At 71.1% G+C, this 114,619-nt stretch carries 96 protein-coding genes and 4 pseudogenes (1 of these 100 only partly in view); 39 read left to right on the plus strand and 61 right to left on the minus strand.

What is annotated here, in order from left to right:
- The 4 genes from ACFVGW_RS00415 to ACFVGW_RS00430 form a co-directional block, all read right to left on the minus strand.
- On the minus strand, positions 1-903 hold a 903-nt coding region (locus ACFVGW_RS00415; RefSeq protein ID WP_385850102.1), incomplete at its 3' end, for a hypothetical protein.
- A gap of 887 nt (positions 904-1,790) precedes the next feature.
- Positions 1,791-2,837: an ABC transporter ATP-binding protein gene (locus ACFVGW_RS00420; protein WP_385850103.1), complete on the minus strand. Its 1,047-nt coding sequence runs from the start codon at positions 2,835-2,837 to the stop codon at positions 1,791-1,793.
- Positions 2,834-4,441, minus strand: coding sequence for an ABC transporter permease (locus ACFVGW_RS00425; RefSeq protein WP_385850104.1), 1,608 nt, complete (start codon positions 4,439-4,441; stop codon positions 2,834-2,836). Before ACFVGW_RS00425 ends, ACFVGW_RS00420 begins: the two co-directional genes overlap by 4 nt.
- 1 nt (position 4,442) lies before the next feature.
- Complete coding sequence (locus ACFVGW_RS00430; RefSeq protein ID WP_385850105.1) at positions 4,443-5,462, minus strand: iron ABC transporter substrate-binding protein; 1,020 nt, start codon at positions 5,460-5,462, stop codon at positions 4,443-4,445.
- Between the two features lie 225 nt (positions 5,463-5,687).
- Here ACFVGW_RS00430 and ACFVGW_RS00435 point away from each other — a divergent pair, with 225 nt between their 5' ends.
- Positions 5,688-8,270 (plus strand): AMP-binding protein, encoded by a 2,583-nt coding sequence (locus ACFVGW_RS00435; protein ID WP_385850106.1) that lies wholly within the window; start codon positions 5,688-5,690, stop codon positions 8,268-8,270.
- Positions 8,271-8,543: 273 nt separating this feature from the next.
- Here the strand turns inward: ACFVGW_RS00435 and ACFVGW_RS00440 are convergent, their stop codons facing one another.
- Both ACFVGW_RS00440 and ACFVGW_RS00445 read right to left on the minus strand, forming a co-directional pair.
- Entirely contained in the window at positions 8,544-9,263 is a 720-nt protein-coding gene (locus ACFVGW_RS00440) for a cation transporter (RefSeq protein WP_385850107.1), read from the minus strand.
- Positions 9,264-9,265: 2 nt separating this feature from the next.
- On the minus strand, positions 9,266-9,601 hold the full coding sequence (locus ACFVGW_RS00445) for an ArsR/SmtB family transcription factor (protein ID WP_385850108.1): 336 nt from the start codon (positions 9,599-9,601) through the stop codon (positions 9,266-9,268).
- Between the two features lie 80 nt (positions 9,602-9,681).
- Here ACFVGW_RS00445 and ACFVGW_RS00450 point away from each other — a divergent pair, with 80 nt between their 5' ends.
- The 4 genes and pseudogenes from ACFVGW_RS00450 (at position 9,682) to ACFVGW_RS00465 (ending at position 15,375) form a co-directional block, all read left to right on the plus strand.
- A complete protein-coding gene (locus ACFVGW_RS00450; protein ID WP_385850109.1) occupies positions 9,682-10,254 on the plus strand; it encodes a Chromate resistance protein ChrB in 573 nt (190 codons plus the stop codon).
- Positions 10,251-11,438: an MFS transporter gene (locus tag ACFVGW_RS00455; protein ID WP_385850110.1), complete on the plus strand. Its 1,188-nt coding sequence runs from the start codon at positions 10,251-10,253 to the stop codon at positions 11,436-11,438. The genes ACFVGW_RS00450 and ACFVGW_RS00455 overlap by 4 nt, the downstream gene beginning before the upstream one ends.
- A 262-nt stretch (positions 11,439-11,700) precedes the next feature.
- A pseudogene (locus tag ACFVGW_RS00460) lies at positions 11,701-12,177 on the plus strand (sensor histidine kinase); the annotation flags it as partial.
- 150 nt (positions 12,178-12,327) lie between these two features.
- Entirely contained in the window at positions 12,328-15,375 is a 3,048-nt protein-coding gene (locus ACFVGW_RS00465) for a Tn3 family transposase (RefSeq protein WP_385850111.1), read from the plus strand.
- 54 nt (positions 15,376-15,429) lie between these two features.
- Here the strand turns inward: ACFVGW_RS00465 and ACFVGW_RS00470 are convergent, their stop codons facing one another.
- Positions 15,430-16,059: a type III effector protein gene (locus ACFVGW_RS00470; RefSeq protein ID WP_385850112.1), complete on the minus strand. Its 630-nt coding sequence runs from the start codon at positions 16,057-16,059 to the stop codon at positions 15,430-15,432.
- Between the two features lie 128 nt (positions 16,060-16,187).
- Between ACFVGW_RS00470 and ACFVGW_RS00475 the strand changes: the two genes are divergently transcribed.
- From ACFVGW_RS00475 to ACFVGW_RS00485, 3 genes are all read left to right on the plus strand, one after another.
- Positions 16,188-16,619 (plus strand): Hsp20/alpha crystallin family protein, encoded by a 432-nt coding sequence (locus tag ACFVGW_RS00475; protein WP_385850113.1) that lies wholly within the window; start codon positions 16,188-16,190, stop codon positions 16,617-16,619.
- 103 nt (positions 16,620-16,722) lie between these two features.
- The gene (locus ACFVGW_RS00480) at positions 16,723-17,118 is read left to right on the plus strand and encodes a DUF2267 domain-containing protein (RefSeq protein WP_385850114.1); all 396 of its coding nucleotides are present in this window, start codon (positions 16,723-16,725) and stop codon (positions 17,116-17,118) included.
- 53 nt (positions 17,119-17,171) lie between these two features.
- Positions 17,172-17,615: a DUF2267 domain-containing protein gene (locus tag ACFVGW_RS00485; RefSeq protein WP_385850115.1), complete on the plus strand. Its 444-nt coding sequence runs from the start codon at positions 17,172-17,174 to the stop codon at positions 17,613-17,615.
- A 218-nt stretch (positions 17,616-17,833) separates the two neighbouring features.
- Here the strand turns inward: ACFVGW_RS00485 and ACFVGW_RS00490 are convergent, their stop codons facing one another.
- Positions 17,834-18,172, minus strand: coding sequence for a MerR family transcriptional regulator (locus ACFVGW_RS00490; RefSeq protein ID WP_385850116.1), 339 nt, complete (start codon positions 18,170-18,172; stop codon positions 17,834-17,836).
- An 818-nt stretch (positions 18,173-18,990) separates the two neighbouring features.
- Between ACFVGW_RS00490 and ACFVGW_RS00495 the strand changes: the two genes are divergently transcribed.
- The 4 genes and pseudogenes from ACFVGW_RS00495 to ACFVGW_RS00510 all read left to right on the plus strand — a co-directional run.
- A complete protein-coding gene (locus ACFVGW_RS00495) occupies positions 18,991-19,404 on the plus strand; it encodes an ATP-binding protein (RefSeq protein ID WP_385850117.1) in 414 nt (137 codons plus the stop codon).
- A gap of 205 nt (positions 19,405-19,609) precedes the next feature.
- Positions 19,610-20,617, plus strand: coding sequence for a recombinase family protein (locus ACFVGW_RS00500; protein WP_385850118.1), 1,008 nt, complete (start codon positions 19,610-19,612; stop codon positions 20,615-20,617).
- Positions 20,618-20,656: 39 nt separating this feature from the next.
- A pseudogene (locus ACFVGW_RS00505) lies at positions 20,657-20,941 on the plus strand (hypothetical protein); the annotation flags it as partial.
- A pseudogene (locus ACFVGW_RS00510) lies at positions 20,881-21,198 on the plus strand (response regulator transcription factor); the annotation flags it as partial. The pseudogenes ACFVGW_RS00505 and ACFVGW_RS00510, both read left to right, overlap by 61 nt.
- A 31-nt stretch (positions 21,199-21,229) precedes the next feature.
- Here the strand turns inward: ACFVGW_RS00510 and ACFVGW_RS00515 are convergent.
- On the minus strand, positions 21,230-21,967 hold the full coding sequence (locus tag ACFVGW_RS00515) for a MerR family transcriptional regulator (RefSeq protein WP_385850119.1): 738 nt from the start codon (positions 21,965-21,967) through the stop codon (positions 21,230-21,232).
- A gap of 54 nt (positions 21,968-22,021) precedes the next feature.
- Between ACFVGW_RS00515 and ACFVGW_RS00520 the strand changes: the two genes are divergently transcribed.
- Positions 22,022-22,300 carry a hypothetical protein gene (locus ACFVGW_RS00520; RefSeq protein WP_385850120.1) on the plus strand — a complete coding sequence of 93 codons (279 nt, stop codon included), beginning with the start codon at positions 22,022-22,024 and terminating at the stop codon, positions 22,298-22,300.
- Positions 22,301-22,325: 25 nt separating this feature from the next.
- Here the strand turns inward: ACFVGW_RS00520 and ACFVGW_RS00525 are convergent, their stop codons facing one another.
- From ACFVGW_RS00525 to ACFVGW_RS00570, 10 genes are all read right to left on the minus strand, one after another.
- On the minus strand, positions 22,326-24,869 hold the full coding sequence (locus ACFVGW_RS00525; protein ID WP_385850121.1) for an ATP-binding protein: 2,544 nt from the start codon (positions 24,867-24,869) through the stop codon (positions 22,326-22,328).
- A 14-nt stretch (positions 24,870-24,883) separates the two neighbouring features.
- Positions 24,884-25,573, minus strand: coding sequence for a response regulator (locus ACFVGW_RS00530; protein WP_385850122.1), 690 nt, complete (start codon positions 25,571-25,573; stop codon positions 24,884-24,886).
- A 151-nt stretch (positions 25,574-25,724) separates the two neighbouring features.
- Positions 25,725-26,390 carry a potassium-transporting ATPase subunit C gene (locus tag ACFVGW_RS00535; RefSeq protein WP_385850123.1) on the minus strand — a complete coding sequence of 222 codons (666 nt, stop codon included), beginning with the start codon at positions 26,388-26,390 and terminating at the stop codon, positions 25,725-25,727.
- A gap of 6 nt (positions 26,391-26,396) precedes the next feature.
- On the minus strand, positions 26,397-28,532 hold the full coding sequence (kdpB, locus tag ACFVGW_RS00540) for a potassium-transporting ATPase subunit KdpB (RefSeq protein ID WP_385850124.1): 2,136 nt from the start codon (positions 28,530-28,532) through the stop codon (positions 26,397-26,399).
- Positions 28,529-30,193: a potassium-transporting ATPase subunit KdpA gene (kdpA, locus tag ACFVGW_RS00545; RefSeq protein ID WP_385850125.1), complete on the minus strand. Its 1,665-nt coding sequence runs from the start codon at positions 30,191-30,193 to the stop codon at positions 28,529-28,531. Before kdpA ends, kdpB (ACFVGW_RS00540) begins: the two co-directional genes overlap by 4 nt.
- Before the next feature lie 8 nt (positions 30,194-30,201).
- Entirely contained in the window at positions 30,202-30,291 is a 90-nt protein-coding gene (gene kdpF / locus ACFVGW_RS00550) for a K(+)-transporting ATPase subunit F (RefSeq protein ID WP_385850126.1), read from the minus strand.
- Positions 30,288-30,443, minus strand: a complete 156-nt coding sequence (locus tag ACFVGW_RS00555; RefSeq protein ID WP_198540408.1) for a hypothetical protein — start codon at positions 30,441-30,443, stop codon at positions 30,288-30,290. The genes kdpF (ACFVGW_RS00550) and ACFVGW_RS00555 overlap by 4 nt, the downstream gene beginning before the upstream one ends.
- A gap of 562 nt (positions 30,444-31,005) precedes the next feature.
- Entirely contained in the window at positions 31,006-33,411 is a 2,406-nt protein-coding gene (locus tag ACFVGW_RS00560) for an ATP-binding protein (protein ID WP_385850127.1), read from the minus strand.
- A 98-nt stretch (positions 33,412-33,509) separates the two neighbouring features.
- Positions 33,510-33,599, minus strand: coding sequence for a K(+)-transporting ATPase subunit F (kdpF, locus tag ACFVGW_RS00565; protein ID WP_359363722.1), 90 nt, complete (start codon positions 33,597-33,599; stop codon positions 33,510-33,512).
- A gap of 151 nt (positions 33,600-33,750) precedes the next feature.
- Positions 33,751-34,017, minus strand: coding sequence for a hypothetical protein (locus ACFVGW_RS00570; protein ID WP_385850128.1), 267 nt, complete (start codon positions 34,015-34,017; stop codon positions 33,751-33,753).
- A gap of 628 nt (positions 34,018-34,645) precedes the next feature.
- Here ACFVGW_RS00570 and kdpB (ACFVGW_RS00575) point away from each other — a divergent pair.
- From kdpB (ACFVGW_RS00575) to ACFVGW_RS00595, 5 genes are all read left to right on the plus strand, one after another.
- Positions 34,646-36,817 (plus strand): potassium-transporting ATPase subunit KdpB, encoded by a 2,172-nt coding sequence (gene kdpB / locus ACFVGW_RS00575; RefSeq protein ID WP_385850129.1) that lies wholly within the window; start codon positions 34,646-34,648, stop codon positions 36,815-36,817.
- 280 nt (positions 36,818-37,097) lie between these two features.
- The gene (locus ACFVGW_RS00580) at positions 37,098-37,907 is read left to right on the plus strand and encodes an SDR family NAD(P)-dependent oxidoreductase (RefSeq protein ID WP_385850130.1); all 810 of its coding nucleotides are present in this window, start codon (positions 37,098-37,100) and stop codon (positions 37,905-37,907) included.
- A gap of 70 nt (positions 37,908-37,977) precedes the next feature.
- Complete coding sequence (locus ACFVGW_RS00585; protein WP_371637667.1) at positions 37,978-38,055, plus strand: 50S ribosomal protein bL37; 78 nt, start codon at positions 37,978-37,980, stop codon at positions 38,053-38,055.
- 60 nt (positions 38,056-38,115) lie between these two features.
- On the plus strand, positions 38,116-38,895 hold the full coding sequence (locus ACFVGW_RS00590) for a GNAT family N-acetyltransferase (protein ID WP_385850131.1): 780 nt from the start codon (positions 38,116-38,118) through the stop codon (positions 38,893-38,895).
- Positions 38,896-38,949: 54 nt separating this feature from the next.
- The gene (locus ACFVGW_RS00595) at positions 38,950-39,486 is read left to right on the plus strand and encodes a hypothetical protein (RefSeq protein WP_385850132.1); all 537 of its coding nucleotides are present in this window, start codon (positions 38,950-38,952) and stop codon (positions 39,484-39,486) included.
- On the opposite strand, the gene ACFVGW_RS00600 is transcribed toward ACFVGW_RS00595, so the two are convergent.
- Both ACFVGW_RS00600 and ACFVGW_RS00605 read right to left on the minus strand, forming a co-directional pair.
- Positions 39,464-40,222, minus strand: coding sequence for a DUF4118 domain-containing protein (locus tag ACFVGW_RS00600; RefSeq protein ID WP_385850133.1), 759 nt, complete (start codon positions 40,220-40,222; stop codon positions 39,464-39,466). The two genes, ACFVGW_RS00595 and ACFVGW_RS00600, sit on opposite strands and share 23 nt — an antisense overlap.
- Positions 40,223-40,361: 139 nt before the next feature.
- Positions 40,362-42,197, minus strand: coding sequence for an APC family permease (locus ACFVGW_RS00605; protein ID WP_385850134.1), 1,836 nt, complete (start codon positions 42,195-42,197; stop codon positions 40,362-40,364).
- Between the two features lie 161 nt (positions 42,198-42,358).
- Between ACFVGW_RS00605 and ACFVGW_RS00610 the strand changes: the two genes are divergently transcribed.
- Both ACFVGW_RS00610 and ACFVGW_RS00615 read left to right on the plus strand, forming a co-directional pair.
- Complete coding sequence (locus ACFVGW_RS00610; RefSeq protein ID WP_385850135.1) at positions 42,359-42,541, plus strand: hypothetical protein; 183 nt, start codon at positions 42,359-42,361, stop codon at positions 42,539-42,541.
- 245 nt (positions 42,542-42,786) lie between these two features.
- Positions 42,787-44,742: an amino acid transporter gene (locus tag ACFVGW_RS00615; protein ID WP_385850136.1), complete on the plus strand. Its 1,956-nt coding sequence runs from the start codon at positions 42,787-42,789 to the stop codon at positions 44,740-44,742.
- A gap of 8 nt (positions 44,743-44,750) precedes the next feature.
- Here ACFVGW_RS00615 and ACFVGW_RS00620 read toward each other — a convergent pair whose 3' ends face one another.
- The 4 genes from ACFVGW_RS00620 to mhpD form a co-directional block, all read right to left on the minus strand.
- The gene (locus ACFVGW_RS00620) at positions 44,751-45,191 is read right to left on the minus strand and encodes a tyrosine-type recombinase/integrase (RefSeq protein ID WP_385850137.1); all 441 of its coding nucleotides are present in this window, start codon (positions 45,189-45,191) and stop codon (positions 44,751-44,753) included.
- A 387-nt stretch (positions 45,192-45,578) separates the two neighbouring features.
- On the minus strand, positions 45,579-46,610 hold the full coding sequence (dmpG, locus tag ACFVGW_RS00625) for a 4-hydroxy-2-oxovalerate aldolase (protein WP_385850138.1): 1,032 nt from the start codon (positions 46,608-46,610) through the stop codon (positions 45,579-45,581).
- Positions 46,607-47,557 carry an acetaldehyde dehydrogenase (acetylating) gene (locus ACFVGW_RS00630; RefSeq protein ID WP_385850139.1) on the minus strand — a complete coding sequence of 317 codons (951 nt, stop codon included), beginning with the start codon at positions 47,555-47,557 and terminating at the stop codon, positions 46,607-46,609. Before ACFVGW_RS00630 ends, dmpG begins: the two co-directional genes overlap by 4 nt.
- The gene (gene mhpD, locus ACFVGW_RS00635; RefSeq protein WP_385850140.1) at positions 47,554-48,414 is read right to left on the minus strand and encodes a 2-keto-4-pentenoate hydratase; all 861 of its coding nucleotides are present in this window, start codon (positions 48,412-48,414) and stop codon (positions 47,554-47,556) included. The genes ACFVGW_RS00630 and mhpD overlap by 4 nt, the downstream gene beginning before the upstream one ends.
- 137 nt (positions 48,415-48,551) lie before the next feature.
- Here mhpD and ACFVGW_RS00640 point away from each other — a divergent pair, with 137 nt between their 5' ends.
- Complete coding sequence (locus ACFVGW_RS00640; RefSeq protein WP_385850540.1) at positions 48,552-49,298, plus strand: IclR family transcriptional regulator; 747 nt, start codon at positions 48,552-48,554, stop codon at positions 49,296-49,298.
- Between the two features lie 289 nt (positions 49,299-49,587).
- A complete protein-coding gene (locus tag ACFVGW_RS00645; RefSeq protein WP_385850141.1) occupies positions 49,588-50,715 on the plus strand; it encodes an amidohydrolase family protein in 1,128 nt (375 codons plus the stop codon).
- Between the two features lie 93 nt (positions 50,716-50,808).
- Here the strand turns inward: ACFVGW_RS00645 and ACFVGW_RS00650 are convergent, their stop codons facing one another.
- The 4 genes from ACFVGW_RS00650 to ACFVGW_RS00665 form a co-directional block, all read right to left on the minus strand.
- Positions 50,809-52,479, minus strand: a complete 1,671-nt coding sequence (locus ACFVGW_RS00650; RefSeq protein ID WP_385850142.1) for a cation acetate symporter — start codon at positions 52,477-52,479, stop codon at positions 50,809-50,811.
- 715 nt (positions 52,480-53,194) lie between these two features.
- On the minus strand, positions 53,195-54,202 hold the full coding sequence (locus ACFVGW_RS00655; protein ID WP_385850143.1) for a VOC family protein: 1,008 nt from the start codon (positions 54,200-54,202) through the stop codon (positions 53,195-53,197).
- Positions 54,199-55,062 (minus strand): alpha/beta fold hydrolase, encoded by an 864-nt coding sequence (locus ACFVGW_RS00660; protein ID WP_385850144.1) that lies wholly within the window; start codon positions 55,060-55,062, stop codon positions 54,199-54,201. The genes ACFVGW_RS00655 and ACFVGW_RS00660 overlap by 4 nt, the downstream gene beginning before the upstream one ends.
- A gap of 7 nt (positions 55,063-55,069) precedes the next feature.
- Positions 55,070-56,671 (minus strand): bifunctional 3-(3-hydroxy-phenyl)propionate/3-hydroxycinnamic acid hydroxylase, encoded by a 1,602-nt coding sequence (locus ACFVGW_RS00665; RefSeq protein ID WP_385850145.1) that lies wholly within the window; start codon positions 56,669-56,671, stop codon positions 55,070-55,072.
- Positions 56,672-56,808: 137 nt separating this feature from the next.
- Here ACFVGW_RS00665 and ACFVGW_RS00670 point away from each other — a divergent pair, with 137 nt between their 5' ends.
- The 6 genes from ACFVGW_RS00670 to ACFVGW_RS00695 all read left to right on the plus strand — a co-directional run bounded on the left by ACFVGW_RS00670 (position 56,809) and on the right by ACFVGW_RS00695 (position 63,738).
- A complete protein-coding gene (locus ACFVGW_RS00670) occupies positions 56,809-57,441 on the plus strand; it encodes a TetR/AcrR family transcriptional regulator (protein WP_385850146.1) in 633 nt (210 codons plus the stop codon).
- On the plus strand, positions 57,438-58,229 hold the full coding sequence (locus ACFVGW_RS00675; RefSeq protein ID WP_385850147.1) for a 2-keto-4-pentenoate hydratase: 792 nt from the start codon (positions 57,438-57,440) through the stop codon (positions 58,227-58,229). The genes ACFVGW_RS00670 and ACFVGW_RS00675 overlap by 4 nt, the downstream gene beginning before the upstream one ends.
- A gap of 232 nt (positions 58,230-58,461) precedes the next feature.
- Complete coding sequence (locus ACFVGW_RS00680; RefSeq protein WP_385850148.1) at positions 58,462-59,511, plus strand: amidohydrolase family protein; 1,050 nt, start codon at positions 58,462-58,464, stop codon at positions 59,509-59,511.
- 12 nt (positions 59,512-59,523) lie between these two features.
- A complete protein-coding gene (locus ACFVGW_RS00685; RefSeq protein ID WP_385850149.1) occupies positions 59,524-61,083 on the plus strand; it encodes an MFS transporter in 1,560 nt (519 codons plus the stop codon).
- Between the two features lie 285 nt (positions 61,084-61,368).
- The gene (locus tag ACFVGW_RS00690) at positions 61,369-62,898 is read left to right on the plus strand and encodes a protein kinase (RefSeq protein WP_385850150.1); all 1,530 of its coding nucleotides are present in this window, start codon (positions 61,369-61,371) and stop codon (positions 62,896-62,898) included.
- 123 nt (positions 62,899-63,021) lie between these two features.
- Positions 63,022-63,738 (plus strand): DUF2993 domain-containing protein, encoded by a 717-nt coding sequence (locus ACFVGW_RS00695; protein ID WP_385850151.1) that lies wholly within the window; start codon positions 63,022-63,024, stop codon positions 63,736-63,738.
- Positions 63,739-63,931: 193 nt separating this feature from the next.
- Here the strand turns inward: ACFVGW_RS00695 and ACFVGW_RS00700 are convergent, their stop codons facing one another.
- The 11 genes from ACFVGW_RS00700 to ACFVGW_RS00750 all read right to left on the minus strand — a co-directional run bounded on the left by ACFVGW_RS00700 (position 63,932) and on the right by ACFVGW_RS00750 (position 77,647).
- Positions 63,932-64,969: an aldo/keto reductase gene (locus ACFVGW_RS00700; protein ID WP_385850152.1), complete on the minus strand. Its 1,038-nt coding sequence runs from the start codon at positions 64,967-64,969 to the stop codon at positions 63,932-63,934.
- Complete coding sequence (locus tag ACFVGW_RS00705; protein ID WP_385850541.1) at positions 64,966-68,829, minus strand: ABC transporter ATP-binding protein; 3,864 nt, start codon at positions 68,827-68,829, stop codon at positions 64,966-64,968. Before ACFVGW_RS00705 ends, ACFVGW_RS00700 begins: the two co-directional genes overlap by 4 nt.
- 2 nt (positions 68,830-68,831) lie before the next feature.
- Positions 68,832-70,184 carry an LLM class flavin-dependent oxidoreductase gene (locus tag ACFVGW_RS00710; protein WP_385850153.1) on the minus strand — a complete coding sequence of 451 codons (1,353 nt, stop codon included), beginning with the start codon at positions 70,182-70,184 and terminating at the stop codon, positions 68,832-68,834.
- Positions 70,181-70,957, minus strand: a complete 777-nt coding sequence (locus ACFVGW_RS00715; protein ID WP_385850154.1) for an ABC transporter ATP-binding protein — start codon at positions 70,955-70,957, stop codon at positions 70,181-70,183. Before ACFVGW_RS00715 ends, ACFVGW_RS00710 begins: the two co-directional genes overlap by 4 nt.
- Positions 70,933-71,850, minus strand: a complete 918-nt coding sequence (locus ACFVGW_RS00720) for an ABC transporter permease (protein WP_385850155.1) — start codon at positions 71,848-71,850, stop codon at positions 70,933-70,935. The genes ACFVGW_RS00715 and ACFVGW_RS00720 overlap by 25 nt, the downstream gene beginning before the upstream one ends.
- Entirely contained in the window at positions 71,847-72,350 is a 504-nt protein-coding gene (locus ACFVGW_RS00725) for a flavin reductase family protein (protein WP_385850156.1), read from the minus strand. Before ACFVGW_RS00725 ends, ACFVGW_RS00720 begins: the two co-directional genes overlap by 4 nt.
- Positions 72,347-73,486: an LLM class flavin-dependent oxidoreductase gene (locus tag ACFVGW_RS00730; protein WP_385850157.1), complete on the minus strand. Its 1,140-nt coding sequence runs from the start codon at positions 73,484-73,486 to the stop codon at positions 72,347-72,349. The genes ACFVGW_RS00725 and ACFVGW_RS00730 overlap by 4 nt, the downstream gene beginning before the upstream one ends.
- 1 nt (position 73,487) lies before the next feature.
- On the minus strand, positions 73,488-74,516 hold the full coding sequence (locus ACFVGW_RS00735; RefSeq protein WP_385850158.1) for an ABC transporter substrate-binding protein: 1,029 nt from the start codon (positions 74,514-74,516) through the stop codon (positions 73,488-73,490).
- 144 nt (positions 74,517-74,660) lie between these two features.
- The gene (locus ACFVGW_RS00740; RefSeq protein WP_385850159.1) at positions 74,661-75,611 is read right to left on the minus strand and encodes a TauD/TfdA dioxygenase family protein; all 951 of its coding nucleotides are present in this window, start codon (positions 75,609-75,611) and stop codon (positions 74,661-74,663) included.
- Between the two features lie 495 nt (positions 75,612-76,106).
- Positions 76,107-77,291, minus strand: coding sequence for an ROK family transcriptional regulator (locus tag ACFVGW_RS00745; protein WP_385850160.1), 1,185 nt, complete (start codon positions 77,289-77,291; stop codon positions 76,107-76,109).
- Positions 77,292-77,467: 176 nt separating this feature from the next.
- On the minus strand, positions 77,468-77,647 hold the full coding sequence (locus ACFVGW_RS00750; RefSeq protein ID WP_383220337.1) for a DUF6480 family protein: 180 nt from the start codon (positions 77,645-77,647) through the stop codon (positions 77,468-77,470).
- Positions 77,648-77,999: 352 nt separating this feature from the next.
- On the opposite strand from ACFVGW_RS00750, the gene ACFVGW_RS00755 reads away from it, so the two are divergent.
- Positions 78,000-78,422: a DUF6003 family protein gene (locus tag ACFVGW_RS00755; RefSeq protein WP_385850161.1), complete on the plus strand. Its 423-nt coding sequence runs from the start codon at positions 78,000-78,002 to the stop codon at positions 78,420-78,422.
- A 28-nt stretch (positions 78,423-78,450) separates the two neighbouring features.
- Here ACFVGW_RS00755 and ACFVGW_RS00760 read toward each other — a convergent pair whose 3' ends face one another.
- The 5 genes from ACFVGW_RS00760 to ACFVGW_RS00780 all read right to left on the minus strand — a co-directional run bounded on the left by ACFVGW_RS00760 (position 78,451) and on the right by ACFVGW_RS00780 (position 84,467).
- On the minus strand, positions 78,451-78,843 hold the full coding sequence (locus ACFVGW_RS00760) for a DUF2267 domain-containing protein (protein WP_385850162.1): 393 nt from the start codon (positions 78,841-78,843) through the stop codon (positions 78,451-78,453).
- A gap of 105 nt (positions 78,844-78,948) precedes the next feature.
- Positions 78,949-79,707, minus strand: coding sequence for a GAF domain-containing protein (locus tag ACFVGW_RS00765; protein WP_385850163.1), 759 nt, complete (start codon positions 79,705-79,707; stop codon positions 78,949-78,951).
- 137 nt (positions 79,708-79,844) lie between these two features.
- Complete coding sequence (locus tag ACFVGW_RS00770) at positions 79,845-81,407, minus strand: GMC family oxidoreductase (protein WP_385850164.1); 1,563 nt, start codon at positions 81,405-81,407, stop codon at positions 79,845-79,847.
- A 46-nt stretch (positions 81,408-81,453) separates the two neighbouring features.
- Entirely contained in the window at positions 81,454-83,001 is a 1,548-nt protein-coding gene (locus ACFVGW_RS00775) for an APC family permease (protein WP_385850165.1), read from the minus strand.
- On the minus strand, positions 82,998-84,467 hold the full coding sequence (locus ACFVGW_RS00780) for an aldehyde dehydrogenase family protein (RefSeq protein ID WP_385850166.1): 1,470 nt from the start codon (positions 84,465-84,467) through the stop codon (positions 82,998-83,000). Before ACFVGW_RS00780 ends, ACFVGW_RS00775 begins: the two co-directional genes overlap by 4 nt.
- Before the next feature lie 442 nt (positions 84,468-84,909).
- Between ACFVGW_RS00780 and ACFVGW_RS00785 the strand changes: the two genes are divergently transcribed.
- Both ACFVGW_RS00785 and ACFVGW_RS00790 read left to right on the plus strand, forming a co-directional pair.
- Complete coding sequence (locus ACFVGW_RS00785) at positions 84,910-86,103, plus strand: cytochrome P450 (RefSeq protein ID WP_385850167.1); 1,194 nt, start codon at positions 84,910-84,912, stop codon at positions 86,101-86,103.
- The gene (locus ACFVGW_RS00790; protein WP_385850168.1) at positions 86,100-86,318 is read left to right on the plus strand and encodes a ferredoxin; all 219 of its coding nucleotides are present in this window, start codon (positions 86,100-86,102) and stop codon (positions 86,316-86,318) included. The genes ACFVGW_RS00785 and ACFVGW_RS00790 overlap by 4 nt, the downstream gene beginning before the upstream one ends.
- On the opposite strand, the pseudogene ACFVGW_RS00795 reads toward ACFVGW_RS00790, so the two are convergent.
- Positions 86,315-86,948, minus strand: a pseudogene (locus tag ACFVGW_RS00795) (amino acid permease); the annotation flags it as partial. The gene ACFVGW_RS00790 and the pseudogene ACFVGW_RS00795 overlap by 4 nt on opposite strands.
- Before the next feature lie 201 nt (positions 86,949-87,149).
- Between ACFVGW_RS00795 and ACFVGW_RS00800 the strand changes: the two are divergent.
- Entirely contained in the window at positions 87,150-88,442 is a 1,293-nt protein-coding gene (locus ACFVGW_RS00800; RefSeq protein ID WP_385850169.1) for an NAD(P)/FAD-dependent oxidoreductase, read from the plus strand.
- Positions 88,443-88,745: 303 nt separating this feature from the next.
- Here ACFVGW_RS00800 and ACFVGW_RS00805 read toward each other — a convergent pair whose 3' ends face one another.
- From ACFVGW_RS00805 to ACFVGW_RS00830, 6 genes are all read right to left on the minus strand, one after another.
- Positions 88,746-89,831: a sensor histidine kinase gene (locus tag ACFVGW_RS00805; RefSeq protein ID WP_385850170.1), complete on the minus strand. Its 1,086-nt coding sequence runs from the start codon at positions 89,829-89,831 to the stop codon at positions 88,746-88,748.
- Positions 89,824-90,519: a response regulator transcription factor gene (locus ACFVGW_RS00810; protein ID WP_385850171.1), complete on the minus strand. Its 696-nt coding sequence runs from the start codon at positions 90,517-90,519 to the stop codon at positions 89,824-89,826. The genes ACFVGW_RS00805 and ACFVGW_RS00810 overlap by 8 nt, the downstream gene beginning before the upstream one ends.
- Positions 90,520-90,528: 9 nt before the next feature.
- Entirely contained in the window at positions 90,529-91,251 is a 723-nt protein-coding gene (locus ACFVGW_RS00815; RefSeq protein WP_385850172.1) for a VanZ family protein, read from the minus strand.
- A gap of 83 nt (positions 91,252-91,334) precedes the next feature.
- A complete protein-coding gene (locus tag ACFVGW_RS00820) occupies positions 91,335-92,843 on the minus strand; it encodes a glycoside hydrolase family 6 protein (RefSeq protein WP_385850173.1) in 1,509 nt (502 codons plus the stop codon).
- Between the two features lie 73 nt (positions 92,844-92,916).
- Positions 92,917-94,158, minus strand: a complete 1,242-nt coding sequence (locus tag ACFVGW_RS00825) for a glycosyltransferase (protein ID WP_385850174.1) — start codon at positions 94,156-94,158, stop codon at positions 92,917-92,919.
- A 45-nt stretch (positions 94,159-94,203) separates the two neighbouring features.
- Positions 94,204-95,619 carry an amidase gene (locus ACFVGW_RS00830; protein ID WP_385850175.1) on the minus strand — a complete coding sequence of 472 codons (1,416 nt, stop codon included), beginning with the start codon at positions 95,617-95,619 and terminating at the stop codon, positions 94,204-94,206.
- Positions 95,620-95,872: 253 nt separating this feature from the next.
- Between ACFVGW_RS00830 and ACFVGW_RS00835 the strand changes: the two genes are divergently transcribed.
- From ACFVGW_RS00835 to ACFVGW_RS00860, 6 genes are all read left to right on the plus strand, one after another.
- Positions 95,873-96,457 carry a snapalysin family zinc-dependent metalloprotease gene (locus tag ACFVGW_RS00835; protein WP_385850176.1) on the plus strand — a complete coding sequence of 195 codons (585 nt, stop codon included), beginning with the start codon at positions 95,873-95,875 and terminating at the stop codon, positions 96,455-96,457.
- 207 nt (positions 96,458-96,664) lie between these two features.
- A complete protein-coding gene (locus ACFVGW_RS00840; protein WP_385850177.1) occupies positions 96,665-98,173 on the plus strand; it encodes an aldehyde dehydrogenase family protein in 1,509 nt (502 codons plus the stop codon).
- Positions 98,170-99,696 carry a GMC family oxidoreductase gene (locus ACFVGW_RS00845; protein ID WP_385850178.1) on the plus strand — a complete coding sequence of 509 codons (1,527 nt, stop codon included), beginning with the start codon at positions 98,170-98,172 and terminating at the stop codon, positions 99,694-99,696. Before ACFVGW_RS00840 ends, ACFVGW_RS00845 begins: the two co-directional genes overlap by 4 nt.
- A complete protein-coding gene (locus tag ACFVGW_RS00850) occupies positions 99,693-100,772 on the plus strand; it encodes a glycine betaine/L-proline ABC transporter ATP-binding protein (protein ID WP_385850179.1) in 1,080 nt (359 codons plus the stop codon). The genes ACFVGW_RS00845 and ACFVGW_RS00850 overlap by 4 nt, the downstream gene beginning before the upstream one ends.
- A 163-nt stretch (positions 100,773-100,935) precedes the next feature.
- Positions 100,936-102,909: an ABC transporter permease gene (locus ACFVGW_RS00855; RefSeq protein ID WP_385850180.1), complete on the plus strand. Its 1,974-nt coding sequence runs from the start codon at positions 100,936-100,938 to the stop codon at positions 102,907-102,909.
- A gap of 3 nt (positions 102,910-102,912) precedes the next feature.
- Entirely contained in the window at positions 102,913-103,875 is a 963-nt protein-coding gene (locus tag ACFVGW_RS00860) for an ABC transporter substrate-binding protein (RefSeq protein WP_352189384.1), read from the plus strand.
- Between the two features lie 88 nt (positions 103,876-103,963).
- Here ACFVGW_RS00860 and ACFVGW_RS00865 read toward each other — a convergent pair whose 3' ends face one another.
- From ACFVGW_RS00865 to ACFVGW_RS00890, 6 genes are all read right to left on the minus strand, one after another.
- Complete coding sequence (locus tag ACFVGW_RS00865) at positions 103,964-105,205, minus strand: cation:proton antiporter (RefSeq protein ID WP_385850181.1); 1,242 nt, start codon at positions 105,203-105,205, stop codon at positions 103,964-103,966.
- Between the two features lie 134 nt (positions 105,206-105,339).
- On the minus strand, positions 105,340-106,686 hold the full coding sequence (gene gdhA, locus ACFVGW_RS00870) for an NADP-specific glutamate dehydrogenase (protein ID WP_385850182.1): 1,347 nt from the start codon (positions 106,684-106,686) through the stop codon (positions 105,340-105,342).
- A 451-nt stretch (positions 106,687-107,137) separates the two neighbouring features.
- Positions 107,138-108,097 carry an NmrA/HSCARG family protein gene (locus ACFVGW_RS00875; protein ID WP_385850183.1) on the minus strand — a complete coding sequence of 320 codons (960 nt, stop codon included), beginning with the start codon at positions 108,095-108,097 and terminating at the stop codon, positions 107,138-107,140.
- Between the two features lie 156 nt (positions 108,098-108,253).
- Positions 108,254-108,454: a DUF5988 family protein gene (locus tag ACFVGW_RS00880; RefSeq protein ID WP_385850184.1), complete on the minus strand. Its 201-nt coding sequence runs from the start codon at positions 108,452-108,454 to the stop codon at positions 108,254-108,256.
- A 149-nt stretch (positions 108,455-108,603) separates the two neighbouring features.
- Positions 108,604-110,205 (minus strand): phosphodiester glycosidase family protein, encoded by a 1,602-nt coding sequence (locus tag ACFVGW_RS00885; RefSeq protein WP_385850185.1) that lies wholly within the window; start codon positions 110,203-110,205, stop codon positions 108,604-108,606.
- Between the two features lie 461 nt (positions 110,206-110,666).
- Complete coding sequence (locus ACFVGW_RS00890) at positions 110,667-111,230, minus strand: DoxX family protein (RefSeq protein ID WP_385850186.1); 564 nt, start codon at positions 111,228-111,230, stop codon at positions 110,667-110,669.
- 201 nt (positions 111,231-111,431) lie between these two features.
- On the opposite strand from ACFVGW_RS00890, the gene ACFVGW_RS00895 reads away from it, so the two are divergent.
- Positions 111,432-111,854: a DUF350 domain-containing protein gene (locus tag ACFVGW_RS00895; RefSeq protein WP_385850187.1), complete on the plus strand. Its 423-nt coding sequence runs from the start codon at positions 111,432-111,434 to the stop codon at positions 111,852-111,854.
- 65 nt (positions 111,855-111,919) lie between these two features.
- On the opposite strand, the gene ACFVGW_RS00900 is transcribed toward ACFVGW_RS00895, so the two are convergent.
- The 3 genes from ACFVGW_RS00900 to ACFVGW_RS00910 form a co-directional block, all read right to left on the minus strand.
- Positions 111,920-112,393, minus strand: a complete 474-nt coding sequence (locus ACFVGW_RS00900) for a hypothetical protein (RefSeq protein ID WP_385850188.1) — start codon at positions 112,391-112,393, stop codon at positions 111,920-111,922.
- A 35-nt stretch (positions 112,394-112,428) separates the two neighbouring features.
- Positions 112,429-113,961, minus strand: a complete 1,533-nt coding sequence (locus ACFVGW_RS00905; RefSeq protein ID WP_385850189.1) for a glycoside hydrolase family 71 protein — start codon at positions 113,959-113,961, stop codon at positions 112,429-112,431.
- Positions 113,962-114,076: 115 nt separating this feature from the next.
- Positions 114,077-114,619, minus strand: partial view of an LCP family protein gene (locus ACFVGW_RS00910; RefSeq protein ID WP_385850190.1) — the 3' portion only. Its footprint extends 435 nt past the window's final position; only the last 543 of its 978 coding nucleotides appear in the window; the start codon falls outside the window, past its right edge; it ends in the stop codon at positions 114,077-114,079.

The following is a 114,619-nucleotide window of genomic DNA, read 5'->3' on the forward strand; positions in this document are numbered from 1 at the left end:
GCTCTCACCGCCGCCGTGACCCCCGAAGCCCCCTCCCAGGCCACCTCCGAAGCCACCTTCATCGCCGCCACCGAATCCACCGCCACCACTGTGGCCGGGGCCGCCGATGCCGCCGAAGCCATCGCTCTCACCGCCGCCGTGACCCCCGAAGCCCCCTCCCAGGCCACCTCCGAAGCCACCTTCATCGCCGCCACCGAATCCACCGCCACCACTGTGGCCCCCGAAGCCACCTCCGAACCCGTCACCGTGGCCGTCGCCGAATCCTCCGCCGAAGTCACCGCCAGGGCCACCAAGGTCGCTGCCACCGTCACCGAAGCCGCCCGGCCCGTCAACGCCCAGGCCGCCGGGACCGTGGTCGCCGAAACCCGTATCGGCGTCTCCGAAGTCCCCGAAGTCCCCGAAATCGCCCGCGCCGCCGAAGTCGCCGCCCGGGTTGCCGAGGTCGCCCAACAAGGAGCCCCCGTCACCGAAGGACGTGTTGGCGACCGCATCGCCGAGCAGACTGCGGAAGTCGTCCGTTGCGGCGTCGATGTCGCCGGTCAGGTCCCGGGCGTCGCCCGCCTCGCCCGCGTCGGCCGTGTCCACGTGCGGCGCTGTGCTGTCGGCGGCCGCGGCATCCTGCGCCCCGGCGTCGACTACAGCGGGGTCGGGGGACACGTCGTGGTGCGCCAGGGCGTGTGCCGCGTTACCGAAGAAGAGCGACGACTTGGACAGCCGCGCGTCGAGGGTGGCCGGCCCGTCGGCCGTACTGGAGTCCACGCGGAGCCGACGCAGCTCGGTGACCTGCTCGGGCGTCAACCCGAGTCTTCGTGCCACCTCTTCGATGTCGCCATCGAGTTCGGCCGCGAAGGCGGGGTCGACCGCCAGGCGGGTCATGGCATCACGATAGGCGTTGTCGGTCATGGCCCCTCACGTTCTCCGTCGTCTGCGCACGCTGTGTTGATCCCGGCGGGAAGTGGAGGGTCCCCCTGGTCGGCGGCATGGATGCCTTTCCGGCCATCCCAACCGATGCCTGCAGGACCCTTATAGGCCGAATGCCCGACCCCCGCAAGGCCCGCGGTGCTCATCGACCAGGTGATCCAGTCCCTTCTGTCAGAGGTCAGCACCGCTTTCCGGACTTCGTGCGCCATGCAGACGCAAAGCGCTGGACACCTCGCCCGAGGCGAGTTCCGGCCAAGGTGTACACGCGTGGCTCTCCGTGGTGTCCGTCACGTTTGCACAGGCAAGCAGAGTGACACCGGAGCCGGCGTCCGGTAAGGCTCGCGACGAGGGCGACGAGGAGGGCGGCGCGGCCGGTCCGCGGGGATCTGCTGCACCCCGCGCCCGGCCACGCGGGTTGGGTGCCGACTTTCGCCGTCCAGTTATGGGGAATCCGCAGGTCCTGGCCCCGATCGGATGAGTTGCCGTACCGCTTAATGCGTCGGTCGGGGCCCACCGTCCCGTACGCCGGTGCCTCGAGCCAGCGCTGCCTGGGGTAGCACCAAGATCCGGACCATGCCTGGACCAGCTTGCCTGCCAGGAATGCGGCTCGGGCTCCCGACGTGAATCCGTTGCGACTGGCAGGCGGCTCGGGAACAGAGCGGCAAGTCGCCAGTGGGCGAAACCGGGGATTCTCGCGACCCTTGTCGTCCCCGGCTGTTGGCGCTCAGCGCTCCCAGAACCCCAGAGACTCGCGCCCAAACCGTCGCTCGTCAGCAGCCCCGACGAGGAGGAGTGGCGCGTTCACGGATGGGGGATCCCTCAGAGGGCCACTGAACGCAAAGCTCGGCCCATGCCCGCGCCCGGCATGATCAGGCAGGGCCTTCGTGCAGGGTGGCCTCGCCAGTGACCCGGATGCCGATCCGGCCGCCCTGTCGTACCTGGAGCGGGCCGGGGGCGCGGACATCGATCTGCTGGTCCAAGCCGTCGACAGAGACGGTGACCATGGAGTCATGGCCGTAGAAGCGGACGTTGGTGACGGTGCCCTGTGCGGTCGCCTGGTCCGGGCCGGTGAGGTGGAACTGCTCGGGGCGGAGAAGGACGAGTCCGTCGCGCAGGCCTCCAGGGGCGGCGACGAGGGGGATGCGGCCCAGTGGGGTGGTGGCAGTGTTCTCGTCGGCCGTACCGGTGACGAAGACGGCGTCGCCGACGAAGGAGGCCACCCAGGGGTCGGCGGGGCGCTGGTAGAGCTCCTCGGGGGTGGCGCATTGGGCGACGCGGCCGTCGCGGACGACGGCGACGACGTCGGCCGTGGAGAGAGCCTCCTGCTGGTCGTGGGTGACGAGGACGGCGGTGGCGCCGCTGTCCCGGAGGACGGCGCGAACCTCTGCCCGCACGGCGCCGCGCAGTCCGCTGTCGAGGGCGCTGAACGGCTCGTCGAGGAGGACGACATGGGGTTCGGGGGCGAGGGCGCGGGCCAGGGCGATCCGCTGCTGCTGGCCGCCGGAGAGTTCATGCGGCATCCGGTCGCCGTAGCCGCCGAGACCGACGAGCTCCAGCATCTCCCCGACACGCTTCGCGCGGGCGCCGCGCTCCGCTCCGGTCAGGCCGAAGGCGACGTTGCGGGCAACGCTCAAGTGCGGGAAGAGGGCGCCTTCCTGCGGGACGATGCCTATGCGGCGGCGCTCCGGCGGGAGGTGGACGCCGGGGCCTGCGAGAGTACGTCCGGCGACGGTGACGGTGCCCGCATCGGCTCGCAGGAAGCCGGCGATCACGCGCAGCAGGGTGGTCTTGCCGCAGCCGGACGGCCCCAGAACGGCGGCGAGGTGGCCGCCCTGGACGGCGAGGTCGAGGCCGTCGAGGACCGTGGCGCCGGGACCGTACGCCTTGGCCACGCCGCTGACCTGGAGGTCGTTCATGTGCGGTGCCTTCCGAGAAGGTAGGAGGGGACAGCGGCAAGGAGGATGAGGGCGGCGGCGTAAGGGGCCGCCGCGGCGAAGGATCCGGTACCCGTTTCCGTCCAGAGACGGGTCGCCAGGGTGTCCATGCCGGTAGGACGCAGCAGCAAGGTGGCCGGCAGTTCCTTCATGCAGACGACGAAGGTGAGGGCCGCGCCGGCGGCGACACCTGGTGCAGCGAGCGGCACGGTGACTTCGCGCAGCACGCCGAAAGGCGTACGACCCAGGGAGCGGGCCACATCGTCCAGTACGGGTGGCGCCTGGAGTACCGCGGCGCGGGTGGCGGCCACGGCGACGGGCAGGAAGAGCACCGCGTAGGCGCAGATCAGCAGAGGTGTCTCCTGGTAGACCGGCCGGGCGTAGCGGACCGCGAAGAAGACCAGGGCAAGCGCGACGGTGATGCCGGGGACGGCGTGCCCCGCATACGTGGCTTGCTCCAGGAGATGGGCGAGCCGGCCACGGTGGCGGGCCGCGATGACGCCCACCGGCAGGGCCAGCAACGTGGTGAGCGCGGCGCCGGCGGCGGCGACGCCGAGGGTGGTGAGCGCGGTACCGGTGAGCGTGGCCGGGTCCCAGGTCGCGGAGGAGCCGACGGCTAGCCAGTAGCCCAGAGTGGCCAGGGGGAAGCCGACGGCGGCCGCGACGACGGCGCCGCACCAGGCGAGGGCGGGCAGCCGCAGTCGGCCGAGCGCGGCGGGGACGGCCCGCCGGGCGGTTCCCGCTCCGGTGCGCGAGTACCCGGCCCGGCCTCGCGTGCGGGTCTCCGCGGCGACGAGCGCAATGGTCATGAGGACGAGTACGGCGCTGAGCGCGGCCGCCGGGGTGCGGTCGAAGCTGGCGCGGTAGGAGGTGTAGATGCCCCGGGTGAAGGTGTCGTACCGCATGAGGGACACCGCGCCGAAGTCGGAGAGCACGTACAGCGCGACGAGCAGTCCGCCGCCCGCCGCGGCCGGCCGCAGCTGGGGCAGGGTGACGGCCAGGAAGGTACGCAGCGGTCCGCGTCCCAGTGAGCGGGCGACCTCCTCGTGCCCGGGGTCGGTTCCGCGCAGGGCAGCGGCGACCGGCAGGTACACGTAGGGGAAGCTCGCGAGGGTCAGCGCGAGGGCCGATCCCGTGAATCCCGACAGCGAGGGAGCCGCGGAGAGCCAGGCGAAGGCGGTGACGTAACTCGGTACGGCCAGGGGCAGGGTGACGAGGACCGACCAGGCGCGGGCGCCGGGGAGGGCCGTGCGCGTGGTCAGCCAGGCGAGGGAGATACCCAGGAGCAGGCAGACGGCGACGACGGTGGACGTCAGGCCGAGGCTGCGCAGGAGCAGTTGACCGGTCCGGTCGCCCGCGACGACGTCCCAGGCGAAGGCGGGACCGCGTTCGAGGGCACGTACGGCAAGGTAGCCGAGGGGCAGGACGGCGAGGGCCGCCGCCAGGCAGGCGGGCACGATCAGGACCCATGAGGGTCTGGCGGCGCGATCGGTGCGACCGTCGGCACGCTTCCGCCCGGCGGGCGCGGGGGCGCTCGCCGGGCGGGAATCGTGACGCGTCCGGACGGGGGAATCCGGTGAGGTCACGTCAGACCAGTCCGGCTTCCTGGAGCATGGCCAGGGTTTCCTTCAGCGAGTCGAGCTTGCCGAGGTCGATCTTCGGCGGCTGGAGGGTCTCCAGGGGCGGCACGCTCTCGGCGGTCTTCACGCCGGCGGCCAGCGGGTACTCCTTGGTCTCCTCCGCGAAGTACGTCTGCGACTCGGCGGAGAGGAGGAAGTCGACGGCCTTCTGCGCGTACGCGGCCTGCTTCTCGTCGGCGCCCTTGAGGATGCCGACGCCGGCCACGTTGACGAGGCCGCCCGGGTCACCCTTGGGCAGGTAGTGGATCTTGGCCTTCATCTTGTCGGCGCCCTTCTCGGCCACCTGCTCGTACCAGTAGTAGTGGTTGAGCAGGCCGAGGGAGACCTCGCCCTTGTCGACGGCTTCGAGGACCTTGAGGTTGCCCTCGTACACCTTGGGCTCGTTGGCCTTGAGGCCCTTGAGCCATGTGCGGGTGGCCTCGTCGCCCTCCAGGACGCGCATGCCGGTGACGAACGCCTGGAAGGAGGCGTTGGTCGGCACGAAACCGATCTTGCCCTTCCACTCGGGCTTCACGAGCTCGTGGACGCTGTTCGGCGGCGTCGGGACCTGGTCGGGGTTGTACCCGAGGACGCGCACGCGCCCGCTGACGCCGGTCCAGTCGCCCGCCGAACCGCGGTAGGCGGTGTCGACCTTGTCGAGGGTGGCTGCGGGGAGCGGTGCGAGTCGCTGCTCCTTGGAGAGCGCGCCGAGGGCTCCGGCGTCCTGGGAGAGGAACAGCCCGGCCTCGGTGTTGTCGCCCTCCTCCAGGAGCTGCGCGGAGAGCTCGGCACTGTCGCCGTAGCGGACCTCGACGTTGGTGCCGAGGCTCTTCTCCAGCTTCTCGATGAGCGGCTTCACCAGGTTCTCGTTACGGCCGGAGTAGATGACCAGTCCGGCCGGTTCGTCGCTGCCGCAGCTCGCGAGCGCGGGAACGAGGAGGGCTGCCGCGGTGAGCGCGGTCAGCGTGCGAGCCAAGGGGCGGCGCATGTGGGGTGATGCCTTCCTGCCATGCCGATCGCTGCCCTCGCCCACGGCAATTGGGTCCTGCGACGAGCGACGAAGAGCTACTGGGAGAACCTGTGAATACGGCATTGATAAGGTAAAGCTAACCTAATGGTCAAGGCAGGGTTTGATAACGGACCGGTCGCGAATGGGCATCCGGTGACGACACCCCCTCTTCTCGATTAGGAAAGCCTTACCTACGATGCGCCCGTGACGCTCCTGCCTGCCCCGCCCGCCGGTGGCCACACCCTCCCCCTCGCCCACGGCCTCGCGCTGCACGGCGACCGCACCGCCCTCGTCACCTCCGAGGGCGCGGTCTCCTACGGCGAGCTGGCCCGACGGGTCGCTGACACCGCAAGACGGCTCGGCCCGGGGCGCCGCCTCGTGCTCCTGCCCGGCGCCAACACGGTCGGCGCGCTCGTCGTCCACCTGGCCGCGCTCGCCTCGGGCCACCCGGTCCTGCTGGTGCCTGGAGAGCACTCGGAGGCCGTGGCGGCGCTGACCGCCGCGTACGACCCCGACATCGTCGTCCACCCCGGCACGGACGAGTGGCGGATCGAGGAGCGACGGACAGGCTCCGCCCACCGCTTCCACCCCGACCTCGCCCTGCTCCTCAGCACGTCGGGCTCGACCGGCTCCCCCAAGCTCGTCCGGCTCTCGTACGACAACCTCCAGGCGAACGCCGAGTCGATCGCCACATACCTCGGCATTCGTGACACCGACCGGGCGGCGACGACCCTGCCGATGCACTACTGCTACGGCCTGTCCGTCATCCACAGCCACCTGCTGCGCGGCGCCGGCCTCGTCCTCACCGAACTCTCGGTCGCCGACGCCTGCTTCTGGGACCTCTTCCGCACCGCCGGCGGCAGCGCCCTCGCAGGTGTCCCGTACACCTTCGACCTCCTCGACCGAATCGGCTTCGCCGAGATGGACCTGCCGCACCTGCGGTACGTCACCCAGGCCGGCGGCCGCCTTGCACCCGAACGGGTCACCCAGTACGCCGAGTTGGGCCAGCGACGCGGCTGGGACCTCTTCGTCATGTACGGCCAGACCGAGGCGACCGCGCGCATGGCCTACCTGCCGCCGGAACTCGCGGCCACGCATCCGGGAGCGATCGGCGTTCCCGTTCCCGGCGGGTCGTTCAGGCTCGAAGCCGTGGACGAGACCTCCGGGTCCGGGGCGTACGTCGGCGAACTCGTCTACTCCGGCCCGAACGTCATGCTGGGCTACGCCCACACTCCCGACGACCTCGCCCTCGGCCGTACCGTCGACGCCCTGCGCACCGGCGACCTGGCCCGGCTCACCGACGAGGGCCTGTACGAGATCGTCGGCCGCCGCAGCCGGTTCCTGAAGATCCTCGGCCTGCGGATCGACCCTCAGCAGGTCGAGACGACACTCGAAGAACGCCACGGCCTCAGCGCACTGTGCGCAGGGGACGACGAGGGGCTCGCCCTCGCCGTCGTGCGCGAGCCGGGATGGGACGAACGGCGGATCCGAAGACGTGTGGCGGACGAGTTCGGCCTGCCCTCGCGTGCGATACGCGTCCATCTGCTGCCCGAACTCCCCCGCCTGCCCACGGGCAAGCCCGACTACCAGACCGTCCGCACCCTGGGCCGACCGGACGAGGTCGGAGTCCCGCCCGGTGGCACCGGCGCCGACGACCTGTGCGCCCTCTACGCCCGGATCCTCGACCGTACGGATGTGACACCTGACAGCACCTTCGTGGGGCTCGGCGGCGACTCCCTGTCCTACGTCGAGATGTCGCTCCACCTCGAAAAGCGCCTCGGCCATCTCCCTGCGAGCTGGCACACGACGCCGATCAGCGAACTGCGGGTTCCCGAGCGGAAGACCTGGGGTGGACGCAGGTCCCTGGAGACCAGCGTCGCTCTGCGCGCGGTGGCGATCGTGTGCATCGTCGGCTCACACGTGCGGCTGTTCGAGCTCCGGGGCGGCGCGCACCTGCTGCTCGCGGTGGCCGGTTTCAATTTCGCCCGCTTCCTGCTCACCTCCGCCGAGCGGCGCGAACGCATCCGCCGGACGGGGCGGAGCATCGCGCGCGTCGCCCTGCCCTGCGTGGCCTGGACCGCCTTCGCGATCCTGATCGGCGCCGGCTACAACCTGAGCAATCTCCTCCTGCTTCACAACGCCCTCTTCCCCCAGGACATGGGGCCCGGTCTGCACCTGTGGTTCGTGGAGGCACTCGTCTACATCCTGCTCGCCACCCTGGCGCTGCTGGCCCTGCCCGCCGTCGACCGGGCCGAACGGCGCTTCCCGTACGGCCTCCCCCTCGCCCTCGTCGCACTCGGCCTGCTCACCCGCTACGAGCTGGTCGGCCTCCCCGAGCGCTCCCAGATGACCGACGCCGTCACCGTGTTCTGGCTGTTCGCCCTGGGCTGGGCGGCCGCGAAGGCCCGCACAACGCCCCATCGCCTGCTCGTCACTCTCGCCGCGCTCGCCACGGTCCCCGGCTTCTTCCCCGGCGAGCCCCGGCGCGAGGCGTTCATCCTCATCGGATTCGCCCTGCTGGTGTGGTTCCCCACTCTTCCCAGCCACCACCGGGTCAACCAGGCGGCGGGGCTCCTCGCCGCCAGCTCGCTCTCCATCTACCTGACGCATTGGCAGATCTACCCGATCCTCGACGGCGTCTCCGAACCCTTGTCACTGGTCACGGCCCTCCTCTTCGGCATCGGTTACGCCAAGGGGGCGGACCATCTGGCCCGGAGGCTGGCAGCGCTGCCCCGCCTGGCCGCACTGCGCATGGGATGGCCCAGCTCCCGCCGGAAGCACCGCTGAGCTCCTTCCACGGTTTGCGCGGCAAACTGACGTGCGCGGGGCGCAGACGCCTTGGTCCCGTTTCAGGTCGCTCTGGAGACGCCCGGCCATCATCGCGGACAGCAGTACGCCGCCGAGGCTGGAGAAGCTGTCGTACGAGGCGTTGACCGCGCCGTCCGCCGAGCCCGTGGTGGCCACGCCGAAGAGAGCCGCGCCTCGGGCCTCAACGGCCTCGGATAATCGACGGCAGCGGACCCCGGCGTGACGCCGGGCCCGCTGCGGACTGGTGGGCGGTCAGTTGCAGCAGTCGCAACCTGGGCGGCAGCCGCAGGCGTCCGTCTCCTGTCGCTGGGCGGGGACTGTGGCGGCCGGGGCCGCGCAGCAGCCCTTGCCCTGCCAGGCGTCGCGGCCTTCCTTGACGGCGATGGCGGCAATGACGAGGGCCGCGATCGGGTCGGCCCAGGACCAGCCGAGGGTGGCGTTCAGGATCAGGCCGAGCAGGAGCACGGCGGACAGGTAGGTGCACAGGAGCGTCTGCTTGGAGTCCGCGACCGCGGAGGCGGAGCCGAGTTCGCGGCCGGCGCGGCGCTGGGCTGCGGACAGGAACGGCATGATCGCGAGCGAGAGGGCGGCGATGACGATGCCGGGGATGGAGCGGTCGGCCTCCCCGGTACCGGTCAGCGCGCGAACGGCGTCGAAGGAGACGTAGGCGGCGAGCGCGAAGAAGGAGACCGCGATGATGCGCAGGGTGCGCTTCTCGCGAGCTTCCCGTACGGCGTGGTCGCGGGCGGAGAACTGCCAGGCGACCGCGGCGGCGGAGGAAACTTCGATGATCGAGTCGAGTCCGAAGCCGATCAGGGCGGTGGAGGAGGCGATCGTGCCGGCGGTGAGGGCGACGACCGCTTCGACGACGTTGTACGTGATCGTCGCCGCGACCACGAGTCGTATCCGGCGGGTGAGCGCGTCGCGGCGGGCCGGTGAGGGACCGAGGGATATCGATATCTCGGCGGTCATGGTCAGCAGCAGCCCTTCGTTTCGGCGTCCGGGCAGGTCCGGTCGGTCTCGACGGCGACCACGGCGGTGCGCAGATCGTCCAGCGCGTGGCCGAGGCGTTCGTCGGCGAGCTCGTAGCGGGTGCGGCGGCCGTCGGGGACGGTGATGACGAGGCCGCAGTCGCGCAGGCAGGCCAGGTGGTTCGACAGGCGGGTCCGCGAGACGCCGAGCGCGTCGGCGAGGTCGGCCGGGTAGGCGGGAGCGTCGCGCAGGGCGAGCAGGATGCGGCAGCGGATGGGATCGGCGAGCGCGCGGCCGAACCTGGCCAGCACCTCGATGTCGGAGGCAACAGTCAGCACGGCATGAAGATACATGCATCACTGAATTCAGCAAAGCCTGAACTGAGCGACGAGGCGTGGATGTAACGCCTGCTACATTCATGGTCGTGACGAACGCTGAGCAGGCTTTCCGGTGGCTGATCCTGGTGATCAAGCTGCCCGCCGCCCCCTCCCGGCACCGCGTGGCGGTGTGGCGGGAGCTGCGCAAGATCGGCGCCCTTTCCCTGGGGCAGGGCATCTGGGCGGTGCCGGAGGTACCGGTCTTCGCCGAAGGGGTCCGGCGTGCCCTCGAACTCACCGACAGTGCAGGCGGACAGGGCGTGACGCTGCAGGCGTCCGGCCGCTCCGACCAGGACGCGGCCCGGTTCCGGGGGATGTTCACGGCCGCACGCTCCGCGGACTGGACGGAGTTCCTCGCCGACTGCGTCAAGTTCGAGGAGGAGATCGCCAAGGAGATCCGGATCGCCAAGTTCACCCTTGCCGAGCTGGAGGAAGAGGAGCAGAGCCTGGAGCGGCTGCGCCGCTGGCACCGCGACCTGACCGCTCGGGATGTCTTCGGGGCACCCGAGGCAACCGAAGCCGGCCGACGGCTCAAGCAGTGCGCCGCCGCCTGCGAGGCCTATGCCGAGCGGGTCTTCGACGCGCTCCACACCACCGACGAGGACCTTTCATGACCGCGCAGCCCATAGCCTCGGCCGCTCCGAGACGAGCCATGTGGCCTCTGTACGCGGCCGGGTTCACCACCGCCTTCGGTGCCCACGGCATCGCCGCCAACCTCGGCGGCTTCTCCGAGGACGCCGTCACCTCCCTGCTCGTCCTGGGCGGACTGCTCGCCCTCTACGACGGCGCCGAGGTTCTCCTCAAGCCCGTCTTCGGTTCGCTCGCCGACCGCGTCGGCGGCAAGCCCGTACTTCTCGGCGGCCTCATCGCCTTCGCCGCCGCTTCCGCGCTGTACGCGATCGCCGACAGCCCCGGCTGGCTGTGGGCGGCACGCCTGGGCCAGGGCGCCGCCGCCTCCGCCTTCTCCCCCTCCGCATCCGCGCTGGTCGCCCGCCTCAACCCGGCCGCCAAACGCGGGCGCGCCTTCGGCTCGTACGGCTTCTACAAGTCCATCGGCTACACCCTCGGCCCCCTCCTCGGAGGCCTCCTCGTCTGGGCGGGCGGTCTGCGCCTGCTGTTCACGGTGATGGCCCTGTGCGCGGCGGCCGTCGCCGTCTGGGCCGCACTCGCGGTGCCCGTCGTGCCGCCCCTGCCGCGCAAGCGGCAGACGGTCGCCGACCTCGCCCGCCGCCTGGCCGACCGTTCCTTCCTCGCCCCGACGGCAGCCCTCGCGGCCGCCACCGCCGCCCTCTCCGTCGGCGTGGGCTTCCTGCCAGTCACCGGCTCCGCGGCCGGACTCGGCACCGTCGCCACCGGCGCCGCCGTCTCTGTCCTCGCCGCCACCGCCGCAGTCGTCCAGCCGAAGGCCGGCCGGGCCCTCGACGCCGGACGCCTCACCACTCGCACCGGACTGCTCGGCGGACTGCTCATCACCGCCGCCGGACTCACGGCCGCCATGCTTCCCGGCCTGGCAGGCGTCCTTCTCGCCGCCGCTCTCATCGGGACCGGCACCGGGCTGATCACCCCGCTCGGCTTCGCCGCCCTCGCCGCCTCCACCCCCGAGGAACGCATGGGCCAGACCATGGGATCGGCGGAACTCGGCCGCGAACTCGGCGACGCAGGCGGCCCGCTGCTCGTCGCCGGTGTCGCGACCGTCTCGACCCTCACCACCGGCTACGCGGCCCTCGCCCTCCTGCTGGCAGTCGGTCCGCTGCTCGCGCTGGCACTCCGTACCCGCACTGCGCCCGCGGCGGAGTAGCCCGGAGCGATCTTCAAGCACCTTCGTTCGCCGGCAGGGAGGGATGGCCAGGCCCTTGACGTCCGTCGCCTCCACGGGGGGCTTGCAGCCGGTACCGAGGTACAGCGGGCTACCAAGTGCCGCGCCTGGACCCATTTCCTGGGCCTACTTCGGCAGTTCGGCGGTCGGCCGATGCGCTCGGCGGTCGGCTGGTCGACTGTCTGGCCCGGGACGTCGGGGGGCCGGTTCGTCCAGGTGCGGGCGTTCGCTGCGTCTCGCAGGTATCGCCGGGCTGATCGCCGCCGGCGCCGCAGGCGAAGCCCTGCGGCAGGCCGAGCGCCGAGCGGACGAAGCCGAGCGCACCCGCGAGGAGACCGCGCGGCGCCGCGCCGACGCGGAGCGACTGCACATCGCGAGGGAGCTGCACGATTCGCTCACCCATCAGATCTCTGTCATCAAGGTGCAGTCCGAAGTCGCCGTCCATGTGGCCCGCAAGCGAGGTGAACAGGCGCCGGAGGCCCTGCTGGCGATCCGGGAGGCCGGACGTGAGGCGGCGAGGGAGCTGCGTGCCACGCGGGAGGCGCTGCGCGACGACGACACGACCCCGCCGCCCGGGCTCGGCCACGTCCCTGAGCCGGTGGAGGGGGCCGGCAGGGGCGGGCTTGCGGCGACGCTGACGATCGAGGGGCAGCGGCACGACGTACCGGCGGCGGTGGGCCGGACCGTCTACCGAATCGTTCAGGAGTCGCTCACCGACATCGGCCCTGTTCTCCCGAAGCTGCCGTGAAGTGACAAGTAGCTCTCTGTAGCGGATCTGGGGTGCGCTTGTCAGCGTTTTCGATCTTCTGGGTTCATCGGGGGCCGTGCTCGGCGACGTTGGTCCGGTCATGACGACCGGAAGGAGCCCGGGGTGCGGCAGGAATGGGAGCCGGAGGACCTGATCGAGGTCTGGACGCTGCTGGAGGAGGACCAGGAGCGGCTGCGGAACAAGTCGGGGGCGAACCGGTTGGGGTTCGCGCTGCTGCTGAAGTTCTTCGAGGTGGAGGCCCGGTTCCCGGAGAACGCCGAGGAGATCCCGGCGCCGGCGGTGTCGTACGTTGCCCAGCAGGTGAAGGTTCCCGCCGAGGAGTGGGCCGCGTACGACTGGGCGGGGCGGGCGATCAAGCGGCACCGGGTGGAGATCCGGGGCGCGTTCGGCTTCCGCGAGTGCACGGAGGAGGACCAGGCCCAGCTTGCCGAGTGGCTGGCGGTGGAGCTGTGCGGGGTGGAGCTGTCCCGTGACCGGCTGGCGGAGGCCGTGGTGGCCCGCTGCCGCAAGGACAGGCTGGAGCCGCCCACGCCGGGGCGTATCACCCGCCTGGTGGGGTCGGCGGTCAAGACCTTCGAGGAACGGTTCTGCGCGACCACGGTGGGCCGGCTGTCGGCGGCGACCCGGTCCCGGCTGGATGACCTGATCGCCGAGGACGCCGACGCGAGCGAGGACAGCACGGGCGGCGGGGGCACGTTCTTCACCGAGCTGAAGGCCGACCCGGGCGCGCTGGGGCTGGACAGCCTCCTGGCGGAGGTGAACAAGCTCCAGCGGGTGCGCGCGCTGGAGCTGCCGCCGGAGCTGTTTGGGGACGTGTCGGAGAAGCTGGTGGCCGCCTGGCGGGCACGGGCGTCGAAGGAGTACCCCTCGGACTTGCGGGCGGCGGCCGGCCCGGTGCGGTACACGCTGCTGGCCACGCTGTGCCACGTGCGGGAGACGGAGATCACCGACTCGCTGGTGGAGTTGTTCATCCAGCTCGTGCAGAAGATCAACACACGGGCGGAGAAGAAGGTCGAGGGCGAGTTCAACAAGGAGATGAAGCGGGTCCGCGGCAAGGAGGGCATCCTGCTGCGGCTGGCTGAGGCGGCGGTCGCGGAGCCGGGCGGCACGGTCCGCAAGGTGATCTATCCGGTGGCCGGGGAGTCGACGCTGAAGGCGCTGGCGGCGGAGGCGGCGGCGAACGAAGCCCGTTACCGGGCCCGGGTGCGTACAGTGCTGCGCTCGTCGTACTCCAACCACTGGCGGCGGATGCTCTCGCCGCTGCTGAACGCGTTGGAGATGAAGTGCAACAACACCGCCTACCGGCCGGTGATGGACGCGATCGACCTGCTCAAGCGGTACCTGGACCAGCCCATCGCCAAGGAGGGTGCGTTCTTCGACGAGGCGGAGAAGATCCCGCTCGCGGGGGTGGTGCGAGATGAGTGGCGCAAGGCGGTGGTGGACGAGCGCGGCCGGGTGGAGCGCATCCCGTACGAGCTGTGCGTGCTCGTGGCGCTGCGGGACGCGCTGCGGCGGCGGGAGATCTGGGTGCCGGGCGCGAATCGGTGGCAGAACCCGGAGGACGATCTGCCACCGGACTTCGAGGACAACCGCGATGTCCACTACGACGCGATCCGCCAGCCGCAGGACCCGGAGAAGTTCATCGGGGCCCTTCAGAAGCGGCTGCGCGAGGCTCTGACCCGCTTCGACACGGCGCTGGAGGTGGGCACCACGGGCGGGGTGGACATCGTCCGCCGGCACGGCGAGCCGTGGATCAAGGTCTCGCCGCTGGGCAAGCAGGAAGAACCGGAGAACCTGGTCGCGCTGAAGGCGGAGATCGAACGCCGCTGGGGCACCATCGACCTGATCGACATCCTCAAGGAGGCAGAGTTCGCCACCGGCTTCACGTCCGAGTTCACCTCGGTCGCCACGCGGGAGGCGGTCCCGAAGGCGGTGCTGCGGCGCCGCCTGCTGCTGGTGTTGTTCGCCCTGGGTACGAACATGGGGATCAAGCGGGTCGCGGTCACCGGCAGGCACGGCGAGAGCGAGGCCGTTCTGCGGCGGGTGCGGCACCTGTTCGTCAACCGGGCCAACCTGCGCTCCGCGCTGGTGCGGCTGGTCAACTCCACCTTCGCCGCCCGCGATGCCGCGTGGTGGGGCGAGGGCACCGCCTGCGCGAGCGATTCCAAGAAGTTCGGCTCCTGGTCCAGCAACTTCATGACCGAGTGGCACCAGCGGTACCGCGGACCCGGGGTGATGATCTACTGGCACGTCGAGAAGAAGTCGCTGTGCGTCTACAGCCAGCTCAAGTCCTGCTCGGCCTCCGAGGTCGCCGCGATGATCGAGGGCGTGCTGCGGCACTGCACGGACGTGGAGATCGACCGGCAGTACACCGACACGCACGGCGCCTCCATCGTCGGGTTCGCCTTCGCCCACATGCTCGGCTTCAACCTGCTGCCCCGGCTGAAGAACGTCGGCTCCGCGCGGCTGTACCGGCCGACGGCCGGGAAGGACGAGAAGTGGCCGAACCTGGCGCCGGTGCTGTCGACCAAGACGATCGACTGGGACCTGATCCGCCAGCAGTACGACCAGATCGTGAAGTACACCACCGCCCTACGCCTGGGCACCGCCGAGGCCGAGCAGGTCCTGCGCCGCTTCACCCGCGGTGGGCCCAAGCACCCGACGTACCGGGCGATCGAGGAACTCGGACGGGCGGTACGTACGGCGTTCATCTGCGACTACCTCGCGGACGCCGGCCTGCGCCGCGAGATCAACGACGGCCTCCAGGTCGTGGAGAACTGGAACAGCGCCAACCACGACCTGTTCTACGGCAAGGACGGCGACCTGACCGGCTCCGACAAGGAGTCCCAGGAGGTGTCCATGCTCGCCCTGCACCTGCTCCAGTCCGCGCTGGTGCACGTCAACACCCTGCTCCTCCAGGACATCCTGAGCGAGGAGAAGTGGCAGAAGCGGCTCACCGACGCCGACCGGCGGGCCCTGTCCCCGCTGTTCTGGACCCACGTGAACCCCTACGGCCGGTTCGAGCTGGACATGAACTCCCACCTCGCCCTCGCCGCCGCGGCGGCGGCCACGGTGCCCGGTCCTCGTGCCGAGCCCGAGGCGGAAACCGCACAGTCGGCGGCGGCCGGTGCGGCCGGGTCGGCATCCTGAAGACCCGGCCGCACCGCCCGGCGTCGCCGGAGGGCGCTGGATCGTCGACTCGTACTACGGGGCTGTGAGGGTGTCGAGCCGGGCGGCGAGATCGGGGTGGGCGGCGGCCAGGTGGGGGCGGGCGGCGGCCAGGGGGCCGGTGAGGTCGGCCGGATCGTCGTGGGCGAGGGCCGCGTGGAGCTCGCTGACGTGGCGGCGGGCGGAGGCAGGCAGGTCGGTGAGGGCAGTGATCTGCCCGGCGAGGCGGCGCAGGTCGGCCGCGTTGCGGCGCGCCCAGGCAGCGGTCGTGCGGTCGGCGGCCCGGGCCTGGCGGGTGGCCGTCACGCGCTGCTCGCCGGTGGTTCCTGCAGGGCCGGGGCGGCCGCGCAGGTATTTGCGTTCGGCGGCCTGACGGCTGGCGACGCCCAGGGGCGGGGCGAGGTCGGCCCAGCTGGCGCCCGCGTCGCGGGCCACCTCGATCAGGCCGGTCTCCCAGCCGGCGAGCTGCTCGCGGACCTGCCGCAGCAGCATCAGGGAGGCCAGGGCCTGCTCCGGACCCGGCCCGGCACCAGGAGTGTCGGGTGCCTCGTGCCGGGCTTCGCGCAGGGCGGCGTCTATGGCGTTCAGGGCCGCTGCGGCGGCGAGGAAAGACGCCGGACTGTGGGCGTCGGCGGTGGTCGGCGTCGGCTGGTCGGCCGGGTTCACGGGCACCTCCCTCGTGTTGTCATCAGGTCGACGACATCATGTTTGTCATCCATTGGATGACATGTTACAACGGTGTCAGTGCAGCGCATTGGCAGCAACTGCCTGAACCTGCTGGAGGTGTTTTCACGATGTTGATGCGCACTGACCCCTTCCGTGAGCTGGACCGGCTGACGCAGCAGCTGCTGGGTCCGGGTACCTGGTCGAAGCCGTCGGCGATGCCGATGGACGCCTACCGCGAGGGTGACCAGTACGTGGTGGCCTTCGACCTCCCCGGCGTCAGCGCCGACGCGATCGACATCGACGTCGAGCGGAACATGCTCACCGTCAAGGCCGAGCGCCGGCCGGTGGCGAAGGCCGACGACGTGCAGATGGAACTGTCCGAGCGGCCGCTGGGCGTCTTCTCCCGCCAGATCGTGCTCGCCGACACCCTCGACACCGAGCACATCCAGGCCGACTACGACGCCGGCGTGCTCACCCTGCGCATCCCGATCGCCGAGCGCGCCAAGCCCCGCAAGATCTCCATCGGCGTCGGGACCGGCCACAAGGAGATCTCCGGCTGACACCGGCCGGACCGGTGCGGAGGACGGGCACCTGATCTCCCCCTCCATCCCGCCCTCCGCACCCCTACGGGCAACCGAACAACCAGAAGGGGTGGCGGCCGAGATGACTCTGCGACACGAAGCCTTCCTCGACCACGTCAAGGAACGCGGCGAGTACGACACTCCGGAGGAAGCCGAGCGCGCGGCCCGCGTGGTGCTCGCCCTGCTCGGCGCGCACCTGGTCGGCGACGTCCGCGCCCGGCTCGCAGCCCGCCTGCCGGAGGAATTCGCCCTGATCCTGCTCAACCCGCTCCAGAGCGCCGAACCGCTCCCCCCGGAGCGTTTCGTCAGGGCGACCGCGGCCTGGATCGAGGGCGCCACCGAGCACACCGCGACCTGGGACGTCAGCGCCGTACTGTCCACGGTCGCCGACACCGCCGGCGACGACCTGATGGGCGAAATCCTGCTCCAGCTCCCCGCAGGCTACGACCTCCTCTTCGGCCGCCCCCAGCCCACCTGATCCCTACCTCGGTGCCACACACCCGCACCGCTCCACGAAAGGCATGCACCGCAGTGATCACCGACGTACGCGTACCGCTTGAGCAGCAGCAGCCGTACTCGACGGCGTATGAGCAGATGCTGGAGAAGGTCCGCTACGAAGGCGCCTACCCCACCCGCGAGCGAGCAGACGAAGCCGTCCGCCTGGTCCTTTCGGGGCTGGGACGTCAGCTGACCGGCGACGAACGCGTCGACCTGGCCGCCTGCCTCCCACTGGAGGCCGCGCGTGTCCTGACCGCGCAGATCCCCGACCCCCAGCCGCTGACCGGCTGGACCTTCGTCAAGGACCTCGCCGCCCGCTCCGGCGCCTCCCTGGCCACCACCCGGTGGGACACCGGATCCGTCTTCGCCGCCGTCACCGTCCACGCCGGCGCCGACCTGATCACCCGCATCCTGAACCAGCTCCCCACCGGCTGGGCCCTGCTGTTCGGCCAGGCCGAACTCAACCCGGCCGCGTAAACGGTTCGTGCCCTTCCAGCGCCAGGGAGGGTTGGACGACGGTGCACGGCCCGCGCACCCCGCAGGGACAGGCCGCCGCAGCCCCGGCGTGACAGCCGGGCTCCGGGCGGGGCCGGAGCCGGCTGAATACGACGTTGCCCGGGACGCCGAAGCGTCCCGGGCAGTATGCGCGGGCGCCAGCCGCGAAGCCACTTGGGTAGTTGCAGGTCTTCGCCGTCTCAGGCTGAGGCCGGCGGAGCGGATGACTCGGCGGCGCGGCGGTATTCGGCGTTGATGCGCTGGGCTTCTTCGAGCTGGTCTTCGAGGATGACGATGCGGCAGGCGGCCTCGATCGGGGTCCCGTGGTCGACGAGCTCCCGGGCCCGGGCGGCGATGCGCAGTTGGTAGCGGGAGTAGCGGCGGTGCCCGCCCGCGGAGCGAAGCGGGGTGATCAGGCGGGCTTCGCCGATGGCGCGGAGGAAGCCCTGGGTGGTGCCGAGCATCTCGGCGGCCCGCCCCATGGTGTAGGCGGGATAGTCGTCGTCGTCGAGACGGCCGAAGGAGTCGTCTGCTGTCATTGCACCTCTCTGTGGAACACGCTTGAGGGGCCCTGGTGTCTTACGACACCAGGGCCCCGAAGGAACTACACCATCTGCCGGCCCTGGTACTGCGCCGGCATTCTGTTTCCGCCGACCCGACTTGGGAGCTGTCGGGTGCGCGGGGATCGCGGTTGCTTGACCGGAGACCACCTCACTATCGATGTCCTGCGGTACCCGGGCTCAAGACTTCCGCCCGGGCGATCCTGATGGCGCCTGGCTCCTCCGTTCTTCCCTCGTTGATCAACGGTGTACTACCGGTACTGCGAACTGCTCAGCGGCCTGTGACAGCGCCACCCTTCGGCAGCCAGCCCCGTCGCCCGTCCTGCGTCTGCTCTGGCTTAGAACCCCACTGCCGAACTCCCCGGTGCGCGCGTCCGCAGCCGACGCCTTCACCGAGGTACTGCGCACTGACTTCACTGCTGGGTACTGCGTCAACTGCGGTACTGCTCACGGCGGCCCCTGATCACTGCGGGCCACCCGGTCCGGTCGCCAGTCCCGTCGCCGTCCTGCAACAACCCTGGCTTCGAAACTCCGCCACCGCACCGTCCTGCCAACTGCAACTGCAGGTACTGCTGCCGGCAGTTCGTCTCTGCCAGGCCCTGCTGACTTCCTGGGTACGAGAGAAACCATAACCAGGCCACCACCTAATGTCTACTTCAGCCACCATAGATTTTCGTGTGTTCGACGATGAGGTAATCGAGCTCGAACAGCGATGACACAGGGGTTGGCGGACCACAGGCCGGGCGCAAGCACCGTGCAGACAACCGGGCATGACGATGCAGAGGCCAGGTGACCTGATGGACACGATGAGCGTCACTGTCGTACCCGCCCGATCCGCGATGTCCGTCGCCGTCGCACGCGACAGCGCCCGGACTTCCTCGCGGATCTCGTGGATCCGATCCCAGCCGAGGCCGCCGACACCGTTGGTCCTGGTCGTCTCGGAGCTCGTCACCAACGCCCTGCGCCACGGCGGCGGCAGCTGCACCCTGGACCTGACCGCGCATCCGGACAGCATCGAGGTAGCCGTGCACGACCGCAGCCCGCAGGCGCCGCGCATGCGCACCCCTGACCTGAACGGCGGCACCGGAGGCTTCGGCTGGCCCATGGTCAACCGCCTCGCCCACACCACCTCGGTCACCCGCCGGCCGTCCGGCGGCAAGACGGTCAGCGCAATTCTCGCCCGGCAGCGCCAAGGCGCCTCGGTACCGTAGACCGCTCCGGCCGATCTTTGAAGGCCCTGCGGTCACCCCTCGCGGGACGGTCGGACTGCTTCGCAGAAACGGTCCTTTGCGCGAGCAAGATCAATCGCAGGCCGCCGGACCCCCACCGATCCCGGATTCGTTCGCAGAACCCGTTCTCACTCAAAAGCGGGACGGACCCCCTTCTAAGACTTGCATTGTGCGAAAATCCGGGCCCATGACGCCCCCTCAGCACCCATCCCCGGCCGACCGGTCGGACGCGGACGACGTCGAACAGCACGCCTGTCCGAAGTGTGACTCACAGCCCGGCTCGCCCTGCCGCTCGCGCGGCGGCGCGGTCGCCTCCGCCTACCACACCCGCCGCTTCACCCAAGTGCCCCGGCTGAAGAAGGCGCTGCGGGTGCCCACCCCGGCCGACCGCGGACCGGGCCGGCCGTGGCGCCCGGGCACCCCGCCGCCGACGCCGGCCGACCCGGACCTGCCGAGCGCGGACATCCGCATCGGCTACGCGCGGTGCTCGACCCTCGGGCAGGAACTCGACTCCCAGCTCGACGCGCTCAGCAAGCGCGGCATCCCGAGGGACAAGATCTTCAGCGAGAAGATCAGCACCCGCGTCCGCGTCCGCCCCCGGTTCGAGGAGGCGCTGAGGACGGCGCGGGAGGTCAAGGCGCACGCCCCGCACTGCCGGGTCATCTTCACCGTGTACGAGATGAAGCGGCTCGGGCGGGACGCCGCCGAGCTGACTGCGCTCGCCGACCACCTCACCGCGCACGGCCTGGTGCTGGAGATGCTGGCCGGGCCCCTGCCCGGCATCTACGACCCCACCGGGCCGGGAAAGCTGCTGTTCGCGTTCTTCGCGGCGATGGCGGAGACCGAGCGGGAGAACATTCGGGAGTCGACGCTGGAGGGGCTCGACACCGCGGCCCGCAAGGGCAAGCACGGCGGCCGGCCGCCGGTCATCACCGAGGACATGCTGCATACCGTGCTGCGGCGCCGCGCGGGCGGCGAGTCCGTCGAGCAGATCCAGTCCGATCTGATCATCCCCACCGGCAAGCGCAAGGGTCAGAACCCCTCTGTCGCCAGCATCTACCGGGCACTCGCCGAGCACGAGAAACGGGCGGCGTACCCGGAAGCCGTCGAACAGGCCCGCGCCGACTTCGCCGCCCTCACTGGCAGCGAGGTTCCTGAACCTCGCACAGAAGCCAAGGCCCTAACGACACGCTGAGTTACTTGTCACTTCGCGGCAGCTTCGGGAGAACAGGGCCACATCGCCCGTCACGCCGACGCCACCAAGGCATCGGTCTGCATCGCCCACCGTGCGGACGTTGTCGCCCTGCGGGTGGACGACGACGGGCGGGCCACGCCGGACACCGCCCCGCCGCCCGGCATGGGACTGCTCGGGATGCGAGAACGCGTCACCGCCCTCGGAGGCCGATTCCAGGCAGCACCGCGCGGCGAGGGCGGCTTCACCGTCCAGGCCGAACTCCCGCGGTACGCGTCGCCGCACGTGGCGACGCGCTGCTCGCGCCCTCGATCACCCGCAAGCTGATCGACCGGTACGTCACCCAGCCGCTCCTCACCGACACCAGCACGGCGCTGGAGGAGCTGACCAGCCGCGAACGAGAGGCCGTCGTCCTGGTCGCGCATGGCTTGTCCAACGACGAGATCGCCCACCGCATGGTCATCAGCCCGCTGACCGCGAAAACCCACATCAACCGTGACATGACCAAACTGCACGCTCGCGATCGGGACCAACTCGTCGTCCTCGCCTACGAATCCGGCCTGTTGACCCCGCGCAACACCTGACAACCACGGTCCCGGCAACAAGCCTGACGGGTCACCACCCGAGTTGCGCCCGAATGAGCGTGTCCAAACGCTGCCAGGCCGGCGACGAAGCATTGACCGTCGCCTGGATGAGGGCGGGGATCTTGGAGGCCGTGTCCAGCTCGGGCAGTTCGTCGGGGCCGCTCCCGTAGCGTTCCCGGGTCGCCTCGACGATGCGGTGGGCGAGTTCGTCGATGCGTGGATCCCGGGCGTCCAGGTCGTGCGCTTGGTCGTAGTCGAGGAAGAGCTGCCGTAGTGCCGGGTCGGCGAGGGACTCGGACTGGTCGCGAAAGAGCGCGTCCGCGTGGCCGGGGTGGGTGGCGAAGACGAGGATCCACAGGTCGCGTTGGAGGTCCACCCAGCGCGGGGTGAATCCCCAGTCGGCCAGCCGCTCCAGGTGTGCGGCGACCTCGGCGGGCACCGGTGCCAACTGCCCGGCGGCAAGTCGGCGCAGTCGCCCCTGCGTCGCCCGCAGGTCACGGATGCGGGCGGTGAGCTCGTCGTCGATCCCGTGCAGCGCCTGCTGGAACTCCTCGTCGGTCGCTGATCTCAGGTCGCGGATGCGGGCCAGGGGGACGCCCGCCTGGGCGAGCGTCCGGATCTTGATGAGGTCGATGACGTCGTCGGCGGTGTACCGCCGGTAGCCGGAGGCGTCGCGGTCGGGCTCGGGGAGCAGTCCCTTGTCGTGGTAGACGCGGATGGTCTTGATCGACACGCCGACGTAGCCGGCCAGCTGCCCGATGGTGATCACCCGGCCATCGTCCCACTTGACCTTTCCCCAGGGGCAGGGTCGCACCATGGCGTCATGAAGAACGTGAACATCGATCGTGAGACTCTGCGCGAGCTCGCCGACGAGGGCAACGAGAGCGCCTTGGACCGGCTGGCCGACCTTGTCGACGCGGCCGGCGACCTGGAAGAACTGAGCGAACTGCTGGACGAGGGATCCATGCGCGCCGGGTTCCTCCTCACCCGACGCGCGTCCGCGGCCGGCGACCTGCGCGAGCTGCAACGGATCTCCGACGCCGGGTACGACGAGGCCGGGAGTGAGCTGGAGCGGCTTTTGAAGGCACCGGGTGACGAGTAGCGGGACCGAACCCGGCGCGCCCGTGTCAGGTGGTCGCCTCGGCCGCCAGGTCCGGGTGGGAGGGCGGAGAGCCGTCGGCCATCCGCAGGCTGACCGTCATGGTCAGGCCGCCGCCGGGGGTGTCCTCCGCCGTCAGGGTGCCGCCCATCGCCTCCGCGAAGCCGCGCGCCACCGCCAGTCCGAGACCGACTCCCTCGCCGCGCGGGGTGTCGCCGTAGCGCTGGAAAGCGCCGAAGATGCGGTCCTTGGCCTCGTCGGGGACCCCGGGGCCGCGGTCGACGACCCGTAGTTCGACGCGATCGGCCAGAGCGCTCGCCGAGACGAGGACGGGCTGCCCGGGCGGGCTGTACTTGACCGCGTTCTCGACGATGTTGGCGACCGCCCGTTCAAGGAGGCCGCGGTCGACGGCGACCATCGGGAGCGTCTCGGGGATGTCGAGTTCCACGCTGTCCTCGGGGACGCCGAGCAGTGCCATCGGGACGACCTCGTCGAGGTCGGTCTCCCGGATGACGGCGGTGACCGTGCCCGTCTCAAGCCGGGACATGTCGAGCAGGTTCCCGACGAGGTGGTCGAGACGGTCGGCGCCCTCCTCGATGCCTTCGAGGAGTTCGGCGCGGTCCTCCTCCGACCATTCCACGTCGTCGGAGCGCAACGACGTCACCGACGCCTTGATGCCGGCGAGCGGCGTGCGCAGGTCGTGGCTGACGGCCGCGAGAAGTGACGTACGGATCTTGTTGCCCTCCGCCATTTTCCGGGCCTCCTCCGCCTGGCCCACGAGCCGCTGTCGGTCGAGAACGACCGCGGCCTGGGCCGCGAAGGCGCCGAGCACGCGCCGGTCCTCTGCGGGCAGCACCCGGCCCGTCAGGGCGAGGGCCAGGTGGTCGCCGACCGGCATGTCCACGTCCGCGTCCTCCGGGCGACCGGCCGGCCGGTGGCCGACGACGGCGACGCAGGACCACGGCTCCGTCTCGTCGGGGCGTTCCAGGAGGGCGACCGACTCCATGGAGAAGGTCTCCCGGACCCGTTCGAGGAGCGCTTCGAGCGTCGTCTCGCCTCGCAGCACGCTCCCGGCGAGGAAGGACAGGGTCTCCGACTCGGCCCGCAGGCGGGCCGCCTGGTGGGTGCGGCGTGCTGCCAGGTCCACGACCGAGGCCACCGAGATCGCCACCCCCACGAAGATCGCCAGGGCGACGATGTTGCGCGGGTCGGCGATGGTGAGCTGGTGTATCGGCGGGGTGAAGAACCAGTTCAGGAGCAGCGATCCGACGGCCGCGGAGGCCAGGGCCGGCTTGAGTCCACCCAGGAGAGCCGCCGCGACGGTGAGCGTGAGGTAGAGCAGGACGTCGTTGGCCAGGCCCATGTCGGGGACGGCGGTGCTGAGCAGGAGTGTGAGGAGGCCCGGACCGGCAAGGCCGACGAGCCAGCCCCAGATCGTCCGGGACCGTCCGAGCCGGGCGCCCCCAGGGCCGGGCAGCCGGCGGCCCTTGGCGGCCTCGTCATGGGTGACGATGTGGACGTCGAGGTCCGGCCCGGATTCCCTGGCGACCGTACCGCTGACACCAGGGCCGAAGAGGTACTGCCAGGAGCGGCGCCGACTCACGCCCAGCACGATCTGCGTGGCGTTCACCCCGCGCGCGAATTCGAGCAGCCCGGCGGAAACGTCGTCACCGACGACATGGTGGAAAGTGCCGCCGAGGTCCTCGACGAGGGTCCGCTGGACCGCCAGCTCCTTCGGGGAGGCCGAGGTCAGACCGTCGCTGCGCGAGATGTAGACGGCGAGCACCTCACCACCCGCGCCCTTCTCGGCCAGCCGCACCGCGCGGCGTATCAGGGTCCGCCCCTCCGAGCCGCCCGTGAGTCCGACGACGATCCGTTCCCGGGAGCCCCAGATCTTGGAGACGCGGTGTTCGGTCCGGTACTCCTGCAGGTACTCGTCGACCCGGTCGGCCGTCCAGAGCAGGGCCAGCTCGCGCAGGGCGGTGAGGTTGCCGGGCCGGAAGTAGTTGGACAGGGCCGCGTCGACCTTGTCCGGCTTGTAGATGTTGCCGTGCGCCATGCGGCGGCGCAGCGCCTGGGGCGACATGTCGACCAGCTCGATCTGGTCGGCGCGCCGGACGATCTCGTCCGGGACGGTCTCCTTCTGCCGGATGCCCGTGATGGCCTCGACGACGTCCCCGAGGGACTCCAGGTGCTGGATGTTGACCGTCGACACGACGTCGATGCCGGCCGCGAGCAGCTCCTCGACGTCCTGCCAGCGCTTGGCGTTCCGCGAGCCCGGAACGTTCGTGTGCGGCAGCTCGTCGACGAGCGCGACGGCGGGCCGCCGCGCCAGGACGGCATCCACGTCCATCTCGGTGAAGGAGGTCCCCCGGTACTCGATGGTCCGGCGCGGGATCATCTCCAGGCCGTGCAGCATCACCTCGGTGCGGGGCCGGTTGTGGTGCTCCACGAACGCGACGACGCAGTCCGTCCCGCGTTCGACGCGCCGGTGCCCCTCGGAGAGCATGGAGTACGTCTTGCCGACCCCCGGCGCCGCTCCCAGGTAGATACGCAGCTTTCCGCGTCCCATGTACTGCGTCTCTCCTACGGTTCGAACCGGTAGCCCATACCGGGTTCGGTGATCAGATAGCGGGGATGCGACGGGTCCACTTCCAGTTTGCGTCGCAGCTGGGCCATGTAGACCCGCAGGTAGTTCGTCTTCGTGCCGTAGCTCGGGCCCCATACCTCCTGGAGCAGTCGGCGCTGGCTGATGAGCCGCCCCGGGTTGCAGATCAGTATTTCCAGCAGGTGCCATTCGGTCGGGGTGAGCCGTACGTCGCGTTCCGCACGCCGCACCCTCTTGGCCACCAGGTCGACCGTGAAGTCGTCGGTGCTGACCCGGCCCCCCGCGACCGGTTCGGGCGTGGGCGCCTCGGCCGAACGACGGGTGGCGGCCCGCAGCCGGGCCAGGAGCTCGTCCATGCTGAAGGGCTTGGTCATGTAGTCGTCGGCGCCGGCGTCGAGTGCACGGATCTTGTCCTCGGAACCACTGCGCGCCGAGAGGACGAGCACGGGCGAACGGCTCCAGCGGCGCAACGCCTTGATGACGTCGACGCCGTCCATGTCCGGAAGCCCCAGGTCGACGATCAGCACGTCCGGTGGTTCGGAAGCGGCAAGGGACAGTGCCGTGGCGCCGTCCGGCGCCACATCCACCACGTATCGGCGCGCTTGCAGGTTGATCACCAGCGCTCGTGCGAGCTGCGAATCGTCCTCGACCACCAGCACCCGCGTCATCGGCGTGCTGCCTTCCTCTTGTACGTGCGGTTCGTGTGGCTCTTGTATTTCGTGTGGTTCGTGTAGCTCGTGCCGTCCGACGTGCTGCGGGAGCCGGCGGACCCGGGGCACTCCCGGGTCCGCCGGCTCCCATGCCGCTTCGATAAGGCCATCAGCCCTTGGTCAATTCCTTGAGCGCGATGTTGAGTTGGAGGACGTTGACCCTGGGTTCGCCGATGAAGCCGAGGATGCGGTCGTCGGTGTGGTCGGCGACCAGCTTGTCGACCTGGGCGACGGTGAGGTGGTTCCTCTCCGCGACCCGGTGGACCTGGAGCTTGGCGTACTCCGGGGAGATGTGCGGGTCCAGGCCCGAACCGGAGGAGGTGACCGCGTCGGCGGGGACGTCCGACGGCCTCACCGTGTAGCCGCTCACCGAATTGTCCTTGACCACGGCGGCCTTGGCGTCCTTGACCCACTGGATCAGGTCCGCGTTGTCACCCGACCGGTTGGTCGCGCCGGAGAGGATGATCGAGTACTGGGTGTTGACGCTGTTGGAGCCGAGGCCGTTCGACGGGCGCGGCTGGAACCACTTCAGGTCCGGGGCCGCCGTCTCCTCGCCCTCCTTGAGCGGCAGATTGTAGGTCTGGCCGATGAGTTCGGAACCGACGACCTTCCCCTCGCTCTTGATCTCGGATCCGTTGGCCTTGTCGTGGAAGGCCAGCTGGGAGATGCCGGTGACGGCGAGCGGGTAGAGGACACCGGTGATCACGGTCAGGACGAGGAGGGCGCGAAGTCCCGCCCACAGCACTCGGCCGGTGTTCGCTGCTGAGTTGTTCATCGTGGATCAACCGATTCCGGGGATGAGGGAGAGGAGCACGTCGATGATCTTGATGCCGATGAACGGGGCGATCAGGCCGCCCAGGCCGTAGATGCCCAGGTTGCGTCGGAGCATCGAGTCCGCGCTCGACGGCCGGTAGCGGACACCCTTGAGGGCAAGCGGCACCAGGGCGATGATGATCAGGGCGTTGAAGATGACCGCGGAGAGGATCGCGGACTCGGGCGAAGTCAGGCCCATGATGTTGAGCTTGTCGAGCGACGGATAGGCGACGGCGAACATCGCGGGGATGATCGCGAAGTACTTCGCCACGTCGTTGGCGATGGAGAAGGTGGTCAGCGCGCCCCGGGTGATGAGGAGCTGCTTGCCGATCTCGACGATCTCGATGAGCTTGGTCGGGTTGGAGTCGAGGTCGACCATGTTGCCGGCCTCCTTCGCGGCCGACGTACCCGTGTTCATCGCCACGCCGACGTCCGCCTGGGCCAGCGCGGGGGCGTCGTTGGTGCCGTCGCCGGTCATCGCGACGAGCTTGCCGCCGGCCTGCTCGCGCTTGATGAGGGCCATCTTGTCCTCGGGGGTGGCCTCGGCGAGGAAGTCGTCGACACCCGCCTCCTCGGCGATGGCCTTCGCGGTCAGCGGGTTGTCACCCGTGATCATGACCGTCTTGATGCCCATGCGGCGCAGCTCGTCGAACCGCTCCCGCATGCCCTCCTTGACGACGTCCTTGAGGTGGATGACGCCCAGGACGCGGGCGCCCTTGTCGTCCTTGACCGCGACGAGCAGCGGCGTACCGCCGGCCTGCGAGATCCGGTCGGTCAGGGCCTCGGCGTCGTCGGCGACCGTGCCGCCCTGCTCACGGACCCAGGCGACGACCGAGCCGGTCGCGCCCTTGCGCGTCTGCTTGCCGTCGACGTCGACACCCGACATACGGGTCTGGGCGGTGAACTCGATCCACGTGGCACCGGCCAGCTCGCCCTGGTGGCGCTCGCGCAGACCGTACTTCTCCTTCGCCAGAACCACGATCGAGCGGCCCTCGGGTGTCTCGTCCGCGAGGGACGAGAGCTGGGCGGCGTCGGCCAGTTCGGCCTCCGTCGTGCCCCTCACGGGAACGAACTCCGAGGCTTGGCGGTTGCCGAGCGTGATAGTGCCGGTCTTGTCGAGCAGCAGCGTCGACACGTCGCCGGCGGCCTCGACGGCACGGCCCGACATGGCGAGGACGTTCCGCTGCACGAGCCGGTCCATGCCCGCGATGCCGATCGCGGAAAGCAGGGCGCCGATCGTCGTCGGGATCAGACAGACGAGCAGGGCCGCCAGGACGATCAGGGAGGTCTGCTCGTCGGCGCCCGCGTAGATCGCGAACGGCTTCAGCGTCACGACGGCCAGCAGGAAGACGATCGTCAGCGAGGCGAGCAGGATGTTGAGCGCGATCTCGTTGGGCGTCTTCTGCCGGGCGGCGCCCTCGACCAGGTTGATCATCCGGTCGATGAACGTCTCGCCCGGCTTAGTCGTGATCTTGATGACGACCCGGTCGGAGAGCACCTTCGTGCCACCCGTGACCGCGCACCGGTCGCCGCCGGACTCGCGGATGACGGGGGCGGACTCGCCGGTGATGGCGGACTCGTCGACCGACGCGACACCCTCGACGACGTCGCCGTCGCCGGGGATGATGTCGCCGGCCTCGCAGACCACCAGGTCGCCGATCTTCAGCTCGGTACCGGGCACCCGCTCCTCGTTCGTGCCGACGAGGCGGCGGGCGACGGTGTCGGTCTTGGCCTTGCGCAGGGTGTCGGCCTGGGCCTTGCCGCGGCCCTCGGCGACCGCCTCCGCCAGATTGGCGAAGATCGTCGTCAGCCACAGCCAGACGGTGATCGCCCAGCCGAACCAGTCCCCCGGGTTCCTGACCGCGAGCACGGTGGTGACGACCGAGCCGACGAGGACCACGAACATGACGGGCGACTTGATCATCACGCGCGGATCGAGCTTCTTGATCGCGTCGGGGAAGGACTTGATCAGCTGCTTGGGGTCGAACATTCCCCCGCCGATCCGCCCGGGAGCGTGGTGTCCCCCGGACAGGTCGCCGTGGGGCGCCTTGGTCGCAGTCGTGGTGGACACGTCGTCCTCGTGCTTCTTTACGTCGTTGGTCATGCCGCGAGCCCTTCGGCGAGCGGTCCCAGCGCGAGGGCCGGGAAGTAGGTGAGACCGGTGATGATCAGAATGGTGCCGACGAGGAGGCCGGTGAACAGCGGCTTCTCCGTCCGGAGCGTGCCCGCGGTCTCGGGCACCGGTGTCTGCTCGGCGAGCGAGCCGGCCAGCGCGAGGACGAACACCATGGGCAGGAACCGGCCGAGCAGCATCGCGATGCCGATCGTCGAGTTGAACCACTGGGTGTCGGCGTTCAGACCCGCGAAGGCGGAGCCGTTGTTGTTGGCGCCGGAGGTGTAGGCGTACAGGATCTCGGAGAAGCCGTGCGCGCCGGAGTTCGTCATCGAGTTCGACGGCGTGTCCAGCGCCATCGCGACCGCCGTGAAGCCGAGGACGAGGGCGGGGGTGACGAGGATGTAGCAGGCCGCGAACTTGATCTCGCGGGTGCCGATCTTCTTGCCCAGGTACTCGGGGGTACGGCCGACCATCAGACCGGCGATGAACACCGCGATGATCGCCATGATCAGCATGCCGTAGAGGCCGGAGCCGACACCGCCGGGCGCGATCTCGCCGAGCTGCATGCCCAGCATGGTGATGCCGCCGCCGAAGCCGGTGTACGAGGAGTGGAAGGAGTTCACCGCTCCTGTGGAGGTCAGCGTGGTGGCGACCGCGAAGATCGACGAGCCGCCGATCCCGAACCGGGTCTCCTTGCCCTCCATCGCGCCGCCGGCGATGTCGAACGCCGGACCGTTGTGGGCGAACTCGGTCCACATCATCAGCGCGGTGAACCCGAGCCAGATCGCGGCCATCGTGCCGAGGATCGCGTAACCCTGCTTGAGCGAGCCGACCATCCGGCCGAAGGTGCGGGTCAGCGCGAACGGGATGACGAGGATCAGGTAGATCTCGAAGAGGTTGGAGAGCCCGTTGGGGTTCTCGAAGGGGTGGGCGGAGTTGGCGTTGAAGTAGCCGCCGCCGTTCGTGCCCAGCTCCTTGATGACCTCCTGCGAGGCGACCGCGCCGCCGTTCCACTGCTGCGAGCCGCCCATGAACTGGCCGACCTCGTGGATGCCGGAGAAGTTCTGGATCGCACCGCAGGCGACCAGGACAAGCGCGCCGACCACCGAGATCGGCAGCAGGATCCGGACCGTGCCCCGGACCAGGTCGGCCCAGAAGTTGCCCAGCTCACCCGTACGAGACCGGGCGAAACCACGCACCAGCGCGACCGCCACGGCGATGCCCACGGCCGCGGAGACGAAGTTCTGCACCGCCAGACCACCGGTCTGCACGACGTGGCCCATGGCCTGCTCGCCGTAGTACGACTGCCAGTTCGTGTTCGCCACGAAGGAGGCGGCGGTGTTGAACGCCTGGTCCGGGTCGATCGAGGCGAAGCCCAGCGACCCGGGCAGCGACCCCTGCACCCGCTGGAGCAGATACAGGAACAGAACACTCACTGCGGAGAAGGCCAGGACGCCGCGCAGATACGCCGGCCAGCGCATTTCGACGGTCGGGTTCGCACCGATCGCCTTGTAGATCCACTTCTCGGGCTTGTAGTGCTTCTCCGAGGAGTACACCCGCGCCATGTAGTCGCCCAGCGGCCGGTACGACAGACCCAGGGCGGCGATCAGCGCCAGAAGCTGGAGGACTCCAGCAAGAACAGGACTCATATCCGTACTCAGAACCTCTCCGGCTTGACGAGGGCGAGGACGAGATAGCCCAGCAGAGCGACGGCCACAAGGAGACCGATGATGTTCTCGGCACTCACAGCTTGGCCACCCCCTTGGCGATGAAGGCCACCAGCGCGAAGACCGCGATCGTGGTGACGACGAAGGCCACGTCGGCCATCGTGAGCTCCCGGATGCAGGAAGAAGGAAGAACGGATTCTCGGACGAGATGAGGAAATCGCCTTTCGGCCACGGATCGGCTCTCGTTAACGGCCCTCTTACGCGGCGCAGCACGCTCTTGACGCGTCCTCTACGGCTCCCTGGCTCCCGACGCGGAACCAGGTCGCTCCCCGGCCGTTTCACGTCTGCGCACCCGGCGGGTGGTGGCTGTACCCCGGACATGAGTACGTCCAGTCCTTGGCGGCTCGTCGCCAGGACGACCCGGTCCCCGGCAGGCAGCACCCGGCCGTGCACCGGACGCCAGTCGAAGCCGGGCAGGCGGTCGAAGCGGAACCCGCCAGGGTGTCCCCGGTGGGCACCTGGGGCACGGTTCCCGCCCCCACGACAAGGACCCGCCACTCGTTCTCCGGGAGGCATCATGGACCGAGCGCGCCGCCGCCTCCGGGTGTCCGGCCACGTCGACGGCCGTGAAGAGGGCGAACCCCGCTCGACCGGCATCACGCCCAGGACGTGGCGGCCCATCATGGCGGCGGTGAATGGCGATGAGCTGGTGGCCGCCGCCGTCGGCGAGGGCCCTGCCGCCACGCGCCGAGGGTCCCGGACGGCGCACGGACGAGGCCCGTTCTACTGGCGTCTCAGACCGCGCTCGGCAGCGAAACGACCATGGTCAGGCCGCCGCCCGGGGTGTCCTCCGGGGTCAGCGTGCCGGACATCGCCTCGGTGAGACCGCGAGCGAGCGCCAGTCCGAGGCCGACACCCGTGGTGTTGTCCGTGTCGCCCAGACGTTGGAATGGCTCGAAGACCCGCTCCCGATCGCTGGGAGGGAGTCCAGGGCCTCTGTCGATGACCCTCAGTTCCACCCGGCCGGCGAGCGCGCTCACCGTGAGCAGGATGGGCTGGGTGGGTGGGGTGTATCGGCTCGCGTTTCCCACCAGGTTGGCGATCACTCGCTCGAGAAGCGGCGGATCGGCGAAGACCGGCGGAGCCTGCTCGAAACCGTGCAGGACGGGTCGGGGTGTGTCGGAGGGCAGGGCGTCGAGTGCCGCGGGCAGGACTTCTTCCAGGGCCGTGGGGCGGAGGGAGAGGTTCAGGGCGCCCGCCTGGAGGCGGCTCATGTCGAGAAGGTTGTCGATGAGCCGGGCCAGCCGGGCCATGGACTCGTCGGCGGTGGCGAGGAGCTCGTCGCGCTCGTCCGGAGTGAACTCCACGTCGGTGCTGCGCAGGGAGGCGACGGCGGCCCAGCCGGCGGCGAGGGGTGTGCGCAGGTCGTGGCTGACGGCCGCGAGCAGAGCCGTCCGCATCCGGTCGGCGGCCCGTACGGGCTCCACGAGCGCGGCGGCCTCGGCGAGCCGGGCGTGCTCGGCGGCCGCGGTGACGTGGGCGGCGAAGGCCGCGAGGACGCGCCGGTCCGAGGACGGCAGGGTTTTGCCGCGCAGGACGAGGAAGTGGCCGTCGCCGACGGCGACCTGGCTGACGGCGGGATCGCCCGTGTGCGCGGCGGTGAGCTGTGCGGCCGGTACGAGTTCGGCAGAGTCGGCACCGAAGATCTCGCGAGTACGGGCAAGCAGGGCCGGAACCGTGTGGTCACCGCGGACCACCGACCCGGCGAGCGAGGAGAGGGTCTCCGCCTCGGCGGTGGCCCGGGCCGCACGTCTGGACAGCCGTAGGGAGCGGTCGACGGCTCCGGCCAAGACGGCGGCGACGAGGACGAACACGCCCAGGGCGAGCATGTTGTCCGCGTCGGCGAAGGTGAAGGCGCCCACCGGCGGTATGAACCAGTAGTTGAGCAGCAGCGACGCGGTGACGGCGGCGACGAGTGCCGAGACGACTCCGCCGAGGCAGGCCACGCCGACCACGGTGGCGAGGAACAGGAGCGCCTCGCTGGTCAGGTTGAACACGCCTCGCGTGTGGTCGAGGAGCAGCGTGAGCAGGACCGGCAGGCCGAGCCCCGCGAGCGGCCCGGCGACCCGACGCGAGACCGGCAGCGTACTGCGGCGGGAGGGGAGCAGCCGGCCGTGGCCCGCCCGCTCGTGGGTCACCGTGTGGACGTCGATGTCGCCGGAGAGCGCGACGGTCGTCTCGCCGATGCCCCGTCCTGTCAGGAAGCGTTCGAGTCGGCCGCGCCGGCTGGTGCCCAGGATCAGCTGGGTGGCGTTCTCGGCCCGGGCGAACTCCACCAGGGCCGTGGGGACATCGTCCCCGACGACCGTGTGGTAGCTGCCGCCGAGGCTCTCGGCGAGCCGCCGCTGCCCGGCGAGGGCCGCGGACGAGGCACCCGCCGCCAGACCGTCGCTGCGCACGACGTGCACGGCGAGCATCCGGCCCTGGGCGGTCCGGGCGGCGATGCGGCTCGCGCGCCGGATCAGGGTGTCGCCCTCGGGGCCGCCGGTGAGGGCGACGACGATCCGTTCGCGGATCTCCCACACCCCGCCGATGCCGCGCTCGGAGCGGTACTTCCGCAGGGCCTCGTCGACGCGGTCGGCCACCCAGAGGAGGGCCAGTTCGCGCAGGGCGATGAGGTTGCCCGTACGGAAGTAGCTGGCGAGGGCGGCGTCGACCTCCTCGGGCGGGCGTATGTTGCCGTGGGCCATCCGGCGCCGCAGTTCCTGCGGGTCCATGTCCACCAGCTCGATCTGGTCGGCACGGCGGACGACCTCGTCGGGCACGGTCTCGTCCTGCGGCACCCCGATGATCTTCTCGACGACGTCGCTGAGCGACTCCAGGTGCTGGACGTTGACCGTGGTGACGACGTCGATGCCGGCGGCGAGCAGCTCCTCGACGTCCTGCCAGCGGTGGGCGTTGCGGTGGCCGGGCGCGTTGGTGTGGGCGAGGTCGTCGACGAGGACGAGACCGGGGGCGCGGCGCAGGGCCCGGTCGAGGTCGAGCTCGGGGTGGACACGGCCGCTGTGGACGGCGCGGGCGGGCTCCAAGGTCTCCAGGCCGGCGAGCATCGCCTCGGTGTACGGGCGGCCGCGGCACGCGGCGATGCCGACGACGACGTCGGTACCGCGTGCGGCTCTGCGCCGACCCTCGTCCAGCATGCGGTAGGTCTTGCCGACCCCGGTGGCGGCACCGACGAAGACCTTGAGTCGCCCCGGACGGACCTCCGGGTCGACGGGCCCCGACGGCGCGGGCAGGTTCAGAACTTCTCCGGGCGGATGAGCGCGGCCACGAGATAGCCGACGATACCGACGGCGACGATCAGTCCGACCACGTTCTCCACGCTCATGAGCGCTTCACTCCCTGGTGAGTCCCTACGGGTGTCCTGTTGCGAGGAAACCCGGTGCGCGGCGCGCGTACGAGCACCTTGACGGGTCCCTTGCGGGGCGCCGTCGCATGCTGACGGCGTCTTGGCGGATCTCTAGCGCGCAGCCGCTCGGTCAGCGGAACTCGGCCAGGCGCGGACGGGAGTTGACGGCCTGGGCGTCCATGTCGTTGAGGGCGAGGTTGAGGCCGGCGGCACTCACGGTGCGCGGGGCGTGATGGCCGGTGACGGCGCCCCAGGTGTCGGAGGCGCCGAGTCCGGCCGTGATCAGCAGCCCGGCGCAGGCTGCCGTGAGCAGCAGGATCGCCGTACGCAGCAGGCGCAACCGGGCGGGCAGCGTGCCCCACGAGCGGCGCCGCAGCGCGCGAAGGCGATTCCTCACACGTTCGGCGGCGTTGACGGCGGGGCCGGCGGACGGGCCGTCCGGTCCGCGACCCCCTCGTGGTCGCGGACCGGGACGGCCCACCGGTCGCACAACCGTCGCGGGTGTGATGGTGACGGTCCGGGCCGTCGTTTCCGGACCGTGCGCGCTACCGGTAGCGGTAACCACGCATCCCTCCCACCTCAGCACCTCGGACGGTTGTCCGATCCCCCGTGGTGAGGAGTCTGTGGTTCGTTTCGGCCACCGTCCGACGACGTTGACGTGGCCCTGACGCTCCATCGGTCCGATTTGACGTGGCCTTGACGGCAGGAGCCAACGTCCGTCAGAGAGCCGTCAATTCGGGCGTTCCGGCGCCGCTTCGGGCTTCCCGTGGCCCTAGTTTTCTTCTCGGTCGCTCACCGGCCCGTGGACGTCAGTGGCCTGATCGTCCCCGGACAGCGGGGGCACGGCTGCCCCTCCCATCCGGCTGCCGTGCCCCCGCACCATGAGCGTCGCTGTCCGTCCGCAGCCGTCTGGTGGGCGCACGGGGCATGCCCCGTGCGCCCACGGGCGCGGAGGAGGACGGCCCTACCGTGCTCTCCCGGCCGGCGCCGATCGGGCGGTCGGGCTCATCAGAAGGTCTTCCGCGATGCATTCCCGCGCGCCTCACCAGGCGCCCTCCGCTCCCTCGACGCCGTCGGCCCCGGCCACGCCGCCCCGCTACCCGGCCCCCGCACCGAAACGGCGGCGCTCGGCACAGGGTGGGCTGCTCGACCCTGTACAGCTGGTGAAGTGCTTCCCGGATGCCGTACGCAAGCTGCATCCACGGGCCCTGGTACGGAATCCGGTACTGCTCGTCGTCGGCGTCGGTTCGGTGCTCACGACACTGTCAGCGGTCTTCAACCCGTCCGTGTTCACCTGGGTGATCAGCGTCTGGCTGTGGCTGACGGTGATCTTCGCCAACCTCGCCGAGGCCGTGGCGGAGGGCCGTGGCAAAGCCCAGGCCGAGTCACTGCGCAAGGCGCGCACGGACACGGTGGCACTACGCCTGAAGCACTGGCGCTACGGCACGGACCTCGACCGGGCAGAGACGGAGGCTGTCGCCGCCACCGACCTGCAGCTCTTCGACTTCGTGCTCGTCGAGGCGGGCGAACTGATCCCGGCCGACGGCGATGTCGTCGACGGCGTCGCGGCGGTCGACGAGTCCGCCGTCACCGGGGAGTCCGCTCCGGTCATCCGCGAGTCGGGCGGCGACCGGACGGGAGTGACGGGCGGTACGACAGTGCTGTCGGACCGGATCGTCGTACGGGTCACCTCACGCCCCGGCCACTCCTTCATGGACCGGATGATCGCCCTGGTCGAGGGCGCCTCCCGGCAGAAGACACCGAACGAGATCGCGCTGAACATCCTGCTCGCCGCGCTCACCGTCGTCTTCGTCCTGGTCGTCGTCGCGATCCAGCCCATGGCCGCCTACTCCGGCGCCGCCCCCTCCACCACCGTCCTCGTCGCCCTGCTCGTGACCCTGATCCCGACCACGATCGGCGCGCTGCTCTCCGCGATCGGCATCGCGGGCATGGACCGGCTCGTACAGCGCAACGTCCTCGCCATGTCGGGACGTGCCGTCGAAGCCGCGGGCGATATCAACACCCTCCTCCTCGACAAGACCGGCACCATCACCCTCGGCAACCGGGAGGCCGCCGACTTCGTCCCGCTGCCCGGCGTCGAAGAGTCACAGCTCGCGAACGCAGCACAGCTGGCCTCGCTGGCCGACGAGACGCCCGAGGGCCGGTCGGTGGTGGTGCTCGCCAAGGAGCGGTACGGGCTGCGGGCCCCGGCCGAGGGCGAGTTGGCGAACGCCCGGTTCGTGGAGTTCAGCGCCCAGACGCGGATGAGCGGCATCGACCTGCGCTGGGACAACGGCGCCGCGTGCCACATCCGCAAGGGCGCGGCGGCACAGGTGATCGCCTGGGTCGAGATGTACGGCGGCAAAGTGCCCGGCGAGGCGCGCGCCTGGAGCGACCAGATCTCGGGAGCCGGCGGCACTCCCCTCCTGGTCGCCGTCAACGACTGGGACGGCCCCCGCGTCCTCGGCATCGTCCACCTCAAGGACGTGGTGAAGGACGGCATCAAGGAGCGGTTCGCGGAGCTGCGCCGCATGGGCATCCGTACGGTCATGATCACCGGCGACAACCCGCTGACGGCGCGCGCCATCGCTCACGAGGCCGGGGTCGACGACTACCTGGCCGAGGCGACCCCCGAGGACAAGCTCGCGCTCATCAAGAAGGAACAGGAGGGTGGAAAGCTCGTCGCGATGACCGGTGACGGCACCAACGATGCGCCCGCGCTCGCGCAGGCGGACGTCGGCGTGGCCATGAACACGGGTACGTCGGCGGCGAAGGAGGCCGGCAACATGGTCGACCTCGACTCCAACCCGACCAAGCTCATCGAGATCGTCGAGATCGGCAAGCAACTCCTCATCACCCGAGGCGCCTTGACCACCTTCTCGATCACGAACGACGTCGCGAAGTACTTCGCGATCATCCCGGCCATGTTCACCGGCGCCTATCCGGGCCTGGAGACGCTGAACATCATGGCGCTGCACAGCCCGACCTCGGCCATCACCTCAGCCATCATCTTCAACGCCCTGATCATCGTCGCCCTCATCCCCCTCGCCCTGCGCGGCGTCCGCTACCGGCCCGCCTCCGCGCACGACCTGCTGCGCCGCAACCTCACGGTGTACGGCCTCGGCGGACTCGTCCTGCCCTTCCTCGGCATCAAGGCCATCGACCTGATCGTCTCCACCGTCCCCGGCCTCGGGTGAACCCGAGGGCTGGGGTGAACCAGCATCAAGCGGGCGTCAGGGAAACGCTGTTCACCTTGCCCGGGGCTTCCGTTGCGGGTTCGATGGGAAGCATGAACAGCGCATGGCTCCTGACCGACCGGCCGCCCCATCGGGCGCCCCGTCGTGAGCCCCGCTGTCCGGAGACGTCCGCCCACCGCTGACGTACCTCTGCTTCACCCCGGGGCGTCGTGACATCCCTTGTCCGACGCCCCTTCTTCGTACCCGTACACACCTTTCATCCCTGAGGGACTGACCAGTCATGTCCGTATCCGACCTTTCCTCCCGTACGGTCCTGGTGACCGGTGCCACCTCCGGCATCGGCCACCAGACCGCGCGGCTCCTCGCCGAACGCGGCGCGACGGTGCTCGTCCACGGCCGCACGGCCGAGGAGGCGCACGCAGCCACCGACCGGCTCGTCACGCTCGCCGACGTCGACGGGTCCCGGCTGTGCGCGTTCGGCGCGGACTTCACCCGCCTGGAGGAGGTCGAGCAGCTCGCCGCAAGGGTCCTGGCCGAGCACCCGCGCATCGACGTCCTCGTCAACAACGCGGGCATGGCCGCGCCCGAGCGCCACACCGTCACGGCCGACGGCAACGAGATCGCGTTCCAGGTCAACTTCCTCGCCCACTACCTGCTGACGCACCTCCTGGAGCCTGCGCTCACCGGCGGTACGGGCGGCCGGGTGGTCAACGTCTCGTCCTCGCTGCACCGCACGGGCTCCATCCAGTGGAACGACCCCAACCGGGTCCGCCGCTACTCGCGCCTCGCCGCCTACGCCCAGTCGCAGCTCGCCCTGACCGTCTTCGCCGCCGACCCGCGCGTCACCGCCGTCTCCGTCCACCCCGGCATCTGCACCACCAGCCTCCTGCCGTTGTACGCGCACGAGGGCGTCGCGCCGGCCGAGGGCGCGGCCCATGTCGTACGGCTCTGCGACCCTGCCGTCGAGATCGTCAACGGCGCCTACTACGACCGCGACCACCGCGTCGCCCCCGCACCCGCCGCCTCCGAGGAGCGCACCGTCAAGCGCCTCGGCAAGCTCGCCTACCTCCTCGTCGGCCAGAGCGCCTGACGCCCCGCACACCGTGCGCGGCCTGCACGACCTGCACGGCCTGCACGACCTGAAAGGAACCCGTACCGCCATGTCCAAGCGTGCCCGCAAGAAGAAGGACCGCCGCAAGAAGAAGGCGAACCACGGCCGCAGGGCCGGCGCCCGCTGAACCCCCGGGGGCGGCCCCCATCACGGGCCGCCCCTCTTCCTTCCGCACCAGGAGGTGTCCGTGATCCCGCACGCGTCCCACCAACCGCCCGCCCCCGCCCGTGTGTTCCTCTCCGGCGCACCCGGCACCGGGGCACTCGCCGAGCACGTCCTCACCACCGGCCACGGCCAGTGGTGGACCGACCGGGCGGAGGAGCCCCGCGTGGTGGCCGTGACGTGCGGCGGACACGCCCTCCTGGCAGGCGACCCCAGCGCCGTCACCCCGGACGAACTGGCCCCACTCGCCCGGCACTACGTCGACACACCGGGCCGCTTCGTCCCCGTCCTCGGCGCCGCCTTCGACCAGCTCGTCCCCTGGGAGCGAATGCTCTACATCCACCGCGTCAAGGCCGTCGCGCCCCGCGTCCCCCGGGGCGTGACCGTCCGCCGCCTGAACCCTGATGACGCGCCGGCGCTCGCGGCGCTCGACCCGTCCATGGCCTGGATCCACGAGAGCTGGGAAGGACCCGCCGCCCTCGCCGCCTCGGGCCTCGGCTGGGTGGCGGTCCGCAAGAGCCGGGTCCTCGCCGTGGCCTGCAGCCGGTACCTCGGCCACCGCTACGAGGATGTCGCCTGCGCAACCACGCCCGACGAACGCCGCCAGCACCTCGCCCTGGCCTGCGTCGCCGGGCTGACCGCCGACATCGCGGCACGTGGCCACCGCGCCAGCTGGAGCTGCTCCCGCGACAACCGCCCGAGCCGTCTCCTCGCCTGGACGGCGGGCTTCCGGCTGGACCACGAGTACGTCCACCACGTCGCCGGTCCCGTCAGCCGCGCGTCAAGGTTGGCCGAGGCCGCATAGGTACCGCGTCAAGACGGACCGGCTGCGACCTGCAGAGCTTCTAGCGTCCGTTCCATGGAGCCACGATTCGTCCCGCAGCCGGAGCCCGGCGACCGTACGGTCCAGGACAGCGAGTGGGCCGGCGAGGCCCGCGCCGCCGTCGGCTGCGCGGGCCTCCTGCTGACCCTGTCGCTGACCGTGGATGCCGGGGACGACGGGCTGACCCTGTCGAGCGCGCTGATGTGGATCACCCTGTCCGTCGCGCTCTTCGTGATCCTGCTGCCCGCCAGGGTCGTCGCGGCACCGGCACGGGTGACCGTCCAGAGCCTGTGGAGCCGGATGAGTGTGCGCACGGACCGGCTCGCGGCCGTCCGCTGGCCGGACGGGATCGAACAGCGTGTCGTGCTGACCGACACGGACGGCGGCCGGGCCCAGGTCGAACTGCGCGTCCTGCTCGCCAACCCGGCCCTCTGGCTCCTGCTGGAGGCCGACGCGCGGAGCTCCTACGAGAACGGCGCCCTCCGGGAAGGCGCCCGGGACCTCGACCGGCTGACCCGCCGCGTCGAACGGGACACCGCCCACGCCGTCTTCACGATCTCCGGCCTGCACTGACGCTGTCGTCGTCCAGGGCGGCGGCGGCCTGAGCCGCCAGGTCGGCCGCGACCAGGCGTGCCTCCAGCGGCGGCGGTACGGAGCCGGGTTCCGGAGTCAGCAGGAAGCGGCCCTGGTACCGGCCGTGGACAAGGGCGCGCAGTTCGGTCTCGCCCTCTGGCCAGCCCTGACGCTCCAGGTCCCAGATCCAGCCGTCCACCTTCACCGTCCCGTCCGGGTCGAGCCTCGACGGACGCCCGATGAGCGTGCCGTACTCGAAGCGGCACGCCCTCAGCTCCAGTACTTCGATGAGTTCGTGCCGCACTCGTTGGACGACGTCGTCAGAGGAGGACGTGCTGGAGCGGGCCAGGCGGGTCGTGCCGTGCAACCGCTCCAGGTGCGTGGCGTCCGTGACCGCGACCCGCTTCATCGTCCGGGCGCGCGCGGCCGGCTGGGAGACGATCAGCCCGACGGCCAGGAGCAGCACGGCGGTCTCGATGTCCGCCCGGTCCTCGATGTGGAAGCTCTGGTACGGCTCGGTCAGGAAGAAGTCGAACCACGCGGCGGCCGACAGCGCGGCGAGCGCACCGGCGAACCGGTTGCCGAACGCCGACACGGCGACGACCACGACGACCAGCAGCAGCGCGAGATTGGTGTGCGTGACGGACGTCCGCAGCGGCACCAGCACAAGAGCCACGGCGAACGGTGCCAGGGCTCCGGCGGCGACGGCGGCCGTGTCCCGAAGCGGAATCCTCATGGCCCACCTCACAGGATCCAGCCCCGCTCACCCCCGACACGTCAAGCCTCCGCCCAGTGCGGCGTAGGGGGCACCGGGCGGAGGGGACTTTGACGGATTCCTGACGTCGACCAGCGGAATCGGTCAGCGGCAGAAGGGATCAGCAACGGAAGCGGAGGCGGCAGACGACGGCGTTCGTGTCACGGCGGACTGCATGGGCGACGACCGCGCCCCGCTGGTTCTGCAGGGCTCGCTGCCACAGGTGCTCGGGTTCGGCCTCGACGAGGACGGTGACCCGGGTGCCCGGTTCGGTGGCCTCCAGGTCGCGTACGTACGCCGAGATGGGCCGGCCGAGCCAGCGGCGCTCGGAGGGGAGCCTGACGAGGGGCACGCCCGGGTTCCACAGGGCCCAGTCGCGCTCCAACGCCTCGGTGGCCTCGCGGTCCTCAGGGTCCGGGTGGCAGACCGTCACGGCCCTGACCTCGTCGCCGAGGGAGACGGCGGCGGTAAGAGCCTCGCTGGTCAGGCGGGTCAGGGAGGAGACCGGGACGAGGACGAGGGAGCGTTCGCGGTGCGGGGGTTCGGGGATCCTGCCGACGCCGAGGCGCTCGCCGATCCTCCCGTACGCCCGGTGCACGGCCTCGAAGGTGAGCACGAGGACCGGCAGGGCGATGACGATCAGCCAGGCCCCGTCGTGGAACTTGGTGGCGGTGACGACGACCGCGGAGACACCGGTGAGGACGGCGCCGAGACCGTTGAGCAGGGCCTTCGCGGCCCACTTGGGTCCGCGCTCCCGGTTCCAGTGCAGGACCATGCCGGTCTGGGCGATCGTGAAGCCGACGAAGACGCCGATCGCGAAGAGCGGGACGAGCGTGTTCGTGTCTCCGCCGGAGAAGACGAGCAGTCCGGCCGAGACGACGGCGAGCCAGATGACACCGTGGCGGTGGACCTGACGGTCGGCCTTCAGGCCGAAGACGTGCGGCAGGTAGTTGTCGCGGGCCAGGAGCTTCAGCAGGACGGGAAGCCCGCCGAACGAGGTGTTCGCGGAGAGGGCGAGCAGCACCATGGTCGCGAACTGGACGACGTAGAAGGCCCAGTTGTGGCCGAGCGAGGCGTCGGCGAGCTGCGCGAGGACGGTGACGCCCTCGACCGGCTGCAGCCCGAAGCGCGAGATCAGGACCGAGAGCCCGATCAGCATCACGCCGAGGAGCGCGCCGAGCGCGACCTCCGCGCGCATCGCCCGGCGGGCCGCGGGGGCGCGGAACGACGGCACGGCGTTGGCGATGGCCTCGACGCCGGTGAGGGCGGAGCAGCCGGAGGCGAACGCCTTGAGGAGGAGCAGCGCGCCGATGGTGGTGGCGTTGTCGGCGAGGACGGAGGCGTGGCCGGCGGACGCGGCCGTGGAGACGGGGGCGTCGCGGAACAGGCCGACGACGATCAGCACCAGGATCGCGCCGATGAAGACGGCGGTCGGGACGATGAACGCACGCGCCGAGTCGACGATGCCGCGCAGGTTCACGCCCGTGATCAGCACGAGGACCGCCAGGCAGATCCACAGCCGGTCGCCGTACAGCTCGGGGAAGGCCGAGGTCAGGGCGGCGACACCGGCTGTCACGGCGACCGCGACGTTCAGGACGTAGTCGAGGACGAGCGAGCCCGCCGCGACCAGGCTCGTACGACGGCCGAGGTGCGCCTTGGCGACCGCGTAGGAACCGCCGCCGTCGGGGAACGCGGCGATGACCTGTCGGTACGAGGCCACGAGGACGGCCAGCAGGCCCGCGATGGCCAGTGTGACGGGCAGGGTGAAGCCGAGCCCGTATCCGCCGGCTGCCGCGAGGACCAGGACGATGGCCTCGGGGCCGTACGCCACGGAGGCCATCGCGTCGAGCGAGAGCGCGGCAAGTCCGGTGACGGCTGTGAGCTTGTGGCGCGCTCCGGTATCCGGGGGGTCCTCGACGACGGGCGTGGCACCGTTCTCGGTGGTCAGAGCGGACATGCGGGTGGTCTCCTTCGTACTCAGGTCCGCTCAGGGTGTGCCCTGGTCAGCGCGCTCCCCATCGTTCCTGGCGGGTTCTTGGCGCCCGACGGCGCTCTCTTCACACCTTCTTGACGCGGGCACTCAGGAACCGTGGGCCCCTACGGGGCTACGGTCATGTCATGAGCCGAAACTTCGCGCGGACACCCACCGACAGCCGCATGCGACGCATGTCGCTGTCGCTCGCCGCCGCGGCTCTGGCCGTCTCCGTCCTCGGAGTCGCATACGACGCCCTGTGGCTGCTCGGCGTAGGAGCCTGGCTCCTCATCGCAGCCGTTCTGATCGAGCTCGTCTACCGCCCATGACCGCTCCATCGGTGCCCTGCCGTCAAGGTCGACGCGCTCCCTCGGAGGCAGGCGCCGACATCTCCCGGTCGCGCTGATCGCCCGCACCCTCGATCAGTCAGCCTCGGGGATGAGCCCGACCGGTGCATCTTGACGCTTTCCTGACGCGCCCGGCCTGATCGGTCGTTGACGCGTTGCTTACGCTGGCCCGGCCCGTCCGCACGACGGCGAATCCCCTCATCCAGCAGCAGCTCAGGAGTACTCCCATGGCCACCACACCGGACGCGCGCACCGGACGACTGCGCGCGTGGATGCTGGAGGGCCTCTCCGACATGGGGAAGGGCAAACCCTCCCGGCCCAAGGAGTCGGCGCCGGACGCCGGGCACAAGGGGCAGCGCTGGTGGCGGGTCATGTGCCTGACGGGCGTCGACTACTTCTCGACCCTCGGCTACCAGCCCGGCATCGCGGCCCTGGCCGCCGGCCTGCTCTCCCCCATCGCCACCATCGTCCTGGTGATCGTCACCCTGGCCGGCGCGCTCCCCGTGTATCGGAGGGTGGCGGAGGAGAGTCCGCGCGGTGAGGGCTCGATCGCGATGCTGTCGCGGCTGCTCTCCTTCTGGAAGGGCAAGCTGTTCGTCCTGACCCTCCTTGGCTTCGCCGCGACCGACTTCCTCATCACCATCACCCTGTCGGCGGCCGACGCCTCCACCCACCTGGTGGAGAACCCGCACCTGGAAGAGGCCCTGCACGACAAGCAGGTCCTGATCACCATGATCCTGATCGCGATGCTCGGCGCGGTGTTCCTCAAGGGGTTTCTGGAGGCCATCGGCGTCGCCGTCGTCCTCGTGGGCGTCTACCTCGCACTCAACGCGGTCGTCGTCGTGACCGGTCTGTGGCACGTCGTGACCGAGGGGCACGTGGTCACGGACTGGACCGCCGCCCTGACCCAGGAGCACGGCAACGTCTTCGCCATGATCGGCGTCGCCCTGATCGTCTTCCCCAAGCTCGCTCTGGGCCTGTCCGGCTTCGAGACGGGCGTGGCGGTCATGCCGCACGTCGAGGGTGATCCGGCCGACACGGAGGAGAAGCCCGCCGGGCGCATCCGGGGTACGAAGAAGCTGCTGACGACGGCCGCGCTCATCATGAGCGTCTTCCTGATCTGCACGAGCTTCATCACCACCGTCCTCATCCCGCACCAGGAGTTCGAGCCCGGCGGCAAGGCCAACGGGCGCGCCCTCGCCTACCTCGCGCACGAATACCTCGGCAACGCGTTCGGCACTGTCTACGACGTGTCGACCATCCTGATCCTGTGGTTCGCAGGCGCGTCTGCGATGGCGGGTCTGCTCAATCTGATGCCGCGCTACCTGCCCAAGTACGGAATGGCTCCCCACTGGGCCCGCGCCGTGCGCCCGATGGTCATCGTCTTCACCCTGGTCGCGTTCCTCGTGACGTGGATCTTCGACGCGGACGTCGACGCGCAGGGTGGTGCGTACGCGACGGGTGTCCTCGTCCTGATCTGCTCGGCCGCGATCGCGGTGACCATCGCCGCCCGCAAGGCCGGCCAGCGGGGCTGGACCATCGGCTTCGGCGTCATCTCCGCCGTCTTCCTGTACACCACGGTCGTCAACGTGATCGAGCGCCCCGACGGCGTGAAGATCGGTGCCTGCTTCATCGCCGGCATCATCCTCATCTCGCTCCTCTCCCGCCTCGGCCGGGCCTTCGAACTCCGCGTCACCCACGTCGAACTCGACGACATGGCGGAACGCTTCATCCAGGACATCTCCCGCCGCACCCCGCGCTTCATCGCCAACGAGCCCGACAACCGGGACGTCGCCGAGTACCGCGACAAGATCGAGCAGATCCGCGCCGACAACGACCTCCCCACCACCGAGGACTTCGTCTTCGTCGAGGTGACGGTCACGGATCCGTCCGAGTTCGAGGCGGGCCTGACGGTGCGGGGCGAGGTCCTGCACGACCGCTTCCGCGTCCTCGCCGTGGAATCCTCCTCCGTCCCCAACGCGCTGGCCGCCCTGCTCCTCCACTCCCGCGACATGACGGGCGTCCGCCCCCATGTCTACTTCGAGTGGACCGAGGGCAACCCCTTCGCCAACTTCCTCCGCTTCTTCCTCCTCGGCCAGGGCGAGGTCGCCCCCGTCACCCGCGAGGTCCTGCGCGAAGCGGAACCCGACCGTGACCGCCGCCCCCGCGTCCACGTCGGCTGACACCGGAGTCAGCCCGGAAGCCCTGGCGGAACCGGCGGGGCGTGGTGTGCGGCACGGTCAGGCGGTCCGGGCCTCGTGCCCGACGTCGCGGACGGCCGAACCCGTACGCGGCGCCCGGGCAGAATGCGGGCAGCCTTGGTGATGCTGCCCGGCATCAGGTGCCGGTAGGTCCGGTACGTCTCCTCGATGGGCTTGTGCCCCATCCACTCCGCCACGTCGGTCATCGGGATGCCGCTCCCGAGGGCGTTCGAGGCGAAGTAGTGCCGGAAGCCGTCCATGCCCACCCTCTCCTCCGGCGGGAGATCCGCGAAGAGCTTCCTCACCCGGCGCCGCTCCATGCCTTCGGTGACGTAGCCACCCGGCCCACGCAGCAGGTAGCCGCCCGTCGTGGTGCCGTGTTTCTCCTCGTACCGCTCGATCGCCTCCCGCACCGACCGCGGCAGCGGCACCTCCGGAAGTCCCCCATCTTGCGGTGCTTCAGCTTCGCCGGCCTCAGCGTGTTGGAATGAATCTGCTCCCGCACCCGGTACACGTCCTGCTCCACGACATTGTTGACGTTCACCGCCCGCGCCTCACCGTTCCGAAGGCCGCATCCCGCCATCATGACGATCTCCAATGCGAGATCCTCTTCGGCAACCGTCAGCGCCTTCGTCACGTAGGCCAGAGACGGAATGACGACCTGCGCGCGCACGTATTCCGACTCGCCGTTCCTGATGCGTCCCCTGGCTGTGGGTACTCCGACCGGCTTCGCCTCACACCCGCCGAGTCCGGCCCCTGGCGTTGGTGACGCCGTCTCCGCCGAACGGCCACAGCGCATCGGCGCCGGCCGCTGCCGGTCAGCCGGCGGAGTCGGCCGCTGCGAGGTCGAGGGCGATGTCCGTGATCATGTCCTCCTGGCCGCCGACCATCTTGCGCCGGCCGACCTCTACGAGGATCGCGCGGGTGTCGAGTCCGTGCCGGCGGGCGGCGGCCTCGGCGTGGCGCAGGAAGCTGGAGTACACGCCCGCGTAGCCGAGGGTGAGGGTCTCGCGATCGACGCGGACCTCGCGGTCCTGCAGGGGACGTACAACGTCGTCGGCAGCGTCCATCAGGGGGAACAGGTCGCAGCCGTGCTCCCAGCCCATCAGGTCGGCAACCGCGACGAACGCCTCCAGCGGGCAGTTCCCGGCTCCGGCGCCCTGGCCGGCGAGGGAGGCGTCGACGCGGGTGACGCCGTTCTCCACGGCGATGACCGAGTTGGCGACGCCCAGGCCGAGGTTGTGGTGGGCGTGAATGCCGATCCCGGTGTCCGGTTCGAGAACGTCGCGGTAGGCGCGGACGCGATCGCGGACGCCGTCCATGGTCAGGCGACCACCGGAGTCGGTGACGTAGACGCACCCCGCTCCGTAGGACTCCATCAGCTTGGCCTGGCGGGCCAGTTCGGCGGGTTCGGCCATGTGGGACATCATCAGGAACCCGGCCACGTCCATGCCCAGGTCGCGGGCGGCCGCGATGTGCTGGGCGGAGATGTCGGCCTCGGTGCAGTGGGTGGCGACGCGGACCGAGCGGATGCCGAGGGCGTGGGCCTGCCGCAGGTCGTGCAGGGTGCCGATGCCGGGCAGCAGCAGCGTGGTGGGCACCGCGTGGTGGACGCTGTCGCAGACCGCTTCGATCCACTCCCAGTCGGTGTGCGCGCCGACGCCGTAGGTGATGCTGGAGCCGGACAGGCCGTCGCCGTGGGCGATCTCGATCGCGGCGACCCCGGCGGCGTCCAGCGCGGCCGCGATGGTGCGGGCCTGGTCGACGGTGTAGCGGTGGCGCACGGCGTGCATGCCGTCCCGCAGGGTCACGTCCTGTACGTACAGGGCGGGGGGCTGATTCGCGGTCATCGGGAGACCACCTCCGTGAAGGGCTGCGCGGCGGCCATGCGCTCGGCGGTGCGCAGGGCGGCCGAAGTCATGATGTCGAGGTTCCCGGCATAGGCGGGCAGGTAGTGGGCGGCGCCCTCGACCTCCAGGAAGACCGAGACCTTCGCGGCGCCCGTGGACCGCGTGCCGGCGGGCAGCAGCGAGCGCAGGGGGTCGTCGTCGGCGACGCACTCGAACTGGACCTTCTGCTTGAGGCGGTATCCGGGCACGTACGCCTGGACCCGGGTGACCATCTCCTCCACCGAAGCGGTCACCGCGGCGTCGTCGCACTCGCCGACCAGGCAGTACACGGTGTCGCGCATGATCAGCGGGGGTTCGGCCGGGTTCAGGACGATGATCGCCTTGCCCCGGGCGGCGCCGCCCACCTTCTCGATGGCCGACGAGGTCGTCTCGGTGAACTCGTCGATGTTGGCCCGGGTGCCGGGACCGGCCGAACGGGAGGAGATCGAGGCGACGATCTCGCCGTAGTGGACGGGCGTCACGGCCGCGACGGAGGCCACGATCGGAATGGTGGCCTGGCCGCCGCAGGTGACCATGTTGACGTTCGGTGCGTCGAGGTGGTCGTCGCCGTTGACCGGCGGGACGACGTACGGGCCGAGCGCGGCGGGCGTGAGGTCCACGACCCTGCGTCCCAGCGAGCGCAGTACCTCGTCGTGGCGGCGGTGCGCACCGGCCGAGGTGGCGTCGAAGACGATCTCGACGTCCGCGAACTCGTCCAGCTTCACCAGGCCGTCGACGCCCTCGTGGGTGGTGGCGACCTTCAGGCGGCGGGCGCGGGCCAGGCCGTCGGAGTCGGGGTCGATCCCGACCATGGCGGCGATCTCCAGGGAGTCGGAGAGCCGCAGGATTTTGATCATCAGGTCGGTGCCGATGTTGCCCGACCCGATGACGGCGACCTTCGTGCTCATGCCGCTGCTCCTTCCGTGGCAGCGGACGCGAACGCGGCCGTGACCGTGCCGAGTCCTTCGATGTGCGCGGTGAACTCGTCGCCCTCGGCGGCGACGGCCATCGGGCCGAGCGCACCGGTCAGGACGATGTCGCCGGCCCGCAGCGGGTCGCCGAGCCCGGCGAGGGTGGAGGCGAGCCAGAGGGCGGCGGTGAGGGGACTCCCCAGGCAGTCGGCTCCAGTGCCCTCGGAGACCGTCTCGCCGTTCTTGGCGAGGGTCATCGCCACGGCCCGCAGGTCGACGCGGTCCAGGGGGACGGGGGTGCCGCCCAGGACGTACAGGCCGCAGGAGGCGTTGTCGGCGACGGAGTCGACGATGGTGATGTCCCAGTCGGCGATGCGGCTGTCGACGATCTCCAGTGCGGGCAGCGCGAACGCCGTGGCGCGCAGCAGGTCGGCGAGGGTCGGGTCACGATGCGGCAGATCCGTGCCCAGCACCAGGGCGACCTCGGCTTCGACCTTCGGCTGGAGGAGTCGGCCGGGGGCGATCGGGCGTCCCTCGGGCACCGCCATGTCGGCGAACAACGCGCCGAAGTCCGGCCGGTCCACGCCGAGCTGCCGCTGCACGGCGGGCGAGGTCAGGCCGATCTTGCGGCCCACCAGCCGCCGCCCGGCGGCGATCCCGCGTTCCACGTGCAGGCGCTGCACGGCGTACGCGGCTTCGACGTCCGCCTCGGTCAGGAGCGAGCGCACCGGGGCGCAGGGGACGCCGGTGCGGGCGGCCTTCTCCAGGACAGCGGCGGCCTGGTTCACGGCGTCGGTGGGCTGGAGAGGGCTCACGGTCGCCTCCGGCGGGGACGACTGCAGCGGTGCGGACATGCGGGTACCTCCGGGCGGAGAGTGGCGAGGGTGTCGGAGAGGCGGCGGGGCCGTCCGTCGATCCACGACAGGTATAGGCGTACGGTTCGAGCAGCGGCAAAATACGTTCCATGACACGGAACAGCACGCAGGGGAACATGCTCGACAAGGCGGCTGCCGTCCTCGACTGCTTCCGTCCGGACGGCGGTACGTTCCGTCTCACGGAAATCACCGCCCGTACGGGACTGACCAAGACGACCGCGTTCCGCCTCTGCGCCGACCTGGTGCGCCTCGGCCTGCTCGAACGCACCGGAGAGGCCTACCGGCTCGGCGGCAAGCTCTTCGAGCTGGGCTCGCTGGTGCCACGCCGGCTCGACCTGCGGGAGGCCGCGCTGCCGTACCTCCAGGACCTCTTCGAGGCAACCCACGAGACCGTGCACCTCGGCATTCGGGAAGGGCACGATGTGGTCTACGTCGAGCGGATCCACGGCCACCAGACCCTGACGCTGCCCTCCCGCATCGGGGGGCGTCTTCCCCTGACCTGCACGGGCGTCGGCAAGGCGCTGCTGGCCTTCTCCGGATCCGAACTGGCGGACGAGGTGCTGGCCGGGCCCCTGCCCCGTCTCACCCCGCACTCGGTCACCGATCCGGCACGGCTGCGTACCGCCCTGGAGCAGATCCAGGTCTCCGGTCTCGCATACGAGGAGCAGGAGGCCGCCCTCGGCGTCAACTGCATCGCCTCGCCCGTCTTCGACGGGGCGACGGCGGTGGCCGCCCTGTCCGTCGCCGTGCCGCGTGGCCGGTTCCACCCCGCCCAACTGGCGCCCGCCGTACGGACAGCCGCTCTGGGCCTGTCCCGCGTGCTGCGCTCGGGCCGCGGATCGGTGGACAGCACCTCTTCCTGAGCCGGCACCGGACGCCCGGCCCGTGGGCAGCGGGCGCACCCGGCAGGCTCTCACCTCCGCAGATCCCCCTGCCGCGATCCTTGACGCCCACTCCCGCCCCTCTTACCGTAGCGGTCATTCCAGTCACTGTAGTGAACACTACAAGAAGCCGGTGCGGTCACCGCCGCTGCGCCGGTCACCTGTGGCTGCCCGGTGTCCGCGTCGATCCTCCAGCGGACGCACCTTCCCCCCATCCCCGCTTCGGTGAGGTGTTTTCATGGCTGCTCCAGGACAAGCCGACTCATACGGCATGAGACGGCGCGGACTGCTCAAGGCGGCGTTGCCGCTGTCTGCCACCGCGACAGCCCTCGGCGCTTGGCCGGCGACCGCGAGCGGCAGCGCCCCCTCCGGCGCTCCGGTACGCCGCGGCAGAGACCGCATCGACGTGCACTGTCATCTGATTCCGGACTTCTACCGCCGGGACCTGGCGGCGCACGGCATCACCGAGATCGGAGGCGTGCCGGTCCCCGCGTGGAGCCCGGACCTCGCGGTGAACTTCATGAACCGCTACGGCATCCAGACCCAGGTGGTCTCCGTCTCCGAGCCGGGCGTCACCTACCTGTCCTCCATGGCGGACCGGGTGGCGATGGCACAGCGTCTGAACACCTACACGAGCCGGGACCTGGTCCACACGACGTCCGCGCGCCTGAAGGGCCGATTCGGCGGATTCGCCGTCCTGCCCCTGGGCGACACCGTCGACGAGCAGGACGTCTCCCACGCCGTCACCGAGGCACGGCGGGCGGTGCGGGACCTGAAGTTGGACGGCGTGGGCATCTTCAGCAGCTACGGCGGAAAGTACCTGGGCGATCCCGTGTTCGCCCCGCTGATGAAGGCGCTCGACGACCTGGGCGCCATGGTGTTCATCCACCCCTCGACCCCGCAAAGCTACCCGGACCTCGGATTGCCGCCGTTCTTGTACGAGTTCACGTTCGACACCACCCGCGCACTGGTCAACATGCTCTACAAGGGCGTCTACCAGCGGTACCCGCGCATCCGGTGGCTGGCCGCGCACGCCGGCGGCACCCTGCCGTACATCTCCTACCGCACCAGCCTGCTGACTCTGACCCCGGCGATCGCGCAGCAGGTGGGGGCCGCCGGCTTGGACGACAGCAGCCCGCACTTCCGCAAGATCTTCTACGACACCGCCCTGTCTCCAGCACCCCAGGCGATGAAATCCGTGCGCGAGCTGGCCGGAACGGAGCGCGTTCTCTTCGCCACCGACTGGCCGTTCACCAGCGCTCTGTTCCTCGCGGCAGGAGACCCCGCCCCACAGCTGAACGAGACCTTCTCGCCTGCTGAGCGACTGGCTGTCGAGCGCTCCAACGCGCTGGCCCAGTTCCCCGCACTGGCCGCCAGGATCGGGGCCAAGCCGGCCTGAGCCGGGCGCGGCAACGGTGAGCCCGTTCTGTTGCCGTAAGCGAGTGCGCGGCGTGTGCCGCGGCCCGGCCTGGCTGCCGGGCCGCGGCACACGTCATTGCTCTCGCACTCCGACGAGAACCCGTTCGCGCCAGCGGAGGTCCGCCCCGGGTTCTTCCACCGGCCGTCCACGCCGTCCGACGGCGCTGCCCACCCACCCGAGCAGGAATCCCGCGGGAATGGCCATCACGGCGGTCGACTGCATACCGATGAGGTGGAAGTCGTGTCCCGACAGCAGCGAGGTGGGCGCGCCCGAGAAGGAGAGGGAGCAGACGTACAGGGCGGTCGTGCAGAAAATACCGCCGTACACGGTCCACAGCAGCCCGGTCCGGTTGTACCGGCTCCAGAACAGTCCGTACAGACAGGCGGGCAGGACCGTGGAGGCGGCGAGAGCGAGTGCCAGATAGGTCAGGGACTGAAGGTCCCGTCCCTGGGCCATCGCCGCCAGGAAGATGCCGATCCCGCCCACGGCTCCTACGGCCCATCTGGCCGATCGGAATTCCCGACGCTCGGACATGCGTCCCGCGCGTGCCACGTGCGCGTGCAGGTCGTGCGCCAGGGCGGCCGCGGCGCTCAGGACGATACCGGCGACCACCGCCAGTACGGTGACGAAGACGGAGCAGGCGACAGCGGTGTACAGCACGCTGCCCGCAAGTCCCGAGCTACCGCCTCCCAGCTCCCCGGCCAGGAGGAAGAGGGCCGTCTGGCCGCTGCTGTCGACGGCACGGATCTTCTGGCCTCCTACGATGCCGGCGGCACCGAGGCCCGCGATGACGACGCAGAGGAAGAAGACGGCCATGATGGCGATGGCGTAGCGGGTCGCTCGGCGGGCGGTGGCGCCGTCGGCGGCCGAGTTGATTCTCATCAGGACGTGCGGCATGCACGCGCCGCCCAGGACGACGGACAGTTGGAGGCTCAGGAAGTCGAGGCGGCCGACCGCGCTGTCCCCCAGGGCGTGACCGGGTTCGAAGTAGCGGTCGTGAAGCCCGCTCCCCCGCTCGGCCGCGGTCAGCAGGGCGCCCGGGTCGAAGTCGTGGTGCCGCAGGACCAGAAGGGCGAGGAGCACCATGGTGGTGAACACCACGGCCACCTTGACGATCTGGACGAGGCTCGTCCCTCTCATGCCGCCGAGCACCGCGTAGCAGATCATCAGCGCTCCGACGAAGACGGTGCAGACTTGTTCGGCCCCCAGGCTGGTCAGTCCGAGCAGCAGCGCCGTGGCGCTGCCGGCTCCGGCCAGTTGAAGGACGAGAAAGGGCAGGCAGACGGCCAAGGTGGCCGTGGCGGCGGCGATACGGGACGACGAACCCGGCGAACGCAGCGCGAAGATGTCGCCCAGGGTGTAACGGCCGGCATTGCGCAGCGGACCGGCGAGGAGCAGGAACACCCCGACGGCCAGGCAGCTGCTGACCGCCAAGGAGATGCCGTCGTATCCGACCACGGCCACCAAGCCGGACACGCCCAGGAGCGTGGCGGCCGATATGTAGTCCCCGGTGAGCGCCAGCGCGTTCTGCACCGGCGTCAGTGACCGGTTGCCGGTGTAGAAGTCGGCCGCGGTGTCGTCCTCGGGGCCGGCCAGAACGCACAGCAGCAGGGACAGGACGATGAACGCCAGGAAGCCGATCAGCACCATCGTCCGGTCGTCGGAGCCGCCCGAGACCGACGTGAGCCCCGCGGCGAGCGACAGCTCGGTCATCTCCGCCTCCCCTGCGACGAGTTCGGCCATTCGGACGTGGTCCCTGCCGGGCCCGGCTGGGGCGGTGACGGGTGCAGGAGCTCGGCAGGATGTCGCATCAGGTCGACGAGCGGATCGGCTCGGCGGCTGAGCGTGCGGTCGTACCACCATGAGGACAGCAGCAGAACGGCCAGCTGCAGAGTGCCGAAGACGATGCCCAGAGGCATCCTGCTGGCCGGGCGGGTGGCGAACAGCTCGCCGAGTGTGCCGGACAGCGCTACGGAGACCAGAAAGGCGGCGCCATTGACCGCCAGGAACCGCCGACGCGCTTCGAAAAGTGTGCGAGGCACTTCCTGCAGAGCGCTCGCGGCAGCCTCGTGGGACCGGTCGTATGGTGGGGGCCCGCTGTCGGGCCTGGGAGGCGGAACGGACATGGGTCGGGGTCCTCTCGCGAGGTGGATGGTCACTCACCGGGGCCCGGCATCACGGTTCCCGGCGTCCCGTGACGGGAAGCACGACGGGCGGTGTGCCGAACGGACCGAGCAGTGCGGGACGGCGACGGGCAGGCATGGGGAACCGCGGACGTCCGGGATTGCCGGACCCGCAGGATTTCGCCCGTGATCGGGCCGTGAGGCCGGGTGCCTGTGGGAGCCCCAGTGCGAGGGATGTGCGACCGGGCGAGAGGGCCGGCGGCGGTGTTCCGCCGCGCTGCCGGGGATCGAGCGAGTGCGGTCACCCCGCCGGGCGGCGGGGTGACCGTGCCGGTTCAGTCGTCGGGGATGCCGGCGCCGCTGAGGGCGGGGACGGTCCTCTCCGGCCGGGCGAGGGAACGGGCGCCGAGCCGGAACTGGTCGAGCTTGTCGACGATCGTCTGGCCGACGGGTTTGTGGCCCCAGATGCTGATGCCCTGGTGGGTGGAGGGCTCCCAGGTGCTCTCGTCGATGACGACGGGGTTCCAGCCGACCTCCCACTCGAAGCCCGAGGGAGTGCGGGCGTAGTAGGAGAGTTCCTTGTCGTTGGTGTGCTGGCCCACCGACAGGGCCATGTCGAAGCCGAGTTCGTGTACGCGCTCGTAGCTCTGGGCCAGGTCGTCCAGGCTGTCGGCCTGGATGTTGAGGTGCTGGACGCGGGTGCGGATCGGGTCGATCGGCAGGCCGCGGAGGGCGGCGATCGCGATGGAGTGATGGCGTTCGTTGACGCGCAGGAAGCGGATCTTGAGCTTGACGCCGCTGATCGTCTCGTCGATGTAGTCGGTCAGGCGGGCGTCGAAGACCGTGTTGTAGTAGCCGCGCATCAGGGTGGGCTTGGCGGAGGTGATCGCGACATGTCCCATCCCCGCGTCGCCGGTGACCCAGCCGGAGGCGACCATCCGCAGCGGCTCGGACGAGATGAGCGGAGTGGTGTAGATCTCCTGCACGATGCCCTTGGGCCCGGGGAAACGCAGCAGGCGTTCCACGCCGCGCAGGGCCGCCTCCTCGTCGGAGCCCCGCACGACAGGAACCCCGTGGGCTCGGATGCGGGCCTCGATCTGCTCGAAGGAGGCGTGGTCGTCGATGTGCCAGCCGATCGCCACCACGTCCTCGGCGGGACCACGCCGGATCACGAAGCGGCACTCCTGGTCGTCGAGGCGGAAGCGCATCACGTCACGGGAGATGTCGTCGTGGTGCATGCCGATGGCGTCGGTGCCGAACCGGCGCCAGTCGGCGAAGCGGTGGGACTCGACGACGACGTAGCCGAGGTGGACGGAGCCGAAGACCGAGGGCGCGGTGTTCATCGGCGGCCCGCCAGGAAGTCGGCGCAGAGCCGGTTGAACAGCTCGGCACGCTCCCACTGCACCCAATGCCCCGTGTTGGCGACCTCGTACAGATCACAGTTGGGCATGCGCTCGGCCAGCATCCGGCCACCCGACGGCCGGTTGACCTTGTCCGCGGCGCCCCACAGCACCAGGGTGGGCACAGCCAGCCGGCTCAGGCGCTTGTCGCGGGTGAAGTCCATCTTCCACAGCGCGCCGAGCGACTTCGGACGCCTGAGCGGCGGGGCGGCGACGACCTCGGGGTCGATGCTGTCCCGGTAGCGCGCGTCGATGATCGAGTCGGGCACGTGGGCGGCGTTGAAGACCAGGTAGTCGCGGATGAACTTCTCCAGCTTCGGCCGCGAGGGCCCGTCCCCCGTGTAGTAGTTCAGCAGGCTGTTCAGGCCGGGCGTGGGCAGCGCACGGGTGGTACCGATGCCGCCGGGGCCCATGAGCACCATGCGGTCGACCCGCTGGGGGGTGTCGAGGGCGAGACGCAGGGCGCAGGCTCCACCGTAGGAGTTGCCGACGAAGTGGGCCTTCTTCAGGCCGAGCTGGTCGAGCACGCCGCGGATGCCGGTGGCCAGGGCGCCGAAGGGGTCGGCGGGGTCGATGCCCTTGCTGCTGCGGCCGTAGCCGGGGAGGTCGGGCACGATGACCCGGAACTCCTGGGACAGTTCCACGATGTTGCGGCTGTAGTTGGAGACCCCGGAAGCTCCGGGGCCCCCACCGTGCAGCAGCAGGACGGGAGCTCCCCGCCCCGTCTCGGCGACGAAGATCTTCTTGCCGTCGACGTCGAGCAGGTGCTCCTGCATCGCGGGGACTTCGGTGGGTGTGGTCATGATGTCCTCACTGAGCGGTGGTCGTGGCCGGCCGTGACGCGGGGGCGAATCCGGCCGGAGGCGGCGGGAGCGGGGCACCGACGGGGGCGGCGGCGTAGACGTAGGCGTCGGGGCGCAGGGCCACTGTGGTGACACCGTGCTCGGTCAGCCAGGGGAGCAGGACGCCGTCGCTGTCGACGACCGCGCCGTCGGCCGGGCGCGAGCCCACCGGCAGAACTGCCAGCGACTCGACGCCGAGGCGCTCCCACGCGGGCTGCGAGGTGGGCCGGCCGAGAGACAGCAGCAGCCAGCGGCCGCCGAGCGCGTCGTCCAGCCGTACGCGTTCGCCGTCGGGACCGGTCACCCAGGGCTGCGGAATCTGGTGCCCGGTCGCCTTGGTGCGCGGGCCGGCCTGCAGGCCGGCGTCGTAGCGGGCCACGGGAATCCAGTTCGAGTCCTGCAGCCAGTCGCCGAAGCCGGGTATGCGGTCCAGGGCCCGCAGGGCATCGTTGCGGACGCGAGCGACCGGGCGCCGACGTTCAGTGATCATGCGGCCGACGAACACCGCTCGCTTGGTGACCTCCCTGACGTGCGGTTTGCGTTCGGTCTCGTAGCTGTCGAGGACGCTTTCGGGCAGTTCACCGTGAAGGACGGAGTTCAGCTTCCAGCAGAGGTTGGCCACGTCCCGCACGCCGGCGGCCATGCCCTGGCCGATCCACGGCGGCATGGCGTGCGCGGCGTCGCCGGCGAGGAACACCCGGCCGACGCGGAAGCGCGAGGCGAACCGGACGTGGTGGCTGTAGACGGTGGCGCGCAGAACCTTGATGCTGTCGCGGCCGATCCCGTACCGGGAGATCAACCGGTACACGGCGTCTTCGGTGACCAGCTGCTTCTCGTCGTCTCCGGGCAGGAGGGGGAACTCGTAGCGGTGGTGGTCCAGTGGGGTCGGACAGTCGACGGCCGGGCGGGCCGGGTCGCAGTGGAAGCGCAACTTGTCGTGGTCGGGCCAGGGCTTGAGCATCTTGGTGTCGATGACGATCCAGCGGTCCTCGTACGTCCGCCCTTCGTACCCGATGTTGAGCTGCGCGCGGGTCAGGCTGGAGCCGCCGTCGGCCGCGATCACGTAGGAGGCGCGCAGCCGGTGGACCGAGTCGTCGGCCGTGCCGACCACGGTCAGCTCCACCCCGTCGGCGTCCTGGCGCAGGCGCAGGCACTCGTGGCGCAGCAGGATCTTCACGTTCGGGTAGCGGTCGACGCCGTCACGCAGGACCTGCTCGAGGGCCGGCTGGTAGATGAACATCTGCGGCGGGTGGCCGTGGCCGCGTGATGTGGGGGAGGCGCTGAGGAACGTACGGCCGTCGGCGTCGACGAAGTCCACCGGCCGCTCCGTCAGCATGTCCTGCTTGAGGCGCTCGGCCAGGCCGATCCGCTGCCAGATGCGGACGACCTCCTCGTCGGTGGAGATGGCTCGGGCGCGCGTGAAGATCTCGGCGTCCCGTTCCAGGACGACGACGCGGAGCCCCATCGCGCCCAGCAGGTTGGCCGCGGTCACGCCCGTGGGCCCGTACCCGATCACCGCCACGTCGTAGGCGCTGTCCTCGGCCTCTGCTCCGGCCGCGGTCTCGCTCATCAGGCCACCTCACTGTCGATCATGCTGCACGATTCTTACCGTAGTGTTCACTCCAATTGGAACGAGTGCTACGGTAGGCTCATCGCTGGATAGGGTCAAGCAGCCGGCGAGAAGCGCACACCAGAGGGGCACCTGCCATGACAAAGCCGCAGACGACCCGCAAGAAGCGCGCGAACGGAGTGGAGTCGCGGCAACGCATCCTCGACGCCGCCGTCGAGATCGCGGGCGAGCGGGGATACGAAGGCACGTCGATCGCGGCCGTCAGCACCAAGTGCGGACTGCCTGCCAGCTCGATCTACTGGCATTTCAAGGACAAGGACGACTTGATCGCCGCAGTCATCGAGCGCAGCTTCGAAACGTGGCTCGCCGCCGTAGAGCTTCCGAGCGAAGAGACGGGAACCCCGCTGGAACGGGTCACCGCCATGGCGGGAAACGTGGGCAAGTCGCTGATCGACGCCCCCGACTTCCTCCGTCTCGGTCTGATGCTCGCGCTCGAACGGCGTCCAGCCGAACCCCGCGGCCGGACAGTCTTCCTCCAGGTCCGCGACATCGCGCGCGCGAAGATCGCCGACATGGCCCAGGCACTCGTCCCGGACCTCGACGAGGACTCCGTGCACACCCTGACGACCTACGCCGTCGCGGGCGCCGACGGGCTCTTCGTCCAGCGGGAGATCAACGGTGACGACGTCGACCTCGTGGCGATGTTCGAACTGCACGCCCAGCTGGTCTACGAGGCGGCGACGCGCCTGGCGGCGAGGAGCAGGACATGAGGCCGGCGGCCACCCGGCGACGTATGGAGGCCGCCCGACTTCTCCGCGAGGCCGAGCGCCGCACGGCCCCGGTCGAACCGCTCACCACGAGGTGGCCCGCGCTCGATCTCGCCGATGCCTACGCAGTCCAGCAGGACAACATCTCCCACCGCCTGGCCACCGGCTCGACGGTGATCGGCCACAAGGTCGGTCTCACCTCGGCCTCGATGCGAAACCTGCTCGGCGTGCACGAGCCGGACTTCGGGCATCTGCTGGACGACATGGTCCACCGCGACGGCGGGACGGTACGCGCCGCCCGATACTGTGCCCCACGCGTCGAACCCGAGATCTGTTTCCGCCTCGCCCGGCCGCTGCACGGCCCTGGCATAACCCTCAGTGACGTACTGGCCGCGACCGATGCGGTCGCGCCGGCACTGGAGATCGTCGACAGCCGCATCCGCGACTGGCGGATCACCCTGGCCGACTCCGCCGCGGACAACGCCAGCTCCGCGGGACTCGTCTGCGGCTCCTGGACGCCGATGGCGTACGCACCCGACCTCGCGGCGGTGAACGTGGACCTGCTCGTCGACGGAAGCCGCGTGGCAACCGGCAGCAGCAATGAGGTCATGGGACACCCGGCCGCCGCGGTCGCCTGGCTGGCCAACGCTCTCACCGCCTACGGCAAGGGGCTGGACCCCGGGCACGTGATCCTTCCCGGCGCCATCACCACAGCCCCCTTCATCAGCGCCGGCCAGAAGGCAGAGGCCCGTTTCGGAGCCCTCGGCTCCGTGTCGGTGTCCTTCATCTGACGAGGGCCCGCCCCCTCTGATACGTCGCGAACCACACCGGCGACTCTGTGCCCATCCGCGCTACCCCAGATCTCTCCTTCCGGGCTCCCAAAGGCCCTGGCGCCACCGCCGAACCGGGCTTCTTCGCCTCCCCGGACACCGATGCCCATGGCGCCGGCCGGGTCGGCAGTGCACGGTCGCCGGCCGGAAGAACTCCCCGCCATAACCCGTAGAACGCATGAAAGGCCCCTTCATGTCCCCTTCGGCACAGCGCATCGACGTCCACCAGCATGTGGTGCCCGACTTCTACCGCGACGAGCTCGCCGAGGCCGGCATCGCCGACGCCGGCGGCCGCGCCCTGCCCGCCTGGAACCCCCAGTCCGCCCTGCAACTGATGGACCTGCTCGGCACCACCACGTCGATCCTCTCCGTCTCCACTCCCGGCACCGGCTTCCTCACCGCACCCGCCGAGGCCGCCGACCTGGCCCGACGCCTCAACGACCACTCCGCGGCCCTGGTCTCCGACCACCCCGGCCGCTTCGGCTTCTTCGCCACCCTCCCCATGCCCGACGCCGACGCCTCGGCCACCGAGGCCGCGCGCGCACTGGACGAGCTGGGCGCCGACGGCGTGACCCTGCTCGCCAACAGCCGTGGCACCTACCTCGGCGTGGACGGCCAGGACGCGCTGTGGCGGACGCTGGACGACCGAGGCGCGGTGGTCTTCATACACCCGGCCGAGCTGCCCGCTCCCGCGGTCGACGGCATTCCCGCCTTCGCCGCCGACTTCCTGCTGGACACCACCCGCGCCACCTATCTTCTGGTCCGCAACGGCTTCCCGCGCCGCTACCCGAACATCCGGTTCATCCTCAGCCACGCCGGCGGCTTCGTGCCGTACTCCTCACACCGCATGGCTCTGACCATCGCCAACGACACCGCACGCAGCCCGCTCGACGTACTGGACGACTTTCGCTCCTTCTACTTCGACACCGCCCTGTCCTCCAGCCCTGCCGCCCTGCCCACCCTGCTCGCCTTCGCCCGCCCCGGACACGTCCTCTTCGGCAGCGACTGGCCCTTCGCCCCCACTCCCGCCGGGCAGTACTTCGCGGGCGGCCTCGACGGCAACGTCGACGCGGCCACGCTCAAGGCCGTCAACCGCACCAACGCCGAAGCGCTCTTCCCCCGCCTGGCCGCCACTCCCCCGACGCCGCCCCGGGTCCTGCCGGCCCCGGTGCGCCTGCGCCACGCGGCGCAGCGCACCGCCGCGCGCCTGGTCTTCAAACTGCTCCAGCCCGGCACCGACTGAGACGAGTTCCTCATGTCCACCAGCCCCCACCGCACCTCCGACAACCAGCCCGAAGACCGGCAGGACGCCATCGCGACCGGCCGGGCCGGCCACAATGGCGTCCTCTTCGCCATGTGCCTGTCCCTGGTCCTCGTCGTCGCCTCCGTCTCCGCGCTCAACCTCGCCCTGCCCGACCTCGCCATCGACCTGTCGGCCACCAACGCCTCACTGACCTGGATCGCCGACGGCTACACCGTCGCCCTGGCCGCTCTCGTCCTGCCGCTCGGTGCCATCGGCGACCGCATCGGGCGCCGCAACGTCCTCGTCGCGGGCACCGTCGTCTTCGGCATCGCCTCCCTGGCCGCCTCCTTCGCCGACTCCACCACCACGCTCATCGTCTGGCGAGTCGTCATGGGCCTGGGCGCCGCGATGATCATGCCGGGCACCCTGTCCACGATCACCGCCGCCTTCCCTCCCGAGCAGCGCGTCAAGGGCGTTGCCACCTGGTCAGGATTCGCGGCCGCCGGAGCCATCATCGGCATGCTCGCCGCAGGGGCCCTGCTGGAGTGGTTCTCCTGGCGGTCGATCTTCATCACCAGCGCCGCGACCGCCCTCGTGGCCGCCGTCACCGCCCTCCTCCTGTCGCCCGACACCAAGGACGAGCACCCCTCCCCACCCGACGTTCCCGGGGCCGTCTGCACCGCTGTCGGCATCGGCACCCTCGTCTTCGCCATCATCGAAGGCAACGAGCAGGGCTGGACGGAGCCCGTCGTGATCGCCGCCCTCATGGTCACGGTCCTGACCTTCACCGCGTACGCCTGGCTCGGCCTGCGGCGTGAGCACCCCCTGCTCGATCCCGCCCTGTTCGGCATCCGCGGCTTCCGGGCCGGCGCGATCGTCGTCCTTGTACAGTTCATGGCCGTCTTCGGGTTCTTCTTCGTCGGCCTTCAGTACCTGCAGCTCATCCTCGGCTACAGCCCGCTCAAGGCCGCCGCGGCCCTCGTACCCGTCGCGGTCGTCGTCCTGCCCACCTCCCAGGCCACCCCTCACCTGGTGCGACGGGTCGGGATGAAGGCCACCATGACCGTCGGGCTGCTCCTGCTGAGCGCCGGCCTGTTCGTCATCTCCCGGCTCGACGTCGGCTCCGGTTACCTGCCGTTCCTCGGCGGACTCGTCCTGGCGGGCTTCGGCATCGGCCTGTCCGGGGCCGTGGGCACCTCTGCCATCACCGGCTCGCTCGGCCGCGGCCAGCAGGGAGTCGCCTCCGCGATGAACGACACCACCCGCGAGGTCGGCTCGGCCGTCGGCATCGCCCTCATGGGCTCGATCTACGGCAGCCACTACCGCTCGAACCTGCCCGACTCACTCGACCAGCTCCCCTCCGAAGCCGCCGAGGCCGCACGCGACTCCGCCGCGGCGGGCCTGCACGTCGCCGATCAGCTCGGTGCCCGGGGCGCGGCCCTGGCGGACGGCGTCAAGTCCGCCTTCATGGACGGCCTGTCCGCCTCGCTCGTCGCCGTCGGCGTCATCGTTCTCGCCGCAGCCGTCGGGTGCCTGCTCCGCGCGCCGAAGACACCACCGACGTCGGACTGAAGTGCTGGCGACCAGACGTCCCGCGGACCTCTGGTCGCACAGGGCCTTCGGCTCCGAACGGCGCCGCAAGCTGCAGCAAGGGCGCACCTCAGCCGCTCTCGTTCACCCCGATGGCACTGTCCAAGGCACCGCACGCGAGTCGGTGGACCCGTGCGGCCCCTCCCGTTGCCGAGTTGGGAGGCAGCGAGACAGCCCCACGCGGCTTCTGGCAGTCCGTGCCTGCCGGGAACCCGACCGCAACCCTCCCCGTCAGCCCGACCACTCGAAGGACCGCAGGTACCCGTCATGCAGTACCCCCTCTACGACGCGTGGGCCGGCCTGATCGGCGACCGGTACGCGCTGCGCGAGATGATCGGCCGCGGCGGCATGGGCGAGGTCTGGTCGGCCGACGACCTGGTCCTGCACCGCGCGGTCGCCGTGAAGCTGATGCACACACAGCTCGCCCTCGACGACATCGCCCAGAGCCGCTTCCAGCGCGAGGTCCGCGCGGCAGCCTCCCTCAACCATCCATGCGTCGCAGCCGTCTACGACGCAGGCTGGCTTCCGACAGCGCCCCCGCGTCCCTTCCTGGTCATGGAGCACATCACCGGACACACCGCTGCCGAACGGCTGAGGTCGGCCCCACCCTCGACGCAGGAAGCGGTCGCCTGGGTCGCGGGAACGCTGGAAGCACTCGCCTGCGCCCACGCGGCCGGTCTGGTCCACCGGGACATCAAGCCGGCCAATGTCATGATCACCGCCGACGGGCTGGTCAAGGTCATGGACTTCGGGATCGCCCACATCTCCGATGGGCACGACAAGAGCGTGACTGGCACGGGCATCTCGGTCGGCACCACCGCGTACATGTCCCCCGAGCAGGCCCAGGGCCGGCCCGTCGACGCCCGCTCCGACCTCTACTCGACCGGCTGCATGCTCTACGAGCTCCTCACCGGCCGCCAGCCCTTCACCGGGGACAGCCCGTTCGCCATCGCCTACCAGCACATGTGCGCGGACCCGCCGGCCCCGAGGGACCTCGGAGTGGAACTGCCCCGACACGTCCAGACGGCCCTTGCCCGCGCCATGGCCAAGAGCCCCGAAGACCGGTTCGCCGACGCTGCGGCCATGCGTGACGCATTGCTCACCCCCAGAAGTCACGACATCGCGCCTCCTCAGGACACCACGCTCGCGGGAGCGCCGACCTTCCCGGAGGAAGCGGCGACAACAGCGCTCAGGTCCTCCAGGCGATCCCGCGGTCCCCAACGGACGGCACTCGCGGCGTTGGCCCTCCTCGGCGCAGGCGCAGTCGTCACCGCTGTCCTCACTGCGGCTCCGGATGCGACGCACGCCACCGGTCCCAGCACGCAGTCCTCGCCTTCCTCCTCCGCAAGCCCTTCGCCCGAGCCAGAGCCCTCCGCCAGTGGTCTGGAAGGCACCACCCGTCCCAGCAGCGGCGCCGGCCCGATGAGCCCTCATGCATCGACGGAGCCCACGACCCCAACCGTCGCCGTCCCCGGAAACCTGGTCGGGAAGACCCTCGCACAAGCCAGAGCAGACCTGGCCGAGCTGGGCCTGAACATCGCACTCACTCCGCGCTCCAGTGGCGTCAGCACCAGCACCGTGATCGCAACCATCCCATCTGCCGGTACGCAGTTGAACCGCGGCGACACCGTCCTCCTCGCCACCCGGACCGATACGGAGGCACCCACGAGTGCCACTCCAACGAGCGGATCGGCAAGCAGCAGCGCCAGCGCCGCAAGCAGCAGCCCCAGCGCCTCGGCGTCGCCTACGACCGCCAGCACCGACCCGGTGATCCGCCGACCGCCGATGCACCGCTGACAGGCCGACGCCGCCGCGACCGACCGTCATTTCCCGCGGCACTCGCCTGATGGGCGATCAGATGTTGTGACGGCTCGCGTAGACGCGCGGCGCAAGGCCGCGAGGTCTCTAGAAGGAGAGAGCATGAACGGACCAGAGAACGGCCGGGCAATGCGGCGCGCGCATCGCCGGAACGTATTGATCGCGACGGCCCTGGCGCTGCTCGCCGCCACTGGCGGCGAGGTGTTGGCCACGCAGTACGCGCAGGACCGCATCGCCGACTCGGTTCGGCGGGACATCGGCCTCGACTCCGCTCCCCAGGTGCATCTGAACGGCTTTCCCGTGTCACTTCAGCTGGCTCGAAAGGTGATCACCGAGGCGGACATCGACGCCGCACAGGTTCCAGCCGCCCTGAACGGCCGCGTCCTGACCATTCAGGATCTCGCCATCCATCTGCACGGAATACGCCAGGAGCAGGGCGGACGGGAGCGGGCCGACGAGGCCGAGATCACGGCGACCATCACGTACGAAGACCTCTCGGCCTTCTACGGGGTCGACATCAACCGAGGCAACGGCAACGACCAGGTGGTAGCGACCACTCAGGTCCCGCTGCTTGGACAGGTCTCGGCCTCCGCACACCTCGGCGTCGCCGGCTCGAGAGCCATCGGAGTCAACGACGTCCGGCTCTCCGAGAACGTGCCTCCTGCCGCACGCACCCTGCTGGAGAAGGCATTGGAGCGTCAGGCCCCGCTCGACAACCTGCCCGAAGGGCTCGCACTCCGGTCCGTGGCCGTCACCGACGAGGGCATCGTTGCCCTGATGACCGGGCATGATGTCGGGCTGCAGCCCCGCATCGCCTAGAACCCGGCCCCGGCCGCCGTGACGGGCGATGAGGAACAGGCCTCGGCCCCCTTCGTCGGACCAACGGGCCCGGCGCAGCCGCGGCTGGGTGTTGCTGGGGTCGTTGACGCGGGACGATCTGAACGTACAACGCATCGCGTGCCCCGGTCAGCCGCCCCCAGGTGCTGCAGGGCTCACGCCGGCTGACCACCGGTCAGCCGCCCGTCCGGCGTCGTGCTGTCGTGTCGTGCAGACTCGGCGGCACGTACCCCGCGTCGCGTGCCGAGAGGGTGGTACCCGGCGGGACGATCTTGTCGATCTCGTCCAGCACGTCCGGTGGGAGCGGGCTGTCCGCCGCGTCGAGCTGCTCGTCCAGCTGGGACAGCGTGCGCGGGCCGATGATCGGCGCGGTGACGGCCGGGTGGGAGAGCACGAAGCCGAGGGCGAGCTCGATCAGGGTGAGCCCGGCCTGTTCGGCCAGGACGGCGAGCGCCTCGACGGCCTCCAGTTTGGCCGCGTTCTCCCGGCTGTCGACGTCGAAGCGTCCCGGCTGGCGGGCCGCGCGGCTGGACTCCGGCTGCGGCCGGCCGGCTCGGTAGCGCCCCGTCAGCCAGCCGCCGGCCAGCGGGCTCCAGGGGATGACCGCCAGGCCGTACCGCTGTGCCACCGGGAGTACCTCGGCCTCCACGCCGCGGGTCAGGATCGAGTAGGGCGGCTGCTCGGACACCACCCGCTCGCGGCCCCGCCTCTCGGCGGTCCACTGCCCTTCGACGATCCGGGACGGCGGGAAGGTGGAGGTGCCGAGGTAACGGACCTTGCCCTGGCGGACGAGGTCGGAGAGCGCGCCGAGGGTCTCGTCGAAGTCCGTGTCGTCCTCCGGACGGTGCACCTGGTAGAGGTCGATGTGGTCGGTCCGCAGCCGCTGGAGGCTGTCCTCGACCGCGCGGAAGATCCACCGTCGCGAGTTGCCGAACCGGTTGACGTCCTCCCCCATGCGGCCGTGGAACTTGGTGGCCAGGAAGACGTCGTCACGGCGGCCTGCGAGCGCCTCGCCGACGATCACCTCCGACTCGCCCTGCGAGTAGACGTCCGCCGTGTCGATGATGTTGATCCCGGCGTCGAGGGCGCGGTGGATGATGCGCACCCCGTCCTCGTGGCTCGGGTTGCCCCGGGCTCCGAAGTTCATCGCGCCGAGTGCGAGTGCGCTCACCTGCACGCCTGTGCGGCCGAAGGGCCGGTACGGGATGGTCATGACGTTCCTTCCGTGGGAATGGACAGCCGTCCGGACGCTGCTCCGGATTCGGCGAGTTGGTCGACGCTCGCCGCGGCGCCGGCGGCGCGGAACGCGTCCCACAGCCGGCGGTACGGGCCGTGGGCCGCGAGCAGTTCCTGATGGGTGCCGACCTCGGCGACCGTGCCGTCCCGCAGAACGATCACCTGGTCCGCGCGGGCGGCGGTGGTGAGGCGGTGCGCGACGACGAGGGTGGTGCGCCACCGGGTGAGCGCAGCCGTCGCGGCGGCCACCCGGCGTTCACTGGCCAGGTCGAGGGACGCGGTGGCCTCGTCCAGCAGCAGGATGTCCGGGTCGACGAGTTCGGCCCGCGCCAGCGCGAGCAGTTGCCGCTGGCCCGCGGAGAGTCCGCGGCCGCGTTCTCCGACCTCGGTCAGATAGCCGGACGGCAGCCCGGCCACCATCTCGTGTGCGCCGACCGCGCGCGCCGCGGCCTCCACCTCCGCGTCGGTGGCGCCGGGGCGGCCGTACGCGATCGCGTCGCGCACCGTCGTGCCCAGCAGGTACGTCTCCTGTGGGACGACCCCCAGCCGACGCCGGTATCCGGCTGGATCCAGTGCGCGCAGGTCGGTGCCGTCGACCCGTACGGTGCCGGTCGTCGGGTCGTAGAAGCGGGCGACGAGCTTGACGATCGTCGACTTGCCCGCGCCGGTCGTCCCGACGAGAGCCACCGTCTGCCCGGCGGCGATGCGCAGGGTCACTTCGTGGAGCACCTCGCGGCCGCCGTCCCGGTAGGCGAAGGACACCCGGTCGAACTCGATCTCCCCGCGCAGCTCACGCACGGGCAGGGGGCGTGCGGCGATGGGCGTGCCGACCGGTTCGCGCATCAGGGTGCGCAGCCTGCCGAGGCCCACGACCGCCTGCTGGTAGCCGTCGAACGCCTGGGACAGCTGCTGGATCGGCGAGAAGAACAGCTCGACGTAGAGGAGGAACGCGATCAGGGTTCCGGCGGTGAGCCGGCCGTCGCGCACCTGTCCGGCGCCCATCACCAGCACCGTGGCGGTCGCGACCGTGCTCAGGAACTCGACGAACGGGAAGAACGTCGCCATCAGCCGCTGGGCCCGCAGCCGGGCGTCGCGGAACGCCCGGGCCAGCTCGGCGAAGTCCCGTGCGTTGTGCGCCTCACGGCCGAAGGCCTGGGTGACCCGGATCAGGGTCACGTTCTCCTGGAGGTACGCGTTGACCGCGCTGACCCGCTCCCGCGCTTCGAGGTACGCGGGCAACGACCGCGAGCGGAACAGCGCCGTGGCGGCGGCCAGGAGCGGCAGGACGAGCAGCAGGGTGACGGCGAGCCCGGCGTCGATCACCAGCAGGGCGACGAGCACACCGAGGACCGTCAGCACAGAGACCACGAAGGTCGCCAGACCGGTCTGCAGGAACGCCGACAGCGCGTCCACGTCCGTGGTCATCCGGGTCATGATCCGGCCGGCCGGCTCGCGCTCGTAGTAGTCGAGGCCGAGCCGCTGCAACTGGGCGTACGTGCGCACCCGCAGGGTGTGCAGCAGGCGCTCACCCGTGCGGCCGGTCACCCGCACCTGCGCGATGTTGACCAGCCAGCCGAGCAGCACCACCGCCGCCGCGACAGCGGCGATCAGGAGCAGCGCCGTCGGCGCGGACCGGGCGACGCCGTTGTCGACCCCGTGCCGGACGAGTACCGGGACGGCTATCTGCGCGAGGGCGTCCGCGCCCACGAGCGCAAGGCCGGCGAACAGCGGCAGGCGGAACGCGCGTACCAGCGACGCCAGCCCGAAGTCCGGGTCCCAGGCGCGTGCCTGCTCGGGCGTGACCTTCGGGTCGGCGTCCACGTGCGGCAGTGCGGCCAGCTGGTCCTGGAGTTCCTCGCTCGGCGGGGCGCCGCCGAGCAGCCCCGCCCCGTGCCCCGTCCGGCCGGGTCCGGACGTCGCGGCGGCCTGCGCGTAGGCGGCTGCGACCCGCACGCCGATGTCCCGCCCGGTCGTGGGTGTGTCCCGGCCGCCGCGCCAGAGCTCTTCGGTCACGCCGCGCGGGCGGGGAGCCTGTGCTGCGGACGCCTCGTCCACGCCGAGTTCGCCGGGTTGTTCCTCGGTGGACAGCAGCGACCGGTAGAGCGGACTGCGCGCCTGGAGCTCCGCGGCCGTTCCGATGTCGACGATCCGGCCGCGCTCGAGTACGGCGACCCGGTCGGCCAGCTCCAGCGTCGACGCCCGGTGGGCGATGATCAGCGTCGTGCGCTGCCGGGCCGGTTGGCGCAGCCCGGTGTGGATGGCCGCCTCGACCTGGGCGTCGATCGCGGAGGTGGCGTCGTCGAGCACGAGCACGGCGGGGTCGTGCAGGATCGCCCGGGCCAGCGCGATCCGCTGGCGCTGTCCGCCGGAGAGCGTGAGGCCCTGCTCGCCGATCACGGTGTCGTAGCCGTCCGGCAGCGCGGTGATGAATCCGTCCGCCTGGGCCAGTCGCGCCGCGTGGTGGATCTCCGCGGGCAGGGCGTCCGGGCGGCCGTAGGCGATGTTCGCCCCTACGGTGTCGGACAGCAGATGGGGCTCTTCGAACACGAAGCCGATCCGGGCCCGCAGACCGGCCGACCGCAGCTCACGTACGTCGATGCCGCCGACCCGGACCGTCCCGGCGGCCGGGTCGTAGAACCGCGGCAGCAGCGATGCCGCCGTGGACTTGCCCGAGCCGGCCGCACCGACCAGCGCCAGTGTCTCCCCCGGTTCGACCCGCAGGGTGAAGCCGTTCAGGAGCGGGTCGGCCGTCCGGTCGCGGCCGAACACCACACCGTCCCACTCGAGGGCAGGCGGCCCGTCCGGCACGTCGACGGCGTCCGGTGCGTCGGTGATGCCGGAGGGTGCGTCGACGATGTCGAGCACCCGTTCCACTCCGGCGCGCGCCGGCTGCCACACGGTGAGCAGCATGGCCACCTGGCGCACGGGGGTCACGAACGAACCGAGGTACGCGGTGAACGCCACGAAGGTGCCGAGGGAGATCCTGCCGTGCAGCGCCAGCCAGCCGCCCAGTGCGAGCACGGCGACCTGCCCGAGGGCCGGGACGGCCTGGAGCGCCGGGTTGTACGTGCTCGTGAGCCGGGCGACGCGGACCCGCGAGGAGAACAGGCTGCGCGACCGCCGCTCCAGCTCGGCCAGTTCGCGCTGCTCCTGCCCGAACCCCTTGACGACGCGGACGCCCGCGACCGCCGCCTCCACGGTCGACGCGACCTCTGCCGCCTCCTGCTGCGCATGCCAGTTGGCAGGAAAGAGGTCACGGCGGCTGCGGAAGGCGATGAGCCAGAGCACCGGCCCCACGACGAGGGCGACGAGGGTCAGCAGCGGCGAGAGAGACGCCATCAGTGCCACCGACATGGCGAACATCAGCGCGTTGCCGAACATGTTCGGCAGGAACTGCAACAGCATCTGAATGAGCGTCACATCGGAGATGGCCCGGCTGACGACCTGCCCCGTGTGCAGATCGTCCTGCTGCTTGCCGCCGAGGCGCAGCAAGGCGGCGAAGGCGTCGTTGCGCAGGTCGTACTGCACGCCGAGGGACACCCGTCCCGAGCGGTACCGGCGCAGGAAGCTCGCCCCGAACCGCAGCACGCCGATGGCGAGCAGCAGCACCACCCAGGGGGTCAGTTGCGCCGTGGAGGCCTCCACCCCGTCCACGACATGGCGCAGGACGAGCGGCAGTACGGCCGTGGCGACCGCGGCGACCAGCGCGGCGCCGTACGCCCAGGCAAGGTCGGCGCGGTAAGCCAGGCAGTACCGGGCGAGCCGACGTACCCATCCCGGAGTGCCCGGCCCGGGGGATGCCTGGGACGTACGGTCCGCGGTCCTGCACGGGGTGATCGTCACGCGGACTCTCCGACGGCCGGTGAGGTCGTGAACGAGTCCGCGGGGCGGGGCAGTCCGTAGTGCTCACGCAGGGTGGTACCGGTGTAGTCGGTGCGGAACCTCCCGCGTTCCTGAAGGATCGGCACGACCCTGTCCACGAACACCTCGAGTCCGGACGGCAGGACCGGCGGCATGATGTTGAACCCGTCGGCGGCGCCGTTGTCGAACCACTCCTCGATCGCGTCGGCCACCTGGACCGGCGTACCGGTGAACGTCCGGTGCCCGCGACCGCCGCCGAGCCGGCCGATGAGCTGTCGCACCGTCAGCTTCTCCCGCCTGGCCAGGTCCACGATCAGGGTGTACCGGCTCTTGGAGCCTTCGATCTCGTCCTCGGACGGCAGGTTCTCGGGCAGCGGGGCGTCCAGGTCGAGAGCGTCCGGATCGAGCTTGAACAGCCGGGCGAGTTGCCGCTTGGCGAACTCGGGGCTGATGAGCCGGTCGAGTTCACGGTCCAGGTCGGCCGCCTCGGCCTCGGTGTCGCCGATCACCGGCACGATGCCGGGCAGGATCTTGATTCCGTGCGGATCGCGTCCGTTGGCCGCGGCGCGCTTCTTCAGGTCGGCGTAGAACGCCTGCGCCTCCTGGAGGGTCTGCTGCGCCGTGAACACCGCCTCCGCCCACCGGGCGGCGAAGGCCTTGCCGTTCTGGGACGAACCGGCCTGCACCAGCAGGGGATGGCCCTGCGGTGAGCGGGGGACGTTCAGTGGGCCGTCGACGCGGAAGAACCGTCCCGCATGGTTGATCCTGCGGACCTTCGCGGTGTCGGCGTGGATGCCGGCGCTCTTGTCGGCCACAATCGCGTCGTCGGCCCAGCTGTCCCAGAGTCTGGTGGAGACGTCGAGGAATTCGTCGGCGCGTTCGTACCGCTCCTTGTGCAGGGGCGTGTCGTCCAGGCCGAAGTTGCGGGCCGCGTCCGCGCCGGCGGTCGTGACGATGTTCCACCCGGCCCGCCCTGCGGACACATGGTCGAGGGAAGCGAACCGGCGGGCCAGGTTGTACGGCTCGTTGTAGGACGTCGAGGCGGTCGCGATGAGACCGATGCGTTCGGTCGCCCCGGCGAGCGCCGTCAGCAGCACCGTCGGCTCGAGCCGTCCGGCCGGCCTGCGTGCCGGGTCGCCCTGCTGGCCCGGGCTGTCGGCGAGGAACAGCGAGTCGAGCTTGCCCCGTTCGGCGATGCGGGCCAGGTTCTGGTAGTGCGCGACGTCCCAGCCGGCGTACGGGTCCGACTCCGGCAGCCGCCAGGCGGCCTCGTGGTGGCCGACACCCATCAGGAAGGCGTTGAGATGGAGTTTCTCGGCTCGCTTGCTCATGGCTGTTCCTTCGAGCGGTGGGCGGGCAGGGCGCCGAGGGCGCCCAGCAGGGTGGTGCGGTAGTGCTGGAATCGCGGGTCCCCCGGGCTGCGTTCGGCGGGCAGGTCGATGCGCAGGTCCTGGGCGAAGGCGCCGTCGTCGAGGACCAGCACCCGGTCGGCGAGGGTCACCGCCTCGTCCACGTCGTGGGTCACGAGCAGCACGGCGGGCCGGTGCGTTTCGTACAGGCGGCGCAGGAGCCGGTGCATACGGATGCGGGTCAGCGCGTCCAGGGAGCCGAAGGGTTCGTCGGCGAGCAGGAGCTCCGGTTCGCTCACCAGCGACCGGGCCAGCGCGGCCCGCTGCTGCTCCCCACCGGACAGTTCGTGCGGCCAGGCGGACTCCCGCCCGGCCAGGCTGACTTCGTCCAGGGCCGCGCGTCCGCGTTCTCGGGCGTCCTTCCCGGGCAGACCGAGGACGACGTTGTCGAGGATCTTCAGCCACGGCAGCAGCCGGGAGTCCTGGAACACCAGCGAGACCCGCTCCGGTACGAGGATCTCCCCCGAGCCGACCGTACCGTGGTCGAGACCGGCGACCGCGCGCAGCAGCGTGCTCTTGCCCGAACCGCTGCGTCCCAGAAGTGCCGTGAACTCGCCGCGGGCGATCGTCAGGTGGATGCGGTCGAGCACGCGGCGGTCCCCGAAGGACCGGGTCAGGTCGGTGATGCGGACGGCGGCCGAGTCCACGTGCTCGGCCACCGGGGCGCCGCTCAGGCGGTGATCGTACGTCGCCACGACAGCACCCTCCCCTCCACCAGGCGGACGAGGGCGTCGGAGGCGAACCCGAAGGTGCCGTACAGCACCAGGCCGACGAGGATGATCCCGGACTGCGCGTACTGCTGGGCCTGGAACATCATGTAGCCGATTCCCGACGTGGCATTGATCTGCTCGACCACGATCAGGCCGATCCAGGCCGCGGTCACGGCCAGCCGCAGGCCGGTGAAGAAGCCGGGCAGAGCGGCGGGCAGCACGACCTTGCGCAGGAACTGCCAGCGGGAGAGCCTCTGCGCCTCGGCGAGTTCCACGAAGCGCGCGTCGATGGAGACCAGCGCCGCGTGCGTGTTGATGTAGATGCTCACCAGCACACCGAGCGCGATGACGACGACTTTCATCGTCTCGCCGATGCCGAGCCACAGGATCAGCAGGGGCAGCAGCGCGAGGTTGGGTATCGAGCGCTTGACCTGCAGTGTGCCGTCCACGAACGCGTCACCGATGCGGGAGAGCCCGGACGCGAGTGCCAGCACGAGGCCGGCCGCGACCCCGATGAGCAGGCCGAGGAGTGCGCGGCTCAGCGAGGTCTGCACGCTGTCCTGCAACCGCCCGCTGGTCCACAGCTCCTGGGCGGAGGAAAGGACCGATGAGGGGGACGACAGCTTGCGCGGGTCCAGCCAGCCGGCCGCCGAGGCGGCCCACCAGGCCACGATGATCAGAAGCGGGCCGAGGAGCCGGCCGAACGGGACCGACTTGCCGCGGCCGAGGCGTCGTTGGAGCGCGGGGACCAGACCGCGGGCTTCCGGGTCCGGCGGCGGGGGCGGGGGCGGCGGTGCGGAGGCCGGCGGGACCTTCTGTGACACGCCGGTGACGGCGGCCGGGCCTCCGTCCGTCCGGGTGGAGATGTCGACGTTCATCGGGGCTCCTGGGATCGGGGGGCGAGCGAGCGGAACGTGCTGGAGTGGAAGACGAGGGGATCCACGGCCTTGTCGAGGCGCAGGTCGTGGACGCGGAGCACGACGATGTCGTGGTCCCCGGCGCGGACCTCGTTGTCGACCGAACACTCGAGCCAGGCACCGGCACCGCGCAGCAGGACCGCGCCGTCCGGTGTGGTCTGCCACGCGGCTCCGGCGAATCGCTCGTCACTCGGACCGGCGAGCCGGCGGCAGAGCGGCCCGTGTTCCGCTCCGAGCACGCTGATGCCCAGGCGCTCGGCGCGGCGCAGCACCGGCCAGGTACGTGAGGTGTGCGCCATGCTCACGGAGACGAGCGGCGGCGCGAGTGACACCGTCGTGAACGAGCTGGCCACCAGCCCGACCGGTGCCCCGTCGATCAGGGCGGCGATCGCCGTGACGCCGGTGGGGAACGCGCCGTACACGGCGCGCAGGGATGTCGTGTCGTGCAGCACTGCCGTCATACCGGAGCCTCCGTCGGGTGGGCGGCCGGCGGCCGCCGGGTGATGCCGGTGGGCGATGTCGGATCGGTTCGGCCGGGCGCCTTCAGCAGGGGGAGCAGCCCGTCGCCGACCCGGGCGATCTCCTGCTTGTACGGCGTGTCCGACAGCACGAAGTGGGTCACGCCCAGCGCCCGGTACCTCCGCAGAGCGTCGGCGACCTCCTGCGCGGAGCCGACCAGCCACGTCGTACCGGCGCCGCCGCCCCCGTAGCGGCCCGGCGCCGTGTAGAGGCAGCTGTCCAGGACGTCACCCCGTGCCGCCAGGTCGAGGAGACGCTGCTGGCCGACCGCCGTACGTCGCCGGAACGCCTCCTCGGCTCCTGGGCCGCTCTGCGCCATACGGGCGACCTTTTCCTCCGCCGCACGCCACGCCTCCTCCGTGGTGTCCCGGACGACGGTCGTGATGCGCAGCCCGAACTCCAGCGGACGGTGTCTGCGCCCGACCGTCTCGGAGAGCGCGCGCAGCCGGTCGATCCGCCCGGCGATGCCGTCCAGCGGTTCACCCCAGAACAGCTGGACGTCGGCCTCCTGCGCGGCGACCCGCTCGGCGGCCGCGCTCGCGCCGCCGAAGTACAGCCGGGGGTGGAGTCCCTGTTCGGCGCCCCAAGGCCGCGGCCTGACAGTGGAGTTGTCCACGCGGTAGTGCTCTCCGTGGAACGTCACGTCCTCCTCGTTCCACAGACGGCGGACCAGCCGGAGGAACTCGAGCGTGCGCTCGTAGCGGCGCGACCGGTCGAACTCGCCGTCGCCGTACGACGCGGCGTCGTCCAGCCCGCTGACGATGTTGACCAGGACCCGGCCCCGGCTGAGCCGGTCGAGCGTGGCCGAGGCCGAGGCGAAGTTCGCGGGGTGCCAATAGCCGGGCCGAATCGCGATGAGCGGCTTGAACGTCGTCGTGCGGGCGGCGAGGGACGCCGCGACGGTGAAGGTGTCCGGTCGCCCCCAGCCGGTGCCCAGCAGGGCCCCGGCCCAGCCGTGGTGCTCGACCGCACGCGCCAGCTCCGTCGAGTGGTCGAGCGTGTCCCAGCCGTCGAGGGCGTCGTCGCCGCGATGCCCGGGTTCCATGGTGTTCGGGATGTACCAGAGGTACTCGCCCATCTCAGGCCTGCCCGCGGTACTCGGCGGGTGCGGCCTGCGCGGCGATGTGCTCGAACCGTCGGTCGAACAGCACGCTGACGTCGAACTTCCTGACGAAGCCCGCGCCGGACATGAGGTCGGCGATCGACTGCTCCCAGGCGATGGAGGAGTCCCAGTCCGTCGGATAGAGCGGCTTCTTGCGTGATGTGACGATCCGTTCGCCGTCGTCCCTGGTGACGCCCTGGTCCTTGACGTAGTAGGAGTCGATCCATTTCCCGGGGTTCTCCCAGGACCAGTTGTTGCCCTTGACCCAGACGGGGATGAACGCCTGGATCGCGGCCGCCTTACGGTCGTCGGCGAGCACCGACGTGGGCGCCCACAGCAGACTCAGCAGGTCCTGTACGTCGGTGGGCAGAGTCCGCGCACCATCCTTCTCGTACTGCTTCAGGTACTTGGTCAGCGACGGCTCGGTCAGCGGGGCGAGGTCGACCTGCTTGCCCTGAAGAGCGGTCAGGAACTGGGCGCTCGGCAAGGGCACCAGGGTCACGTCCTTGTAGGAGATCCCGTTCTCCTTCAGCCATTTCAGGATCGTGACGCCCTGCGCCTGCCCCTGGGAGAAGGCGATCTTCTTGCCGACGACGTCCTTCGCCGTCCTGATGTCGCTGCCCGGCCGGGTGGTCGGGATGTAGGTGACCGCCGTGTTGTGCGAGATGGCGACGATCTTGGCGTCGACGCCGATGTCGTGCGCCTGGATCGGCGGCATCCCGGCGTTGGCGGCCAGATCGAGCGCCCCCGCACGGAACCCCTGAATGGTTTCCGGCCCGCCGTTGAGCCGGACCCATTCGGCGGAGAACGGCAGCGGGCCGAGCGACGGCTCAGCGGCCAGCTGGGCCTGCGTCGTGCTCACTCCGACGCGGAGGGTGGTGCTCTTGTCGGGTGACGCGGCCGGAAGCGCGCCGAGCGTCGTGGAATCCGGCTCGTCGGAGGAGGCGCAGCCCGCGAGTGCCAGCAGCGCACCGCTGCCCAGGGCGAGAAATCCTCGGCGGTTCAACGGTCTTGAGGGAATGGTGGACATGACGGTACCGGGGCCCTTTGCTTGGTCGGCGCAACGACAGATGCGCGGTCTGGACGGGTTGCCGCCGACGCCGTGTGGCGGGGAATCCACATGCGGTGCCGGCGGCCTGTCTTCGGCGGTTCAGGAGGCGACGGCGACCCGGTGGTCGGCGGTGAAGGGGCGTCCGGCGACGAGTTCGGACTCGTGCCCGTCCGGCCCCACGGGGACGTCGCCGATCAGCGTGACCCGGTGCAGCCGGCGCTCGACGTCGAGGTGTTCCAGGTCGCGCGGGGCGAGGTGCGCGGTGGCGCGGTTGTCCCAGAACGCCACGTGGCCGGGCTCCCAGCGGAAGCGCACCGTGTACTCGGGGCGGGTGATCTCGGCGTACAGCAGGTCCAGGAGGCGCTTGCTCTCGCCGGCGGTGACGCCGACGATGTGGCTGGTGAAACCGGGGTTGACGAACAGAGCGCGCTCCCCGGTCTCCGGGTGCACCCGGACCACGGGGTGCACGGACACGAGCAGGTTGTCGTTGATGCGGCGGGCGTAGTCGCTGTCCTCGCCCACCGGCCGGCTGCCGCCGTAGCGGTGTTCGGCGCGAAGCGTGTCCACGAACGCCCGGACCGGGGCGGAGAGTCCCTCGTACGCGGCGACGAGGTTGGTCCACTGCGTGTCGCCGCCGACCTCCGGAACGGTCTCGGCGCGCAGGATGGAACCGGCGGGCGGATTCACCGCCGCGGTGACGTCGGTGTGCCAGCCGTCGAAGTAGCTGTACTGACGCTTGCGGTACTCGTCCCGGAAGTTCTTCCCGTAGCGCTGCTCGAAGCGGCGCGGATCGATGGTGAAGATCTCCGGGTGGTCCTCCGGCGGGGCGTCGTCGTGCGGGTGGGCGTAGGTGAGCTCGCCGAAGTGACGGGCGAACGCGATCTGCGAGGAGTGGTCGAGCTGCTGCCCGCGGAAGAAGACGACCTTGTGGCGGTGGAGGGCCCGCCTGATCCCTTCGACGGTCTCGGTGGACAGCGGGCGGGCGAGGTCCACGCCGTCGATGTCGGCGCCGATGTGACCGGCGACGGGGCGGACGGAGAGCGTGCTCATGTGGTGGTGTCCTTTCGGGCATGTCGAAGACGGCGGCGTTCGCCGCGACGGCGTCGGGGCGCGCGGAGTCACCTGACGGGCGTGTGCTCGCAGGCGTGACAGACGTCGGGCCGGAGAGTGCGCGGTACCGGCCCGGCGACTGCTCCGGTGCCGGGCCGGGGATCGGTCCGGTGTCGGTCAGGAGACTGCTCCGGTGTGGGTCCGGAGACTGCTCCGGTGCCGGGCCGGAGTCCGAGGGAGGTGCGCGGCGGTCAACGCCGCGGTGCGGACGCGCGAAGGCGCGTCGGCGGAATGCCGGTCAGCGGGCGCGACAGCCCAGTCCGGCGAAGTGGTGCGCGCGGAAGGCGTTCACGGGGTGCCGGCCTGCGGCTGCCCGGATCGTGGCCCTCTGCTGTGCGTCCATGAGTGGAGTCTGCTGCCACGGTGCCGGTACGGACAATGTTTTGTGGCGGTACGGAAGAAACCCCGCCGCCCTTGGGGCACGCCCGTTCCCGCTCATCGGGCGCTGCCGGCGGTGCGCAGTCCCAACGGGTCCCGGTAGACGGCCGCGAGCACCGGCGCGGTGGCTGCCACCGCGAGCGTGTCCGTACCGAAGGATCCGGTACGCACCTGGTCTCCGTCGCTCTCCAGCTCGTGGATCAACTCGTCCAGCAGCTGCGGGAGATGGATGGTGGCGGACTCGGTCAGCACCAGGGCGTCCGGACTGATCAGGTCCAGCAGCGGCTGCACCGCGTGCGCGATGAGCCGCAGCCGGGCGCGGCACAGGTCCATCGCACGGGCGTCGCCCGCCCGAGCGGCGCGTACGAGCAGTTGCAGGTCGGGGTGCGGGATGATGCCCGCCGCGACAGCGCGCTGCGCGACGGCGCGGTCGGAGACGGTGGCCTGCAGGCAGCCGGTACGACCGCACGGGCAGGGCTCCGTCGAACCTGGAACGGGCAGGTGGGCGATGCCTCCGGCGCCGTACTGACGGCCCTGCAGCAGGATGCCGCCGGTGGCGATCGCCGCGTCCACGGCGTTGCCCACGAACAGGTGCACCAGGTCGCCGCCGCGGACCGTTCCGAACAACAGTTCCGCGCGGGCCAGCGCCCGCGCATGGCCTTCCACATGAACCGGCAGCCCCAGCGTCCGTTGCAGCGTGCGCCGCAGCGGGATGTCACGCCAGCCGAGTGCGGAGTTCTCGACGAGGACCCCGGCTTCCGGGTCGACCCAGCCGCCGGTGACCACGCCCAGCCCGAGCACGGAGCGCCCGCCGGCGTGCCGGCGCAGAAAGCCGGGCAGCCGGGCGGCGACGTCGCGAAGGACCGCGCCGTGCTGCGGCTGCCTGGGCACACGCTCATGCGCGATGACGCCGCCGCGCAGATCGGTGAGCGAGAACGTGAGCCGCGGTACCGCGATGTGCACGCCCACCGCGACGTGATGCGAGGTCTGGATGTCCAGCGGGATCCGGGGGCGTCCCGGCCGGGGCCGCCGAGAAGGCTCGGGCGGTTCCCAGACCAGCCCCATCGCGAGCAGTTCGGCCGCGTGCCGCGACACGGCAGCCGCGCTGAGCCCCGTCTCCCTGATGATCGCGGTGCGCGCCAGCGGGCCCCCCTGCAGTACGGCCCGGAGCACGGCGGTCGCGCCGTCGGGCTGATCGGCGGCAGGTCTGCCGCCCGGCGTCGCGATGAGTGCTGGTCGCATCGATGGTCCTCGGTCCGGGGTCGGTCACACGGCGGCACGGCGGTTCGGCGGCCCCGGGAAACCGAGGGGCTACCGGTGCCGGGGACAGTTCGACGACCTCATGCCCCGATGCTCGCAAGCGCCATGGATCCGGTCAACGATCGGGCGTTACGGCGCAATGACGGCTCTGCGAAGCCTCAGAGGCCGACCAGCCGGAAGACGAAGAAGAGTGCGATCAGAGCGCCGCCGACGACGATGACGGAGACCCACACCATCGGGTGCTCCCACATGCCGCCGTCGGCACGCTCCTGATGGGCTGAAGACGTGGAACCCTCCGCGGGCGGAGTCTCCTGAGGGGGTACGAGCGGCTCGGTCATGGCTGCTCCTTTGGGCGAACGGGACGGCGGAACACCGCCACACCATCACCGTCCTTCGATGTGACCGGCCACGCCAGGCGCGTCGATCGCGCGTCGATTCCGGTCCTCGGCCGCTGTCGCCCGGGGACGCGGTGGGCTCCCGCCGACGCCCCGGCCCGTGGGCGAGGACTCGGGCAGCAAGTGGGCCGTGGACGCATCCGCCAATGCCCCTGGTACCGAAGAAGTGGAATGCAGGCGTTTCTGCGTCGAAGGCGCGGTGGCGGAAGGTCTGACGGGGTACACCCTGCGAGGAGGCGGGCACCTACCGGCATCGGGGCCCGCGAACGCACTAGCGAGAAGGCGATTTCACGCGATGGCCGATGACGCGTACCTGTTCCTCCTGCCCGAACGACACCCTCGACTCGGCACGGCGCTGGCCGCCGTCGGCGATCTGGAATGCTCCGGAACCCCAGCGGTCCACGGCTGGCTGCAGGCTCACGGCGTCTCGGCGTCCTCGGAGGAGGTCAGGATCCTCCCCTTCGACGCCGAGGCGTTCATCCCCGAGGACGCGGAACGGCTGCCGATTCCCCTGAGCGAGGACGAGGCGGTGCGGGTGGCCCAGGCGGGCGCGCCCCAGTCGGTCACCGACATGGAGACCGAGCTCCTGCAGTTCCGGGAGACCACGCAGGATTGGCAGGCACTCGTCCACCGGGCGCTGACCGCGGGCATCCCCGCGCCGCGCATCGCCCGGCTGACCGGCCTCGACCCGCAGGAGATCGGCCGCCTGGTGCGGTGACGGCTCCCCGGCATGCGTCGCGGCGGTCCTAGACGGGGTCCGTGCGGCCGAACAGGCCGGCGTGGCCCGGAGGCAGTTGGGTGAGGATGCGTCGCAGCAGCGCGTCGTCGGCCACGTCGGCGACGGTCGCGAGCACGGCCGTCACCGCGCGCCGGGCGTCCGCCACGCTGATGCCGTCGCGGTCGGCCACGACCCCGACGAAGCCCGACGGCGTCAGCGGGTCGCTGGCGGGGGCGGACTCGATCAGCAGCGGGCCGCACTGCCTGGGCAGGAGCGCGGCGAGGTCGGTTCGGTCGTCGCCGACCAGATGCGCTCCCAGAACCTCCAGGACGCTCCGCACCGCTCCGGCCGCCTGTTGGCGTTCGCCGTAGCCTGCGCGCTCCTGGACACGGTCGAGCAGGTCTTCCACGGACTCGTTCACGGCCGCTCCTCTCGTCGACCACCCGCGCATCCGTCCGCCGGGTACGGCCAGGTGGCAAGTGACCGGTCTGCTACCCCGTATCAGGCACAGCAATCGCTCATAGTCCTACATCTCGGACATCTCCGAGCGGGGGGCGACCAACGGCGCCTCCGGATCGCACGGTTCGAGGACTGCGTGCGACGGCTGCAGGACGCCGTCGGCCACGTCGAGGAGCGACCGGCCGTCCCGGGCACTCACCTCCTGGAGCCGGGCCAGGCCTTCGGAGGCGGCGCAGCCCTCCTGCGCGGCGACGTAGCCGGCTGCCCGATGGATCCGTTCCCAGCGTGCCGCGCGCGTGTCCGTGGCCCACAGCGGGCGCCGGACGGCCGCGCCGGCGTGCACGGGCCGCCAGCGCAGCAGGGCCTCCAGCGCGAGCCCGGCCGCACGCTGCGCCTCGGCGATGTGGGCGTCCGGCACCCGGCCGGGCTCGGTGAAGTACAGACAGATCACGCCGATCGGCGCGTGCGCGCTGTGCAACGGAAGCGCCAGCACGTGCCGCGCGCCCGGGAACTCGCCGGACAGGCCGGGTCCGGCGCCACTCGGACGTTCGCGCAGGTCGGGGACGTGAACGGGCCGCATCTCCAGGGCGGCGCTGACCGAGGGCCCCTCGGCCCGGGCGAACTGGGCGGCCTCCGCCTGGAGTGCGAGTTCGTCGGTGGCGTGCAGCAGCTGCCAGTGCTCGACGCGCGGCAGCAGCGAGAGCGTCGCCCGCTGGGCGCCCAGCGATCGCGTGAAGGCGGCGCAGAGCCGGCTGGGCAGCGCACGTCGCCCCACGGCCGCCGCGATCGAGACGTCCGGCACGATCGACAGTGATTCGTCCAGCATGTCCTCATCCCTTTCGGAAGGGCCGAGGAGTCGTCTACCACGGAACGGCCGTCTCATTCGTGTCGGATGCATCGACATGGCCCCGACCGACGAAAGGCACTACGTGAGGGCCTGCGTCGCGACCTGGTTGCGGTCGGTCATCGTCCTGCCCGGATCATGTCCGAACACTTCTCGCCGATCATCATCGTGGTGATGCACGGATTGACCGCGGGCAGGAACGGCATCACCGAGGCGTCCGCCACCCGTAGCCCTTGCACGCCCTTGACCCGCAGCTGCGGGTCGAGGGGGGAGGTGGAGTCGCCCTCGGCACCCATCCGTACGGTGCCCGCCGGGTGGTAGACCGTGTTGTGCGTCTGGCGGATGTAGGAGAACAGCTCCTCGTCGGTCGTGGCGTCCGGTCCGGGCGCCAGCTCCGCCCCCTTCCAGCCGACGAGCGGTGCCTGCGCCGCGATCTCCCGTGCCAGCCTCAACCCGTGGATCATCACCCGGATGTCGTGCTCGTGGGTGAAGTAGCGCGGGTCGACCTTCGGCTTGTCCCGGAAGTCACGGCTGCGGAGCCGGACCGTGCCCTCCGAGCGGGCACGGGTGACGTTCGGCGTGAGGCAGAAGGCGTTGTCGGTGGTCGGATAGCCGCGCCGGTAGGTGTTCATGTCGAACGGGACCGACCCGTAGTGGAACATCAGGTCCGGCCGGTCCAGGCCCGGTTCGGTGTCCGTGAAGATGCCGATCTCCCACCACTGCGTGGACGAGGTGACCATGGGCTGCTTCGCCTCCCACATGATCACCCCCTCGGGATGGTCCTGGAGGTGCGAGCCGACGCCGGGGGCGTCCACCCGTACGTCCACGCCGTTGTCGCGCAGATGGGCGGCGGGCCCGATTCCCGACAGCATGAGCAGCTTCGGCGAGTCGATCGCCCCGCAGGAGACGATCACCTCGCGCCGCGCCCGTACGGAGTCGACATGCACGGCGTCCGGCTGCAGGTACTCCACACCCGCGCAGCGCGCGCCGTCGAAGAGCAACCGCCTCGCCTGGACCCCGGTGCGGACCTCCAGGCGGGGCCGCTTGCCGAGGATGGGGTGCAGATACGACACCGAGGCGGAGGAACGGGTCCCGTCTTCACGGCAGTTGATCTGGAACCAGTTCGCGCCGCGCACCACCGTGCGGCTCGAGTTGAACGGCACCGTCGGAATGCCGGCGGCCGCACAGGCCTCCAGCAGCGCCCGGCCGCAGGGGTCTCGGGGCGGCACCGAGCGGATGGTCACGGGACCGGAGCGGCCGTGGTGGTCGCCGGGGCCGTCGTTGGTCTCCAGCCGCTGGTACAGCGGGAAGCAGTCGGCCGCGCTCCAGCCCGAGCACCCCATCGCGCCCCACTCGTCGAGGTCCTCCGCCGGGGCCCAGAAGGCGATGCACGAGTTGTGCGACGAGCAGCCGCCGAGCACCTTGGCGCGGGCGTGACGCATGAAGCTGTTGCCGTTCTCCTGCGGCTCCACCGGGTAGTCCCAGTCGTATCCGGACTCCAGCAGCGCCATCCACCGGTCCAGCCGCAGGATGTTCTCGTCACCCTCGTCGGAAGGGCCCGCCTCCAACAGGCAGACGCTGACACCGTGGTCCTCGGACAGGCGGGCCGCGACGACGGCCCCGGCGGTGCCGCCGCCGACCACCACGTAGTCGAACTCGGCCTCAGAGGGCTGTGCGGGCATGGTCTCTCCAGTGCGGGATGTCCCCGGGCGGGGGAAGGGGCGTGGATCAGGGGACGTCGGCACGGTGTTCGGCCAGCACGCCCGTACGGTGCCGCTGCACGAACCAGTAGTAGGCGAAGCCGCCGAGCGCCACGATGCCGACGAACAGGAACGCACCCCAGCGCAGGTACCAGTGCTGGGGCCCGGTCGCGTTGTAGACGTCGGCGCGGGGCCAGGCCAGGTTCAGGGACATGGCGGCGCCCCACAGCACCGCCAGGATGTTGATCGGCAGCCCGAAGCGGCCCAGTGAGAAGGCCCCCTCGCGCGGCTGCCATTTCCCGCGCAGCCGCTGGATCAGCATCGGGGTGGTGACCATCAGGTAGGCCACGTAGATCATGATGATCGCGATGCTGGTGATCACCGAGAAGATCTGCGGCTGGTTGATGTTGACGACCAGGATGACGACACCCACCACGCCGATCACGACGGCGGGGATCACCGGAGTCCGGAAGCGCGGGCTCACCCGGGCGAGGGCCGACCCGGCGGGCAGGTTGTTGTCCCGTGCCATCGCGAACATCAGCCGGATGCCCGCGGCCTGGACGGCCAGCACGCACACCGTGATCGCCACGACCACGCACCACAGGAAGATCTCACCGATCGTCGACCCCAGGGTCTCGAGGACCACGTACTGCAGGCCGCCCGTGGCCAGCTCCTCCGACTGCAGATCCGGCACCGCCATCAGCGCGAACAGCAGGATGAGGCCACCGATGACGAAGGACGCGATGAGCGCCCGCAGAATCGCGCGCGGCGCGTTGCGGCTCGGGTTGTGAGACTCCTCGCCCAGGGAGGAGGCCGTGTCGAAGCCGTACATCACGTACGCCGACGCGAGTGAGGCCGTCAGGAACGCCCCGAAGTAGCCGAGCGTGTCCCCGGCTCCCAGGCCCCACGTGTCGGTGAGGACCGTGCCGGGGCCACGGGTGATGTGCGCGGCGAAGAAGATGATCAGTGCCACGGCGGCGATCAGCTCGATGAAGACACCCGCCGAGTTGATCCGTGCCATCAGCTGTACGCCGAACGCGTTGACCAGCGTGGAGAAGAGGATCAGCACCGAGCCGAGCAGGACCGCGTTGGCCGCGGCGTCGTTCTCGCCGCTGCCGTCCCCGACGAACTGGAACCAGGGGTCGATCTGCGGCAGCGTGATCTGATAGGCGAGGGCCACGGCCGACAGGGTCACCATGGTGGCCGTCATCATCATCCAGCCGCCGAGCCAGCCCACGTGCGGGCCGCCCATCTTCTTCGCCCAGTTGTAGACCGAGCCCGCGACCGGATACCGCGCCGCCAGCTCGCAGAAGCACAGGGCCACCATCAGCTGGCCCACGAACACCATCGGCCACGACCACCAGTACGCGGGGCCGCCGAAGGCGATTCCGAAGTAGAACAGCTGGAAGGTACCGGTCAGGATCGAGATGTAGCTGATCCCCGCGGCGAACGTGTGGAAGTTGCCCAGCGTCCGCTTCAGTTCGGGCCGGTAGCCGAGCTCGGCCAGCGAGTCGTCGTCGTGCGGGGCGCCTTCGCCGGCGTCCTGCCGATCCTGGCCTGTCGGCTCTGCGGTCACTCGAACCACCTCTGCGGCTTGGGGGCGAGGTTGCGCCAGATGTGCTTGGTCTCCTGGTACTCGGCGAGGCCCGCCGGCCCCAGTTCACGGCCGAAGCCGGACTGCTTCATGCCGCCCCACTCGGCCTGCGGCACGTACGGGTGGAAGTCGTTGATCCACACGGTGCCCGCCCGGAGCCGGGACGCCACCCGGTGTGCGCGGCCGGTGTCCTGCGACCAGACCGCACCCGCGAGGCCGTAGACGGTGTCGTTGGCGAGGGCGACGGCCTCGGCCTCGCCGTCGAACCGCTCGACCGTGAGCACCGGGCCGAACGACTCGTCACGGACCACCGACATCCCGGGCGTGCAGTCGTCCAGTACGGTCGGCGGATAGTAGAAGCCGTCGGCGAGTTCTGGGGCCGTCGGCCGCGCCCCGCCGCAGCGCAGCACCGCACCTTCGGCGACGCCCGCGGCCACGTACGCCTCCACCTTGTCGCGGTGTGCTGCCGAGATCAACGGCCCCGTCCGCGCGTTCTCGTCGAACGGACCGCCCATCGGGATGGCTCCCGCGCGCGCCACGATCTCGTCGACGAAGGCGTCGTGCAGCGAGTCCTCCACGAGGAGCCGGGCACCTGCCGAGCAGACCTGCCCGGAGTGCAGGAAGACGGCCGTCAGCGCGTAGTCGACAGCCGCCTCGAAGTCCGCGTCCGCGAAGACGATGTTCGGGTTCTTGCCGCCGAGCTCCAGGGCGACCTTCTTCACCGTGGGCGCTGCCGCCGCCATGATCCGGCGGCCGGTGGCCAGGCCGCCGGTGAACGACACCAGATCCACGCGGGGGTCCTCGGTGAGCGGCGCGCCGGCCTCGGGGCCCGTCCCCAGGATCAGGTTTCCGACCCCTGGTGGCAGCCCCGCCTCGGTCAGCAGCCGCATCAGCAGGATCGCGGTGTGCGGGGTCAGTTCGCTCGGCTTCAGTACGAACGTGTTGCCCGCCCCGAGGGCCGGGGCGACCTTCCACGCGGTCTGCAGCAGCGGATAGTTCCATGGGGTGATGAGTGCGCACACCCCGACCGGTTCGTGCACCACCCGGCTGTCCGCCGCCGGGTTGCCGGTGGCGACGATCCGGTCGGCGCCGCCCGACGCGGTCAGATTGCCGAAGTAGCGGAAGCAGGCCGCGATGTCGTCCATGTCGTACTCGGACTCGACGAGCCGCTTGCCGGTGTCCAGGGACTCGGCCCGGGCGAAGGCCGCCTTGTCACGTTCCAGCAGATCGGCGACGCGCAGCAGCAGCCGTCCGCGCTCCGCGGCGGGCGTTGCGGGCCACGGCCCGCTGTCGAACGCCTCGCGGGCGGCGGCGACGGCCGCTGCCGCGTCCTTGGGACCGGCCTCGTCCACGGTCGCGACCAGGGTGCCGTCCGCCGGGCAGCGGATCTCCCGCGTGCGACCGTCGGCAGCGGCGGCCCACGTGCCTCCGATGAACAGCTCCGGCATCGCGCACCTCCGGGTCGATCGGCCGGGCACTGTCTGTGTGCTCCACTCGATGACACTAGGCAGCCTCGGCCGACCCCGCAGAACGAGGACGCCGGGCCGGTGGCGCACCGCGGGGCGGCGGAAGTCCCCGCACCGGAGCGACCAGTGCTCTGCGGCGGACGGCAATCGGGTGACCGAGGGGGACGGCCCCGGCCCGAGGGCGGCCGTCGGCGGGAACCTCTGCAACGGCCCGCCGGCCGGGCCGAGCTCAAGCCCACCACCCTCCCGCGCATTGCCTTCGCTCAGATTCATTGCAATGCGACGTTGCATTTGGCTACAGATCATTGCATCAATTCGCCTGTATCTAGCTGCAGATACTCACTTTGATGATTGACCGCGCCTTGAATGCAACGTAGCTTTCCAACAACCTCAAACACGTCATATCGCGAGACGAGGAATGGTCATGGGCGAGTCCCTCCACACCGTTGCGACCCTGCCGACGAAGCGGCCGGCCGGCTGCCCCTTCGACCCGCCCGCGGAGCTGATCGAGGCCCGCGGACACGGACCCATCAGCCGGTACACCCACCCCGGCGGGAAGCCCGGATGGCTGATCACCGGGTACGACCTGGTCAGGTCGGTCCTGGCCGATCCCCGGTTCAGCTCGCGCAAGGAGCTGCTGAACGTCGTCGACTTCGAGCTGCCTCCGGCGCCGCCCGGCGAGTTCCTGCTCATGGACGAGCCGCAGCACAGCCGCTACCGGAAGCCGCTGGTGGGCAAGTTCACCGTACGGCGCATGCGGATGCTGACCGAGCGCATCGAGCAGATCACCACCGACTGCCTGGACGCCATGGAGAGGACCGGGCCGCCGGCGGACCTGGTGACCGCGTTCGCCAAGCCCATCCCCACCATGGTGATCTGCGAGATCCTGGGCGTCCCGTACGAGGACCGGGCGTCCTTCCAGGAGCAGATCGACACGTTCATGGGCGGCGAGGTGAGCGACGAGGAGCTGATCGCGGCCTACACCGCGACCCAGGAGTACCTCGCGCGACTGGTGACCGCCAAGCGCGCCCACCCCACCGACGACGTGCTCAGCGAACTCACCGACAGCGACCTGACCGACGAGGAGCTGAAGGGGATCAGCCTGATCCTCCTGGCGGCCGGGTTCGACACCACCGCGAACATGCTGTCGCTGGGCACCTTCGCACTGCTGCGGCACCCGGCGCAGCTCGACGCGCTGCGCGCCGACCCCGCGCTCACCGACGGGGCCGTGGAGGAGCTGCTGCGGTACCTGAGCGTCGCCAAGACCTTCATGAGGACGGCGCTGGAGGACGTCGAGGTCGGCGGGCAGACCATCGAGGCCGGCACGACGGTCGTCCTGTCGTACAACACCGCCAACCGCGACCCCGAGCGCTTCGCCGACCCCCACGTGCTCGACCTCGGGAGGCAGGCCGCCGGGCATCTGGCCTTCAGTCACGGCATCCACCAGTGCCTGGGGCAGCAGCTGGCCCGCGTCGAGATGCGGGTCGCGTTCCGCGCGCTGGTGGACCGCTTTCCCACGCTGCGCCTGGCCGTCCCGGCCGAAGAGGTCGGCCTGCGCCCGGAGACCGCGGACATCTTCGGTGTGAAGAGCCTCCCGGTCACCTGGGACGCGAAGTGAGCACGGCGCGCCTGAGCGTGGACCGTGGGCGGTGCATCGGCGCCGGGATGTGCGCCATGACCGCCCCCGAGGTCTTCGACCAGGACGACGACGGCCTCGTGCTCCTGCTGTACCCCGAGCCGCCCGCCGCCGAGCGGGCGGCCGCACGGATGGCCGCCGGCGTCTGCCCCTCCGGCGCGATCACCCTCCACGAACCGGAGTCCGGCGGGAGCTAGCCGAGGCGGAACCTGAGCCGGCAGATCACCGCGTCGGTGTCCCGGCGCACGGCATGCGCGACGACCGCGCCGCGCTGGTTCTGGAGCAGCCGCTGCCAGAGGTGCTCGGGCTCGGCCTCCGGGATCAGCACCGTGACCCTGGTGCCGGGCTCCGCCTCGGTGAGCTTCCGTACGTACGCGCTGGGCCCAGTCGCGTACCAGGGCCTCGGTGGCCGCGCGGTCCTCCGGGTCCGGGTGGCAGACGGTCACCGCGCGGACCTCGTCGCCGAGGGAGACGGCGGCGGTCAGGGCCTCGCCGGTGAGCCGGGTCAGGGAGGAGACGGGTACCAGGACCAGGGACCGCTCGCGGTGCGGCGGCCGCGGGATCCGGCCGACCCCGAGACGCTCGCCGATCCTCCCGTACGCCCGGTGGACGCACGCGAACAGGCCGACCAGCACGGGCAGGGCGACCACGATCAGCCATGCGCCGTCGTGGAACTTCGTGGCCGTGACGACGACCGCGCTCACTCCGGTCAGCAGTGCGCCGACGCCGTGGAGCGTGCCCCACTGCCGTGTGGCGCGCCGGTGCAGGACCGTGCCGGCCTGGGCGATCGTGAAGCCGACGAAGACACCGATCGCGAAGAGCTGCACGAAGTCCCTCCCGCCCGCTGCCGAGCGGTCCTGGCGTGCTCGTGACGGCCCACGGCCCTGTCTCTACGCCGTTCTGACACTGCTGGAACGGGGCGCCGGCCTGGTCTAGCGTGGAAGTGAGGCACCGCGGCAGCGACAGACACCCGCGTCTGCCCATGGACGATCCCGCCCCGCGGTGTGCTCGATCGGCAGGTGAGGTCCATGACCAGCACGGCCGGCACGTCCGGTGCCACCACCCACGATCACGACGTGATCGTCGTCGGCGCACGGTGTGCGGGCGCGCCGACCGCCATGCTCCTGGCGCGTCTCGGTCACCGGGTCCTCCTCGTCGACCGGGCGACGTTCCCGAGCGACACGATCTCCACGCACATGATCCATCCGCCCGGCCTGGCCGCGCTCGAACGGTGGGGGCTGCTGGACCGCATGATCGGAACGGGCTGCCCCGCCATCGACACCTATGCGTTCGATCTGGGCCCGTTCGTCATCGCGGGATCCCCCGCCGGTGAGGGTTTCGAGGTCTCGTACGCCCCGCGCCGCACGGTTCTGGACAAGATCCTGGTCGACTCGGCCGCCGCGTCGGGCGCCGAGGTCCGGGAGGGGTTCACCGTCGAGGAGATCCTCTTCGACGGCGGGGCGGTCACCGGGATCAGGGGTCACGGCAAGGACGGCACGACCTCCACGGACCATGCCCGGATCGTCGTGGGCGCCGACGGACTCCACTCGTCCGTCGCGAAGGCGACGGGCGCCGGGGGCTACGCGGAGAAGCCGAAGATCAACGCCTACTACTACGCGTACTGGTCCGGGCTGCCGATGGACGCGACGTTCGAGGCGTACGACCGCGAGGACCGGGCCTTCGCGGCCTGGCCCACCAACGACGACCTGACGATGGTCATCTGCGCCTGGCCCATGCGCGACTTCGAGGCCAACCGCGGTGACATCGAAGGCAGCTACCACGCCACGCTGGCCCGCGCGCCGGCCTTCGCCGAGCGGATCTCGAAGGCCACGCGGACCGAGAGGTTCGTCGGCACCGCCATCCCCAACTACTTCCGGAAACCCTACGGACCCGGCTGGATCCTCGTCGGGGACGCGGGGTACCTGAAGGATCCCATCACCGCCCAGGGCATCCAGGACGCCTTCCGGGACGCGGAGCGTTGCGCCGGAGCACTCGACGACGTGTTCGCCGGCCGCCGGGGTTTCGAGGAGGCCATGCGTTCCTGCCAGGAGGCGAGGGACTCCGAGGTCATGAGCATGTACGAGTTCACGGCCGACTTCGCGACGATGGAACCGCCGCCGCCCGAGATGCAGGAGATGCTCCTGGCCGTGACCCGGAGCCGCTCGGCCCAGGACGAGTTCATCCGGGTGACGGCCGGTGTGACGCGGCCGGAGGAGTTCTTCGGTCACATGCAGGATCGGATGGAGCGGGAGCGTACGGAGCAGGAACCCGCGCAGCGCGAACCCATGGAATCCGGGCACCGGGCGCCTCACGCGGCCTGAGACCCGGCACGACGGACGTGTCCTGGCCGATTCCCGCACGTAAACCGCTCCGAGCCTAGTACCGTGGTGGGTAGGGCCCGGTGCCGCCAACTCCCCCGTTTGGCTGCGCCGGGCCCGCCCGCGTCCCGGCCTCCGAGGGCATGACAACCTTGTCCCCGCGCGTCAGCGATCCGGGAGGGGACATGGGGGGAACGGAAGGCGCCCGAGAGCTACCTGGACGGGTATGCCGAGGTGCTCACGGCTGTCTGCGCGACCGGTTGCCCGAACGGGCACCGGCCGCCGCCGCGGCCACGCCGATCGAGATCAACGACGTGGTCTGACGGGCAGCCGGACCGTGACGAGGAGGCCGCCGGAAGGGCGTGGGCCGAGGTCGAGGGTTCCGTCGTGGGCGCGGACGACGCTCTGCACGATGGCCAGGCCGAGGCCCACGCCGGCGTGTGCGTCGGTGCGTACGCGTTCCGTTCCTCGCTGAAAGGGTTCGGTGAGGGTCGGCACCAGCTCCGGGGGAAGGCGTCGGCCCGTGTTCTCGACCCGGAGCACGCTGGTGTCGCCCTGCGCCTCGGTGTGGACCGTCACCGTGCCGCCGGCCGGGAGATTGTGCACGACGGCGTTCTGGACGAGGTTCGTCACCATCCGCAGCAGTAGCTCCTCGGAGCCGTCGGTCCGCGCCTCCCCGCCGGTGACGTCCAGCGTGACCCGGCGCTGTTCGGCAAGGGGCAGCAGCATTTCGGCGGCTTCCTCGGCGAGGAGGGAGAGGTCGACGGGCGCGCGGGTGAAGGTTCCCCGGTCGCCGCGGCCGAGCAGCAGGAGGGCCTCGGTGAGGTCGATCGCCCGCGCGTTGACCGCGTGCAGGCGTTCGATCAGTTCGCCCCGGTCCCGTGTGGGGTCCTTGCGGGCCACGTCGAGGAGCGTCCGTGAGATCGCCAGCGGGGTGCGCAGCTCGTGGGAGGCGTTCGCGGCGAACCGCTGCTGCTCGGCGACGTGGGACTCCAGTCGCCGGAGCATCGAGTCGAAGGCGTCGGAGAGCTCACGGAACTCGTCCTGGCGGCCCTTCATACGGATGCGGTGGGACAGCGAACCGTTTCCGGCCATCCGTGCCGCGTCCGTGATCTGTGCGAGGGGTGCGAGCATCCGGCCGGCGAGGATCCATCCCCCGACGAGGCCGAACAGGAGCAGGAAGGCCATCGCCACGGCCGCGGCGGGGAAGAAGGTGCGCACGAGGAGGTAGCGGTTGGGCGAGACTCCGAGCAGGCCCTGGGGGTTGTCGGGGACGTAGCGCAGCAGGTACCCCCACACGACGGCCAGCAGGAGCGCACCGGCGACGGCGAGGAACCCGGCGTAGCTGAGGGTGAGTTTCAGCCGGACGCTGAGCCCGGGGCGTCTACGCACGCGTGCTGCCGGGGTGGGTGGTGCCGGAGCCGGTCTCGATGCGGTAGCCCACACCCGGCACCGTGGCGATGAGCCAGGGTTCGCCGAGCCGTTTGCGCAGTGCGGAGACCGTGATGCGTACGGCGTTGGTGAGGGGGTCGGCGTTCTCGTCCCAGGCCCTCTCCAGCAGCTCCTCGGCGCTGACGACCCCGCCTTCGGCGGCGACGAGGACTTCCAGCACGGCGAACTGTTTGCGGGTGAGCGCGACGTAGCGCCCGTCGCGGAAGACCTCCCGGCGGAAGGGGTCTAGCCGCAGGCCCGCGATCTCGCGGACCGGGGGCCGGGCGTACGCGCGCCGGCGGTCGAGGGCCCTCAGGCGCAGGACGAGCTCCCGCAGCTCGAACGGCTTCGTGAGGTAGTCGTCGGCACCGAGCCCGAAACCGGAGGCCTTGTCGTCGATCCGGTCGGCCGCCGTGAGCATGAGGATCGGGATGCCGCTGCCGGAGGCGACGATGCGCCGGGCGACCTCGTCGCCGGAGGGCCCGGGGATGTCGCGGTCGAGGACCGCGAGGTCGTAGGAGTGGACGCTGAGCAGTTCCAGGGCGGAGTCGCCGTCGCCGGCGATGTCCGCGGCGATCGCCTCCAGCCGCAGGCCGTCACGGACGGCCTCGGCCAGGTAGGGCTCGTCCTCCACGATCAGTACGCGCATGGGGGAAGCCTAAGTCGCAGGCCCGGCTGAGCCCGCCGCTGCCGGCACGGGCCGGGGCCGGTCCGACGGTGCCTGCGCCTTCGTGCGCCACCAGCGGCGTGACGCCAGCCCGGCCAGTACGGCGCCGGTCGCGTTGACCAGGACGTCGTCCACCGAGGAGACCCGGTCGAGCCGCAGGACGTACTGCGCGGTCTCGACCAGGACCGAGCAGCCCGCCCCGAGCGCCAGGATCCGCGGCACGAACGCCACCGCCGCGTACCGCACCGGGGCGAAGAAGCCCAGCGACGCGAAGACGAGCAGATTGCCGGTGATCCCGAGCGGGCCCATCGTGACCAGGTCCCGCAGCGGTACCAGGCTCACCCGGCCGGGGACGACGCCGGCCCCCGCGCCCGGCATCAGGATCAGCCACACGAAGGGCACCGTGCCGTGGACCATGCCCACCTCGGCCAGCGACGTCCGCCACGCTCCGGTGACGCCCGCGGCACGGCGTCGGCGCGCCAGGGCCCATGCCACGAGGACGGACAGGGGCACGGTCACGAGCGTCATGAGCACCACGCCGTTGAACGTGTCGAAGCAGCCGTGCCACCGCCCGGCCATGCACCTCGGTGCGGACATCAGGAGCGGTCCGCGCAGGGCGAACAGGGCGCTCGTCAGTCCGAGGACCGCCAGGCCGATGAGCACGGTCCTGCGCGTGCGGCGGGGCGGTGCCGGCAGGGATGCGTCGTGGTTCATGCCCTCATGGAAATCCGGGGGCCGTTGTGGTGGCGTATGCGATTTTCGATACGCCCGCGATACACGGCGCCCACGACGCCCGCTCAGCGGCCTTCGACGAGGGCATCGGCGAGGTCCGGCGAGAAGGTGCCGGCCGGTGGGGAGCCGGGCGGGCAGGCGGCGGAGTCGCCGTCCGAATCGCCGGGGTTCTTGATCCACAGAAGGTAGTCGGCACCGCCCGTGCCGGCCCGGGACGTCACCCCCAGCTTGCGCCCCGGCGGATTGCAGAAGCCGACGTGCCCGCTGGTCGGGACGCCGGGGGTCACATAGGCCCCGTTGCCGTTGCGCGCGGTGTCCACCACCCACCGGGCGTCGATGCCGAAGTCGGTCCTGAGCCGGTCGGCCAGCCTGGTGCCGTACGCCTGGGAGACATCCGTGGAGTCGAAGTTGGAGACACCGATCGAGACTCCGCGGGCCGCCGCGACGCCGGAGCGGTCGAGCAGCTGGGCCATCCGACTCAGGCCGATGCCGCCGGTGTCGTCGAGGTCCTGCCCCAGGGTCCAGGTGGCGTTGCCCGCGTCGAGGTAGGTCCGGACGAGGTCGCCCTGGGCCCGCAGGCGCTCGGTGGCGTGCCGGAGCAGGGTGAAGCGGGTTTCGAGGGCCTCACCCGCGATGCATGCCGGGTCGGCGGACTGGGCCACCGCGTCGGGCTCAAGGATCACGACGGCGGGGCGGCCCGCGACGCCCTGGGCGAAGGCGTCGATCCACGCCCGGTAGCGGTCGGCGTCCGCGGAGCCGCCCGAGGAGGCGCCGCCGCAGTCCCGGCCGGGGACGTTGTACGCGACGAGCACGGGAAGCTCTCCCCGCGCCGCCGCCGCGCCCACGTAGGCGCTCACCTCGTCCCGGATGCCGGTCGAGGGGTCGCCGTCGGCGTCCCAGCCGCCGAACCACTTCACCGTGGTGTGGTCGGCGACGGCCGACGCGATCTTCGCGGCGCGGGGGTCCGTCGTGCCGCGCGCCCATGTCATGGCCGAGCTCCCCGGGTCCGTGTAGAAGCCTTCGCGCGCCGTCGAGGTGGTCAGCGAGACGTTGTCGAGGACGATGTCGGTCCTGATGTCCTGGCCGCCGACCTGGAAGTCGATGTGGCCGTCGGCCGAGTCCAGGGAGGAGGTGAAGGTCCAGCTGAAGTGCCGGGTGTCGGTGGTCAGGTCGAGGTCGTTCGCGAGGGACGCCGGGTAGGGATCGGTCCCGAGCTGGACCGTCGACCTGATCGTCGTGGCCCGGGAGGCGGTGGCGTCGAAGGACAGGGTGTACCGGACGCCCGGGCGGAGCATGATCCGGTCCTGGCCCACGATCGTGCGGTACGACTGACCGGCCTGGTCCGCCGGGGCGGGCTCGACCGTGGCCCGCAGCGCGCCGTCCTCGGCGGTCATCGAGACGCCGGGAGTCCCCCACCAGCCCTCGGTGTCGGTGGCGAAGGTGCCGTTGCGGGCCAGTTCGCCGTAGACGCTCTGCCCGGGCGCCGCCTCCGCCGCCGTGGCGGGCACGGCGAGGAGGGAGGCGACGAGCCCGAGGGTGCCCAGGGCGGTGACGGATATCGGGGTGTGTCTCATGCTCGGCTCTCTTCGACGGGACCGGCCTGGTGCCGGCCGCTCGGACCTCGGTCGTACCGTGCCCGGCCTGGTGTCACGCGAGGCGCTCCAGGGTGTCCAGTACGGGCTGTGCGCCGTCCTCCCGCGCCAGGTGGGCCGCGAGGAGGCGGGAGCGTGCGCGCAGTGCGGGGTCGCGGGTCGCGGTGGTGATCGCGGCCGCCAGGCGCTCGGCCGTGACCCGCTGCAGGCGCAGGGGGGCCGGGGCGACACCGAGGCGGGCGAGGCGGGCCGCCCAGAAGTGCTGGTCGAGCTGGACCGGGACCGGGACGGCCGGGACCCCGGCGCGCAGGCCGGCCGCTGTCGTACCGGCGCCCGCGTGGTGGACGACGGCGGCGGTCCGCGGGAAGAGCCAGGCGTGCGGGACCTCCTGGACGGTGATCAGGTCGTCTCCCTCGGCGTGCAGGCCGCTCCAGCCCGCCTGGACGATCCCGCGTACCTTCGCCCGCCGCAGGGCCGCGGCGAGCAGCTCGCTCAGCCGGTCGGCCTCGGCGGTGACGCAGCTGCCGAACCCGGCGAAGACCGGCGGCGGGCCGGAGTCGAGGAAGTCTACGAGCCGTGGGTCGGGCCGCCAGCCGGGGGGTGTCGGGGGCCACCAGTAGCCGCAGACCCGGTGGCCGTCGGGCCAGTCGGCGGGACGGGGAACGATCCGTGGGCTGAAGCCGTGGAGGACCGTCCGGTCGCGCGGCAGGCCGAGCGGGCCCGCCCACCGCCGGGACGGCAGGCCGAGTTCGCGTCGCAGCCCGGCGACGGCGGGTGCGAAGATCCGGTCGGTCGCGGCCCACAGGGCGTGGGTGGCGAGCCGGTTCCCGTACGGTCCGAACGACCGGAGCCCCGTCATCATCGGCGGGAACGCCGACGTGGGGTGGAGCGGCTGGAGGGGAAGGCCGATGACCGGAAGGCGCAGGCCCTCGCCGAGAGCGGAGCAGACCGGCTCCGTGACCGTGGAGCTGAGCAGGACGTCGGCTCCCTGGCGTACGGCGTCCGCGACACCGTCGGTCAGCCGGGGCATGAACGCCGCCGCCATCGTCACGATCCGCGCCAGTTCCACCGGGGCGGCGACCGCTCGGGCCAGGCCCTGTCCGTGCTCCGACGCCAACTCCGCCCGGGGGTCGACGGGCAGCGGCCGGAAGCCGAGCCCGTGCGCCGTCACCGCCTGCTCGAAGCGCTCATGGGTGGCGAGCACCACGTCGTGACCCGCCGCGCGCAGCCGCACGCCCAGGCCGGTGTAGGGAGCGACGTCGCCCCAGCTTCCCGCCGTCACGATCAACACGCGCACCCGGGCAGCATGCCAGACCGGCGGGGCCCCGCCGGGGACGTGGCGTCACACGTCCTGGATACGCCGGAAGGGCTGCTCCGCCTCCAGCGCGAACGCGACCTCCAGAAGCGTCCGTTCACCGCCCGGGCGGCCGGAGAACATGACGCCGATGGGGAGTCCGTCCTCGGTGGCCCCGGCGGCGGGCACCGAGATCGACGGAGTGCCGACGATGTTGTTGACCGGTGTGAAAGCGACGTACGCGAGGATCCGTTCGATCAGCGTCGCGTACGGAACGGCCGGGCTGAGGTGGCCGATCGGCGGCGTGGTGTGGGCGAGCACGGGCGACAGGACGAGGTCGAGACCGCGGAAGGCCGCCGCGTACGCACGCTCCGTCCGCTTCAGCCTCCGCAGCATGCCCGGGGTGCTCTGCCAGGTGGCGAGGTACGCCTCGCGCAGGCCCCGGCTGAGGCCGTCCATGCGGCGCCGGTCGAAGCCGGTGCCGAGGGTCCGGCCGGTGATGCCGAGGAGGAACGACAGCATCCCCCAGTAGGTGAGGAAGTCCTCGGTGAACCTGGGGTCGATGGCCAGCTCCACCGGCTCCACGGTGTGGCCGAGCCGTTCGAGGGTGGCCGCGGTCTCCGTGACGGCCGCGCGGGTGGCCGCGTCGGCGCGGACGCCGTTGGGCGAGTCGAGGAGGAGGCCGATGCGCAGCCGCCGCTCCGAGGGGCCTTCGACCAGGCCCAGCGGCGGCAGCTTCGGGTTGCGCCAGTGCGTCTCGGCGGCGGCGAGGAACGCGGCGGTGTCCCGCACGGAGCGGCTGACGATCCCGTCGGAGACGATGTCGAGCGGCAGTTGACGGCTCTGGGCGTTCCCCACGACCCGGCCGCGGGTCGGCTTGAGCCCGACGAGTCCGCAGCAGGCGGCGGGGATCCGGATCGACCCGCCGCCGTCGTTGGCGTGGGCGATCGGGACCGCCCCGGCCGCGACGAGCGCGGCGCTGCCCCCGGACGAACCACCCGCCGAGTAGCCGGTGTTCCAGGGATTGCGGACGGGCTCGGCGCCCTCGTACTCGGTGGTCGGACTGAACCCGAACTCGGGCAGCCGGGTCTTGCCCAGCACGGTGACGCCGCTGCTCAGGAACTGCCGGGCGAACGGCGCGTGCCGGCGGGCGGCCTTGGGGGTGAAGGAGGCACTGCCATGGCCGGTCGGCAGCCCCTGGTGGTCGGTGTTGTCCTTGACGAAGGTCGGCACCCCGGCGAGGGGGCCGTTCGCGCCTGCGGCGTGGGCCGGGAGGTCGACGTGCACCTGGACGGCGTGGAGCCGTCCCTCGACGGCCCGTACCCGCTGCGCCGCGTCCCGTGCCACCTCGGCGGCGCCGACCTCACCGCGCCGGATCGCCGCCGCGAGACCGACGGCGTCGTGGTCTCCCAGGGCGTCGTCCCGGAACGCGTGCACCGTGGTTCGTTCGTCGAAAGTCGTCACCGCTGCCTCAGCCCCCGACCGTGTGGATGGTTGCGCGCCATCATTCCTTACCGCCAAGTAACACGCGAGGATTTCGTCGCCCCACCCCGACGCGTTCCTCGACGGCGCCACGCGGCCAGGAAGTTGACGAGCGATCAGCCAGTGACAGGTACATGACGGATGGGGGGGCGGGGGCATACCTTCGAACTTCCCGCACTCTCGGATCCGTACGGCTTCCGCACCGGTTCCGAGCCCCCACGAGTGAAGGAGAAGCATGTCCCTCTCCACATGGCTGAAGGCAGGCACCACCACCGCCGCGGTCGTCCTGGCCACCGCGACGGCGGCGACCGCCGCGCCCGCGCCCGCACCGGAACCGTCGACGGCGAGCGCGCAGGCGGCGGTGACACTGCGCTACGACGACAGCAGGGCCGGCGGCTGGGAGGCGGCCATCGCGGCCGGAGTCGCCTCCTGGAACGCGAACGTCGGCAACGTCAAGCTGGTCGAGGCCGCGCCGGGCACCCGGGCCGAGATCGTGATCGTGGCCACGACCGGCTGGCCCCAGGCCACTCTGGGCCCCGTCCGCCCGGGCCGGCAGGTCCGCGTCGAGCTCGGAAGCCAGGCGGTGACCCAGGGGTACGACAAGACCCGCATCGCCGCCCATGAACTCGGTCACAGCCTGGGTCTGCCCGACACCAAGCCCGGCCCGTGCTCACAGCTGATGTCGGGGTCGAGCGCCGGTACGAGCTGCACCAACGCGGTCCCGAACGCGACCGAGCGGGCCCGGGTGGAGTCCGCCTACGCCGGCGGGGCCGCCCTCCGGCTCCCCGCCGACGGCCGGGTCCTGGTGGACGCCCCGTAACCACCCCGCCACGGGTGCCCGACCGGGGACTTCACGGTCGGGCACCCGCATTTTTTGCGTCGTATGTCCCCTTTCGCACTGCTATCGCGCGTGAGACAGAGCACTCTCCGTGAGGCATTGCGCATGGATCCCCGAGGTCGGGGCAGGCGGCCCGACCGCCGGCGCAACCGGCAGGGGGATTCAAGGAAACGAAGGGCCAGACGCGACGTGACCGCAGAACAACAGACCATCCATGTGGGCGGAGAGTGGCGAGCCGCCGTCTCCGGCGCCACGCGCGACATCATCGACCCCGTCGACGCGACCGCCTTCGCCGTCGTGTCGGAGGGCGATGTCGCGGACACCGACGACGCCGTGGCCGCGGCGCGCGCCGCGTTCGACGACGGTGCCTGGCCGCGTACGCCGGTCGCCGAGCGGGCGAACCTGCTGCGGCGGGTCGCCGCCCTGCTCGAGCGCGATCGCGAGCGCATCGGTGCCCTGGAGAGCCAGGACGCGGGCAAGACGCTGGAGGAGGGCCGCGTCGACGTCGACTGCGTCCGCGACGCCTTCCGGTACTTCGCCGACCTCGTGGAGAGCGAGAGCGGCGCTCGCGTCGTCGACGCCGGATCGGACGAGATCCGCAGCGTCGTCGTGCACGAGCCCGTCGGGGTCTGCGCCCTGATCACGCCGTGGAACTACCCGCTGCTCCAGGCGAGCTGGAAGATCGCGCCCGCCCTCGCCGCCGGCAACACCTTCGTGATCAAGCCCAGCGAGATCACCCCGCTGAGCACGGTCGTCCTGGTCGAACTGCTCCTGGAGGCCGGTCTGCCGCTCGGCGCGGCCAACATCGTCACCGGCCCCGGCCACACCGTAGGCGCCCGGCTCGCCGAGCACCCCGACGTCGACCTCGTCTCGTTCACGGGCGGTCTCGTCAGCGGTACGAAGGTGGCCCACGCGGCCGCCGACAGCGTGAAGAAGGTCGCCCTCGAACTGGGCGGCAAGAACCCCAACGTCGTGTTCGCCGACGCCTGCGCGACGGCCGAGGGATTCGACACCGCCGTCGACCAGGCCCTCAACGCCGCCTTCATCCACAGCGGCCAGGTCTGCTCCGCCGGCTCCCGCCTCATCGTCGAGGAGCCGCTGCGCGAGCGCTTCGTCGCCGAACTCGCCCGAAGGGCCGAACTGATCCGGCTCGGCCGCGGCACCGACGCGGGCGTCGAGTGCGGACCGCTGGTCTCCGCGGCCCAGGTGGCGAGGACCGAGGAGTACGTGGCCTCCGCCCTCGGCGAAGGCGCCGTCCTCCGTGCCGGCGGCGAGCGACCGGCCGGTCCCGGCTACTTCTACCGGCCCACGGTCCTCGACCGGTGCCACCGCCGGATGCGGATCGTCCGCGAAGAGGTCTTCGGACCCGTCCTCACCGTGGAGACCTTCCGCACCGAGGAGGAGGCCGTCACCCTCGCCAACGACACCGAGTACGGCCTCGCCGGAGCGGTGTGGACGGCCGACGAGGCCCGTGCCCGGCGCGTCGCCGCCCGGCTGCGCCACGGCACCGTCTGGATCAACGACTTCCACCCCTACCTGCCGCAGGCGGAATGGGGCGGCTTCGGAAAGAGCGGCATCGGCCGCGAACTGGGCCCCAGCGGTCTCGCCGAGTACCGCGAGGCCAAGCACATCTACCAGAACCTCGCTCCGCGCCCCGTGCGCTGGTTCGCGGGCACGACGGAGAGGGACCAGGCATGAACGACCGGCACGTGTACGACTACGTCGTCGTGGGCGGCGGCACGGCGGGTTCGGTCATCGCCTCCCGGCTGACCGAGAACCCGGACGTCAGCGTCGCCGTCATCGAGGGCGGCCCCAGTGACGTCGGCCGTGACGACGTCCTCACCCTGCGCCGCTGGATGGGCCTGCTCGGCGGTGAGCTGGACTACGACTACCCGACGACCGAGCAGCCCCGCGGCAACTCGCACATCCGCCACAGCCGTGCGCGGGTGCTCGGCGGCTGTTCCTCGCACAACACCCTCATCGCCTTCAAGCCCCTGCCCTCCGACTGGGACGAGTGGGCCGAGGCCGGCGCCGAGGGCTGGGGCGCGCAGGCCATGGATCCGTACTTCTCCCGGCTGCGCAACAACATCGTGCCCGTCGACGAGGCCGACCGGAACGCGATCGCCCGGGACTTCGTCGACGCGGCGCAGACCACGCTCGGTGTGCCGCGCGTCGAGGGCTTCAACAGACGTCCCTTCCACGAGGGCGTCGGCTTCTTCGACCTCGCGTACCACCCGGAGAACAACAAGCGGTCGTCCGCCTCGGTCGCCTATCTGCACCCGTTCCTGGACCGGCCGAACCTGCACATCGCGCTGGAGACCTGGGCGTTCCGCCTCGAGTTCGAGGGCACCCGGGCCACCGGCGTGCACATCCGGACCAAGGAGGGCGACGAGCACGTCGTACGCGCCCGGCGCGAGGTCCTCGTCTGCGCCGGTGCCGTGGACACCCCGCGACTGCTGCTGCACTCCGGAGTCGGGCCCCGTGCCGACCTGGAGAAGCTCGGCATCCCCGTCGTGCACGACCTGCCGGGTGTCGGGGAGAACCTGCTCGACCACCCCGAGTCGGTCATCGTGTGGGAGACGCACGGCCCGATCCCGGAGAACTCCGCCATGGACTCCGACGCCGGCCTGTTCGTCCGCCGGGACCCGGAGTCCGAGGGGCCGGACCTGATGTTCCACTTCTACCAGATCCCGTTCACCGACAACCCCGAGCGCCTGGGCTACGAACGGCCCGCGCACGGCGTGTCGATGACCCCGAACATCCCCAAGCCGCGCAGCCGCGGCCGGCTCTACCTCACGAGCGCCGACCCCGAGGTCAAGCCCGCGCTGGACTTCCGGTACTTCACCGACGAGGACGACTACGACGGCCGGACCCTCGTCGACGGCATCCGCATCGCCCGGCAGATCGCGCAGAGCGAGCCGCTGGCCGGATGGCTGAAGCGCGAGGTGTGCCCGGGACCCGAGGTGACCTCCGACGAGGAACTCAGCGCGTACGCCCGCCAGGTCGCGCACACCGTCTACCACCCGGCCGGAACGTGCCGGATGGGGGCCGTCGACGACGAACTCGCCGTCGTCGCGCCCGATCTGAGGATCCGGGGCCTCGACGGCATCCGGATCGCCGACGCGTCCGTCTTCCCGACCATGACCGCCGTGAACCCGATGATCGGCGTGCTCATGGTCGGCGAGAAATGCGCCGACCTGCTGGGAGGCACGGTCCGATGAGTACTCCGCACACTTCGCCGCAGACCCCCGCCGACCCCGTCTTCTCCGTACGCGAGCTGTGGAAGGTCTTCGGTCCGAAGGCCGACCGCGTGCCCGCCGACCCCGAACTCGCGCAGCTCGACGCCGCCGAGCTGCGCGAGCGCACCGGCTGCACCGCGGCCGTCCGCGACGTCTCGTTCGACGTCCGCAAGGGCGAGGTCTTCGTCGTCATGGGCCTTTCCGGCTCGGGCAAGTCCACGCTCGTCCGCTGTCTGACCCGGCTCATCGAGCCGACCTCGGGCACGGTCGCCATCGACGGCGAGGACGTGCTCTCCATGGACACCGGGCGCCTGCGCGAGCTGCGCCGCCACCGGGCGTCGATGGTCTTCCAGCACTTCGGCCTGCTGCCGCACCGCACGGTGCTCGACAACGTCGCGTACGGCCTGGAGATCCAGGGTGTGGGGCGCGGCGAACGGCGCGAGCGGGCGGCGGAGTTCGTCTCCAAGGTGGGCCTGGACGGTATGGAGCACCGCAGGCCGAGCCAGTTGTCCGGTGGTCAGCAGCAGCGGGTCGGACTGGCCCGCGCGCTCGCCGTGGACCCCGAAGTCCTGCTGTTCGACGAGCCGTTCAGCGCGCTCGACCCGCTGATCCGCCGTGACATGCAGGAGGAGGTCGTCCGCCTGCACCGGGAGGAGGGACGCACGATGGTCTTCATCACGCACGACCTGAGCGAGGCGCTGAAGCTGGGCGACCGCATCGCGCTGATGCGCGACGGCCGGATCGTCCAGCTCGGTACGCCGGAGGAGATCGTGGGCGCCCCCGCCGACGACTACGTCCGGGACTTCGTCCGGGACGTGCCGCGCGAGCAGGTGCTGACCGTCCGCTCCGCGATGCGCCCGGCGCTCGCCGGCGAGCACGAGGCCGGCCCCTCGCTCGCCCCGAGCGCCACCGTGCACGAGGCCATCGAGGCGGTCGCCCGTACGGGCGAGAACGCGCGGATCGTCGAGGAGGGCAGGTGCCTGGGCGTGGTCGACCACGCGGGACTGCTCGGTGTCGTCGCCGGGGTCCCGGCCGCGCCGGGGAAGGCGGTGGCCTGATGTACGCCCATACGACCTGGCCGCCGCCGGGCGGCACAAGCGGTGCCCCGACCTCCGCGCCGGGTGACACGAGGGGTGCCGCCACCTGCGCGCCGGGCGGCGCGCGCGGCTTCTCCGTCCTGGCCGCGCGCCGCGACGGCACGGCCACCGGGCGGTGGGGCCGATGACCACCACCGTCACTCCCGTCCCTCCCGGCCCCACGGCCGCCCGTGACGCCGGGTCCGGTGCGCTGCGCGCCCTCGCGCGCCACCGCGGCCGGCTGATCGGTGCCGGCGCCGCCCTCGCGCTCGTCCTCGGCGCCGTACTCCTGGGCGGCGGCAGCTGGCCCTCGGGGCTCTCCGTCGACCTGTCCGGGCCGCTGGAGCGCACCAGCGACTGGATCATCGACAACCGCGACGGGCATCCGCTGTTCCTCTACTTCCTCGGGCACGTCAGCAACGTCGTGGTCGTGTCCGTCCGCGCGGTCTACCTGCTGCTGCTCGCCCTCGGCTGGGCCGGTGTCACCGCCGCCGCCGGTCTGGTGGCCTGGCGCGTCGCGGGCGTCCGTCTCGCGCTGACCTCCGTCGCCGGCTTCGCCGTGTGCGGAGTGCTCGGCATGTGGGTGCCCACGATGCAGACGCTCGCCCTGATGGTGGTCGCGGTGGCCGCGTCCGTGCTGCTCGGAGGCCTCCTCGGCCTCGCCGCGGGCCTGTCGGACCGGATGCACCGGATCCTGCGTCCGGTGCTCGACACCATGCAGGTGCTGCCGGCGTTCGCGTATCTGCTGCCCGTCGTCCTGGTCTTCGGTATCGGCGTGCCCGCGGCCGTCCTCGCGACCGTCGTCTACGCCGCCCCGCCCATGGCCCGTCTCACCGCGCTGGGGCTGCGCGGTGCGGACGCCGGGGTCATGGAGGCCGCCGCGTCGCTCGGCGCCACCGGGCGGCAGCGCCTGCTGACCGCCCGCCTTCCGCTGGCCCGCAAGGAGCTTCTGCTCGGCGTCAACCAGTCGATCATGATGGCGCTCGGCATGGCCGTGATCGCCTCGGTCATCGGCGCGGGCGGGCTCGGAGACCGGGTCTACCAGGCGCTGGCCTCCGTCGACGTCGGTGCCGCGCTCGCGGCCGGCGTGCCGATCGTGCTGCTCGCCGTGGTCCTCGACCGGGTCACCGCCGCGGCCGGAGACCGGATCGGCGCGGCGCCCGCCCGCCACGCCGGACTCGGCTGGGCCGTCGCTCTCGCGGTGACCGCCGTCGTCGCCGTCGCGGGCCGGCTGTCCGGCCGGCTCTCCTGGCCCGACACCTGGACGGTCGGCATCGCCGAGCCCGTCAACGGGGCGGTCGACTGGATGACCGCGCACCTCTACTCCGGCGTGCCGGTCGTCGGCGGCACCGCCGACTGGGCGGCACGGTTCACCACGTGGGTGCTCAACCCCCTGCGCGACGGCCTGCAGTGGCTGCCCTGGTGGGCGGTCCTGCTGACGGTCGGCGCGCTCGCCCTGCTCATCGGCACCTGGCGTACCGCCGCGACGGCCGTCCTCGCAATGGCGGCGATCGGGGTGCTCGGCGTCTGGGGCCCGGCGCTCGACACGCTGTCCCAGGTGCTGGCCGCCGTCGCCGTGACGCTGCTGCTCGGTGTCGCCCTGGGAGTCGCCGCGGCACGCAGCACCCGACTGGGGCGGGCGCTGCGGCCGGTGCTGGACGTCTTCCAGACGATGCCGCAGTTCGTGTACCTGATCCCCGTGGTCGCCCTGTTCGGCGTGGGCCGCGCCCCGGCGGTCGCGGCCGCCGTGGTCTACGCGCTGCCCGCCGTCGTACGGATCACCGCCCAGGGCGTGCGCGGAGTGGACCCGGCCGCGATGGAGTCCTCGCGCTCGCTGGGCGCGACCGGGCGTCAGCAGCTGTTCCAGGTCCAGCTGCCACTGGCCCGGCCCGCGTTGCTGCTCGCCGTCAACCAGGGCGTGGTGCTCGTGCTCGCCGTGGTCGTCATCGGCGGCCTGGTGGGCGGCGGCGCGCTCGGATACGACGCCGTCTTCGGTCTCGCCCAGGGTGACCTGGCGACCGGTCTGGTCGCCGGCGCGGCGATCGTCTGCCTCGGCCTGATGCTCGACCGCGTCACCCAGCCGACGGAACGCCGCGCACTCGCCGGAAAGGGGGCCTGAGAAATGGCTCGTACACGCATCGCCGCACTCGTGACCGCGGCCGCCCTGGCGGCCGGTCTCACCGGCTGCGGCGCCGCCGACATGACCCGCCAGGCCTCTCCGTACGCCGACGCGAAGGGGTCCCGCACCGTGACCCTGTCCGTGCAGTCGTGGGTGGGCGCGCAGGCCAACGTGGCCGTCGCCCAGTACCTGCTGGAGCACGAGCTCGGCTACCGGGTGGACACCGTCCAGATCGACGAGGTGCCCGCCTGGGACGCGCTCAGCCAGGGCCGGGTGGACGCCATCCTGGAGGACTGGGGCCACCCGGAGCAGGAGAAGCGGTACATCGACGACAAGGGGACGATCGAGCGCGGTGGCGATCTCGGGGTGACCGGCCACATCGGCTGGTTCGTACCGACGTACTTCGCCGAGAAGCACCCGGACGTCACCGACTGGAGGAACCTGGACAAGTACGCCGACGAGTTCCGTACCGCGGAGAGCGGTGGCAAGGGCCAGCTGCTGGACGGCTCCCCGTCCTACGTCACGAACGACAAGGCCCTCGTGAAGAACCTGGACCTCGACTACCAGGTCGTGTTCGCGGGCTCGGAGGCGGCGCAGATCACGCAGATCAAGCAGTTCGCCAAGGAGAAGAAGCCCTTCCTGAGCTACTGGTACAAGCCCCAGTGGCTCTTCGAGAGGGTGCCGATGACGGAGGTGAAGCTGCCCGCGTACAAGGAGGGCTGCGACGCCGAACCGGAGAAGGTGGCCTGCGCGTATCCGCACACGCCCCTGCAGAAGTTCCTCAACGCCCGCTTCGCGGACGGCGGAGGCGACGCCGCCGCCTTCCTGAAGAAGTTCCGCTGGACGACCGAGATGCAGAACGACGTCGCCCTGATGATCGCGGAGCAGAAGCTGTCGCCGCAGGAGGCGGCGGGTCGCTGGGTGAAGGAGAACGAGGCCACCTGGCGGGCCTGGATCCCGTCCTGACGCGGTCCGCGGCGGACCGGGCGCAGGCCCGGTCCGCCGCGGTCCGCCGCCCGCGGTTCCGCCGTGTCCCGCCCGGGCGGGGTACGGCTCAGTCCACGCCCCGTGGCTCGGGCTCCGCCGGCGAGACGCGTCGGCGGCGGGCGTACAGACGGCCGACGGGTTCGGTGCTCAGGCCGTGCAGCACGACGCTGACCATGACGGTGATCACCATCACGCGGGAGATGAAGTCACCGCCGCCGGCCGCCGGCAGCTCCACCGTGGCGAGGAGCCCGAAGACCACCGTGGTCACGCCCCGGGGCCCCATCCAGCCCAGGAAGAGCCGGTCGCTCAGGGACACGTCCGTACCGATCAGCACGAGCAGCACCGGCACGACACGGACCAGGGTGACGGCGAGGAGCCCGTAGAGGATGACGGAGAGGTGGAAGCCGTCCCAGAACTCGTCGTTGACCATCTGTCCGAAGAGGAACCACAGGGCGAGCGTCAGCAGGGTGACCAGGTCGTCGGTCATCTCCACGGCGTCCTTCGGCAACTGCCGCAGCGACGGGGCGAGGCAGACACCGGCGACGAAGGAGGCGACGAAACCGTTGCCTCCGAGCGCGGAGGACAGGGTGTACGCGGCGATCGGCACGCTCAGCACCGCGAGCCTCGTCGCGGCGGGCTGGGTCCAGCCCCTGGCCCAGGACCCGCGCAGCAGCCGGCCGGCCGCGTAGCCGACGAGTGATCCGGCTCCGAAGGCCCAGGCCGCCGCCGCGATCGCGTCGAGGACGGCCTCGGCGTAGTCGTCGCTCGCCGTGTGGGACTCGACGGCGGCGGCGACGCAGAGCAGGAACACCGGGGAGACGATTCCGTCGTTCAGGCCGCCCTCGACGTTGAGCACGTCCCGAAGACGCGCCGGGATGCGCTTGTCCCGGAGCACGGCGGCGGTGGGCGCGAGATCGAGCGGGACGACGACGGTCGCCAGCACCGCGAGCACCCATCCCGGCTGGTCGGGGAAGAAGGCGAGCGCGGTGAGGAAGGCGGCGGCCAGCGTGAGCGGGAGCGCGCCGCCGAGGAGTCGGACGACGACGCTCCGCTCCCGGCGGATGACCCCCTTGGGCACCTCGGTCGCGTCGACGAAGAGCAGGAGCGCGAGGACGACCTCCACGGCGTGCTCGAAGCCGGCCAGGTCGCCGAGGTCGAAGACGAGCGGCGGGTCGGAGCCGGCGGTGAGGGCGATGCCCGCGACCATCATGGCGATCGGCGCGGTGATGCTCCATCGCGCGAGCCGGTGCGACAGGACGCACCAGGTGAAGAGAATGCCCGCGATGACGGTGACGGCAAGCAAGAGCATCCGCGCTTTCGAAGGGGCCTCGGACAGACGCAGCGTACGGCCGTCGCCCCCGTCGGCCGGTGGGAGCACGCCGAAGGCGGCGCGCCCCACCCCCGAGCGGCCCCGTGACGCGCCGGGGCCGCTCGGGACGGGGGTCAGACGACGCCCTGAGCCGCCATCGCCCGAGCCACCTTCAGGAACCCGGCGACGTTGGCGCCGAGCACGTAGTCCTCCGCGTTGCCGCCGTACGCCTCGGCGGTGGACCGGCACTCGGCGTGGACGCCGCGCATGACCGTGGCGAGCCGCGCCTCCGTCTCCTCGAAGGACCAGCTGTCGCGGGCCGCGTTCTGCTGCATCTCCAGGGCCGACGTCGCCACGCCACCCGCGTTGGCGGCCTTGCCCGGGCCGAAGAGGACCCCCGCCTCCCGGAACACCTTCACCGCGTCCGGAGTACAGGGCATGTTCGCGCCCTCGGCGACGGCGAGGACACCGTGCTTGACCAGCGCGACGGCGTCGTCGCGGCCCAGCTCGTTCTGGGTCGCGCACGGCAGGGCGATGTCGCACGGGACGTCGTACACCGTGCCGCGGGCCGAGAAGCGGGCCGACGGCTTCGCCTCCGCGTAGGCGGAGATCCGGGCCCTGCGTACCTCCTTGACGTCCTTGAGCAGCTCCAGGTCGATGCCGTCCTCGTCGACCAGATACCCGGAGGAATCGCTGCAGGCCACGACCCGGCCGCCCAGGGCGTGCACCTTCTCGGCGGCGTAGACGGCCACGTTCCCCGAACCGGAGACCACCACCCGGCGTCCGTCGAGGCCGTCGCCGCGCGTGGTGAGCATCTCCTCGGCGAAGTAGACCGCGCCGTACCCCGTCGCCTCGGTACGGACGTGCGAGCCGCCCCAGCCGACCGGCTTTCCGGTGAGGACGCCGGACTCGTACCGGTTGGTGATCCGCTTGTACTGGCCGAAGAGATAGCCGATCTCCCGTGCCCCGACGCCGATGTCGCCCGCCGGTACGTCGGTGTGCTCGCCCAGGTGCCGGTACAGCTCGGTCATGAAGGACTGGCAGAAGCGCATGATCTCCGCGTCCGAGCGGCCCTTGGGGTCGAAGTCGGCGCCACCCTTGCCGCCGCCGATGGCCATGCCGGTCAGCGCGTTCTTGAAGATCTGCTCGAAACCGAGGAACTTCACGATGCCGAGGTTGACGCTCGGGTGGAACCGCAAGCCGCCCTTGTAGGGGCCGAGGGCGCTGTTGAACTCCACCCGGAAGCCGCGGTTCACCCGTACGGTGCCCTGGTCGTCGACCCACGGGACCCGGAAGAGCAGCTGCCGCTCCGGCTCGCAGAGCCGCTCCAGGATCCCGGTCTCCGCGAACTCCGGATGCCGTTCGAGGGCGGGTGCCAGGGAGTCGAGCACTTCGGCCGCCGCCTGGTGGAACTCCGCCTCCCCGGGGTTGCGTCGGCAGATCTCGGTGTAGACGGCCTCGATGTGCGCGCTGACGTGCATGCCTGGTGTCTCGCCTTCTGCTCGCCGAAAGTTCCGTCGCCCGCACCGCGTTGCCCGGTGGGGGCGACGTCCCGCAATTGTTGCCGGACGCGGTGGCCCGTGGGGCCGTTGGGGCGATCCGCGTTCGGTCGGGCGTCCGGACGGCATGCGGTGCCGGAACGCCGGGGAACGGGCGGGCGAACGGCGGCCGGACGGCGAGCGGGCCGGTCAGGAAGCGGCGGAGACGGTTTCGACGAAGTCGCCGACCTGGGCTTCGGGGAGTGTCCTATCGCCTGATTCGTTTCGTGGTCGGTCCTCCCCCGGCGACTGCCCCGCCCCGGAACCGGCAACCCTGCCGCCCCGGCGGATCGGGGAACGGGCGTCAGCCGGCCTCACACACGGCGCAGGCGCTTCGCCGCGGCGTCGAGCGAGCGGGGGCGCTCCGTCCGTGAGGGCCGCCGTGCCGCCGGGGTCAGGCCTTCCAGGCCTGGCGCACCTGGTCGCGGTGGGCGGCGAGCCAGGTGGCGAAGTCCTGCAGCGCGGGGTTGAGGTCACGGGCGGCGGTGAGGTCGCGGGCCCTGGTGTACGGCTCTTCGCAGTCGGCGAAGAACTGGAACATGTTCCCCGCCTCGTCCGCGCCGGGATGCCCCTGCGCCCGGTACGCGTCCGGCGTCAGGGGCCGGTACAGCACGGGCTCGCCGTGGGCGTCCCCGAGCGCGGAGGCGATGTCGGCGACCTTGAGGTGTTCCCCGGCGATGCTGACCGTGGCGGCGATGAGGTCCGTGCCCCGCTTGAGGATGGCCAGGGCGGTCCTGCCGATGTCGGCGGCGGCCATGCCCGAGAGCCGGTGGTCGCCCATGGGGAAGTTCAGCTGGAGGGTTCCGTCCTCGCCGCGCTGCGGGGTGAAGAAGTCGAAGAGGTTCTCCCAGTAGAAGGTGGTGCGCAGGAAGGTGGTCGGTACGCCCTCCTCGGTGAAGTACCGGTCGGCCTCCGCCTTGCCGTCGAAGTGCGGCACCTTGTAGTGCTCCTGGAGGGTGGGCATCCGGTCGTCGTCGAGCGGGATGCACGCGCGCGTGTCCTCCAGCGTGGACCAGACGGCGTGCTGCACACCCGCGTGCGAGGCCGCCCGGGCCAGCGCCAGGGCCTGGTCCTTCTCCCGGGCGGCGGACATGTGCTCCCAGAACGGGGTGACCAGGAAGGCCCCGTAGGCGTGCTCGAAGGCCGGGGCGAGGCTGGGCGGATCGTCCATGTCGGCCTGGACGATGTCGGTGACACCGAGGCGCTTCAGCTCCTGCGCCGCGTCGCCGCCGGGATGGCGGGTGACGGCCCGTACCGCGAACTCCTCGTCCGGGTCGGTCAGGATGGCGCGCACGAGTCCGCCGCCCTGGTTCCCGGTCGCCCCGACCACCGTGATGATCTTCTTCTCGGTCATGACTCGACTCGCCTCGCACCTGGCCGCGCGCGTCCACGTCTTCTCAGCGCGTGCCCGGGACGAGTGCCGGTATGCGTGCCGGTACGCGTCATGGGCCGCGTCAAGGGTGGTGGCCGCCTGGGTCTCTCCGGACGATCCGGACGATCCGGGGCTCGCCTACTCGGCGATCTCCGTACGCTCCCACCACTCGTACACCCGCAGGGTCCCCGCGGCGGTGTCCTCGCGGCGGGGGGTCTCCCTGAAGTGTTCGTATCCGCCGAGATGCGGAAGCTTCACGTCCTCGCCGGGGGTCTCGACCTGCACGATCCGCTCGGGGAGGTCGTCCGGCCCGCCCTCCAGAAACACCTTGTGCGACATGGCAGCAGTCTCACGTCCCCGGCCGGCCGCCGCACGCGGGAGACGCCTGTCGGGGGAACCCGCCGAGGGCCGGCCCGGCGGACGAGGCGGCCGTACGCGGGGCTTCCCCGCGTACGGCCGGTGGTCGTGGTGGTGTCGTCAGGCGGACGTCACGGGCGGATGACCAGGACGTTGCCCAGCGAGCGCTGACCCGTCGCGTCGGAGGGCCGGTTGACGATCCCCGACCGGGCGGTGGCGAGGACGCTGGAGCCGCCGCCGTCGAGGTTCATCGCCTCGCGCGCGCCGAGCTGCCTCATCAGCTGAGCGGCCTGCGCGACGCCGAGCCCCTCGCTGTAGCCGGCCTGCCGGCCGTCGACGACCACGAGCATCAGCCTGCCCAGCTCGTCCACACCGACCATCGAGCGCGGGTTGGCGCGCAGGGTCCAGTTGTACGTGAAGGTCTGGTCCGCGCCGTCCCTGATGATGCCGTCCGCCTGGGCGTTGACCGACACCTTCCCCTGACGTACCAGGGTCGGGCCGACCTGGAGGATCGTGGTGTCCGATGTGAGCGGCACCTGGCGCCCCCTGCCGTCCTCCACCCGCTCGGAGAACGTCAGTGTCTGCCCGACCACGGCGTGTTCCAGCAGCCACTGCGCGCTCGCGCCGGTCGCCTGGAGGGTCGACCCGCCGTCCGGCACGCTCGCGCCGCGCGAGGTGTTCACCGCCGTCACGCGGCCGGCGGCGTCGAGCACGGCCTCCGCGCCCGCACCGGCCGGCGGGGCGCCCCACTCGGGGGTGAAGCGCACCAGTTCGCTGTCGTCGGTGCACCTGAGGTCGTGCTGCGGCTTCTGTGTGGGCAGGTCGCCGCCGACACCACCGCAGTTCCAGACGTCGCCGGGCAGCCGGTTCACCCCGTCGACCTCGACGGTCTCCGTCCCGGCCTTGAGCGTCACATGGGCCGTGTAGGTGTCCACGGCGAAGGAGCGGCCGCCGTTGGTCACCTTGAGGCCGGACCGCCCTTGGGTCGCGGAGCCCAGCAGCCTGCCGTTCTTCACGTACAGGCCACCCGGCGCCTGGTTGTAGAACCACTGGCCGTTGATGCCGGCGAGCGCGCCGGTGGAGGCGATGAGGTCGGTCAGCTTCTCCGTGCCGTTGAGCTTGGGGCCGAAGTCCGTGCCCACGCTGCCCTTGAACGTACGGAAGTCCACCCGCAGCATGTGGACCTTCTGCGGCGCCCGCTTGTCGGTGCCGTCCTGCGCGGTGTACCGCGTACCGCCCGCGAATCCGGCGGACTTGACCAGGTTCAGATGTGCCGTCGCGTCGGCCTCGCTCGCGTGGAGGCCGACACGGACGGTCCAGCCGAGGGTTCCGGGACGACGGTCGGCGAAGGCCGGGGCGACGACCTCCTCGACGCGGGGCTCGAACCCCTTCTCACGCAGCGCCGTGGCCACCCGGTCGGCGGTGGCCCGGGGGCCGAGGGCCGTACCCGCGGAGGCGAGCGGACCGTCGGGGGTCGCGGGCAGATAGACGTGGACGGTCCACCGGTCGTCGGCGTCCTGCTTGCCGTACGTGGTGGTGGTCAGCGTCACGCCCGGTGCCACGGTGGTGTGCGCCGAAGGGGCGCTCGGGACGAACGGGTGCGCGACGACGGCGGCCGATGCTCTGGCGGCCGCGGAGCCCTGCGGCGGGGCCGCCTCCGCGACGGGCACCGCCGAAGCCGTGCCCAGAACCGTCGCAGCCGCCGCCAGGAGGGAGAGGGACTTGCGCTGCATGAGCGTCCTTCCGTCGTAGGAACGTAAGGCAAGGCAAAGCGCAGTCAGTTGCCGGGAGATGACTCGTAGTACAACAGACGAGGCAACTCGGTGGAAGGCTCCGCTCCAGGTGGGCGCGGGAGGACTCGACGCCGCGCGTGAGCCCCATGGCTCACACACCGTCATGACGAGTGCGCCCCCGAAAGGTTTCGGGGGCGGGAAGGTGCGGTGCCGCGGAGCGCACCGGGGCCACGGCCGTCGACAGCCTGTAGCCGGCGTGGAGTTCGGGAACGTGTCGGGGATTGGCCATGACGCCCTAAACGTGCGGCGCCCCGTAGAAGGGGTGGAACACCGCGTTTTCACAGGCGATATGGACGTACGCGCCGATTTGCGGCGATGCACGTGGATCGGGTGTCCGGACGCGCAGAAGCGCGGCGGCTCCCCGGATCACCGGGGAGCCGCCGCGTCAGGAAGAGGTCCGCTCAGTCGGTACTGCCCTCCCCGTTCTTCCCGTTCTCCCCGTTCTCCCCGTGGGCCGCCTCGCTCCGGGCCTGGGCTCGGCGGCCCACGACGGCGGCGGCCGCCAGGGCGCTGCCGAGGAACGCGGTGGCGACGACCCAGGGGCGGTCCACGACGTGGCCGGTGGCGTGGTCGAGGGAGTAGCGGCCGGCGCCCGCGACGCCGATGGCGGCCGCCGTGAAGCCGAGGAAGGCCGGGTACTCGAAGCCGCCGCTCTGGGCGAAGAAGCCGGCCGGGGCGTGGACGGAGACCGCGCCCGCCATCGCTCCGGCCGCGGCGGCGCCGGCCGCGGGGGTGGCCAGGCCGAGGGCGAGCAGCACCCCGCCGCCCGTCTCGCCGAGTCCCGCGGCGATCGCGCTCTCGCGGGGTGGGTGGAAGCCCATCGCCTCCATCGCCTTCGCCGTCCCCTCCACTCCGCCGCCCCCGAACCAGCCGAGCAGCTTCTGCGTGCCGTGCGCGACGAGGACGGCGCCGGTACCGAGCCGGAGGGCGAGAAGCCCGAGGTCGCGTCGGTTGAGGGTGGTCATCTGTGGTCTCCCTGGGCAGAGCCGAAGCCGTACGACTTCCACTCTCACCTCTGCGGGCGCCGAGGCCGATGCGTTGTTGCTCCATACAGGGACGGCGGCGAGGTGGGCGCCCGCCCGGAGGCGGCCCCCGGCGCATGCGCTACATTTTGCCGGTCCTTGACCGCGATCATTCACGATCCATCCCCTCGGAGCCGGCAACACATGAGCGACATCGTCAACGGCCTCGGCCGGGCCTCCGCCTACGGCGCCCTCGGCGTGGTGCTGCTGATTCTGGGCATCGTCCTCGTGGACCTGCTCACGCCGGGGAAGCTCGGCCGGCAGATCTGGGAGGAGCGCAACCGCAATGCCGCGACGCTCCTGAGCTCCGCGCTGCTCGGCATCGGCGGCATCGTCTTCACCTCCATATGGACGACGTACGACGACTTCGGCAAGGGCCTCGCCTCGACGGCCGCCTTCGGGCTCCTCGGCCTCGTGATGATGGCCGTGGCGTTCCTGGTCGTGGACCTGGTCACGCCGGGCAAGCTCGGTGCCACCCTCGTGGACCCGCAGCCCCACCCGGCCGTCTGGGTCACGGCCTCGTGCAATATCGCGGTCTCGGCGATCGTCTCCGCCTCCATCGCCTGAACCGACCGGGCACGAGCCGCACCGCGCCGCCTCTTGCGTCCCTTCAGTGCCCCCTCGGTGCCCCTTCAGTGCGCCATCGGCTCGACTTCGAGGAACCGCCTGCGGCGCGGCCCCCGGTAGAGCAGCGCCTCCCAGCCGAGCCGCTCCAGGACGGGTACGCACGCGCCCAGGGCGGACTCCTCCGCCTGGGCCGCGCCGCCCCCGGGCGGCCCCGCCCACTCCACGACCGCGGTGCCGGGCCGCTCACCGGCCGTGACCCGGTAGCCGGTCGCCGTCCGGGCCCCCGAGGCGTCGACCGCGGAGGGCGCGACACCGGCCGCCTCCAGCGCGAGCGCCACCGCGCGGACGGGCTGCTTCCGCTCCCAATCGGCCGGGTGCAGCCGTGGATCGCCGCCTCCCCGGCCGCCGGTCAGCCGCCGTATCTGCAGCAGCCCTTCGACCGCGGCCCGTACCTCACGGGATCTCTGTTCCCTGTCGCCCTCCGGCAGCGGCGGGTCGTCGCCCGTCGCCGCCTCGAAGGTCCCCCGGTTCGTCGTCATACCCCCACGCTAGGACCCGCCTCCGACAGCCGCGCTCAGCGCTGGCTGCGTCCGCTCGTCACGGCGTAGTACTGCAGGTCCTGCCTGGCGACCGGCCGTCGGACCGGGTAGCGCGTCGTGACCTGCGTCGTGGCCGTCCCGGCCCGTACGACGGTCGCGGAGCTGTGGCCCGTACGGAGCGGGAACAGGTGCGCGTGCACACCGGACGGCGCCCGGTAGGCGCTCTCCCGGTCCCCGGTCCGCGCGCGGACGTCCGCGGGGGCCGTGAGGAAGGAGAGCACCTCGACGGTGTCGCGGGGGGCCGCAGTGCCCTCGCGGGGCCGTATCACCTGCGGCTGGCGGGCGGCGGGCGGGAGGTCGTCGGCGAACTGGATGCGTGAGGTCAGATAGAGGGTGTCGCGCAGGATCCTCGGCCAGGCACCGGTCTTGAACCGCGTCAGGTAGTAGGAGGCGAGGTCCAGATAGGCGTAGCCGTTGTGCAGGGACGGCGCGACGTGGGTGCCTTCGGAGTAGTCGTTCCAGGTGGTGAGCTGGACCCAGTCGGCGTCGGATTCGATGGCGGCCGCCCAGCTCGCGCGCAGGGTCTCGGTGTTGCCCGCCTCGTCGTAGACGCCCTGGTTGGGGCGGGTGTCCTGGACGGAGACCGGCTGCATCCAGATCTTCCCGAGGCGGTGGGCCCGTTCGGCGTCCGCCACCGCCCCCGCCTGGCGGGCGGCGCTGCGGGCGCCCCACTCGGAGAACCCGTGGCTGATCGCCGCGTACGCGTCCCGCTCCTGTGTGAAGTCGAGGAAGAGCGGGACGAGGGCGGTGCGGATGCCGTGCCGGGTCTCCAGTTCGGCCGTCATCCGCCGCCACCAGCCGGGGTCCTTCTCCTCGGCCTTGAACGGGGAGACGACGAGCCGGCCGTCCGGGAGCCGGTGGGCCGAGGGATTCCGGGCCAGTTGCGCGAGCGAATCGGCGAGGCCTTCGGGGGTGGTCGACGTCAGGGAGGTCATGTCCGGCATGAGCTGGATCCGGAAGCCCGGGTCCTCCTCGTGGGCGGCGCGGAGCAGCAACTCGGCGCGGTCCCGGTTGCGCCCGGTCGCGGAGAGCAGATCGAGGGTGAAGCCGTCGAGTCCCGCGTCGCGGGCGGTGCGGACCTCCTGGCGCAGATGGGCCAGTTCCCAGTCCCCGGTCTCGGGCGCAGCCGGGAGCGGACGGTCGCGCAGCAGCCCTCCGTACGCCTGGTGCCGGCCCTTCTCGCCTTCCGCGGTGAGGTAGTTGCGCGCGTAGTAGTCGCGGTCGGCGGGCTCGTTGTCCAGGGAGAGCGGGTACGGCGTGAAGTAGTGGGCGAAGACCAGCTTGCCCGAGCGGCGCAGTTCGGAGGTGGGCGGCAGGTCGAAGGGGAGGGCGGTGCTGTACGCCTCGGGGGACGTGCCGGTCGCCTCTGCTGGGGCGTTCGCGCGGAGCGAGTTCGCCGCGCCGATGCCGGCGAGGGCCCCGGCGAGGAGTACGCCCAGGGCGACGGCCGGGGCGAGGCGACGCCGCCCCGGGGCCCGGTGGGTCCGGGCGGAGGACTTGTCCGCCATGGGCGTCCTTAGGGTCGGTCGCGGCCTTCACGGGGCCGCGGGCTGGCTGTAGTACAGCCGATGGCGGACGGCGGAACAACCACCGTCGGGCGTGTGGCGCGGGGGCCGCGCGAGCCTACGACGTACCGCTTCCGAGGCGGTCGGTGCGGTGACTTGCGACGTACGCGGCCAGGGTGTCGTTCCGCATCGCCGCCCACAACGCGTCGGATTTCGGCCGGTCGAGGAGGACGACGGACTGGCCCTTGACGGTGTCGGTGCGGGCGACGGGCGCGTTCATGAAGACCATGTCGCCGGGCCTCACCGACCGGTTGTCCCAGAGGAGTTCGCGCAGGTCGGCGTCGCTGAGCCGGTCGTCGACGCTGACGCTCGCGGTGAGGGTATCGAGCAGTTCGGCGGCCCGGACGGGATTGGTGAGGTTGCGCGTGGTCATCGTCCTGGTGAGGACGGCGCGCAGGAAGTTCTGCTGGCGGTGGGTGCGGTCGAAGTCGCCGCGGGGAAGGTTCTTGCGCTCGCGGACGTAGACGAGCGCCTCGGTGCCGTTCATGTGGCGGACCGTGCCGTCCACCCGGAGGTCGACCCCGCCGACCGCGTCGGTGAGTTCCTTGAATCCCTCCCAGTCGATGATCGCGAGGTGGTCGACGCGAACGTCGGTGAGGCG

It is taken from the genome of Streptomyces sp. NPDC127129 (assembly GCF_042671585.1).
Taxonomy (GTDB): Bacteria; Actinomycetota; Actinomycetes; order Streptomycetales; family Streptomycetaceae; genus Streptomyces.

Excerpts from the sequence above, each read along its gene's own strand:
- ACFVGW_RS00495 (WP_385850117.1), top strand. The coding sequence starts at position 18,991 with ATGGACACGATGAGCGTCACTGTCGTACCCGCCCGATCCGCGATGTCC.
- mhpD (WP_385850140.1), bottom strand. The coding sequence starts at position 48,414 with ATGTCCGCACCGCTGCAGTCGTCCCCGCCGGAGGCGACCGTGAGCCCT.
- ACFVGW_RS00885 (WP_385850185.1), bottom strand. The coding sequence starts at position 110,205 with ATGCAGCGCAAGTCCCTCTCCCTCCTGGCGGCGGCTGCGACGGTTCTG.
- ACFVGW_RS00810 (WP_385850171.1), bottom strand. The coding sequence starts at position 90,519 with ATGCGCGTACTGATCGTGGAGGACGAGCCCTACCTGGCCGAGGCCGTC.
- ACFVGW_RS00655 (WP_385850143.1), bottom strand. The coding sequence starts at position 54,202 with ATGAACACCGCGCCCTCGGTCTTCGGCTCCGTCCACCTCGGCTACGTC.
- ACFVGW_RS00895 (WP_385850187.1), top strand. The coding sequence starts at position 111,432 with ATGAGCGACATCGTCAACGGCCTCGGCCGGGCCTCCGCCTACGGCGCC.
- kdpB (WP_385850124.1), bottom strand. The coding sequence starts at position 28,532 with ATGACCAACGACGTAAAGAAGCACGAGGACGACGTGTCCACCACGACT.
- ACFVGW_RS00900 (WP_385850188.1), bottom strand. The coding sequence starts at position 112,393 with ATGACGACGAACCGGGGGACCTTCGAGGCGGCGACGGGCGACGACCCG.
- ACFVGW_RS00615 (WP_385850136.1), top strand. The coding sequence starts at position 42,787 with ATGGCCACCACACCGGACGCGCGCACCGGACGACTGCGCGCGTGGATG.
- ACFVGW_RS00740 (WP_385850159.1), bottom strand. The coding sequence starts at position 75,611 with ATGAGCACGCTCTCCGTCCGCCCCGTCGCCGGTCACATCGGCGCCGAC.
- ACFVGW_RS00500 (WP_385850118.1), top strand. The coding sequence starts at position 19,610 with ATGACGCCCCCTCAGCACCCATCCCCGGCCGACCGGTCGGACGCGGAC.
- ACFVGW_RS00815 (WP_385850172.1), bottom strand. The coding sequence starts at position 91,251 with ATGAACCACGACGCATCCCTGCCGGCACCGCCCCGCCGCACGCGCAGG.
- ACFVGW_RS00640 (WP_385850540.1), top strand. The coding sequence starts at position 48,552 with ATGCTCGACAAGGCGGCTGCCGTCCTCGACTGCTTCCGTCCGGACGGC.
- ACFVGW_RS00600 (WP_385850133.1), bottom strand. The coding sequence starts at position 40,222 with ATGAGGATTCCGCTTCGGGACACGGCCGCCGTCGCCGCCGGAGCCCTG.
- ACFVGW_RS00730 (WP_385850157.1), bottom strand. The coding sequence starts at position 73,486 with ATGGGCGAGTACCTCTGGTACATCCCGAACACCATGGAACCCGGGCAT.
- ACFVGW_RS00520 (WP_385850120.1), top strand. The coding sequence starts at position 22,022 with ATGAAGAACGTGAACATCGATCGTGAGACTCTGCGCGAGCTCGCCGAC.
- ACFVGW_RS00605 (WP_385850134.1), bottom strand. The coding sequence starts at position 42,197 with ATGTCCGCTCTGACCACCGAGAACGGTGCCACGCCCGTCGTCGAGGAC.
- ACFVGW_RS00690 (WP_385850150.1), top strand. The coding sequence starts at position 61,369 with ATGCAGTACCCCCTCTACGACGCGTGGGCCGGCCTGATCGGCGACCGG.
- kdpA (WP_385850125.1), bottom strand. The coding sequence starts at position 30,193 with ATGAGTCCTGTTCTTGCTGGAGTCCTCCAGCTTCTGGCGCTGATCGCC.
- ACFVGW_RS00595 (WP_385850132.1), top strand. The coding sequence starts at position 38,950 with ATGGAGCCACGATTCGTCCCGCAGCCGGAGCCCGGCGACCGTACGGTC.
- ACFVGW_RS00420 (WP_385850103.1), bottom strand. The coding sequence starts at position 2,837 with ATGAACGACCTCCAGGTCAGCGGCGTGGCCAAGGCGTACGGTCCCGGC.
- dmpG (WP_385850138.1), bottom strand. The coding sequence starts at position 46,610 with ATGACCGCGAATCAGCCCCCCGCCCTGTACGTACAGGACGTGACCCTG.
- ACFVGW_RS00530 (WP_385850122.1), bottom strand. The coding sequence starts at position 25,573 with ATGACGCGGGTGCTGGTGGTCGAGGACGATTCGCAGCTCGCACGAGCG.
- ACFVGW_RS00665 (WP_385850145.1), bottom strand. The coding sequence starts at position 56,671 with ATGAGCGAGACCGCGGCCGGAGCAGAGGCCGAGGACAGCGCCTACGAC.
- ACFVGW_RS00670 (WP_385850146.1), top strand. The coding sequence starts at position 56,809 with ATGACAAAGCCGCAGACGACCCGCAAGAAGCGCGCGAACGGAGTGGAG.
- ACFVGW_RS00785 (WP_385850167.1), top strand. The coding sequence starts at position 84,910 with ATGGGCGAGTCCCTCCACACCGTTGCGACCCTGCCGACGAAGCGGCCG.
- ACFVGW_RS00865 (WP_385850181.1), bottom strand. The coding sequence starts at position 105,205 with ATGCTCTTGCTTGCCGTCACCGTCATCGCGGGCATTCTCTTCACCTGG.
- ACFVGW_RS00585 (WP_371637667.1), top strand. The coding sequence starts at position 37,978 with ATGTCCAAGCGTGCCCGCAAGAAGAAGGACCGCCGCAAGAAGAAGGCG.
- ACFVGW_RS00480 (WP_385850114.1), top strand. The coding sequence starts at position 16,723 with ATGACTCTGCGACACGAAGCCTTCCTCGACCACGTCAAGGAACGCGGC.
- ACFVGW_RS00845 (WP_385850178.1), top strand. The coding sequence starts at position 98,170 with ATGAACGACCGGCACGTGTACGACTACGTCGTCGTGGGCGGCGGCACG.
- gdhA (WP_385850182.1), bottom strand. The coding sequence starts at position 106,686 with ATGCACGTCAGCGCGCACATCGAGGCCGTCTACACCGAGATCTGCCGA.
- ACFVGW_RS00890 (WP_385850186.1), bottom strand. The coding sequence starts at position 111,230 with ATGACCACCCTCAACCGACGCGACCTCGGGCTTCTCGCCCTCCGGCTC.
- ACFVGW_RS00650 (WP_385850142.1), bottom strand. The coding sequence starts at position 52,479 with ATGGCCGAACTCGTCGCAGGGGAGGCGGAGATGACCGAGCTGTCGCTC.
- ACFVGW_RS00725 (WP_385850156.1), bottom strand. The coding sequence starts at position 72,350 with ATGACGGCAGTGCTGCACGACACGACATCCCTGCGCGCCGTGTACGGC.
- ACFVGW_RS00630 (WP_385850139.1), bottom strand. The coding sequence starts at position 47,557 with ATGAGCACGAAGGTCGCCGTCATCGGGTCGGGCAACATCGGCACCGAC.
- ACFVGW_RS00835 (WP_385850176.1), top strand. The coding sequence starts at position 95,873 with ATGTCCCTCTCCACATGGCTGAAGGCAGGCACCACCACCGCCGCGGTC.
- ACFVGW_RS00905 (WP_385850189.1), bottom strand. The coding sequence starts at position 113,961 with ATGGCGGACAAGTCCTCCGCCCGGACCCACCGGGCCCCGGGGCGGCGT.
- ACFVGW_RS00750 (WP_383220337.1), bottom strand. The coding sequence starts at position 77,647 with ATGACCGAGCCGCTCGTACCCCCTCAGGAGACTCCGCCCGCGGAGGGT.
- ACFVGW_RS00780 (WP_385850166.1), bottom strand. The coding sequence starts at position 84,467 with ATGCCGGAGCTGTTCATCGGAGGCACGTGGGCCGCCGCTGCCGACGGT.
- ACFVGW_RS00580 (WP_385850130.1), top strand. The coding sequence starts at position 37,098 with ATGTCCGTATCCGACCTTTCCTCCCGTACGGTCCTGGTGACCGGTGCC.
- ACFVGW_RS00755 (WP_385850161.1), top strand. The coding sequence starts at position 78,000 with ATGGCCGATGACGCGTACCTGTTCCTCCTGCCCGAACGACACCCTCGA.
- ACFVGW_RS00820 (WP_385850173.1), bottom strand. The coding sequence starts at position 92,843 with ATGAGACACACCCCGATATCCGTCACCGCCCTGGGCACCCTCGGGCTC.
- ACFVGW_RS00675 (WP_385850147.1), top strand. The coding sequence starts at position 57,438 with ATGAGGCCGGCGGCCACCCGGCGACGTATGGAGGCCGCCCGACTTCTC.
- ACFVGW_RS00800 (WP_385850169.1), top strand. The coding sequence starts at position 87,150 with ATGACCAGCACGGCCGGCACGTCCGGTGCCACCACCCACGATCACGAC.
- kdpF (WP_359363722.1), bottom strand. The coding sequence starts at position 33,599 with ATGAGCGTGGAGAACGTGGTCGGACTGATCGTCGCCGTCGGTATCGTC.
- ACFVGW_RS00700 (WP_385850152.1), bottom strand. The coding sequence starts at position 64,969 with ATGACCATCCCGTACCGGCCCTTCGGCCGCACAGGCGTGCAGGTGAGC.
- ACFVGW_RS00765 (WP_385850163.1), bottom strand. The coding sequence starts at position 79,707 with ATGCTGGACGAATCACTGTCGATCGTGCCGGACGTCTCGATCGCGGCG.
- ACFVGW_RS00430 (WP_385850105.1), bottom strand. The coding sequence starts at position 5,462 with ATGCGCCGCCCCTTGGCTCGCACGCTGACCGCGCTCACCGCGGCAGCC.
- ACFVGW_RS00560 (WP_385850127.1), bottom strand. The coding sequence starts at position 33,411 with ATGCTGGACGAGGGTCGGCGCAGAGCCGCACGCGGTACCGACGTCGTC.
- ACFVGW_RS00745 (WP_385850160.1), bottom strand. The coding sequence starts at position 77,291 with ATGCGACCAGCACTCATCGCGACGCCGGGCGGCAGACCTGCCGCCGAT.
- ACFVGW_RS00710 (WP_385850153.1), bottom strand. The coding sequence starts at position 70,184 with ATGAGCAAGCGAGCCGAGAAACTCCATCTCAACGCCTTCCTGATGGGT.
- ACFVGW_RS00770 (WP_385850164.1), bottom strand. The coding sequence starts at position 81,407 with ATGCCCGCACAGCCCTCTGAGGCCGAGTTCGACTACGTGGTGGTCGGC.
- ACFVGW_RS00490 (WP_385850116.1), bottom strand. The coding sequence starts at position 18,172 with ATGACAGCAGACGACTCCTTCGGCCGTCTCGACGACGACGACTATCCC.
- ACFVGW_RS00610 (WP_385850135.1), top strand. The coding sequence starts at position 42,359 with ATGAGCCGAAACTTCGCGCGGACACCCACCGACAGCCGCATGCGACGC.
- ACFVGW_RS00855 (WP_385850180.1), top strand. The coding sequence starts at position 100,936 with ATGACCACCACCGTCACTCCCGTCCCTCCCGGCCCCACGGCCGCCCGT.
- ACFVGW_RS00660 (WP_385850144.1), bottom strand. The coding sequence starts at position 55,062 with ATGACCACACCCACCGAAGTCCCCGCGATGCAGGAGCACCTGCTCGAC.
- ACFVGW_RS00880 (WP_385850184.1), bottom strand. The coding sequence starts at position 108,454 with ATGTCGCACAAGGTGTTTCTGGAGGGCGGGCCGGACGACCTCCCCGAG.
- ACFVGW_RS00450 (WP_385850109.1), top strand. The coding sequence starts at position 9,682 with ATGGTCGTGACGAACGCTGAGCAGGCTTTCCGGTGGCTGATCCTGGTG.
- ACFVGW_RS00535 (WP_385850123.1), bottom strand. The coding sequence starts at position 26,390 with ATGAACAACTCAGCAGCGAACACCGGCCGAGTGCTGTGGGCGGGACTT.
- ACFVGW_RS00860 (WP_352189384.1), top strand. The coding sequence starts at position 102,913 with ATGGCTCGTACACGCATCGCCGCACTCGTGACCGCGGCCGCCCTGGCG.
- ACFVGW_RS00850 (WP_385850179.1), top strand. The coding sequence starts at position 99,693 with ATGAGTACTCCGCACACTTCGCCGCAGACCCCCGCCGACCCCGTCTTC.
- ACFVGW_RS00440 (WP_385850107.1), bottom strand. The coding sequence starts at position 9,263 with ATGACCGCCGAGATATCGATATCCCTCGGTCCCTCACCGGCCCGCCGC.
- ACFVGW_RS00475 (WP_385850113.1), top strand. The coding sequence starts at position 16,188 with ATGTTGATGCGCACTGACCCCTTCCGTGAGCTGGACCGGCTGACGCAG.
- ACFVGW_RS00645 (WP_385850141.1), top strand. The coding sequence starts at position 49,588 with ATGAGACGGCGCGGACTGCTCAAGGCGGCGTTGCCGCTGTCTGCCACC.
- ACFVGW_RS00685 (WP_385850149.1), top strand. The coding sequence starts at position 59,524 with ATGTCCACCAGCCCCCACCGCACCTCCGACAACCAGCCCGAAGACCGG.
- ACFVGW_RS00695 (WP_385850151.1), top strand. The coding sequence starts at position 63,022 with ATGAACGGACCAGAGAACGGCCGGGCAATGCGGCGCGCGCATCGCCGG.
- ACFVGW_RS00680 (WP_385850148.1), top strand. The coding sequence starts at position 58,462 with ATGTCCCCTTCGGCACAGCGCATCGACGTCCACCAGCATGTGGTGCCC.
- ACFVGW_RS00525 (WP_385850121.1), bottom strand. The coding sequence starts at position 24,869 with ATGGGACGCGGAAAGCTGCGTATCTACCTGGGAGCGGCGCCGGGGGTC.
- ACFVGW_RS00875 (WP_385850183.1), bottom strand. The coding sequence starts at position 108,097 with ATGACCGAGAAGAAGATCATCACGGTGGTCGGGGCGACCGGGAACCAG.
- kdpB (WP_385850129.1), top strand. The coding sequence starts at position 34,646 with ATGCATTCCCGCGCGCCTCACCAGGCGCCCTCCGCTCCCTCGACGCCG.
- ACFVGW_RS00455 (WP_385850110.1), top strand. The coding sequence starts at position 10,251 with ATGACCGCGCAGCCCATAGCCTCGGCCGCTCCGAGACGAGCCATGTGG.
- ACFVGW_RS00720 (WP_385850155.1), bottom strand. The coding sequence starts at position 71,850 with ATGAACGTCGACATCTCCACCCGGACGGACGGAGGCCCGGCCGCCGTC.